This window comes from Cupriavidus sp. SW-Y-13, from assembly GCF_009793345.1.
In the GTDB taxonomy this organism is placed as follows: domain Bacteria; phylum Pseudomonadota; class Gammaproteobacteria; order Burkholderiales; family Burkholderiaceae; genus Cupriavidus.
Genome location: NZ_WHLX01000002.1, coordinates 56,650 through 171,992 on the forward strand (window position 1 = coordinate 56,650; position 115,343 = coordinate 171,992).

The 115,343-nt window shown below is 64.0% G+C and carries 101 protein-coding genes and 1 pseudogene (2 of these 102 only partly in view); 50 read left to right on the top strand and 52 right to left on the bottom strand.

All coding sequences use genetic code 11. The annotated features are described in order from the left end of the window. Nucleotides 1–212 carry the 5' end (the start) of a flagellar basal body rod protein FlgB gene (gene flgB, locus GA566_RS16230; RefSeq protein WP_137928607.1) on the bottom strand. Its footprint begins 214 nt before the window's first position, so only the first 212 of its 426 coding nucleotides appear in the window; it begins with the start codon at nucleotides 210–212; its stop codon lies beyond the left edge, outside the window. Nucleotides 213–361: 149 nt separating this feature from the next. Beyond that, nucleotides 362–1,258: a LysR family transcriptional regulator gene (locus GA566_RS16235; protein ID WP_160473354.1), complete on the bottom strand. Its 897-nt coding sequence runs from the start codon at nucleotides 1,256–1,258 to the stop codon at nucleotides 362–364. 106 nt (nucleotides 1,259–1,364) lie between these two features. On the opposite strand from GA566_RS16235, the gene GA566_RS16240 reads away from it, so the two are divergent. Beyond that, a complete protein-coding gene (locus tag GA566_RS16240) occupies nucleotides 1,365–2,378 on the top strand; it encodes an aldo/keto reductase (protein WP_137928605.1) in 1,014 nt (337 codons plus the stop codon). A 16-nt stretch (nucleotides 2,379–2,394) separates the two neighbouring features. Further along, entirely contained in the window at nucleotides 2,395–3,642 is a 1,248-nt protein-coding gene (locus GA566_RS16245) for an MFS transporter (protein ID WP_160473355.1), read from the top strand. 62 nt (nucleotides 3,643–3,704) lie between these two features. On the opposite strand, the gene arsH is transcribed toward GA566_RS16245, so the two are convergent. The 7 genes from arsH to GA566_RS16280 form a co-directional block, all read right to left on the bottom strand. Beyond that, a complete protein-coding gene (gene arsH / locus GA566_RS16250) occupies nucleotides 3,705–4,469 on the bottom strand; it encodes an arsenical resistance protein ArsH (protein WP_160473356.1) in 765 nt (254 codons plus the stop codon). Then, the gene (arsC, locus tag GA566_RS16255; RefSeq protein ID WP_160473357.1) at nucleotides 4,466–4,888 is read right to left on the bottom strand and encodes an arsenate reductase (glutaredoxin); all 423 of its coding nucleotides are present in this window, start codon (nucleotides 4,886–4,888) and stop codon (nucleotides 4,466–4,468) included. Before arsC ends, arsH begins: the two co-directional genes overlap by 4 nt. 7 nt (nucleotides 4,889–4,895) lie before the next feature. Beyond that, the gene (arsB, locus tag GA566_RS16260) at nucleotides 4,896–5,963 is read right to left on the bottom strand and encodes an ACR3 family arsenite efflux transporter (RefSeq protein ID WP_160473358.1); all 1,068 of its coding nucleotides are present in this window, start codon (nucleotides 5,961–5,963) and stop codon (nucleotides 4,896–4,898) included. After that, a complete protein-coding gene (locus tag GA566_RS16265) occupies nucleotides 5,960–6,298 on the bottom strand; it encodes a helix-turn-helix transcriptional regulator (RefSeq protein WP_160473359.1) in 339 nt (112 codons plus the stop codon). The genes arsB and GA566_RS16265 overlap by 4 nt, the downstream gene beginning before the upstream one ends. Nucleotides 6,299–6,448: 150 nt before the next feature. Then, nucleotides 6,449–7,375, bottom strand: a complete 927-nt coding sequence (locus GA566_RS16270; protein ID WP_237380706.1) for a tripartite tricarboxylate transporter substrate binding protein — start codon at nucleotides 7,373–7,375, stop codon at nucleotides 6,449–6,451. Between the two features lie 74 nt (nucleotides 7,376–7,449). After that, nucleotides 7,450–8,460 (bottom strand): NADPH:quinone oxidoreductase family protein, encoded by a 1,011-nt coding sequence (locus GA566_RS16275; RefSeq protein WP_160473361.1) that lies wholly within the window; start codon nucleotides 8,458–8,460, stop codon nucleotides 7,450–7,452. Then, nucleotides 8,457–9,683, bottom strand: a complete 1,227-nt coding sequence (locus GA566_RS16280) for a CaiB/BaiF CoA-transferase family protein (RefSeq protein WP_160473362.1) — start codon at nucleotides 9,681–9,683, stop codon at nucleotides 8,457–8,459. The genes GA566_RS16275 and GA566_RS16280 overlap by 4 nt, the downstream gene beginning before the upstream one ends. A 92-nt stretch (nucleotides 9,684–9,775) precedes the next feature. Here GA566_RS16280 and GA566_RS16285 point away from each other — a divergent pair, with 92 nt between their 5' ends. The 6 genes from GA566_RS16285 to GA566_RS16310 all read left to right on the top strand — a co-directional run bounded on the left by GA566_RS16285 (nucleotide 9,776) and on the right by GA566_RS16310 (nucleotide 16,966). Further along, entirely contained in the window at nucleotides 9,776–10,720 is a 945-nt protein-coding gene (locus tag GA566_RS16285; RefSeq protein WP_137927887.1) for a LysR family transcriptional regulator, read from the top strand. Between the two features lie 129 nt (nucleotides 10,721–10,849). Next, nucleotides 10,850–11,245 (top strand): DUF2946 family protein, encoded by a 396-nt coding sequence (locus GA566_RS16290; protein WP_160473363.1) that lies wholly within the window; start codon nucleotides 10,850–10,852, stop codon nucleotides 11,243–11,245. A gap of 107 nt (nucleotides 11,246–11,352) precedes the next feature. Next, complete coding sequence (locus GA566_RS16295; RefSeq protein WP_160473364.1) at nucleotides 11,353–13,458, top strand: TonB-dependent receptor; 2,106 nt, start codon at nucleotides 11,353–11,355, stop codon at nucleotides 13,456–13,458. A gap of 9 nt (nucleotides 13,459–13,467) precedes the next feature. Beyond that, complete coding sequence (locus GA566_RS16300) at nucleotides 13,468–14,184, top strand: ABC transporter ATP-binding protein (RefSeq protein WP_160473365.1); 717 nt, start codon at nucleotides 13,468–13,470, stop codon at nucleotides 14,182–14,184. Continuing rightward, entirely contained in the window at nucleotides 14,181–15,593 is a 1,413-nt protein-coding gene (locus tag GA566_RS16305; protein WP_160473366.1) for a DUF3526 domain-containing protein, read from the top strand. The genes GA566_RS16300 and GA566_RS16305 overlap by 4 nt, the downstream gene beginning before the upstream one ends. Further along, nucleotides 15,590–16,966, top strand: coding sequence for a DUF3526 domain-containing protein (locus GA566_RS16310; RefSeq protein WP_160473367.1), 1,377 nt, complete (start codon nucleotides 15,590–15,592; stop codon nucleotides 16,964–16,966). Before GA566_RS16305 ends, GA566_RS16310 begins: the two co-directional genes overlap by 4 nt. Nucleotides 16,967–17,063: 97 nt before the next feature. On the opposite strand, the gene GA566_RS16315 is transcribed toward GA566_RS16310, so the two are convergent. Then, nucleotides 17,064–18,338, bottom strand: coding sequence for an ABC transporter permease (locus tag GA566_RS16315; RefSeq protein WP_160473368.1), 1,275 nt, complete (start codon nucleotides 18,336–18,338; stop codon nucleotides 17,064–17,066). Next, nucleotides 18,335–19,030: an ABC transporter ATP-binding protein gene (locus GA566_RS16320; RefSeq protein WP_160473369.1), complete on the bottom strand. Its 696-nt coding sequence runs from the start codon at nucleotides 19,028–19,030 to the stop codon at nucleotides 18,335–18,337. The genes GA566_RS16315 and GA566_RS16320 overlap by 4 nt, the downstream gene beginning before the upstream one ends. A gap of 352 nt (nucleotides 19,031–19,382) precedes the next feature. Here GA566_RS16320 and GA566_RS16325 point away from each other — a divergent pair, with 352 nt between their 5' ends. Continuing rightward, complete coding sequence (locus tag GA566_RS16325) at nucleotides 19,383–21,422, top strand: FUSC family protein (RefSeq protein ID WP_160473370.1); 2,040 nt, start codon at nucleotides 19,383–19,385, stop codon at nucleotides 21,420–21,422. On the opposite strand, the gene GA566_RS16330 is transcribed toward GA566_RS16325, so the two are convergent. Beyond that, on the bottom strand, nucleotides 21,406–22,083 hold the full coding sequence (locus GA566_RS16330; RefSeq protein WP_160473371.1) for a type 1 glutamine amidotransferase domain-containing protein: 678 nt from the start codon (nucleotides 22,081–22,083) through the stop codon (nucleotides 21,406–21,408). The genes GA566_RS16325 and GA566_RS16330 overlap by 17 nt on opposite strands. Before the next feature lie 175 nt (nucleotides 22,084–22,258). Between GA566_RS16330 and GA566_RS16335 the strand changes: the two genes are divergently transcribed. Then, complete coding sequence (locus GA566_RS16335) at nucleotides 22,259–23,974, top strand: FAD-dependent oxidoreductase (RefSeq protein ID WP_137927878.1); 1,716 nt, start codon at nucleotides 22,259–22,261, stop codon at nucleotides 23,972–23,974. 8 nt (nucleotides 23,975–23,982) lie between these two features. Further along, a complete protein-coding gene (locus GA566_RS16340) occupies nucleotides 23,983–24,741 on the top strand; it encodes an alpha/beta fold hydrolase (RefSeq protein WP_160473372.1) in 759 nt (252 codons plus the stop codon). A gap of 58 nt (nucleotides 24,742–24,799) precedes the next feature. Here GA566_RS16340 and GA566_RS16345 read toward each other — a convergent pair whose 3' ends face one another. The 4 genes from GA566_RS16345 to GA566_RS16360 all read right to left on the bottom strand — a co-directional run bounded on the left by GA566_RS16345 (nucleotide 24,800) and on the right by GA566_RS16360 (nucleotide 29,969). Continuing rightward, nucleotides 24,800–27,250, bottom strand: a complete 2,451-nt coding sequence (locus tag GA566_RS16345; RefSeq protein WP_160473373.1) for a TonB-dependent siderophore receptor — start codon at nucleotides 27,248–27,250, stop codon at nucleotides 24,800–24,802. A gap of 315 nt (nucleotides 27,251–27,565) precedes the next feature. Next, nucleotides 27,566–28,420, bottom strand: a complete 855-nt coding sequence (locus GA566_RS16350; protein WP_160473374.1) for a FecR family protein — start codon at nucleotides 28,418–28,420, stop codon at nucleotides 27,566–27,568. After that, entirely contained in the window at nucleotides 28,417–28,953 is a 537-nt protein-coding gene (locus GA566_RS16355) for an RNA polymerase sigma factor (RefSeq protein ID WP_370459314.1), read from the bottom strand. Before GA566_RS16355 ends, GA566_RS16350 begins: the two co-directional genes overlap by 4 nt. 200 nt (nucleotides 28,954–29,153) lie before the next feature. Further along, nucleotides 29,154–29,969 carry an alpha/beta fold hydrolase gene (locus tag GA566_RS16360; protein WP_160473375.1) on the bottom strand — a complete coding sequence of 272 codons (816 nt, stop codon included), beginning with the start codon at nucleotides 29,967–29,969 and terminating at the stop codon, nucleotides 29,154–29,156. 163 nt (nucleotides 29,970–30,132) lie between these two features. Between GA566_RS16360 and GA566_RS16365 the strand changes: the two genes are divergently transcribed. Then, nucleotides 30,133–32,787 carry an excinuclease ABC subunit UvrA gene (locus GA566_RS16365; protein ID WP_160473376.1) on the top strand — a complete coding sequence of 885 codons (2,655 nt, stop codon included), beginning with the start codon at nucleotides 30,133–30,135 and terminating at the stop codon, nucleotides 32,785–32,787. Between the two features lie 12 nt (nucleotides 32,788–32,799). Next, nucleotides 32,800–33,762 (top strand): annotated as a pseudogene (locus GA566_RS16370) (porin); the annotation flags it as partial. 76 nt (nucleotides 33,763–33,838) lie between these two features. Here GA566_RS16370 and GA566_RS16375 read toward each other — a convergent pair. From GA566_RS16375 to GA566_RS16390, 4 genes are all read right to left on the bottom strand, one after another. After that, on the bottom strand, nucleotides 33,839–34,852 hold the full coding sequence (locus tag GA566_RS16375; protein ID WP_160473378.1) for an STAS-like domain-containing protein: 1,014 nt from the start codon (nucleotides 34,850–34,852) through the stop codon (nucleotides 33,839–33,841). 136 nt (nucleotides 34,853–34,988) lie between these two features. Continuing rightward, a complete protein-coding gene (locus GA566_RS16380) occupies nucleotides 34,989–35,423 on the bottom strand; it encodes a MarR family transcriptional regulator (RefSeq protein ID WP_137927126.1) in 435 nt (144 codons plus the stop codon). Between the two features lie 9 nt (nucleotides 35,424–35,432). Then, complete coding sequence (locus tag GA566_RS16385; protein ID WP_137927125.1) at nucleotides 35,433–35,843, bottom strand: RidA family protein; 411 nt, start codon at nucleotides 35,841–35,843, stop codon at nucleotides 35,433–35,435. Then, nucleotides 35,833–36,996, bottom strand: a complete 1,164-nt coding sequence (locus GA566_RS16390) for a DSD1 family PLP-dependent enzyme (protein ID WP_160473379.1) — start codon at nucleotides 36,994–36,996, stop codon at nucleotides 35,833–35,835. Before GA566_RS16390 ends, GA566_RS16385 begins: the two co-directional genes overlap by 11 nt. 94 nt (nucleotides 36,997–37,090) lie before the next feature. Here GA566_RS16390 and GA566_RS16395 point away from each other — a divergent pair, with 94 nt between their 5' ends. Then, complete coding sequence (locus GA566_RS16395; protein WP_160473380.1) at nucleotides 37,091–38,014, top strand: LysR family transcriptional regulator; 924 nt, start codon at nucleotides 37,091–37,093, stop codon at nucleotides 38,012–38,014. On the opposite strand, the gene argC is transcribed toward GA566_RS16395, so the two are convergent. After that, a complete protein-coding gene (gene argC, locus GA566_RS16400) occupies nucleotides 37,974–38,924 on the bottom strand; it encodes an N-acetyl-gamma-glutamyl-phosphate reductase (protein ID WP_160473381.1) in 951 nt (316 codons plus the stop codon). The genes GA566_RS16395 and argC overlap by 41 nt on opposite strands. Nucleotides 38,925–39,071: 147 nt before the next feature. Here argC and GA566_RS16405 point away from each other — a divergent pair, with 147 nt between their 5' ends. After that, nucleotides 39,072–39,956, top strand: coding sequence for a LysR family transcriptional regulator (locus GA566_RS16405; protein ID WP_137927121.1), 885 nt, complete (start codon nucleotides 39,072–39,074; stop codon nucleotides 39,954–39,956). Nucleotides 39,957–39,967: 11 nt separating this feature from the next. Here the strand turns inward: GA566_RS16405 and GA566_RS16410 are convergent, their stop codons facing one another. Then, nucleotides 39,968–41,356, bottom strand: a complete 1,389-nt coding sequence (locus tag GA566_RS16410; RefSeq protein WP_160473382.1) for a PLP-dependent aminotransferase family protein — start codon at nucleotides 41,354–41,356, stop codon at nucleotides 39,968–39,970. Nucleotides 41,357–41,463: 107 nt separating this feature from the next. Here GA566_RS16410 and cyoA point away from each other — a divergent pair, with 107 nt between their 5' ends. From cyoA to GA566_RS16435, 5 genes are read left to right on the top strand one after another with little or no spacing between them, the layout of a single operon-like run. Beyond that, entirely contained in the window at nucleotides 41,464–42,450 is a 987-nt protein-coding gene (cyoA, locus tag GA566_RS16415; protein WP_137927119.1) for a ubiquinol oxidase subunit II, read from the top strand. Between the two features lie 4 nt (nucleotides 42,451–42,454). Continuing rightward, nucleotides 42,455–44,431 carry a cytochrome o ubiquinol oxidase subunit I gene (gene cyoB, locus GA566_RS16420; protein ID WP_160473383.1) on the top strand — a complete coding sequence of 659 codons (1,977 nt, stop codon included), beginning with the start codon at nucleotides 42,455–42,457 and terminating at the stop codon, nucleotides 44,429–44,431. 1 nt (nucleotide 44,432) lies between these two features. Further along, a complete protein-coding gene (gene cyoC / locus GA566_RS16425; RefSeq protein WP_160473384.1) occupies nucleotides 44,433–45,119 on the top strand; it encodes a cytochrome o ubiquinol oxidase subunit III in 687 nt (228 codons plus the stop codon). Further along, a complete protein-coding gene (cyoD, locus tag GA566_RS16430) occupies nucleotides 45,116–45,481 on the top strand; it encodes a cytochrome o ubiquinol oxidase subunit IV (RefSeq protein WP_370459315.1) in 366 nt (121 codons plus the stop codon). Before cyoC ends, cyoD begins: the two co-directional genes overlap by 4 nt. Nucleotides 45,482–45,500: 19 nt before the next feature. After that, entirely contained in the window at nucleotides 45,501–45,806 is a 306-nt protein-coding gene (locus GA566_RS16435) for a hypothetical protein (RefSeq protein WP_137927115.1), read from the top strand. Nucleotides 45,807–45,822: 16 nt separating this feature from the next. On the opposite strand, the gene GA566_RS16440 is transcribed toward GA566_RS16435, so the two are convergent. After that, nucleotides 45,823–47,370, bottom strand: a complete 1,548-nt coding sequence (locus tag GA566_RS16440) for a beta-propeller fold lactonase family protein (protein ID WP_160473386.1) — start codon at nucleotides 47,368–47,370, stop codon at nucleotides 45,823–45,825. A gap of 583 nt (nucleotides 47,371–47,953) precedes the next feature. Between GA566_RS16440 and GA566_RS16445 the strand changes: the two genes are divergently transcribed. Beyond that, nucleotides 47,954–48,244, top strand: a complete 291-nt coding sequence (locus GA566_RS16445) for a hypothetical protein (RefSeq protein WP_237380426.1) — start codon at nucleotides 47,954–47,956, stop codon at nucleotides 48,242–48,244. Nucleotides 48,245–48,272: 28 nt separating this feature from the next. Here the strand turns inward: GA566_RS16445 and GA566_RS16450 are convergent, their stop codons facing one another. The 3 genes from GA566_RS16450 to GA566_RS16460 form a co-directional block, all read right to left on the bottom strand. Continuing rightward, on the bottom strand, nucleotides 48,273–49,217 hold the full coding sequence (locus GA566_RS16450; RefSeq protein ID WP_160473387.1) for a histone deacetylase family protein: 945 nt from the start codon (nucleotides 49,215–49,217) through the stop codon (nucleotides 48,273–48,275). Nucleotides 49,218–49,431: 214 nt separating this feature from the next. Then, complete coding sequence (locus tag GA566_RS16455) at nucleotides 49,432–50,313, bottom strand: EamA family transporter (protein WP_370459316.1); 882 nt, start codon at nucleotides 50,311–50,313, stop codon at nucleotides 49,432–49,434. Between the two features lie 50 nt (nucleotides 50,314–50,363). Then, the gene (locus GA566_RS16460) at nucleotides 50,364–50,756 is read right to left on the bottom strand and encodes a nuclear transport factor 2 family protein (protein WP_137927111.1); all 393 of its coding nucleotides are present in this window, start codon (nucleotides 50,754–50,756) and stop codon (nucleotides 50,364–50,366) included. A 210-nt stretch (nucleotides 50,757–50,966) separates the two neighbouring features. On the opposite strand from GA566_RS16460, the gene GA566_RS16465 reads away from it, so the two are divergent. Beyond that, nucleotides 50,967–52,406 (top strand): FAD-binding oxidoreductase, encoded by a 1,440-nt coding sequence (locus GA566_RS16465; protein WP_160473388.1) that lies wholly within the window; start codon nucleotides 50,967–50,969, stop codon nucleotides 52,404–52,406. A 55-nt stretch (nucleotides 52,407–52,461) separates the two neighbouring features. Here the strand turns inward: GA566_RS16465 and GA566_RS16470 are convergent, their stop codons facing one another. Then, nucleotides 52,462–54,195 carry an amidohydrolase gene (locus GA566_RS16470; RefSeq protein ID WP_202126819.1) on the bottom strand — a complete coding sequence of 578 codons (1,734 nt, stop codon included), beginning with the start codon at nucleotides 54,193–54,195 and terminating at the stop codon, nucleotides 52,462–52,464. Nucleotides 54,196–54,321: 126 nt separating this feature from the next. Further along, nucleotides 54,322–55,803, bottom strand: a complete 1,482-nt coding sequence (locus tag GA566_RS16475; RefSeq protein WP_160473389.1) for a PLP-dependent aminotransferase family protein — start codon at nucleotides 55,801–55,803, stop codon at nucleotides 54,322–54,324. Nucleotides 55,804–55,944: 141 nt separating this feature from the next. On the opposite strand from GA566_RS16475, the gene tauA reads away from it, so the two are divergent. From tauA to GA566_RS16490, 3 genes are read left to right on the top strand one after another with little or no spacing between them, the layout of a single operon-like run. Further along, nucleotides 55,945–56,991, top strand: a complete 1,047-nt coding sequence (tauA, locus tag GA566_RS16480; protein WP_160473390.1) for a taurine ABC transporter substrate-binding protein — start codon at nucleotides 55,945–55,947, stop codon at nucleotides 56,989–56,991. A gap of 34 nt (nucleotides 56,992–57,025) precedes the next feature. Continuing rightward, nucleotides 57,026–57,868 (top strand): taurine ABC transporter ATP-binding protein, encoded by an 843-nt coding sequence (locus GA566_RS16485; RefSeq protein WP_160473391.1) that lies wholly within the window; start codon nucleotides 57,026–57,028, stop codon nucleotides 57,866–57,868. A 56-nt stretch (nucleotides 57,869–57,924) separates the two neighbouring features. After that, entirely contained in the window at nucleotides 57,925–58,776 is an 852-nt protein-coding gene (locus GA566_RS16490) for an ABC transporter permease subunit (protein ID WP_370459360.1), read from the top strand. A 3-nt stretch (nucleotides 58,777–58,779) separates the two neighbouring features. Here the strand turns inward: GA566_RS16490 and GA566_RS16495 are convergent, their stop codons facing one another. Then, complete coding sequence (locus GA566_RS16495) at nucleotides 58,780–59,232, bottom strand: YaiI/YqxD family protein (RefSeq protein ID WP_137927104.1); 453 nt, start codon at nucleotides 59,230–59,232, stop codon at nucleotides 58,780–58,782. A gap of 143 nt (nucleotides 59,233–59,375) precedes the next feature. Here GA566_RS16495 and GA566_RS16500 point away from each other — a divergent pair, with 143 nt between their 5' ends. Together GA566_RS16500 and GA566_RS16505 are read left to right on the top strand one after the other, a co-directional pair. Further along, complete coding sequence (locus tag GA566_RS16500; RefSeq protein WP_137927103.1) at nucleotides 59,376–59,840, top strand: RidA family protein; 465 nt, start codon at nucleotides 59,376–59,378, stop codon at nucleotides 59,838–59,840. A 15-nt stretch (nucleotides 59,841–59,855) separates the two neighbouring features. Further along, a complete protein-coding gene (locus tag GA566_RS16505) occupies nucleotides 59,856–61,280 on the top strand; it encodes an amidase family protein (protein WP_137927102.1) in 1,425 nt (474 codons plus the stop codon). Here GA566_RS16505 and GA566_RS16510 read toward each other — a convergent pair. Then, a complete protein-coding gene (locus GA566_RS16510; protein ID WP_160473392.1) occupies nucleotides 61,262–62,077 on the bottom strand; it encodes a helix-turn-helix domain-containing protein in 816 nt (271 codons plus the stop codon). The two genes, GA566_RS16505 and GA566_RS16510, sit on opposite strands and share 19 nt — an antisense overlap. Nucleotides 62,078–62,193: 116 nt before the next feature. On the opposite strand from GA566_RS16510, the gene GA566_RS16515 reads away from it, so the two are divergent. Further along, nucleotides 62,194–63,381 (top strand): CynX/NimT family MFS transporter, encoded by a 1,188-nt coding sequence (locus GA566_RS16515; RefSeq protein WP_202126820.1) that lies wholly within the window; start codon nucleotides 62,194–62,196, stop codon nucleotides 63,379–63,381. Here GA566_RS16515 and GA566_RS16520 read toward each other — a convergent pair. Together GA566_RS16520 and GA566_RS16525 are read right to left on the bottom strand one after the other, a co-directional pair. Beyond that, nucleotides 63,344–65,302, bottom strand: coding sequence for an ATP-binding protein (locus tag GA566_RS16520; protein WP_160473393.1), 1,959 nt, complete (start codon nucleotides 65,300–65,302; stop codon nucleotides 63,344–63,346). The genes GA566_RS16515 and GA566_RS16520 overlap by 38 nt on opposite strands. Continuing rightward, nucleotides 65,295–65,978, bottom strand: coding sequence for a response regulator (locus tag GA566_RS16525; protein ID WP_370459317.1), 684 nt, complete (start codon nucleotides 65,976–65,978; stop codon nucleotides 65,295–65,297). Before GA566_RS16525 ends, GA566_RS16520 begins: the two co-directional genes overlap by 8 nt. 267 nt (nucleotides 65,979–66,245) lie before the next feature. On the opposite strand from GA566_RS16525, the gene GA566_RS16530 reads away from it, so the two are divergent. Further along, nucleotides 66,246–67,577: a hypothetical protein gene (locus GA566_RS16530; protein WP_160473395.1), complete on the top strand. Its 1,332-nt coding sequence runs from the start codon at nucleotides 66,246–66,248 to the stop codon at nucleotides 67,575–67,577. A gap of 235 nt (nucleotides 67,578–67,812) precedes the next feature. On the opposite strand, the gene GA566_RS16535 is transcribed toward GA566_RS16530, so the two are convergent. The 6 genes from GA566_RS16535 to GA566_RS16560 form a co-directional block, all read right to left on the bottom strand. Further along, nucleotides 67,813–68,760, bottom strand: coding sequence for an ABC transporter ATP-binding protein (locus GA566_RS16535; RefSeq protein WP_160473396.1), 948 nt, complete (start codon nucleotides 68,758–68,760; stop codon nucleotides 67,813–67,815). Continuing rightward, nucleotides 68,757–69,764 carry an ABC transporter ATP-binding protein gene (locus GA566_RS16540; RefSeq protein ID WP_160473397.1) on the bottom strand — a complete coding sequence of 336 codons (1,008 nt, stop codon included), beginning with the start codon at nucleotides 69,762–69,764 and terminating at the stop codon, nucleotides 68,757–68,759. Before GA566_RS16540 ends, GA566_RS16535 begins: the two co-directional genes overlap by 4 nt. Nucleotides 69,765–69,768: 4 nt before the next feature. After that, nucleotides 69,769–70,647, bottom strand: coding sequence for an ABC transporter permease (locus GA566_RS16545; RefSeq protein WP_160473398.1), 879 nt, complete (start codon nucleotides 70,645–70,647; stop codon nucleotides 69,769–69,771). Continuing rightward, nucleotides 70,644–71,642 carry an ABC transporter permease gene (locus tag GA566_RS16550; protein ID WP_160473399.1) on the bottom strand — a complete coding sequence of 333 codons (999 nt, stop codon included), beginning with the start codon at nucleotides 71,640–71,642 and terminating at the stop codon, nucleotides 70,644–70,646. The genes GA566_RS16545 and GA566_RS16550 overlap by 4 nt, the downstream gene beginning before the upstream one ends. Nucleotides 71,643–71,646: 4 nt before the next feature. Further along, entirely contained in the window at nucleotides 71,647–73,263 is a 1,617-nt protein-coding gene (locus tag GA566_RS16555) for an ABC transporter substrate-binding protein (RefSeq protein ID WP_160473400.1), read from the bottom strand. 136 nt (nucleotides 73,264–73,399) lie between these two features. Then, nucleotides 73,400–74,233: a class II aldolase/adducin family protein gene (locus GA566_RS16560; RefSeq protein ID WP_160473401.1), complete on the bottom strand. Its 834-nt coding sequence runs from the start codon at nucleotides 74,231–74,233 to the stop codon at nucleotides 73,400–73,402. A 175-nt stretch (nucleotides 74,234–74,408) separates the two neighbouring features. Between GA566_RS16560 and GA566_RS16565 the strand changes: the two genes are divergently transcribed. Continuing rightward, the gene (locus GA566_RS16565; RefSeq protein ID WP_160473402.1) at nucleotides 74,409–75,749 is read left to right on the top strand and encodes an LLM class flavin-dependent oxidoreductase; all 1,341 of its coding nucleotides are present in this window, start codon (nucleotides 74,409–74,411) and stop codon (nucleotides 75,747–75,749) included. Between the two features lie 406 nt (nucleotides 75,750–76,155). After that, nucleotides 76,156–77,055, top strand: coding sequence for a LysR family transcriptional regulator (locus GA566_RS16570; protein ID WP_160473403.1), 900 nt, complete (start codon nucleotides 76,156–76,158; stop codon nucleotides 77,053–77,055). A 4-nt stretch (nucleotides 77,056–77,059) separates the two neighbouring features. On the opposite strand, the gene GA566_RS16575 is transcribed toward GA566_RS16570, so the two are convergent. The 5 genes from GA566_RS16575 to GA566_RS16595 form a co-directional block, all read right to left on the bottom strand. Beyond that, the gene (locus GA566_RS16575) at nucleotides 77,060–78,070 is read right to left on the bottom strand and encodes a tripartite tricarboxylate transporter substrate binding protein (protein ID WP_160473404.1); all 1,011 of its coding nucleotides are present in this window, start codon (nucleotides 78,068–78,070) and stop codon (nucleotides 77,060–77,062) included. A gap of 27 nt (nucleotides 78,071–78,097) precedes the next feature. Next, nucleotides 78,098–79,366: a serine hydrolase gene (locus GA566_RS16580; RefSeq protein WP_237380428.1), complete on the bottom strand. Its 1,269-nt coding sequence runs from the start codon at nucleotides 79,364–79,366 to the stop codon at nucleotides 78,098–78,100. 178 nt (nucleotides 79,367–79,544) lie between these two features. Further along, nucleotides 79,545–80,189, bottom strand: a complete 645-nt coding sequence (leuD, locus tag GA566_RS16585) for a 3-isopropylmalate dehydratase small subunit (RefSeq protein ID WP_160473406.1) — start codon at nucleotides 80,187–80,189, stop codon at nucleotides 79,545–79,547. Beyond that, complete coding sequence (gene leuC, locus GA566_RS16590; protein ID WP_160473407.1) at nucleotides 80,182–81,600, bottom strand: 3-isopropylmalate dehydratase large subunit; 1,419 nt, start codon at nucleotides 81,598–81,600, stop codon at nucleotides 80,182–80,184. Before leuC ends, leuD begins: the two co-directional genes overlap by 8 nt. A 32-nt stretch (nucleotides 81,601–81,632) precedes the next feature. After that, on the bottom strand, nucleotides 81,633–82,595 hold the full coding sequence (locus tag GA566_RS16595; RefSeq protein WP_160473408.1) for a tripartite tricarboxylate transporter substrate binding protein: 963 nt from the start codon (nucleotides 82,593–82,595) through the stop codon (nucleotides 81,633–81,635). Between the two features lie 113 nt (nucleotides 82,596–82,708). Between GA566_RS16595 and GA566_RS16600 the strand changes: the two genes are divergently transcribed. Next, a complete protein-coding gene (locus GA566_RS16600) occupies nucleotides 82,709–83,644 on the top strand; it encodes a LysR family transcriptional regulator (RefSeq protein WP_137925641.1) in 936 nt (311 codons plus the stop codon). A gap of 14 nt (nucleotides 83,645–83,658) precedes the next feature. Here GA566_RS16600 and GA566_RS16605 read toward each other — a convergent pair whose 3' ends face one another. Together GA566_RS16605 and GA566_RS16610 are read right to left on the bottom strand one after the other, a co-directional pair. Beyond that, the gene (locus GA566_RS16605) at nucleotides 83,659–84,261 is read right to left on the bottom strand and encodes a hypothetical protein (RefSeq protein ID WP_237380716.1); all 603 of its coding nucleotides are present in this window, start codon (nucleotides 84,259–84,261) and stop codon (nucleotides 83,659–83,661) included. A gap of 74 nt (nucleotides 84,262–84,335) precedes the next feature. Further along, nucleotides 84,336–85,742, bottom strand: coding sequence for a selenium-binding protein SBP56-related protein (locus GA566_RS16610; RefSeq protein WP_160473410.1), 1,407 nt, complete (start codon nucleotides 85,740–85,742; stop codon nucleotides 84,336–84,338). A gap of 167 nt (nucleotides 85,743–85,909) precedes the next feature. Between GA566_RS16610 and GA566_RS16615 the strand changes: the two genes are divergently transcribed. After that, nucleotides 85,910–87,652 (top strand): ABC transporter ATP-binding protein, encoded by a 1,743-nt coding sequence (locus GA566_RS16615; RefSeq protein ID WP_160473411.1) that lies wholly within the window; start codon nucleotides 85,910–85,912, stop codon nucleotides 87,650–87,652. Here the strand turns inward: GA566_RS16615 and GA566_RS16620 are convergent. The 3 genes from GA566_RS16620 to GA566_RS16630 all read right to left on the bottom strand — a co-directional run bounded on the left by GA566_RS16620 (nucleotide 87,635) and on the right by GA566_RS16630 (nucleotide 91,495). Beyond that, on the bottom strand, nucleotides 87,635–88,708 hold the full coding sequence (locus GA566_RS16620) for a mechanosensitive ion channel family protein (RefSeq protein ID WP_137925637.1): 1,074 nt from the start codon (nucleotides 88,706–88,708) through the stop codon (nucleotides 87,635–87,637). The genes GA566_RS16615 and GA566_RS16620 overlap by 18 nt on opposite strands. A 140-nt stretch (nucleotides 88,709–88,848) precedes the next feature. Next, nucleotides 88,849–90,708 carry a dihydroxy-acid dehydratase gene (gene ilvD / locus GA566_RS16625; protein ID WP_160473412.1) on the bottom strand — a complete coding sequence of 620 codons (1,860 nt, stop codon included), beginning with the start codon at nucleotides 90,706–90,708 and terminating at the stop codon, nucleotides 88,849–88,851. Nucleotides 90,709–90,928: 220 nt separating this feature from the next. Next, entirely contained in the window at nucleotides 90,929–91,495 is a 567-nt protein-coding gene (locus tag GA566_RS16630) for a lipocalin family protein (protein ID WP_137925635.1), read from the bottom strand. Nucleotides 91,496–91,805: 310 nt separating this feature from the next. On the opposite strand from GA566_RS16630, the gene GA566_RS33245 reads away from it, so the two are divergent. Together GA566_RS33245 and GA566_RS16640 are read left to right on the top strand one after the other, a co-directional pair. After that, a complete protein-coding gene (locus GA566_RS33245) occupies nucleotides 91,806–93,332 on the top strand; it encodes a BON domain-containing protein (RefSeq protein ID WP_237380430.1) in 1,527 nt (508 codons plus the stop codon). Nucleotides 93,333–93,552: 220 nt separating this feature from the next. Further along, a complete protein-coding gene (locus tag GA566_RS16640) occupies nucleotides 93,553–94,380 on the top strand; it encodes a class I SAM-dependent methyltransferase (protein WP_137925634.1) in 828 nt (275 codons plus the stop codon). On the opposite strand, the gene GA566_RS16645 is transcribed toward GA566_RS16640, so the two are convergent. Continuing rightward, nucleotides 94,367–95,722 carry a tetratricopeptide repeat protein gene (locus GA566_RS16645; RefSeq protein ID WP_160473413.1) on the bottom strand — a complete coding sequence of 452 codons (1,356 nt, stop codon included), beginning with the start codon at nucleotides 95,720–95,722 and terminating at the stop codon, nucleotides 94,367–94,369. The two genes, GA566_RS16640 and GA566_RS16645, sit on opposite strands and share 14 nt — an antisense overlap. A 312-nt stretch (nucleotides 95,723–96,034) precedes the next feature. On the opposite strand from GA566_RS16645, the gene GA566_RS16650 reads away from it, so the two are divergent. From GA566_RS16650 to GA566_RS16690, 9 genes are all read left to right on the top strand, one after another. Next, nucleotides 96,035–96,421 carry a hypothetical protein gene (locus GA566_RS16650; RefSeq protein WP_160473414.1) on the top strand — a complete coding sequence of 129 codons (387 nt, stop codon included), beginning with the start codon at nucleotides 96,035–96,037 and terminating at the stop codon, nucleotides 96,419–96,421. Between the two features lie 185 nt (nucleotides 96,422–96,606). Next, entirely contained in the window at nucleotides 96,607–96,936 is a 330-nt protein-coding gene (locus GA566_RS16655) for a hypothetical protein (protein ID WP_137925631.1), read from the top strand. Nucleotides 96,937–97,307: 371 nt separating this feature from the next. Continuing rightward, nucleotides 97,308–100,175, top strand: a complete 2,868-nt coding sequence (locus tag GA566_RS16660; RefSeq protein WP_160473415.1) for a monovalent cation/H+ antiporter subunit A — start codon at nucleotides 97,308–97,310, stop codon at nucleotides 100,173–100,175. Beyond that, nucleotides 100,175–100,501, top strand: coding sequence for a Na+/H+ antiporter subunit C (locus GA566_RS16665; protein WP_160474628.1), 327 nt, complete (start codon nucleotides 100,175–100,177; stop codon nucleotides 100,499–100,501). Before GA566_RS16660 ends, GA566_RS16665 begins: the two co-directional genes overlap by 1 nt. Continuing rightward, the gene (locus GA566_RS16670) at nucleotides 100,498–102,063 is read left to right on the top strand and encodes a monovalent cation/H+ antiporter subunit D (protein WP_160473416.1); all 1,566 of its coding nucleotides are present in this window, start codon (nucleotides 100,498–100,500) and stop codon (nucleotides 102,061–102,063) included. The genes GA566_RS16665 and GA566_RS16670 overlap by 4 nt, the downstream gene beginning before the upstream one ends. Then, nucleotides 102,060–102,563: a Na+/H+ antiporter subunit E gene (locus GA566_RS16675; RefSeq protein ID WP_160473417.1), complete on the top strand. Its 504-nt coding sequence runs from the start codon at nucleotides 102,060–102,062 to the stop codon at nucleotides 102,561–102,563. The genes GA566_RS16670 and GA566_RS16675 overlap by 4 nt, the downstream gene beginning before the upstream one ends. After that, nucleotides 102,548–102,823 (top strand): K+/H+ antiporter subunit F, encoded by a 276-nt coding sequence (locus GA566_RS16680; RefSeq protein WP_137925627.1) that lies wholly within the window; start codon nucleotides 102,548–102,550, stop codon nucleotides 102,821–102,823. The genes GA566_RS16675 and GA566_RS16680 overlap by 16 nt, the downstream gene beginning before the upstream one ends. A 4-nt stretch (nucleotides 102,824–102,827) precedes the next feature. Beyond that, nucleotides 102,828–103,232: a Na+/H+ antiporter subunit G gene (locus tag GA566_RS16685; protein ID WP_237380431.1), complete on the top strand. Its 405-nt coding sequence runs from the start codon at nucleotides 102,828–102,830 to the stop codon at nucleotides 103,230–103,232. A 149-nt stretch (nucleotides 103,233–103,381) separates the two neighbouring features. Beyond that, on the top strand, nucleotides 103,382–104,074 hold the full coding sequence (locus GA566_RS16690) for a response regulator transcription factor (RefSeq protein ID WP_160473418.1): 693 nt from the start codon (nucleotides 103,382–103,384) through the stop codon (nucleotides 104,072–104,074). 50 nt (nucleotides 104,075–104,124) lie between these two features. Here GA566_RS16690 and GA566_RS16695 read toward each other — a convergent pair whose 3' ends face one another. After that, nucleotides 104,125–104,514, bottom strand: coding sequence for a response regulator transcription factor (locus GA566_RS16695; protein ID WP_255459390.1), 390 nt, complete (start codon nucleotides 104,512–104,514; stop codon nucleotides 104,125–104,127). Between the two features lie 361 nt (nucleotides 104,515–104,875). Here GA566_RS16695 and GA566_RS16700 point away from each other — a divergent pair, with 361 nt between their 5' ends. From GA566_RS16700 to GA566_RS16710, 3 genes are all read left to right on the top strand, one after another. Then, nucleotides 104,876–105,964 carry a LysR family transcriptional regulator gene (locus tag GA566_RS16700; RefSeq protein ID WP_160474630.1) on the top strand — a complete coding sequence of 363 codons (1,089 nt, stop codon included), beginning with the start codon at nucleotides 104,876–104,878 and terminating at the stop codon, nucleotides 105,962–105,964. Nucleotides 105,965–106,054: 90 nt separating this feature from the next. Further along, nucleotides 106,055–106,999 carry a YihY/virulence factor BrkB family protein gene (locus tag GA566_RS16705; RefSeq protein WP_137925624.1) on the top strand — a complete coding sequence of 315 codons (945 nt, stop codon included), beginning with the start codon at nucleotides 106,055–106,057 and terminating at the stop codon, nucleotides 106,997–106,999. 182 nt (nucleotides 107,000–107,181) lie between these two features. After that, nucleotides 107,182–107,565, top strand: a complete 384-nt coding sequence (locus GA566_RS16710) for a DUF6697 family protein (protein ID WP_160473420.1) — start codon at nucleotides 107,182–107,184, stop codon at nucleotides 107,563–107,565. 177 nt (nucleotides 107,566–107,742) lie between these two features. On the opposite strand, the gene GA566_RS16715 is transcribed toward GA566_RS16710, so the two are convergent. Then, nucleotides 107,743–108,342, bottom strand: coding sequence for a DUF4142 domain-containing protein (locus GA566_RS16715; protein ID WP_237380433.1), 600 nt, complete (start codon nucleotides 108,340–108,342; stop codon nucleotides 107,743–107,745). A gap of 758 nt (nucleotides 108,343–109,100) precedes the next feature. On the opposite strand from GA566_RS16715, the gene GA566_RS16720 reads away from it, so the two are divergent. Next, the gene (locus tag GA566_RS16720; RefSeq protein ID WP_160473421.1) at nucleotides 109,101–110,489 is read left to right on the top strand and encodes an NHL repeat-containing protein; all 1,389 of its coding nucleotides are present in this window, start codon (nucleotides 109,101–109,103) and stop codon (nucleotides 110,487–110,489) included. A 181-nt stretch (nucleotides 110,490–110,670) separates the two neighbouring features. On the opposite strand, the gene katG is transcribed toward GA566_RS16720, so the two are convergent. Continuing rightward, nucleotides 110,671–112,917 (bottom strand): catalase/peroxidase HPI, encoded by a 2,247-nt coding sequence (gene katG, locus GA566_RS16725; protein ID WP_137925621.1) that lies wholly within the window; start codon nucleotides 112,915–112,917, stop codon nucleotides 110,671–110,673. 268 nt (nucleotides 112,918–113,185) lie between these two features. Between katG and GA566_RS16730 the strand changes: the two genes are divergently transcribed. Then, nucleotides 113,186–113,632 carry an aminoacyl-tRNA deacylase gene (locus GA566_RS16730; protein WP_160473422.1) on the top strand — a complete coding sequence of 149 codons (447 nt, stop codon included), beginning with the start codon at nucleotides 113,186–113,188 and terminating at the stop codon, nucleotides 113,630–113,632. A gap of 173 nt (nucleotides 113,633–113,805) precedes the next feature. Continuing rightward, nucleotides 113,806–115,343: the start of a response regulator gene (locus tag GA566_RS16735; RefSeq protein WP_160473423.1), read on the top strand. 1,594 nt of this gene lie beyond the right edge of the window; only the first 1,538 of its 3,132 coding nucleotides appear in the window; the start codon lies at nucleotides 113,806–113,808; its stop codon lies beyond the right edge, outside the window.

Below are 115,343 nucleotides of genomic sequence, written 5' to 3' on the forward strand. Positions count from 1 at the left end.
GTCGTGGTCATTCCCGGAAAGCGGTGACCGTTGCCCATCGCCCCTTCGAGCGCCTGGCTGAAGTTGATGTCGCGGGCCTTGTAGTTCGGTGTGTCGGCATTCGCCACGTTTGCCGCCAGCACCTCCAGACGTTTCGTGCGCAGCCGCAGTGCCTCCTCGTGAATGCTAGGCCCACCCCGCGCATAGCGGGGAATGTGAAAGTCGTCGTCCATGCGGTAACTCGGTGTCCATCGAGGGGCAAAGCGTAGTGCATGCGTGCCCGGGTTGCCTTGTGGAACTAAGGCGACTTTGCGCGGGTTTCACATTACCGGTCTGACATCTCGGCGCTGCGGACACCGTTGGCCGCTGCGCGTCCGAACGATCAAAGCGAACTCGCCACGTCAGCTACCACGGTGCGCAGCCAGATGTGCGCCGGGTCCTGCCGATAGCGCACGTGCCATGCCATGTGCAGCGGAAAGGTTCCAAGATCCACGGGCGCGGCCACTACCTTCAGGCGCGGGTCGTGGGCCAGGCGACGGCAGATCAGCTGGGGAAGCGTGGCGCAGTAGTCGGTGACCGCGACAATCTCGGAGATGGTCGCGAAGTGGGTGACCGACACCACCACCTCCCGCGTGAGCCCCTGACGGTCCAGCGCCTGAAAGAGTCCGGCGCGCAGCCGCCCCGGGGGCAGCACGTTGACGTGTTTCAGTCGTTCGTACTGAGTCTTTGTGATTCGGCTGCCGATTGTCGGATGATCGGCACGCACCACGCAGGCCAGGCCGTCATCCGCAATGTGTTGCACCACGAGATTGTCCGGCGCATCGCTGAGGCGGCCCAGCACCATCGCGGTGGTGCCTGACGTCACCCCAGTCTCCGCGAGGTCGTTGCCGAAGGGCAGCAGACGTATCTGGATGCCTGGCGCGAGTGCAGTGAGCCGCGCAACCAGCGCGGGCACCAGCACGAATTCCACGTAGCTGTTGGGCGCGATCGTGATGATCTGGTCGGCGCATGACGGGTCGAAGGCCTGCTGTCCGAGTACCACCGTATCCATCGCAGCCAGCGCCTGGGTCAGCGCCGGTGCGAGCTGCTCGGCCTTCGCAGTGGGCCGCATGCCATAGCGTTCACGGATAAACAGCGGGTCCTGCAGCATGGTGCGCAGGCGCGACAGCGCATTCGACAGTGCGGCTTGCGTCATGCCCAGGCGGTCGGCGGCGCGGGTCACGCTGCGCTCCTCCATCAGCGCCACGAAGATCGGTAGCAGGTTCAGGTCGTAGCGCATCGCGACATATATCGCTGGCAATAAAACTGGATTATAGAAATTAAATTGGATGAATCACTGTCCGGCGCCGATGATTCGCTCATCCCAACACCGAACGGAGAGCACCATGTCCCTCAAGAACCTCATCCCTGGCCGCCTGGGCTTTGGCACCGCACCGCTGGGCAACATGTTCCGCGCCATTCCCGAAGCCGAGGCGCAGGCAACCGTCGATGCCGCGTGGCAGGACGGCATCCGCTTCTTCGATACCGCGCCGTTCTACGGTGCCGGCCTGGCGGAGGCGCGCCTGGGCGACGTGCTTGCGGGCCGCGACCGCGACAGCCTGGTGCTGGCCACCAAGGTTGGCCGCCTGGTGCTGGACGAGGTCGAGGACGTCACCGCGCGAGACCTGGGCGAGAAGGGCGACGTGTTCCGGCACGGCCGCGCCAACCGTATCGTCAACGATTACTCCGAGGCCGCGACGCTGCGCTCGATCGAGGACAGCCTGAAGCGTCTGAAGACCGATCGGCTCGACATCGTGTGGGTGCACGACGTGGCGCAGGACTTCTACGGCGACGAGTGGCTTGGCGTGTTCGAGACTGCACGCAAGGGCGCCTTCAAGGCGCTGGACCGCCTGCGCGATGAGGGCGTGATCCGCGCCTGGGGACTGGGCGTGAACCGCGTCGAGCCCATCGAACTGCTGCTCGACCTGCAAAGCGCGCAACCGGACGGCTTCCTGCTTGCCGGCCGCTACACGCTGCTGGATCACTCGCGCGCCTTGCAGCGGGTGATGCCGCAAGTGGCGGCACGCGGCCTGGGCATCGTGGTGGGCGGCCCCTACAGTTCGGGCGCGCTGGTTGGCGGCCCCAATTTCGAGTACGCCCCGGCGACACCGGCGATCCTGGAGCGGGTGCAGGCGATCAAGTCGATTGCCGATCGTCACGACGTGACGATGAAGGCTGCGGGCCTGCAGTTCTCGCTGGCCCATCCGGCTGTGGCAGCCGTGATCCCAGGCGCCAGCCGGCCGGAACGCATCGCCGAAGACCGCGCAGCGCTGGAAGCACAGGTGCCCGTCGACTTCTGGCGTGAACTGCGTCAGGCCGGACTGGTACATCCCGACGCGCCGCTGCCGCACGGCATCTGAAACACGGAAGACTGTCATGCTCAACCAAGCCTACGAAACCCAGTGCGCCTCGACGAAGACGCACTGCACCGATGCTGGCCAGATCCGCCGCAAGACCTTCACGCTGCTGGCACTGGCGCTCGGCACCTTCTCGATCGGTACGTCCGAATTTGCCAGCATGGGCCTGCTCCAGCAGTTTGCCGCGAGTCTGCACATTGACCTGACCACCGCCACGCACGCCATCGAGGCGTATGCGCTGGGCGTGGTGCTCGGCGGTCCCGCTGTGACGATCCTGGCGGCCAAGCTGAACCGCAAGCACCTGTTGCTGGCCTTGATGGCCGTCTTCGTGCTTGGCAATGTGCTGTCGGCAGTGGCGATGGGGTTGGGCAGCTTCACGCTGGCGCGCTTCCTGAGTGGCATTCCGCAAGGGGCCTACTTTGGGGCAGGGGCCGTGGTGGCCTCCTATATCGTCGGGCCGGGTCAGGGTGGGCGGGCCTTTGCGTTGGTGATGACGGGGCTGACGGTCGCCACCATCGTGGGGTCGCCGCTGGCCACGCTGATGGGACAGACCCTCGGCTGGCGCAATGCGTACCTGGCCGTATCGGCACTGGGCCTGTTATCGCTGCTGGCGCTGTGGGCCTGGGTGCCGCGCTCCAGTGCGCTGGATGGTGGGCCGGTGCTGCAGGAGCTTCGGGCGCTGAATCGCCCTGCCGTCTGGGCGATGGTGGTCGTGGCCGCCCTGGGCGTGGCGAGCATCTTCGCTGTCTACACCTTCATCGGTCCCCTTGTCACCGATGGCGCGCGGCTTGGCGAGCGCTGGATTCCGGTTGCGCTGGGCATCTTCGGCGTGGGCATGACGGCGGGCAATGTCATCGGCGGCTGGCTGGCCGACCGTCACCCCACGCGGGGACTGGTGGCCGGTTTCGGTAGCGCGTTGATCGTCCTTGCGCTGCTGGCCACAGGCGGGCAGAACGCCGGTGTCCTAATGGTCGGTCTGTTTGCGGTGGGCGCCACGATGATGGTCGCCATCCCGACCATCCAGGTCCGGCTGACCCAGGCCGCTCCCGATGCACCGACGTTGATGGGCGCGATGAACCTGGCAGCGCTCAACGTGGCGAACGCCATTGGCGCCTGGGCCGGCGGGCAGGTCATCGCGCAGGGACACGGCTTGCTGTCCGCAGTGTGGGCGGGTTTTGCGCTGACGCTGGCCGGGCTTGTGCTGTTCCTGCTGATTTCACGCAAGCGTGCAGTCGTTGGCAGGCCGAGCGAGGCCTATCCCGTCTGACCCAGAAACCGTGCCGGCATGGCCGGCACAGCGGGCAGGTGGTACGTCAAGCCCCGGTCGTGTTATTCCACTTCGCCGCTATCGGTGTCGCCAATTTGCGCGTCGTTCTCGTGACGCATGGCCGCCGCAGCGAGCGTTGTGGCCTGGGCGGACGCGGTTTCCTTGCGTTCGCTATAGCGATCCGTCAGATAGTCGCTGCGGTCCCGGACCAGCAGCGTGAACTTGTAGAGTTCTTCCATGACGTCGACCACGCGGTCATAGTAGGGCGACGGCTTCATGCGCCCCTCGGCATCGAACTCCTGGTATGCCTTGGCCACCGACGACTGGTTCGGAATCGTCACCATGCGCATCCAGCGTCCCAGCACGCGCAGCGCGTTGACGGCGTTGAACGACTGCGAGCCGCCGCACACCTGCATCACTGCCAGCGTGCGTCCCTGCGTCGGACGAATGCCGCCTATCTCCAGCGGCAGCCAGTCGATCTGATTCTTGAAGACCGCTGTCAGCGTGCCGTGGCGCTCGGGGCTGCACCAGACCTGGCCTTCCGACCATTCGGAGAGCTTGCGCAGCTCGACCACCTTGGGGTGATCGGCGGGCACGCTGTCGGCCATGGGCAATTCAAACGGATCGAATACGCGGGTTTCCGCGCCGAAGTGCTGAAGAATCCGTTCGGCTTCATGCACGAGCAAGCGGCTGTAGGACGTTTTGCGAAGCGAGCCGTAGAGCAGCAGGATACGCGGCGGATGCGTGCTGACACGCTGGGATTCCAACTTGTGGAGGTCGGGCGTGTCGAGCGCTGCCGGGACGATGTTGGGGAGATCGACCATCATCGAATCTTCCGGCCTTGCGCGTCAATCACGGCCTCGCCGTCTTCCTTGGTGAAGGCGCCTTGTTGCGGTGCCGGCAGGATGTCCAGCACGACTTCGGACGGCCGGCACAAGCGCGCGCCAAGCTCGGTCACGACGAAGGGGCGGTTGATCAGGATCGGATGGGCCAGCATGGCGTCGAGCAACTGGTCATCGGTCAATGCCGGGTCGGCGAGACCCAGTTCGGCGTAGGGCGTGCCCTTTTCGCGGATCGCTTCGCGAACGGTGAGGCCCGCTTCGCGGATCATCGCCTGCAAGGTCTGCCGGCCGGGTGGCGTGCTCAGATACTCGACAACAACCGGCTCGATGCCCGCATTGCGGATCATCGCCAGCGTATTGCGCGACGTACCGCACGCCGGGTTGTGATAGATGGTGACGGTCATGGGTGTCTCAATGCGATGCGTACCAGTGCTGCGAGCGGTTGACCACGCCAACCACGAGCAGCATCACGGGAACTTCGATCAGCACGCCGACGACGGTGGCGAGCGCCGCGCCGGATTGGAAGCCGAACAGGCTGATGGCAGTGGCGACGGCCAGTTCGAAGAAATTGCTCGCGCCGATTAGCGCCGATGGGCCTGCGACGCAATGCGCGACGCCGAGTTTGCGATTGAGGAGATAGGCCAGCCCGGAGTTCAGCACGACCTGGATCAGGATCGGCACAGCAAGCAGCAGGATGATGAGAGGCTGGTCGACGATGGCGTTGCCTTGGAAGCCGAACAGCAGCACCAGCGTCGCAAGCAACGCGGCAATCGAGTAGGGGCCGAGGGAACCGACCACGCGCTGGTACGTAGCTTCGCCGCGCGCCAGCAATGCCTTGCGGATGAGCTGCGCGACCAGCACCGGCACGACGATGTAGAGCGCGACCGATGCGATGAGCGTATCCCATGGCACGGTGATCGATGACAGGCCCAGCAGCAGCGCAACGACAGGCGCGAAGGCCACGATCATGATGGCGTCGTTGAGCGCCACCTGCGACAGCGTGAAGTAGGGATCGCCCTTGCAGAGTTGCGACCAGACGAAGACCATCGCCGTGCACGGCGCCGCCGCCAGCAGGATCAAGCCGGCGATGTAGCTATCGAGTTGATCTGCTGGCAGCCACCCCGCGAACAGATGGCGCACGAAGATCCATCCGAGCAATGCCATCGAGAACGGCTTGACCAGCCAGTTGACGAAGAGCGTCACGCCGATGCCGCGCCAGTGTTCCGAGACCTGGCCCATGGCGCTGAAATCGATCTTGATCAGCATCGGAATGATCATGACCCAGATCAGCACGCCGACCGGCAGGTTCACCTGCGCCACTTCCATGGCACCAATGGCGTGAAAGACCGATGGCAGCCATTGGCCGAGCAGGATGCCAACGACGATGCAGACCGCTACCCAGACAGTCAGATAGCGCTCGAAGAATCCGATGGCGCTGGGACGTTCTACGGCCCCTGCGGATTGTTGCGCCGTGCTCATTGTTTCGAGGACGCCGAGGCAACGGAACAAGCGGAAACCGACGAGCACGGGTTGCCGCCGCAGCAGTTCTCCGTCAGATAGCCCAGCAAGTCATTCATGGTCTCGAAGCGGGCCATGTAGAGGATCGAGCGGCCTTCCTGGCGGCTGGCCAGCAGTCCGGCACGATGCAATTCCTTGAGGTGGAAGGACAGCGATGACGCTGGCATTTCCATCAGTTCGGCAATGCGGCCAGCGGCCAGTCCTTCAGGGCCGGCCTGTACGAGCAGGCGGAAGACGGCGAGGCGGACGGCGTGGGCCAGTGCCGCCAGTGCTTCGAGAGCGCGATCGGTTTGCATCGTTCGAATGTAGTCGAAATATCGAAGGGATGCAACCATGATTTCGGAGGGAATCGCGAGACTGACGTCGGGGAATGGTGGCGGATTCCATCGGCCAATGCCTTCGATGTTTCCGCCACGCGGCCGAACGACCTTCAGCGCCGAGCTGGCTTATTCGTCAGCCTTTGCGCCTGACTGATGCACGATTTCGGCCCATTTTTTTCCTTCGGAGACGTTGTACCGCGCAAAGTCTGCTGGCGAAGAGCCGATGGGTTCGGCGCCCATGTCGGCATATTGCTGGCGCACGTCCGGACGCTTGAGCGCCGCGGCCGCGTGAGCGGCCAGCTTTTCGACCACCGCGGGCGGAGTGCCGCGCGGTGCCCAGAGGCCATACCAGGTGCTGATTTCAAAGCCCGGCAGACCGGACTCCGCAACGGTGGGGATGTCGGGCAAGGCGCTGGCGCGGCGTGCGGTTGTCACCGCCACGGCACGCAGCTTTCCGGACTTGATGAAGGGCATTGCCGAAGGCATCGAATCAAACATCAACTGGATCTGCCCACCCATCAGGTCGGTCAACGCCGGTGCGCTGCCCTTGTATGGCACATGCTGCATCGAGACCTTGGCCGCCAGCTTGAAGGATTCGCCGGCCAGTTGCTGTGCCGAGGCATTGCCCGCCGAACCAAAATTCAGCGAATTGCCCTGGCGCCTGGCATACGCGATCAGGTCCTGCACGGTCCTGACCGGCGAGTTGTTGTTGACCACCAGCACCAGCGGCACGTCGGCCAGTTGCGTGATGGGAACGAAGTCCTTGAATGCGTCATAGCGCATCCTGGAATAGATGCTTGGGTTGATCACATGCAGCGAGGCATTGGCCAGTATCGTGTAGCCATCCGGTGTTGCGCGCGCGACGGCTTCCGCACCGATCATGCCGCTTGCACCGGGTTTGTTGTCGACGACCACGCTCTGACCCAGGCTCTCGCTCATCTTCACGGCCACCACGCGTGCGAGCAGGTCGGTCGGTCCGCCGGCGGGATAAGGCAACACCAGGCGCAGGGGATGTTGGGGGAACTCCTGTGCCGAAGCGCCAGCGGACAGCATGGCGACGGCAGTTCCCGCCAACGCCAGGGCTGTGCGGAGCCGTGGCCACGCAGCTGTTCTGGTTGATGAAGTGTTCACGTCTCTGTCTCCTTGATTTTTATTGCTACCTTGCCAACTACCTTGCGGGATTCCAGCGCGGCGAGGGCATCGCCCAGGCCGGTAAGCGGATAGACTGCGGACACGGTCGGTTCGAGCTTTCCTTCCGCGGCCCATTGCAGCAACGTGGACATGACAGGCTGCAACGCGGACGCATGTTCCGCGCGCTCATTGGTCGGGGTCCAGCCGATGTAACGGCCAAAGAAGAATCCGTGCAGCGTCAGGTTCTTGACCAGCAGCAGGTTGACGGGGGCCTGCGGAATGGAGCCACTGGCAAAACCGATGCTGAGGATGCGAGCGTTGGGCGCCGCTGCCCGCAGCGCTTGTCCAAACAGGTCGCCGCCGACCGGGTCTACCACCACATCCGCGCCGCGGCCATCGGTGAGTGCCTTGACGGATGCCGCGAGATCTTCGGGCGCCAGCGCATGCGTGGCGCCTCGGCGCAGTGCCTCCGCGCGCTTGGCTTCCGTACTGGCGCAGGCGATCACGGTAGCGCCAAGCTGACGACCAATTTCCAGCGCGGCGAGACCAACCCCGGCCCCGGCGCCGAGCACCAGCACGGTGTCTTGCGCGCGCAGTCCGCAACGCCAGACCAATCCGCAGTACGCGGTGCCATAAGACAAGGGAATCGGCAGCGCCGACGTTGACGGCAGCGATTCCGGTACTGGGTAGACCGTGTACTCGGGGAGGGTCAGGCGCTCCGCATAGCCGCCCCAGTCGGCAATCGCAACCACGCGGTCGCCGGGGTGGAGTCGCGTCACGGCATGTCCGCAGGCCACCACGTGTCCCACCACCTCGGTGCCCGGCACGAATGGAAGCGGCGGGCGTCGTTGGTACTGGCCGGCAATCATCAGGCCTGTGGCATGGCTGACGCTGGCGAACTCCACGGCAATCGTGACCGCGTGCGGATCGGTCAGTTCAGGTTCGGCCACGCTCGCGAGTTCTACGTCCTTGACGCTGCCAAATTGCCTGCATACGAGCGCTTTCATTGCGCCTCCGCGAGTTGGGTTGCCGCCTGTCGCACCACACCTTGCTGCAACCATTGGTCGATGGCCTGTCTGGTGAAGCCCGCCTCCTGCAACAGTTGCACCGTATGCTCGCCGTTGTCAGGCGCCGGACCCACGGGGCGACGCATGCCTGTGGCGGGGATGCCGGCAAAGGGCAGTGCCCCCAGCCCGGGCTGTTCGATGGTCTGGAACGTTTGCCGATGCAAAGCCTGCGGGTGCTGCAGCACGTCGGCATAGGTGCGCACCGGCGCATGAAGTACATCGTGACGGGTCAGTTTTTCCTGCCACGCCGCAGTCGTGCCGGTGGCAACGATCTGCGCTACCTGCTGGTTCAGCAGCGCCGCATGCGCCATGCGCGACGCGTTGTTGTCAAAGCGTGCGTCACTCAGCCAATCCTCACGCTCAAGTGCTCGGCAGAGTTTGGCGAACTGGGCATCGTTCAGGGCAAGCAGCGTCACGCTGCCATCGAGCGTGGCATAGATGCCGTTGGGTGCGCTCACCGGTCCGGCAGCGGATGGACCCGCGATGGCATATTCGAGGAGATTGTTGGCTTGCAGCGCGCAGCAGGCGTCGAAGAGATTCAATTCGACATGGCCGCCGCGCCCCGTGCGAAACCGCCGGCACAATGCGGCGGCGCAGGCCTGGGCCGCGTAGAGGCCGGTGGCGGCGTCCGCCAGCAGCATGCCGATACGCCGGGGCGTGCCGTCAGCGTCGCGATTCGCGAACATGAGTCCGGTGTCGGCCTGCATCACGGAATCCGATGCCGGGTAATCGGCATAGGGTCCCTCGGGTCCGTAGCCGCTGATGGAGACATAGACCAGTTCCGGCCGCCGCCTGGCCAGTTCCTCATAGCCCACGCCCAGCCGCTCCGCCACTTGCGGGCGGAAATTCTGCACGACGACGTCGGCCCGAAGCGCCAGTTCCAGCAGCAGGTCCTTCCCCGCGCCGGTCGTGGCATCGATGCAGATACTGCGCTTGCCCGCGTTATAGGCGATGCCCAGCGCACTGGTGCTGCCATGCACAACACCGACCTTGCGGCCCCAGTCGCCAGTTGGCGGTTCGACCTTGACGATTTCCGCGCCTTGCTGCCAAAGGATGTGTGCGCAGTACGGGCCCGCAATGCCCTGGCTGATATCCAGCACGCGCAGGCCCGCAAAAGGCAGCGTTTCAAGGGTTGGATCGGTGTCGTGCGGGGCGTCTCGCATGGGGGTAACTCAGCATGAATTGGCTTGATGCCTATGCTAGGGTTACGCCTGCAGTGAAACAATCCTTCGATTTGTGCCAGTGGTGTTGACTCGTGATTGACAATAGCTTCGACCTCAACCTGATGCGCCTGTTTGTGACGATGGTGGAATCGCGCACGATGACGCTGGCCGCCGAACGCAGCGGCATGACGCGTTCCAACGTGTCGCGCCGCCTGAAGGTGCTCGAGCAACACCTCGGCGCGCAATTGATGCGAAGGACGACGCGGCACGTCGAGTTGACGGAGGCAGGACAACTTCTCTATGCGCACGCGCTGCGCATGCTCGATGAGCTGCAATCGGCCAGCACCGCGATCGACAGTCTTGGCACCGTAGTGCGCGGCGACGTGCGCATTCGCTTGCCTACAGGCCTGGGTCATCTCTATCTGACGCCCTTGCTTCTGGAGTTCGCCCGCGTCTATCCGCAGATATCGCTGCGCGTGGCGATCAACGACAACATTGGCGATCTGATTTCCGCGGAAGTCGATGTGGCGTTGAAAATTACCTCGCAGCCGCCGGATGATCACGTGGCACGACGCATCTGCGGCGTCGGCTGGTGCCTGTGTGCAACGCCGTCGTTTCTGGAAGGTCGCGCCCCAATCCTCAGTGTGGCCGACCTTGAGCGTTACGACATGATTGCACCGGCATCGCTGGGCCGGCGCTTCACGCTCAAGGTCTGGATGGCAGGCACGCCGCAGACGCTGCGCGTGTCACCGCGCATTCAGTCCGGCGACTATCCCTTTCTGCTCGAGTCCATGATGGCGGGCCTTGGCGTGGCGCTGTTGCCGCGCTATGCCGTCTGGCGGCAGCTACAGGCGGGACAGGTGCAGGAGGTGCTTGCAGAATGCGAGGCGGAGGGCGTGGGCGACAGTGTCTATATGCTGACGGCGCCAAGCCGCTATCCCACGCTGGCGACGCGCACGTTGATGGACTTCATTCGCATGCACCTGGAGCGGCAGGCCGAAAGCTGGGGGCAGAGCGCGAAACGTCAGCAAGCCTGACTCCAACATAACGTTCTCCAGTCACTGGATCGCGTTGCCTTCAAAGTATTGCAATGCAACTCAATTGCATTTATTCTAGTATTCGCAACAGTGTTGCAAATACTGACTGAGCCTGCGCGCCCCGCTTCCTTGACATCCACCCGTCTGACCACCTGGATTCTTATCCTCCTTCTGCTGTTGCAGGGGTGGGCGGCGCTCGCACATGTGCATGGCAGGCATTCCGGCATGGGCGACGGATTGAGTATCGGCAGCAGCGAATTCGCGGCGCAAGCCAGCGTGGCAGGGGACACCACGTTCGCGTTGAACGAGTCCGCCGATGAGGACGGGCAAAGCGAGCCGACGGAAAGTTGCCGGTGCCTCTGGTGCTCCGCGCGGTTGCATGCGGTGGCGTGCCTGCTGATTCTGGCGGCCGTGCTGCTCGGCACGGTTCGCCATGTCGAGCGGCTTGTCTTTCGCGTCATCACACCCGTCTGGCGTACCCGCTTCGTACCTCGCATAGGCTCGCGCGCCCCGCCCGCGATCTGAGTCTTCTGGCGCTCGCGAGTTGTGAGCGCTGTCTCCTTCCCTCCCTTTCCCTTTTTATCGCCGCCCTCACGCGCACTGTCGCGGGATGGCTGCCGGCCGTACCTACCATGCAAAAGAACAAGATGCCGCGCCTCACGCGCATTGCCGCGTTGATTTCCCTTGCCTTCAGCGGCCCCGGTCAGGCCGCGCCTGCCGATCCGCCCGAGACGGTCCTGCCAACGGTAAGCGTGGTGGCCGATACGTCGATCGACATGCAGGGCAAGCGCACCATCGTCACAACTGACAGCACCGGCCTGCCTGCGGTGGTATCCACGATTTCCCAGGAAGAACTGGGCACCATCAACATTGGCCGTGACATCTCGAACATGTTCCGCCGCGTGCCTGGCGTGGTTGCGAACAACATCGACCAGGGCGATACCGGCAACGGTTTTCGCATGCGGGGGTTTGCCACGCAGGGCACGCACGGTGCCGATACCGCGGTGTATGTCGACGGTGTGCCGCAGAACACGCCATCCAGTCAGGCGGGAGCGGGGCACGGTCCGGCCTTTCTCGAATGGCTCACGCCCGAGATGATCGGCCAGATCGATGTCATCAAGGGGCCGGTGTCGGCGCTCTATGGCGACCAGAACCGTGCCGGTGCGGTGCCGATAGCAACGGTCTCGGGCGATGTGCCATCGAGCATCTCGCTCGGCTTCGACCGGTACGACGGCAAGCGCGCTTCGCTCGTGCTGTCTGGCAGCTACGCGTTCCGGCCGGAATCGCCGCCGATCCAGTCGGTGTTCGTGGCCGACGTGTACCGCACGCACAGCTATCGCTACGACGGCAGCACGGACCGCGACAACTTCATGTGGAAGCTGACGACCAAGGTGGGCGATGGTATCTACAGCCTGCGGCTCAACCACTATCGCGCCGACTATCGTTCTGCGGGCTACCTGCTGCTCAGTGACCTGCAATCGGGCAAGGTCGACCCGCGCTCCACGCAGGCGGGCCTGCCCGGCTTCGGCAGCGGCAGGCGCACGATGTTCGCGCTCAACCGCGCGCCGGCGTCCGGGGAAGGCGGCTGGTACGCCACGGTCTACGGCGAAGCATTCGACCGTCAGCGCGGCATCACCAATACCAGTACACAGCAGACCGTGGGCACCGACGACCGCAACATCTTCGGCGGCCGCCTCGCCAACAATTTCGTGTTCGGAGACCGGGCTGCATTGATGATCGGTGCCGAGCTGCGCCGCGATCATGGTGATGCACAGCGGCAGATCTGGATGAATGGCGTGCCGACCGCCAACTACGTCAATGCGCAGGGACTGAACCTGCTGACCTATGGATTGTTCGTGCAGGGGCAGGTCAGGCCGCTCGACTCGGTAAAACTGACTGCGGGCGTGCGGCGCGACTGGTTCGACTACGACATCGACAACCGCAAACTGCCGGGCGCCAGTACACACTATTTCTCGGGCGTGACGACGCCGAAGTTTGGCGCGGTCTGGTCCGTGCTGCCCCGACTCGATCTCTTTGCCAACGTTGCGCAAGGGTTTCGCTCGCCAGCGGCGGAGCAGATCAGCAGCAGCGGCGGTACGGGGCCACTGGGCGCACCCGGTGGCGTGATCTACGATGTGTCGCCATCGAAGGTGAAGTCCTATGACGTGGGATTCACCACCACGCCAGTGGACAGCGTGACCCTGACTGCCGCGGCCTACTACACGCTCAACGAGGATGAGATCGTCGCCCAGCCCGATGGCTCGTTCAAGTCCGTGGGCGACACCACGCGCAAGGGGTACGAAATCGAGGCGCGCTGGCGTCCGCTGCGCCAGTTCTCGATGTACGCCAGCTACGGTCACATCATCGAGGCCCAGGCCAACAACCCACTGCCGAATACCGGTGCAAAGCTGTCCGTGCCACGCCATCAGGTGAAGGTGGGCGCCGAATACAAGCAGAAGGTGCAGGCGGCGATGCTGACGCTGAATGCCGATGCCTACCTGACCTCGGGCATTCCGTACTACATGGGCACGCCGCAGACGCAGTTGCGCGACATGCCCACCTACACGCGCTTTGATCTGCGCGCGGTGCTGGACTGGAAGCAGTATCAATTGTCGGCATATGGCGTGCTGCAACCACATCGTTTCTCGACCGAGGCTGCATACGGCAGCACGACGGGATTGCTGGTGGCGCCGCAGCCCAAGTGGCAATTCGGCGTAGCTGGTCGCTATTTCTTCTGAGGCGGTCACATGCTCGACATCTCCGATCTGGTGGTGCGCCGGGGTCGCCGCACCGTCATTCACCACCTGAGCCTGGCTGTGCCGAAGGGAAAGGTCTACGCGCTGCTGGGCGGCAATGGCGCGGGCAAGACCACTACGCTGGATGTACTGCTCGGATTGGTGACACCCGCCAGCGGTGTCATCACGCTCGATGACATGCCGTTGCAGGACAGGCGCGCCGACTCCGGCCGCATCGCCTATCTTCCCGAGATCGTGGCGCTGTATCCCTATCTCACCGGTATCGAGAACCTGCGGTATTTCTGTGCGGTGGGCGGCATCGATCTCTCGCGTGAGCAGGCCGTGGGCTTGCTATCCGCGAACGGCCTGCATCCCGAGGCACACGGTGTGCGCGTCGCGCAGTATTCGAAAGGCATGCGGCAGAAGGTGGGCCTTGCCATCGCACTGGCAAGGCCAGCGGCACTGCTGCTGCTGGACGAGCCCACGTCGGGGCTCGATCCGGGCGCGGCCGACGAGATGGCGCAGCGTGTGCGTCGCGCTGCTGACGGCGGCATGGCTGTCCTGATGACCACGCACGACCTGCTCAATGCGAAGCAGCTTGCGGATCGCATCGGCATTCTGCGTGGCGGCGTGCTGGTGGCCGAATTCGATGTTGGCACCATCGGCATCGAAGACCTGTTCCGCGCTTACCGGGCATGCATGCGTGACTGCGTGGAGGGCCAACCATGATTCGCGCAATCGTCGTGAAGGAAATGCGGGCGCAGTGGCGTGAAGGGCGGATGCCGATGCTGTGGCTGCTGGGTGTTGGTCTCATCGGCTTGATCCTGCTGGTGTCGGTGCAACGCTGGGAGAGGTTGCAGCAGGAGATCGCGCAGGTGGAAGCGGCCACGCGCCAGCAATGGGACGAGCAGGGCGCCAACCATCCGCATCGTGCGGCGCACTTTGGTCTGTACGCGTTCCGGCCGACCTCGACGCTGTCCATCATCGAACCGGGACTGTCCGACTATTTCGGGCAGGCGCTGTGGCTGGAACCGCATCGACGCAATGTCGGCAGATTCGAACCCGCACAGGATGCCTTGCCGTCGATCCGGTTCGGGGATGTCAGCGCCGGATTCCTGCTGGCAACGCTGCTGCCGCTGCTCGTCATCGCATTGACCTACGATGCCATTGGCGCCGAGCGGCAGTCGGGCACGCTGCGTATGCTGTATGCCAATGGCATGCGGCGGCGAGCGTGGATAGCGGGCAAGCTCGCCATGCCGATGCTGTGCCTTGCCAGCCTTGTGATGATGGCGATGGCCGCAGCGTTGTGGCTGACCGGATCGAGCGGGACACATGCGGACCTCGCGCGGACGCTGACCATGGGCGCGGCCTATCTCGCCTACGCGATGGTGCTCGTGGGTATCGGTGTTGCCGTGTCGATCCGTGTGTCGGCATCGCGCACGGCTTTGCTGGTGCTGCTGGCCTTCTGGCTGGTGACCACGGTTGCCATTCCGGCGGTGGCGGCGGGCGTAGCGGCGCGCGTGGCAACGCTGCCCACTGCGCAGTCCTTCTGGTCGGCCATCGAACGGGACTATCAGCAAGGCTTGCCCGGCGATGGTGACCTCGCAACGCGCGGGCTGCGATACGACAAGGCGTTGCTGGCGCGCTATGGCGTGAGTCGGCTCGATGACTTGCCTGTGGGTGCGGCGGCGATGCGCAGGCTGGCGCGCGATGCTTACGCGGATCGCGTCCACACCTTGCATTTCGACGCGCTCTGGAAGCGGTATCAACGGCATGAAGACATGATGCGCATGGCGGCGCTGTTCAGTCCCGCGCTGGCGGTGCGCAACCTTGCCATGAAGATGGCAGGCACTGACCTCTCGCACCAGCGCCACTACGACGACGCTGCCGAGCACTATCGGCGCGTGGTCAATCGGACTATCGACGAATGGGACGTGGCGCATTCGCGCGGCATGCCTTCGTCGGATGCGCGCTACGCGGATGCTGCACTGTGGCGCGCGATTCCGACATTCCAGTATGCGTCGCCGTCCGCCGCGTTCGCGTGGCGGTCTGCCTTGCCCGAGATCGCGATGCTTGCCGCATGGGGCGTCATGGTGATGCTGGGCTTGGTGTGGTCGATGCGGAGGATGCGTCCATGATGTGGCTGATTGCAGAATGGCGCCGCCTGTATCGACAGCGCAGCGCGCAGATCGGCCTGTTGGTGTTCGGCGGATTGCTTTGCCTCTACGCGGTCTTGTCCGGCGCGCGGGCGGAAGATTGGCGTAGCAAGTTGCGAGCATTGGGAGATGCGGATCGCGCGGCCGTCATCGAGGCGCACACGATGGCGTCCCACCATCGTCCAGCATCGCCAGAGCAGGCCGCCGGTGCCGCATTTCACTTCGCGAAGTCGTCGGCGCCGCACGCGATGCTCGCGCTATCGGGCGGACTCGCCCTGGGCAGCAGCGCGCTCGATGTGTTGCCGCCGGCCGTCAGGGTGACGGTGGAGAGCCGCCACACCAGCAGCCGTCACGACGCCACATTGGCAAATCCACTGCTGCAGCGCTATGGTGGCTTCGATCTTGCCACGGCCATCGCATTGCTGACGCCGCTAGCGATGATCGCGCTCTGTGCGGGCATCGCGCAGGGCGCGCGTGAAGCGGGCACCTGGCGGCTGACGGTGGCGCATGGGTCGGGGCAGGGAAGATGGATTGCCGCCGCCATCGTCGTGCGCGCCGCTGCGGTCTGGATGGTTGGCGCTGTGGCGTCCTCGTTCGCATTCGCACTCGATAGTGGCGCAACCCTCGGGGCATACACCGCGTGGCTCGTGTTGCTCGCTGTCTTTGTGGCATGGTGGGCTGTCGCATGCGCGATGCTGAACCGGTTGCCCGGATCGGAAGCCACGGCCATCTTTGCGGGGCTTGGCTTGTGGGCCGTCACGACGTTTGGCGTACCGGCGATGCTGGGTGCGAGACTGGACCAGCAGATTCCAATCGCATCGCGCCTCGCGACAGTGGTCCAGATCCGCAACGTGCAGCAGCATGCGGAAGCGCAGATGCCTACGCTGGTGGAGGACTGGTATCGTGCGCATCCCGCATGGACACCCACTGTGCCGACGTCGCACAAATGGCCGGTGACCTTCCTGCCACGCTATATCGAGCAGGAAGCGCGTCTCCGCCCCATCATGGCCGCATTCCATGAGACACGGGCAGCGCGGTACGTGCAGGCCGAGCGATGGGCGTGGCTGTCGCCGGCGCTGTCGGCGCTGCACGTTGCAGACCGGCTGGCCGGGACGGATGCGCCGCGTTACGCGCGCTTCGCCGCCGCCGTGGATGCGCATGAGGCAGCCTGGCGCGCGTTCTTCGTTCCGCGTGTGATGAGCTATCGCGGCGTGTCATCCGAAGCGTACGGGCGTTTGCCCGCATTCACATGGGATGGTCAGTCGTCGGAGGGGGCGTGGCGTCTGATATGGCCGCTGCTTGGCTTTGCTGCACTGGGCAGTCTGGTGCTGGCCGGATGGCGGGGCAACAGATGAAAGGGCTGGCGCATGCGGTGATCATGATGTGTGTGAATCGACCGTGATGCCCCGCATGGCATAGCCAGCTTCGCTCATCACATCGGCATGGTGTTCGTCAGAGGTGTGGCGTCATGCCATCGGACAAACTGAGCCGATAGGCGCGGAATGCAGGCCAAAGCGAGGCGAGGGCGCCAGCGGCGATGATTGCTGCCAATACGGGCAACTCGCTGGCTTGCGGCCACACGACCGGTAGTGCCATGCCGAATGTCGATGCCAGCCATCCCGCTGCAAGGAACGACACGCCGGACAGCAGCAGATAGCCAGCGATCGTGCCCACCAGCATCAGGCATACCCCTTCCGCGACGAGAAGCATGAGGACATCGCGCGGACGCGCACCCATGGCGCGAAGGATGGCCAACTCGCGACGCCGTTCTCCCAAGGCAGCCAGAATCGACGACATCAGGCCGGCCAGGCCTACGGCGACCACCATCCACGACATCAGCAGCAACCCTTTCTCGATCATGCCGACGGTATCCCACAGTTCGTCGAGCGCCACGCCAGGCAGCACCGCCATGAGCGGCTCCTTCTGGTCCTCGGCAATCTGTGACTGCACGGCGAAAGCGCGAGACCGCAGCTTCAATCCCACAAGTACGCCAGTCACTGTCTTCGGGGTCAGGTCGAACTTCTTGACGAGTTCCGCAGGGATGGCCATGCCCGGGATGGGCACGCCCGCTTGCCAGTCGAGGTGAATCGCCTCCATGCCAGCCAGGCCGATGTGGACTGTCCTGTCCACCGGCGTACCGGTCGGCGCAAGAATGCCGGTGACGACGAATGGCTTGTCGGCGTGCTTGAGATCGTCACCCATGGCCTCCAGGCCGCTGCCATGGCCAAGAACGATCTTGTCTCCGAGGCGATAGCCGAGCCGACGCGCGACCTCCGCACCCAGAACGGTGTCGAAGATGCCATCCAGGCCTGGCCTGCCGTCTGCGATTCGCAATGGCTGCCTGTCGCCGTATTGGTAATGGCGGAAGTAGTCCGTCGTGGTGGCGAGTACCGGAAATCCGCGATGCGAATCGCCGAGTGACATCGGGATCGTCCACGCGACAAGCGGATGGCTTGCCAGGCGTTGGGCGCTATTCCAGCTCATGTTGTTCGTGGCGCTTCCGAGCCGGAACACCGTGTACAGCATCAGTTGGGTAGGACTCCCCCTTGCGCCGACAACCAGATCCGTTCCTGAGATCGATTGAGAAAACCCTTGCCGGATCTGATGGCGTAGTCGTTCGACGCCAAGCAGCATCGCCGTGGATAGCGCGATGGCGATCACCATCAACACCAGGTTGTGGCGCCGGTTCCAGGCGCTGCGCGCTGCGAGCCCGAGTATCGTGCTCATGGACGTTCTTCCCCGGTTGCCGGCATGGTGAACTGCATGTCAAACCGGGAGGCCAGCCGCATGTCATGGCTGACGAAGACCAGACTCGCGCCCGCGGCCTCGCATTCGCGCATCAGCAACGACATGAAGGCGGACTGGCGATCGGCGTCCAATGCAGAGGTGGGCTCATCGGCCAGCACAAGGCGAGGCCGGCCAAGCAGCGCGCGTGCGGCGGCAACCCGCTGCTGCTGCCCGACCGAAAGCTGGGCCGCAGGCCGTTGCCACAGTGACGCATCCAGATTTAGCCTGCCGAGCAGCATCTCCGCCGCATCGCCAATGGTCGGCCCTTGCGCCAGCGCGCGTTCGCGGCGCTGTCGGGAGAATCGGCATCCGAGCAATACGTTGTCGTTCACGGACAGATAGGGAAGCAGATTCAGTTGCTGAAAGATGATGCCGATGTGTTCGGCACGATGCCGGTCGCGCTGCGCGGCACTCAGCTTGCGCAGCGCGGTGTGCTGCACGACGATTTCCCCCTGCTGAGGCACAAGCACCCCGGCAATGAGGTTGAGCAGCGTGCTCTTGCCGCTGCCACTCGGACCCGAGACGAACACGCGCTCGCCGGCACGCAACTCCAATGCAGGAATGGCAACGCTCGGCGCCGACTGCCCCGGCCAGCGAAACGCGACGTCCTGGATCGACAGAACAGGTTCCATGTCTTTCACTTCCGGTCACCAGGCAATGCGGGCGTTTCGTGGCGACAGGACAGTGCGACCCTGGCGCTGCGGCCAAGGATGCCAGTCGCCACGGGAATGCGTTGGAAAGTCATGCTGCGCCACGGCAAGGGGGAGAGGAGAATTCGCGATATTAATGCAACAGTGTTGCATTGTCGATCATGCCGCGAAGTCTCGGTGCTTCAACCTGGAAATGGAAGACTGCTGCGCGCGTTCGGTCAGGTGGACCGCTCTCATCACGCCAAACGGAATTCGCGCATCCTGGCAGGTAACCTGACCCCGGCATGCACTAGGCTTCTACGCAATCGGAGATGCATGAGAGGTGGAGCATGCGATGCGCGTAATGGGCAAGCTGGTATCCCTCGTCAACCGCCGGGCGTTGCGGACCGAAGGGCACGTGTTCGCGGTAACGCCCGAGCGCATTGCGTGGATGGAGGGCTTTCAGGCGTTGGTGGCGATGGCACCGATGCTCTGCGCGGCGGTGCTGCTCGACCGTTCCGAGATCGCGTTCGGCGCGGTGGCGGCGTTCTGGACTTGCCTGTGCGATCCGCAGGGTTCCACCGCCGGACGGCTGAAGGCGATGGGCATATTCATCGCGCTCGGCGCGGCCGTTCTGCCAATAGCCGCGTACAGCGCGCATTTCGGATTTGCGGCGAGCGTGGCGGCGTTGCTCGTTCTGGTATTTCTCTGTGGCCTGACGCGCTCTTACGGCCCCGTGCTGGGACCGATGCCGGCACAGGCCGGCTTGATCGCTTCGCTGGCCGTGGTCATCGGCATTGCATCCCCTGCACCGTTGTTGGGCGCACTGGTGCAGGCCGGATACTTCCTGCTCGGCTCGTTGTGGACAGTGCTGTTCTGTGTGGTGTTGTGGCCCGTGCCGTTTTCGCAGAGCGCCTGCCGGACCTTGGCATCATTGTTCGGGCGGCTCGCGGACATGGCCGGTGTTCTGCAAGAGCTCGATCCCGGCACCGGGCGGGATGCCGAGCGATGGATCGCGTTCGATACGGTGTATCGGCGCGGCGTGCGGTTGTCGATCGAGCGGGGCAGGGCGCTTGCAGCGCATGACCTGCGGACCGGCGCGATCCTGGGGCCTGGGATCGACGCAGCAGGCAGGGTGTTCTCCGCGCTGATCGCCATCGGGCATTTTCGTCGGCAGACCACACGGATACCCGATCCCGATGTCGCGTCCCTGCTTGACGATCTCCATCGGCTGTTGAGCGATGTGACCCTGCAGGCCGAAGACGGGATGCCATTTCCGCCGCAGTTGGCCGCGCAGGTGGAGATCTTGCTGCAGCGCATCGATGGCCGCAACGACACGACTGCGCGGGCGGTGGCGTTTGCGGCAAAGGCAATCGGCCGCGTGGCACGCCGGGAGGCATTGGAGCCAGCGCCGACCGCAACGTCGGCAACGCCTCGCGGTTGGGGCGTGCCTGACGCCATGGTGTGGCGCCACGCCCTTCGCGTAGCCGTGGCATCCGGCCTGGCATACGTGATCGGCACAATGTTCAGCGTCACGTTTGCCTACTGGGCGGCGATTGCCGCAATCGTGGTGACACAGCCGCTCTCCGCGAACACATGGCTACGCATTGTGGAGCGCGCGGTGGGCACGTTGGTGGGTGGCTCGATGGCCGCGGTGTTGCTGGCGTCACTGTCGAGCCCTGCTGCGATGGTCATGGCCATCCTGCCGCTGGCGGCCGTGACGGTTTCACTGAGACTGGTGAATTACGGGCTGTTCGTGATCTTCCTCACGCCGATGTTCATGCTGCTCTCGGATTTCATCCATCCGTCGGGTGGACTGATTGCCGCGCGCCTGACCAATGAAATGCTCGGCGCGATGGTTGGCGTGGCCGCGAGCTTCCTGTTCTGGCCAGAAAAGGAGCGCCACGTGCTGGAGACCGCGATCAAGGCGTCGCTCTCCGCCAATATGGCGTTCGCCTCCGCCGTACTGCGTCTCGATTGTGATGACGCGTCAACGCTCGACCAGCTTCAGCGTGACGCCGGCCTGGCCAGCACGCGGCTGGAAGTGGCGCGCGAACGCATGCTGCTGGAAGGCTACTGGCGTTCGGCGCGTTTCGAGCGGCTGCAGCAAGTCATCGTCGCGATTCGGTCGGTCTGCGGTGCGGCGGCGGTGGTCGAGGTGTTGCGCAGTGGTTTGCCCGACGAAGCAGACCGTCAACGCGCCGCACGATACGAGGCGTTGACGGCCAGCCTGCTGGCGATGCTGGATGCGGGGCCGGGCGTGCAAGCTGCCCCGGACCCGGCGCTTTACCGTGATACGTCCGGAGACGAACTTGACCTCGCAGTCCGGCATCTCGTGACGACGCTGCCGGACCTCGTTGCCGGTCGCACCGCGCTGGCTACTTCGCCGCCTTGAGTGCCTCGACAATGGCTTTGCCCACCGCCGCGCCGGAAGCGGGGTTCTGGCCTGTGATCAGGCGGCCATCGACAACGAGCTTCTCCTGCCAGGGCGCCACCGAAGAGAACTCGGCGCCTTCCTCGCGCAGTGCATCTTCGAGCATGAAGGGCACATCGTCCTTGGCATAACCGTTTTCTTCGGCGTTCGAGAATCCCGTCATCCGCTTGCCCTTGACGAGCGGCGTGCCGTCGTCGAGCTTGACCCCCACCAGCGCGACGGGGCCGTGGCACACCGCGGCCACGACCTTGCCGCCGTTCCATGCGCGCAGCACGGCAGCCTTCACGTCGGGATCGCTGGCGATATCGACCATCGGCCCCAGGCCGCCCGGAAAGAAGATGGCGTCGTAGTCGAGCACATCGACTTCCGACAATTTGCGGCTGTGCGCCATCCGGCGGATCGCCACGCTCTTGCTGAACGCGACCTGCGACGGGTCTTTCTCGTCGTAGCCGTCAAAGGGTGGGTTGCCTCCCTTGGGCGATGCGTACTCGATGGCAATGCCAGCGGCGTCGAGTACCTCGTACGGATGCGCGACCTCGGGATAGAAGTAACCGGTGCGGCGCTTCTTCGGTCCGATCTCTGCGGCGTTTGTGAGGATGAACAGCACGTGCTTGACGGTCATGGCGGGGCTCCGTGGAATGTGCGCGGGCATTGCGCGATGCGCCGTTAAGCCTAGTCAAATTGGCGCCGGTCCGATAGCGCCTTGCGTTGACGACTTCGATGGGCTAACACCTATCAGGTTGTCCCGTCCGCAATACCTTCACGATCTGCACTGGACCCCGGCAGTGGAGCCTTCGATGACAAGCGATGCCCCCAGCACAATGACTTCGCGCCGCGAGCAGATGTATCCGCGGATCACGGAAGCCGAGATCGAGCGCATGATGCGCTTCGGCACGCCGCACACCTACGAGACCGGCGTGCACCTGCAGACAACGGGCGTGCGCACGCCCGGCATGTTCCTGATCCTGCGCGGCGTCGTCGCCATCATCCAGCGCGACGGCATGGGCAATACGCGTCCCATCGTCCAGTTCGGGCGCGGCGACTTTGCTGCCGAACTGGGTGCGATGTCCGGCAAGCCGTCGCTGGTGGATGCCGTGGCGATTGGTCGCGTGGAGGCGCTGTTGATCGCACCGCGTCAGTTGCGCGCGCTGATCGTGGCCGAGGCCGACCTTGGCGAGCGGCTGATTCGCGCGTTGATCCTGCGGCGTGTGTCGTTGATCGAATGGGCGGCAAGCGGGCCCGTGCTGATCGGTCGCACGGGTTCGGCCAATCTGTTGCGGCTCGAAGGATTCCTGCGCAGCAACGGCGAACCGTATCGCGTGCTCGATGCGCAATTCGATGCCGACGCGGCGGCGTTGATCGAGGAATATGGGGCGGCACCCGGTGAAGCGGTGGCCGTCTGTCCCGATGGATCGGTACTCGTCAATCCGACGGAAGCGGCACTGGCACGCTGCATGGGCATGGTGGATACCGAGGAGCGCCACGAGATTTTCGACGTTGCGGTGATCGGTGCGGGGCCGGCGGGTTTGGCGACTGCGGTGTATGCGGCATCCGAGGGGCTACACGTGGTGGTGCTGGATCGCCGCGCCTATGGCGGGCAGGCCGGTGCGAGTGCGCGCATCGAGAACTACCTGGGTTTTCCGACGGGGATATCGGGTGCGGCATTGACGGGGCGCGCGCATGTGCAGGCCGAGAAGTTCGGCGCCGAGATCCTGATACCGGCCGAGGTGCAGCGGCTCGATTGTTCGCGCTCGGCATCGGATCATGCGGTGCGATTGCAGTTGACCGATGGACGCTGGCTGCGTGCACGCACCATCGTGATTGCGAGCGGTGCGCGCTATCGTCGGCCCGCCGTGCCCACACTGTCGGACTACGAAGGCAGGGGCGTGTGGTACTGGGCTTCGGCCATCGAGGCGCGGCAATGTGCGCAAGCGGAAGTGGCGCTGGTGGGCGGCGGCAATTCGGCAGGGCAGGCTGCGGTGTTTCTGTCGCAGCATGCGTCGCGCGTGCATGTGCTGGTGCGTGGCCCCGGGCTAAAGAGCAGCATGTCGCGTTACCTGATCGATCGCATTGGCGCCGCGCGCAATATCGAAGTGCGACCGTTCACCGAGATCGTCACGCTGCACAAGGGTGACTGCAACGGCCTGATTGGTGTGACGTGGCAGGACCGCCGCTCGGGCGCCACGGAAATGAAGGCACTCAAGAACATCTTCCTGTTCGTCGGGGCCGACCCTGAAACGCAGTGGCTGGGCGATTGCGGTGTGCTCACGGACCGATCCGGGTTTGTGCTCACGGGGCCGCACGCAGAGATGCCGGGCATGGAGCGCGAGCTTGGCGCACTGGAAACCTGCGTGCCCGGCGTGTATGCAGTGGGCGATGTGCGGTCGGGATCGATCAAGCGTGTGGGCGGGGCGATTGGCGAAGGCGCGGCAGTTGTTGCGCAGATTCATCAATACCTTGCCTTGTTCAGTGATCCGCCTGCGGTGGACGAGATGCCAGCCGCGCGAACGTAGGAGCAGATATGTCCAGATTCGTTGCCTTGTGGCGCGCACTATCGATGGTGTTGCTGGCCGCTTTCCCAAGCCTTGCCGGCGCGCAGCAGCAGCCTGCGAAGACCGTGGTGCTGGTTCACGGCGCGTTTGCCGATGGCTCGTCGTGGCAGAAAGTGATACCGGAACTGCAGAAGGCGGGGCTCAGGGTCGTGGCGGTGCAGAATCCGCTCGACTCGCTGGAGAATGATGTGGCCGTGACCCGGCGCGCGATCCGCGAAGCCGACGGGCCCGTGGTGCTGGTGGGACATTCCTGGGGCGGGGTCGTCATCACGGAGGCGGGCAACGATCCGAAAGTCCGCTCGCTCGTCTACGTGGCAGCATTCGCGCCGGACACCGGACAGTCTGCACACGATATCGCCGGAAAATATCCACAGCCGCCCGGGCAGCAAACCTTCGTCAAGGATGCGGACGGCTTTCTGAAAGTCAGCGACGAAGGCGTGCGCAAGTACTTCGCCGCCGATCTCACCCCTACGGAACAGGACGTGATCGCAGCCGTGCAGGGCAGGTTTCATGTGCGCACCCTGACTGCGCCGATCAGCCAGGCGGCATGGCGCACGCGTCCGTCTTTCATGGTGGTGTCCATCAACGACACGATCATCTCGCCGCAGCTCCAGCGCGATCAGGTACAGCGCGCGAAAGCCACGGCAATTGAGGTGCCATCGAGCCACGTCGCGATGCTGTCGCATCCCAAGGCAGTCGCGGATTTGATCGTGAAGGCGGCAAAGTAGGGCGCTTCGACGTGCAACGGCGGCGCGTCGAAGCGGTATCCCATCCTCCACCCATCCCTCAGAACTTGTAGCTCACCGTTCCCAGCACGGTGCGGCGGCTGCCGTAATAGCATCCCGTCGCGGAGATGCACGTGCTGACGTAGCGGCGGTCGAACAGGTTCGTGGCGTTGACGGCCACCTTCACGCCACGAAGCTGCAGCGGCGATTTGGCAAGGTCGTAGCTGAGTGCGGCGTCGAACAGCGTGGCGGCGGGTACGCGGTAGACGTTGGCCGCATCGCCGTAGGACTTGCCGATGTAGCGCACGCCTGCGCCGATGCCGAATCCTTGCAGTGCGGTGGTGTGGAACTGGTAGTACGTCCACAGCGAGGCCTGGTGCTGCGGCACGAAGGGCAGCGCATTGCCGAGCGTGCTGGCGCCGCGTGCGTTGGCATTGGCTTTCAGCACTTCGGTGTCGGAGTACGCATAGGAGGCCACCACGTCGAGTCCGCGCGCGAGGCTCGCCTTGCCTTCGAGTTCCACACCGCGCACGCGGGCTTCGCCGCTCTGCGTGTTGTAGTTGGTGTTCAGCGGATCGGGCGTCAGGACGTTGGTCTGCCGCAGGTCGAACGCCGACAGCGTGACAAAGGCATTCACGCCCTTGGGCTGATACTTCACGCCAACTTCGGTCTGACGGCCGCGCGTGGGTTCGAACGGCGTCCCTGCGCGCCCGGTGCCTGCCTGCGGCTGAAACGATGTGGCAAAGCTGGCGTAAGGCGCGATGCCATTGTCGAACTGGTACACCACGCCCGTGCGCCCCGTGAAGGCGTTGTCGCTCTGCCGGGAGTTGACGGTGTTGCCGGTCTGCGCGGTCAGCGTGTTGGTATCGCTGCCAGCCCAGTCGTAACGGCCACTGAGCAGGAAGGTCCATCGGTCGATAGCGAGGCTGTCCTGCACGTAGCCGCCCACCTGATGGCGGCTCTGGTCCACGCGCGTGCCGAGCGGCGGACGCGTGACGGGTGCGCCATAGACCGGATTGAAGACGTCGATGGCGCGCACGGCTACCAGTTGCGATTCTTCGTAGCGCGCATCCTCGTACTGATAATCGACGCCAAGCAGCAGCGTGTGTTGCACCGGTCCCGTGCGGAAATTGGCTTCGGCCTGATTGTCGATCGAGAACACACCGCTGCGTTCCGGGAAGGCCCAGCCGTAGCGGCTTTCCGTGCGCAGGTCGGGGTTCATCGCCAGGCCCTGCACGCGCTGGGTATCGGTGTCGATGTAGCTATAGCGGGCGTTCTGACGGAACTGCCACGTCTCGTTGGCCCGATGCGCGAACTTGTAGCCGAACAGCATCTGCTCGCTCTCGAACTTGTCGTAGGCGGGTTCGCCGATAAACCGGTTGCTCGGAATGCTGCCGTTGGGATTGGGCAGCAGCGTGCCGGCAGCCGGCAGCGCCGGCGATGCACCGCCGCCGTCGGAGCGGATCTTCTGGTACTGCGCCATCAGTGTTAGCGACGTGTCCGTGCTGGGCCGCCATGTCAGGCTTGGCGCCACCATGACGCGGCGCTCGTCGATGTAGTCGAACTCCGTATTGGTATCGCGCGCGAGTGCCACCACGCGATACAGCAGCTTGCCTTCCTCGTCCACGGGGCCGGTCAGGTCGAACGCGCCCTGAGCGCGGTCATGGCTGCCGGTTTGCAACACCACCTCGCGCGAGGTCTGCGCCTGCGGCAGCTTGCTCACCAGATTCAGCAGGCCACCCGGCGAACTCTGGCCGTACAGCACGGAGGCGGGACCTTTCAGCACTTCCACGCTTTCCAGCGCATACGGATCGATGCGGGGCTGCGAATAGCCGCGCGCGCCATAGGGCAGGCGCAGGCCGTCGAGGTAGCGCAGCGGCACGAAGCCGCGCACGGCCAGCCAGTCATAGCGCAGGTCGGTGTCGCCATACTGGTTCACCACGCCAGGTGTGTATTGCAGCGCCTGCATCACACTCTGCACGCCCTGCTCGTCCATCTGCTCGCGGGTAACCACGTTGATGGTCTGCGGAATGTCGATCAGGGGCGTGGAGGTCTTGCCGCCACTGGTACGAAGCGGCACAACGCCGTCGGCGGCGGCTGAGCGGTCTGCGCTATCCATGCGCACCGTGACCAGCGGGAGTGTGGCGGCACTGGAATCGACCGGCGCCTGGACGATAGAAAAGGTGCGTGGCCCGTTGCTGACGACACGCAGGCCGGAACCGGCCAGCATGCGGGCCAGCGCATCTTCGATCGTCAGCGTGCCACGCACGGCTGGCGCGCGCACGCCTTCGGCGAGACCCGAGGCAAAGAGGATCTGCGCGTCGCCCTGGCGGGCCAGCGCAGCGAGAGACTGTGCCAGCGGCTGGGCCGGAATGTCGATGGGTCGCGCGGCGCTTTGCGCGATGGCACCGGCAGTCAGCATGGCGGCGAACAGGGGAGCCAGCGCGGCAAGCGGGCGCACGGCACGGCGAGAGGCGAGCGCAGCGGCCCGCCGACGACTATTGAAAATCACGAAAACTCCTGATGGCGGGCCGATCGATTCGGCCGTTTCATGGAGTTGCCGTCTCACGTCGTGGGTTTGTACACCTTTGGGGTGAAAATTTTTTGGTGGGCTGATATTGCTACGATCACGCTCCGCTATGCGCTCTTTTTGCTCCCCTCTCCCGCAAGGCGGGAGAGGGGCTGGGGGAGAGGGCCGGCGGTGCAATCACAAACAGGTCGCAATTTGAACCGCATACCCTCTCCCCCACCCCTCTCCCACTGACATGGGAGAGGGGTGCGCATAACAACGCGAGAGGGGAGCAAACAAGCGGGTGGCTTCCGAAGCTCAACGCCCCGACAAATGCACCGCCCCATCGCCCGTGCGCCGTATCGTCACCGGCAGCACACCGGGTAACAACTGCAGAATGGCGTCGACCTGTTCGCGATCGAACTCGCCGGAGAGTCGCAACTGCGCGATACGCGGATCGTCGATAACGATAGGGGTGCCCGAACGCGCCTGCATTTCGGCGATGGCGTCGGCCAGCGCCACACCATCGAACGAGAACTTGTCGCGCTGCCAGGCCAATGCGCGTTCCACATCCACGGTGGCGGTGTCATGCGGCATCTGGCCGTCCGGTCCCACGTCCACGCGCTGGTTCGCGCGCAGTTGGCGGACCTGTCCGCCGGTTTCCACTTCCACGGCGCCTTCGATCACCGTGACGCGGGTACGCCGCGGTAACCGTTGCACATCGAAGATCGTGCCGATATCGCGCACGCGCGTCTGCCCTGCCGTGACGATGAACGCGCGCAGTCCATGGGCGACGGTGAATTGCGCCTCGCCGGTTTCCAGCGCCAGTTGGCGCGAACGCAGGCGCCACGTGATCTTCAGGTTCGTGCCCTTGTCGAGCGTGACCGCGCTGCCATCGGCCAGTTGCACCGTACGTGGCGCGTGCGCGTCGGCGTTGAGTTGCTCGGTGCGATAGGCGGGATCGGCCAGCCATGTCACGCCCGCGAGCAAAAAGAGTGCGGCAGCCACGCCGGCACGCGTCTTCTTCGCGCGGCGGCGACGTGACGCCGCTGCGGCGGTGATGGCTTCCACGGACGGGAATCGCTCGCGCAAATCCTGCGCGAATGGCGACAACGCATCGTCCTGTTTTGAGGGGTGTTCGGGGTTTGGCGACACGGCGCGAAGGGTGCTCATGGTGAGGCGGCTGGCGATGCGGAGTCGAGTGCAGGTGCCAGCAACGACATGGCCCGCGCCATATGACGTGCCACCATGCCGCGCGAGATGCCCAATCTTAGCGCGACTTCATGCTGCGGCAGATCGTGAAGACGGTGAAGGATGAAGACTTCCCGGCAACGTTGCGGCAGTGCGGCAATGCATCGCTCCAGGTGATCGACCATCTGCCGGTGCGCGATGTCCTCGGCCACATCGGGAGACTGCAGGTCCTCGATGCGCGAACCGTCGGCGTGTCCCGCATCGGCATGGGCCTGGCGCGTGCGCTGCGCACGATAGGCATCGATGGCCCGATGGGTGGTGACATGCCGCAGGAAAGCCAGCGGCTGCTTCACCTCGCCGGACGGCGGACGCTCCAGCAACTGCACACACACATCCTGCAAGACGTCGCGCGCGAAATGACGGTCGCCAAAGCGACGGCGCACGTGATCGACCAGCTCGTCGTAGTGACGCAGGAGCGCAGCGAACAGCGGAGGATGAGCGGGATCGCGCAGCACGATCAGGGCGGATGACGACGGGATGAGGGCGCTGGCGAGTATAAATGATAGTGATTCGTATTTGCAAGAACGTGCGGTGGCGCTGTGGTTTATTTGCCTTGGCCTGGAAAACATGGGGTGGCGGCCGCCACATCGCCCGCGCAATGGCACGCGTTGCGGCAACTCGTGCCAGCCTCGCAATCATTGGCGTGCCGCATGGGCTAATCACCCGTGGCCACGTCGCGCAGGAATCGCTCAAGGATGGGGTTGAACAAGGCAGGCGACTCCAGGAATGGCGCGTGGCCGGTATCGGGCAGGCGCAGGCAGTGGCCGCCCCACAGGTTGGCGTACGCCACGCTATCGATGTAGTCGAGATTGACGAAACGATCGTTCGCGCCGTTGACCACCGCGAGCGGCACGGGCAATGACTCCACCAGAGTGCGCTGATCGATGCCCGCCCCCGCACGTGCCGCTTCGAACATGGTCTTGCGTGCGCGGCCATCGGTGCGTGCGATGGCCGCGCGCAGTGCCGGCGTGAAGCTATCGCCAAAGATGGCCTGGCCGAACGTATCGACATCCTCCGCCGAAAACACCTGCTGGCTGCCAAGCCGCATGTGCGGCGCGGGGATGAAGCCGGCCGACATGTCGCGACCCACCGGCGGCGTGCCGCAGATCATGATGCCGCGCACGCCAGCAAAGCGCGACGCCACCTCCAGTGCGATGTGTCCGCCTAGCGACCATCCCACCAGCACCACCTCGTCGATGCCAAGTTTCTCCAGCAGTTCGATCGTTGCATCGGCCAGGCCGGGGCGCGTGTACGTGCGGTCCGGATCGATGGCATTGGAGGATTCGCCGTGGCCCGGCAGGTCGAACGCGATAAATCGGTAAGGGTCCGCGACGTGGCCTTGCATCTGATTGCGGAACACTGCGCGGGATGAGGAGTTGCCGTGGATCAGCAACACGGGCAATGTGCCGTGGCCGGACTCCTCCAGCGCGATCTGTCCGTGAGAGGTCTTCATCAGGGTTTGGCGTGACATGGTCGGCACTCGCGCAAGGCAACGGTTGCGCACCATGCTAGCCCGCATGCGGGACGCAGACTTTCCCGAAAGACGTGAAGTTTGTCGAAATGCGCATTGGCATGCTTCCTGCAGCACGGTACACGCGTGACATACCGACGGCCCGGCAAACAAGGAGCGCGTGATGAAGCAATCCCGCCAGAAGTCCAACGCGATGAACGTGGCAGACCACTGTGTCCGTGTGCGGGGCGCGCGAGAGCACAACCTGAAGAATGTCGACGTCGATATCCCGCGCAACGCGCTGGTGGTGTTCACCGGCGTGTCGGGCTCTGGCAAGTCGTCGCTGGCGTTCGGCACGCTCTACGCAGAGGCACAGCGGCGCTATTTCGAATCCGTCGCGCCCTATGCCAGGCGGTTGATCGATCAGGTAGGCGTGCCGGAGGTCGACAGCATCGAGGGACTGCCGCCCGCGGTGGCGCTGCAGCAGCAACGCGGCACGCCCAATGCGCGCTCCACGGTGGGCAGCGTCACGACCTTGTCCAGCCTGGTGCGCATGCTGTACTCGCGTGCCGGCAGCTATCCACCGCGCCAGCCGATGCTGTATGCCGAGGATTTCTCTCCCAATACGGTAGAGGGTGCGTGTCCGGATTGCCATGGCCTGGGACGCATTTACGATGTCACCGAGCAGTCGATGGTGCCCGACGATGCGTTGTCGATCCGCGAACGTGCCGTGGCCGCGTGGCCGCCGGCGTGGCATGGGCAGAACCTGCGCGACATCCTCGTCACGCTCGGCTACGACGTCGATAGGCCATGGCGTGACCTGCCAAAAAAGGATCGCGACTGGATCCTGTTCACCGAGGAGCAGCCCACCGTGCCCGTCTATGCGGGGTTTACGCCGCGCGAGGTGCGGGCGGCGCTCAAGCGCAAGATGGAGCCGAGCTACCAGGGCACGTTCACCGGTGCGCGCCGCTACGTGCTCCAGACGTTCGCCACCACGCAGAGTGCTTTGATGAAGAAGCGCGTGTCCCAGTTCATGATTGGCCGCGACTGTCCGACCTGCCATGGCAAGCGACTCAAGAAGGCGGCGCTGTCCGTCACGTTCGCGGGCCTCGATATCGGCGCCTTCACGCATCTGCCGCTCGCGCAGGTAGCAGAGATCATGCGTCCGGTGGCGCGTGGCGAGTTATCGCAGCCAGCGGATGCTACCCGCGATATCGTGAGCCGTAAGGCCGCGCGCGCCGATACGGCCCGACGCGTCGCCGCTGGTGGGTCCGCGCATCAGGCCGCACCGGACGTACGGCGCACCCCCAATCTCTCCGAAGAGAAGCGGCTGGCCTCGCAGCGCATTGCGGAAGAATTGATGGAACGGCTGTCCACGCTGCTCGACCTCGGTCTCGGCTATCTGTCGCTGGATCGCAGTACGCCAACGCTGTCGTCAGGCGAGTTGCAACGGTTGCGGCTTGCCACGCAGATCTCGTCGCAATTGTTCGGTGTGGTCTATGTGCTCGATGAACCGTCGGCGGGGCTGCATCCCGCGGATGGCGAAGCGTTGCTCATGGCACTGCGCCGGCTGAAGGCAGCCGGCAATTCGCTCTTCATCGTGGAGCACGACACGCAGACCATGCGTCAGGCGGACTGGCTCGTGGATGTAGGGCCGGCCGCAGGCGAGCATGGAGGTCAGGTGCTCTACAGCGGGCCACCCGAAGGTCTTGCGGGCGTCAAGGCGTCGCGCACGGCGGCGTATCTGTTTGGCGATCAGGCAAGGATGGCGGGAAGGCAACGGGAACCTGCGGGATGGCTGAGGCTTGCGCACGTCTCGCGTAACAACCTGCATCGCGTGGATGCGGAGATTCCGCTCGGCTGCTTCACCGCGGTCACTGGCGTGTCGGGTTCGGGCAAATCGAGTTTGATCAGCCAGGCGCTGCCGGAACTCGTGAACCGGCAACTGGGCCGGGCGAACGACAGCGATGCGGACGAGGAACGCGATCCGCTGTTCGCGGTGACGGACGCGCCGACCGAAGGACGCATTGCGGGCGGCATGGAGTCAGTGCGCCGGCTGGTGCGCGTCGACCAGAAGCCTATCGGCCGCACGCCGCGCTCGAACCTGGCCACCTATACCGGGCTGTTCGATCACGTGCGCAAACTGTTTGCCGAGACGCCCGCCGCGCGCAAGCGGCGCTACACCGCCGGACGATTCTCGTTCAACGTGGCACAGGGACGATGCCCGACCTGCGAAGGCGAGGGCTTCGTGAGCGTGGAGTTGCTGTTCCTGCCCAGCGTCTACGCGCCGTGCTCCGCTTGCCATGGCACGCGCTATCAGCCGCAGACGCTGGAGATCACCTGGCAGGGCCGCAATATCGCCGAAGTGCTGGACCTGACCGTGGATGCGGCCTGCGAGGTCTTCGCAGGGGAAGCCGTGGCGATGCGCTCGCTGAAGGTATTGCGCGATATCGGACTCGGCTATCTTCGCCTCGGTCAACCCGCCACGGAGTTGTCTGGCGGCGAGGCGCAGCGCATCAAGCTGGCCACCGAGTTGCAGCGCGCGCAACGCGGCGACACGCTCTACGTACTGGACGAGCCGACCAATGGCCTGCATCCCGCCGATGTGGATCGCTTGCTGGTGCAACTGCAGGCGCTGGTGGAGGCGGGCAACACCGTGGTGGTGGTGGAGCACGACATGCGCGTGGTGGCGCAGGCGGACTGGGTCATCGACATCGGCCCCGGTGCGGGCGGAGAGGGGGGCCGTATCGTGGGGAGCGGGCGGCCCGCCGATATAGCAGGCATGCGTACGAGCGTGACCGCGGCCTATCTGCGGCAAGCGCTGGTACATCGTCCGTAGCCGACGACGCAGAACACGGCGGCGCGCATGCCGAATCTCTCCGCCTCGGTGCCTTCGCGATGGGGCTTGCGTGGCACCGAAGATCTCGGAGGCGGACTCAAATCGCAGTTCGTTCTTGAATCCGGTTTCGCACCGGACACCGGCGTGGCGAACTTCGGCAACCGGCTGTTCGGCCGACAGGCGTGGGTCGGGTTGTCGGGCAATTGGGGACAGGTGGCCTTCGGTCGCCAGTACACGATGATGTTCTGGGCCACGCTGGATTCCGACATCCTGGGTCCGAACACATTCGGATCGGGTGCGCTGGACCCGACGATTCCCAACTCGCGCGCCGACAATGCCATCTCGTACAAGGGCAAGTTCGGTGGGCTGACGGTTGGCGCCACCTACAGCTTCGGCCGTGATGCGGCGGTGGCCGCGCCAAGCCCCGGCAGCACGAATTGCGCGGGCGAGAATCCTGCCGATTCCAAGGCTTGCCGCGAGTGGTCGGCGCTGTTGATGTACGAGACCTCGCGCTTCGGCGTGGCCGCCGCCTACGATTCATGGCGCGGCGGGCCGGACGCCTTCGCAGGACTCACCAGCAGCGGGCGGAAGGATGACAGGTTGTCGCTCAGCGCCTATACGCTGTTCGATCGGGTCAAGGCCGGGGTAGGCTGGCTGCGGCACGACAACGACGGCAATCCGACGGCGCCGCGCAGCGATCTGTTCTGGCTCGGTGGTTCGTACGACCTGACGCCGGCCTTCAACGTGGCAGGGCAGGTCTATCACCAGCGCTATCACGACAGCGCCAACAAGGCGTGGCTCTATGCGGTGCGCGGTACGTACAGCTTCTCGAAGCGCACAGCCATTTATGCCACCGCGGGGTATATCAACAACAGCGGCCAACTGGCGCAGTCAGTCAGCAGCAACCCGGGCGCTGCAGCTTCGCCGGGTGGCAATCAGTTGGGGGCAATGCTTGGGGTGAAGCATACGTTTTGAGGGAATGGCGGGAGGGAGCGGCGAGGCAGCACAGCAACGGCAAGCAGCCGTTCCCTCTCGAAAAATGGCAGCACCGCTAACGCTGCGCTCCGTGCGCAATCGCCCGCTTGATCATCCATAGAATCTGATCGTTGGCTTTCTGATGGTGCAATTCCACATCGGGATGTCCCGCCTGAAATACGCGGAAGATCTCATCTGCGAATGCCTGCCCAACGGTCTCGACGCCTTCAAAGTCCAGGATCACCGTCTTGAACTTGTCGATGCGCGCAAGCAATCGTTGTGCTTGCGATCGGGAGACGAGGCTTTCCGCACCCATCCTGGCAAGCCTCACCGGCACGATGGTCTTGCTGAACGTGTACTCATCAGGCTCTGCGAACTGATCAAACACCTCGCGTAACGTCCGGGTGCATGCATTGCCGTGACGGAGGAAGACCGTCGTGCCATAGCTTTCACCTCGCCCGTGTTCGAGCAGGAAGTCCGGCTCGTCATGCACATGGTCGAACGTCAGCCCATTGGACAGAATCCGGTAGGTATCGAATGCCCTGGAAGAAAAGAAAATGCCTTCGCCGGAGTGGTGGGTGGGATCGGTGGTTAGCTTGCCCTTGGCTAACTCCAGAATGGCCTGGCGCTCATCTGGAAGATTGCACAGCCGGGTGATTCTTCGAAAGATACCCTCCCCATCGTCACCGATGTAGCAACTTGTGAATGCCACGTTGGCGTAGAGCTGGACCTTCAGCTTCGTGCCCTGGGAGTGATCAATAGCGTTGTTGATCATCTCGGTCACGCCGTACTCCCAAACATTCAGAGCCTCTGGGGTGAGCAGGTCAGTCAGGACGGGCTTCAGGTACTCCGCCCAAACAACGTGTTCCTCCAGGCCGTCCAACAGGAATTCCTTGCTAACGTCCTTCAATATGCCCAGAAAGTACGTTTTCGGACGTTGCCCCGTGCCTGGCACCAGCAAACCGTTTTTCACCATGCGGCCCAGCAATGCTGTGGCTGCCTGGCGTGAGATACCCCTTGCCTCCTGTAGCGGAGCGGCGAGCGCAACCTCCGCCTTATCAGCAAACTGTGCCGCCAGGAACCGAGCCATGCTTGGATCTGTACGCATATGTCAACATCCATCGTCGTCTATGACAACATCCTAGCATCGCGTATTGTCATAGGGACGTGAATTAAGGCGTATATGTGATCTATGTCACATATTTAGCGGCGGCAGCGGCGTTGATCTATGCCTCGGTCTCATCCTGAATCTCCTTGCTGCGAACCCGGCGCGCCACGGTCAGCTTGCGATTGACGCCCGTAGCACCCTGGCAGCCATCGACGAGATTCGAAAAAATGGCGCGCAAGGTTTTCAACGTTGCCGCCAGCTCTTCCGGCGACACACCCGACACCGACGCTCGTTCGATGTCCCACGCGCGCGGTGCCAACTCCGCAACGATGGCGCGGCCTGCAGGCGTCAGTGACATGTGGATGTTGCGCTTGTCTTCCGCTGACGCATCGCGGCGGAGAAAGCCGCGTTCTTCGAGCGCGACCACTGCCCTCGACAGGTAGGAAAGCTCGGCGCCAGTATGGCTCGCCAGATCCGAGAGCCGTTGATGATCTTCATGGCGCAGCGCGGCAAGAATGCGCCATGCCTGCAGATTGATGTTGTGCGGTTTCAGATCGGCAGCCTACAGCACCACGCCGACCGCTTCCACCTCGATCTTGAATCCATAGTGCAGCGCACCAGTGGGCACCACGGCGCGCGCGGGACGCGCCTCGCCGATCCACGCCGCGTAGACCTTGTTGAAGGCGGGCCAGTTCTCGATGTCGTCCACATAGACGCGTACCTGCGCCAGTCCCTCGATGCCACTGCCTGCGGCAACCAGTGCGGCCTTCACGTTGTCCAGCACCTGTTGCGCCTGCGCTTCGAACGAGGCATCGACGAGTTTGTGGCCGTCCACTGTGACGGGCAACTGTCCGGACACGAAGACCATGCCGTTGGCCACCGTCGCGTGGCTGTAGTGGCCGCCGGGCGCTGCCATCGTGGCGGGCTGGATGGTGCGGACTGCGCCATCGCGTTGCTTGTGATTACCATCCATGCAGGCGGCTCCATTCCGTGATCTCGCCGTCCTCGGCAAGCGCTTGATACGAGGGGAACTGCGCACCGGTTGCGCAGGCGTGATTGGGAAGGATACGCAGCATCGTGCCGATGGGGAAGCGCCTGGCGATATCGGCGTCCTTGTTGCTTTCACCGCCTTCGCGCGACAGGATGCCGTGTTCCTGATTGGCGCCGCTCAGGACATAGCCCGGCAGCAGCGTGCCATCGAGGCTGCAGACCTGACCATAGGCGAAGTCGTGCTTCTGCTTTTGCGTGCCGCGATCCCGGCTCATCGCCATCCAGCCCGCATCGACAATGGCCCAGCCTTTCTCCGCCTGATGCCCGATCACGGTGGTCAGCACGCTGAGCGCGAGATCATCGGTGCCGCAGACCCCGACGTTGTGCATCACCAGATCGAAGAAGACATAGACACCGGCGCGCACTTCGGTGACGCCATGCAGGCTGGCGGCCGAGAGGGCCGTAGGGGTGGAGCCGACGCTGACCACCGGGCAAGGCAATCCCGCTGCGCGCAGCCGTTCGGCGGCGCGCACGCAACCGGCGCGCTCCTGCTCGGCCATTGCGGCCAATGCCTCGGGCGTATCGAGGTCGTAGCTGGAGCCCGCATGCGTCATCACGCCACCCAACCGTGCGCCACCTTCGTGCAGCACCGTGGCCACATCGATCAGCGCGGTTTCATCGGGACGGATGCCGGAGCGGTGGCCGTCGGTATCGATCTCGATCCACACTTCGAATGCTTCGTCATGTTCCGTACCGAACGCGACGATGGCGCGCGCCGAATCGACGCTGTCCGTCACGATCTTGAGGTCGCATCCACGACGACGCAGCGCGAGTGCTTGCGGCAGCTTGGTCGCCACCATTCCCACGCCATACAGGATGTCCGTAGTGCCATCGTCAAAGAAGTGGGCGGCCTCCTTCAGCGTAGAGACAGTGATGCCGGTGGCCCCCGCCGCGATCTGCGCGCGTACCACCGGAGAACACTTGCTGGTCTTGACGTGCGGACGAAAGCGCACGCCCAGTGCATCCATGCGGGCCTGCATGTGGCGGATGTTGCGCAGCATGCGCGGGGTGTCGATGATGGCGGCCGGGGTTTCCAGTTGCGTCAGTTGCATGGGCGCGGCAGCGGAAGCGGTCATGGCGTGTGCGTGGGGATTGCGGAGGTTCCCACTGTAGGCGCGATAACGCCACCTGTGGTTAAATTTTGGAACATCAATCGTTAAGCAGAAGTGAATGATCCAGATCGAGGATTTGCGGCTGGTGGAGGCGCTGGCGCAGTGGCCTTCGCTGAGCGCGGCGGCGCGCGCACTGAATGTGACGCCGCCTGCGTTGTCTGCGCGACTGCGCAAGCTGGAGGCGAGCCTGGGGCTCGCGCTGGCCACGCGCACGGCGCGGCGACTGAGCCTGACGGCCGAAGGCGAACGCTTCGCACGGGAAGGCGCGGCGATCCTTGCGCAACTCAATGCACTGCCGGAATCGTTTCGGCGCGAGGACAGCGCGCTGACGGGCACGTTGCGCATCGCCGCGCCGTTCGGCTACGGACGGCAACACATCGCCCCGCTGCTCGCGCGTTTTGCACAAATCCACAAGGGTCTGCGGCTGCAGTTGGACTTGCGCGAAACGCCATGGCCCGACCGCCACGATTCGGACGCCGTGATCCATATCGGCGCGGTGCGCGATTCGTCGTGGATTGCCCGCACGCTCGCACCGAATGCGCGCTGGCTATGTGCGAGTCCGAAATATCTGCGCCAGCACGGAACGCCAACGGTGCCGCGCGATCTGCTTGATCATGCGTGTATCTGCATCCGCGAGAACGACGAGGACGTGACGCTGTGGCGGTGTCGTCCGTCCCTGTCGGGAAAGCCCGATACCGTGCGTATCGTACCGGCCTATACCAGCAATGACGGCAGCATCGCGCGCCATTGGGCGGAGCAGGGATTGGGGCTGGTGCTGCGCTCGGAGTGGGATGTCACCGAGGCCGTGGCGCGCGGCAGGCTGGTGCGCGTGCTGCCGGATTGGGCGTTCGACAGCGCACCCGTGACACTGCTCGTGCCCACACGGCGCGGACGTACCGCGCGCGTGCAGGCATTGATGCAATTTCTGGAGCAGGAACTGGTCAGGCCGCCTGCTGCACCGCCGTCGCGGCGCCGAGCATAAGGTCGAGGTTCTGCACGGCGGCGCCGGACGCGCCTTTGCCGAGGTTGTCGAACACGGCGGCCAGCAACACCTGCCCATGTTCGCGATTGCCGAAGACGCCCAGGCGCAGATCGTTGGTGCCGTTCAGCGCTTGCGGATCGAGACGCTTGAGCGCGGCGGATTCGGCGAGTGGCAATACCTCGACATGACGAGCGCCCGCGTAATGCTCTTGGAGCGTGGCGTGCAGCGTCTCGATATCGGTGCCCGGTGCGAGCAGATCCAGTTCCAGCGCGACGGTCAGCACAATACCTTGCCGGAACGCGCCATAGGACGGCACGAAGATGGGGCGGCGAGCCAGACCCGCGTGCAACTGGATTTCAGGCGCGTGCTTGTGCGCGAGTTCCAATCCATAGACCTGGAAGGGCAGGGCCTGTGCAGCATCGGGTCCTTCGTAGGTTTCCACCGCTGCGCGTCCGCCGCCCGAATAGCCCGACACCGCGTGGATGGTGATCGGATAGTTGTCTGGCAGCAAGCCGGCCTTTGCCAGGGGGCGCAACAGCGAGATCGCACCGGTCGGATAGCAGCCGGGATTGGTGACGCGCAGTGCGCTGGCGACGCGCTGCGCCTGGCCGTCACCCATCTCCGGAAATCCGTAGGTCCAACCGGGTTGCGTGCGGTGCGCCGAACTGGCATCGATCACGCGCACGGCCGGGTTGACGATGGAAGCCACGGCCTCCCGCGCGGCGGCGTCCGGCAGGCACAGGATGGCGATATCGCAGTTGTTGATGGCTTCGGCGCGAGCGCGCGGGTCCTTGCGCTGGCCGGCGGGGAGCGTCAGCAGGCGAAGATCGTCGCGGCCGCGCAGGCGTTCATGGATCTGCAGGCCGGTGGTGCCCTGGTCGCCGTCGATAAAAACAAGGGGGTAAGTCATGGTGGCCTCTGCGCAGTTGCGATAGAGATTGCGATGGATACGATGGATGCGAAAGAGACGCCATCTTGCGCCACCGGATAGAATCGCAAAAGTTGAATTTCATGACGATGAGATTCAGGTTTCCTGAATGATGGATTCGGAGTGCCCATGCGCGAGATCAGCCTGGACCGTTTGCGTACCCTCGTTGCCATTGCCGACCTCGGCTCCTTTGCCGAAGCGGCACGCGCGTTGCATCTGGCGCCGCCCACGGTGAGCCTGCACATTGCGGAACTGGAAGCGCGCATTGGTGCGCCACTGCTGACGCGCAAGCGCGGCGAGGTGCGTCCATCGTCCATCGGTGAAACGCTGATCGAGCGCGCCCGGCGCCTGCTGGCCGATGCCGAGGTGGCGCTGCACGATGTGCGGCGGCAAGTACAAGGATTGACGGGGCGTGTGCGTCTGGGTGCATCGACCGGCGCCATCGCGCATCTATTGCCACAGGCGCTGGCCACGCTGGCGGAGCAGCATCCCGATATCGACGTGCAGGTGGCCGTGCTGACTTCGCAGGAGACCCTGGCGCGACTGGCGGGCGGCACGCTGGAGGTCGGTCTGGTGGCCTTGCCGCAGGCGCGTGTGGCGGGGCTGACGATTCGCCCGTGGCGGCGCGATCCCGTGCAGGCGTTTCTGCCCGCAAGCTGGCCGTGCCCCGCACGTATCACGCCAGCATGGCTGGCTGCGCGGCCATTGATCCTCAATGACGACACCACGCGGCTATCTCGCCTGACGGCCGAGTGGTTCGCCAGCGGTGGACACAGGCCGGTGCCGCGTATCCAGCTCAACTACAACGACGCCATCAAGAGCTTGGTGGCGGCTGGCTATGGGGCTGCGCTGCTGCCGCATGAGGTGACCACGCCCGCGCCCGATGCACGCGTGGTGATGCGCCCGCTGCGGCCGGCGCTGTGGCGTCGGCTGGGCCTGGCGCACAGCGGGGAGCACGTGGATCGCGCGACGCAGTACGTGCTGGACGCGCTATGGGCACTGCGGGCCGCGTAGCGGGTATCGATCTATACCACCATCAACCCCGCATCGGACGGCTTGCGTGCGAACAATCCCGACAGCTTGCGCAATGCCGCAGACAACTGCGCACGCGTGGCCGCGCCGCCCAGGGAAATGCGGATGGCGTTGGGCGAGCCGCTGCCATCGGCAAACACATCGGATGCGGTGACGCGCAGATCTTCATCGCGCGCGGCGCGGCTGAATGCCGCCGCATTCCAGTAGCTCGGCAACGGATGCCAGACGTGAATGCCCCACGGCGTCTGCGGTCCGTTGCCGACCAGCCATTGGCGCGCGATATCCTGCCGCGCGGCGGCTTCCTCGCGGATACCCATCAGCAATGCCAATGCGGACCCATCGTGAATCCACTGTGTAGCCAGCGCCGTGGCGACCGGTGATGCCATCAGCGTCAGCGCGCGAAGCGCCGCCAGGAATGACTCCTGCAACGCCGTGTCCGGTGTCACCGCATAGGCGGTGCGCAATCCCGGACTCAAGCATTTCGATAGCGTGGCGATATACACGGTCTCGGCGGGCGCGATGGCCGCAAAGGGCGGTGGCGCATCGGGCGTCAGCAGCCAGTACGGATCGTCTTCCACAATCGTGATGCCCCGGCGCTGTGCGATACGCGCGAGTTCGCGTCGGCGCGACTCGGGCATCGTGTGCGTGGTGGGATTCTGCAGCGTGGGATTGAGATACAGCAGTTGCACGCGCTGCGATGCGCATGCGGCGTCCAGCGCATCGGGCCGCATGCCATCGTCATCGACGGCGATGGTCACGACTTCGCGTCCCAATTGCTTGGCGGCGGCGCGGATGCCGGGATAGACCAGCGGTTCCGTCGCCACCACGCCATCGGGCGCCGTGCGGCACAGGATCAGTGCGGCCAGCGCGGACTGCGCGCCGGGACATGCGATCACGGATGCTGGTGCAATCGTCCCAAGTATCGGCGCGAGCCACTGCGCACCCGCAGCGCGATCGGGTTGCGTGCCGCCGCCCAGTTGATAGGTCATCAGCAGGCTGGCATCGGCGCGTACGGTCACCTGTGCGAGTCCGCGACGCAGCATGTCGTCGAAGTCGATCTCGGCGGGCGGTGGCGGCACGTTCATGCTCAGGTCCACGGCCTGCACCAGATCGAACGCGGGCGCGGCGATGTACGTGCCCTGCGATCCACGGGCGGTGATCAGGCCGCGCCGGCGCGCTTCGGCCAGTGCACGGGTAACGGTCGTCAAGTCGACCCCCAGCATGGCGGCGAGTTCGCGCTGCGGTGCAAGCCGGTCTCCCGGCGACAACTTCCCGCCTGCCACCGCACGCTCCAGGAAGTCCGCAATCTGCACATAGCGGGGGCCTGCCACAAAGGTGCCGATCCAGTTCGGCAAGTCGGCGTCACGCGGCGTTGTAGGCATGAGGTGAAACCCTTGTATGGATGTTGTCTTACCTTAGCATGCCGCGCATCGCGGGGAAATCCATACAAACAGCATTTCGCCGCGCCCCCGGACATCAAGGTATTGATATGCGCAAGCCATCGCCATCGGCCGACCCGACAAGGGAACGTCGGCGAAAACTCCACACCCCTCTCGTTTCAACGATTCGTCGCGTGGCGCCCCTGGCGTTGCCGCTCTGGCTCACCGGTTGTTCATGGGATCTGCTGTCACCCGGCGGCTCCGTGGCCGAACAGACACGGCACCTGATCGTGTTGTCCACGGCGCTGATGCTGCTGGTGGTGATCCCCGTGATTATCCTGACGCTGGTGTTTGCATGGCGCTATCGCGAGACCAACACCAAAGCCGAATACGCGCCGCGGTGGTCGCACTCGACGAAGATCGAGGTGGTGGTGTGGGGCATTCCATGCGTGATCGTGGCGATGCTGGGCATCATCATCTGGGACTCCACGCACAAGCTGGACCCGTTCCGTCCGCTGGAGTCGAAGGTGGCCCCCATCGAAGTGGATGTCATTGCGCTGGATTGGAAGTGGCTGTTCATCTATCCGCAATACGGTGTGGCGTCGCTGAACGAACTGCCGGTGCCGGTGGGTACGCCGATCAATTTCCGCATCACGGCGGAATCGACGATGAACGCGCTGTTCATCCCCAAGCTCGGCAGCATGATCTACGCGATGAGCGGCATGCAGACCAAGCTGCATTTGATTGCCGACCAGACCGGCGTCTTCGAGGGCCGATCCGCAGCCTACAGCGGCGCGGGCTTCTCGGACATGCATTTCAAGACGATTGCCACCTCGCGCGCGGAGTTCGATGCGTGGGTGGCGCGTGCGCGCGCATCGGGCGGCACGCTTGACGCAGACACCTACCGCAAGCTGGAACAGCCCAGCAGCAAAGACCCCGTGAAGACTTACGCCAACGTATCGCCGCGCCTGTTCCAGGGTGTGGTGGATCAGTACATGGCTGCCAGCGACGACATTTGCCGCGCCGACAGTCCCGTGACCCTGCGCGCCGCACTGCCGCCTCTGCCCGAGGCCGCACCCACCACGCTGGAGCGCTGACACCATGTTCGGAAAACTCTCTCTCGACGCCATTCCGCTGCACGAGCCCATCATCATGGGCACGCTGCTGGTGGTGCTGCTCGGCGGCGCCGCGTTGCTGGGCGCCATCACGTACTTCGGCAAGTGGCGCTACCTGTGGACCGAATGGATCTGCTCGGTCGATCACAAGCGCATCGGCGTGATGTACATCATCATGGCGCTGATCATGCTGCTGCGCGGCTTTGCCGACGCCATCATGATGCGCGCGCAACAGGCCATTGCCGTGGGCGATGCAGCGGGTTACCTGCCCCCACATCACTACGACCAGATCTTCACGGCACACGGCGTGATCATGATCTTCTTCGTGGCCACGCCGTTCATCCTGGGTTTGATGAACGTGATCGTGCCGCTGCAGGTGGGCGCACGCGACGTGGCCTATCCGTTCGTCAATTCGCTGAGTTTCTGGATGTCGGCGATGGGCGCGGTGCTCGTCATGATGTCGATGTTCGTGGGCGACTTCGCGGCCACGGGATGGGTCGCGTATCCGCCGCTATCCGGTCTCGGATACAGCCCAACGGTAGGGGTGGACTACTACATCTGGTCATTACAGATATCGGGGCTGGGCACCACGCTCACCGGTATCAACTTCATCGTCACGATCCTGCGCATGCGTGCGCCGGGCCTGACGCTGATGAAGATGCCCGTGTTCACCTGGACCGCGCTGATCACGAACATCCTGATCGTGGCCATCTTCCCGGTGCTGACCGCCACGCTGGCGCTGCTCACGGCCGACCGCTACCTGGACATGCACTTCTTCACCAGCGAGCTGGGCGGCAACGCCATGATGTACGTGAACCTGATCTGGATCTGGGGCCACCCCGAGGTCTATGTGCTGATCCTGCCGTGCTTCGGCGCGTTCTCGGAGATCATCGCCACGTTCTCGCGCAAGCCGCTGTTCGGCTACACGTCGATGGTTTACGCCACGTCGTCGATCGGCGTGCTGTCGTTCTTCGTCTGGCTGCACCACTTCTTCACGATGGGCTCGGGCGCCAGCGTCAATGCGTTCTTCGGCATCATGACGTCGATCATCTCGATTCCCACGGGCGTCAAGTTGTTCAACTGGCTGTTCACGATGTACCGGGGGCGTATCCGATTCCACTCGTCCACGCTGTGGACCATCGGTTTCATGTGCACGTTTGCCGTGGGCGGCATGACCGGCGTGCTGCTGGCCGTGCCGGGTGCGGACTTCGTGCTGCACAACAGCCTGTTCCTGATTGCCCACTTCCACAACGTGATCATTGGCGGCGTGGTGTTCGGTTGCCTCGCGGCGATGACGTTCTGGTTCCCGAAGGTGTTCGGTTTCACGCTGAACGAGTTCTGGGGCAAGGTGGCGTTCTGGTGCTGGCTGGTGGGCTTCTACCTGGCCTTCATGCCGCTGTACGCACTCGGTCTGCAAGGTATGACGCGTCGCATGAACCACTACAACAATCCCGACTGGCAGCCCTATCTGATCGTGGCGCTGGTGGGTGCGGTGATCATCGGCTGCGGCATTCTCGCGATCCTGTGGCAACTGTTCGTCAGCGTGCGTGACCGCAACCAGAACCGCGACCTGACCGGCGATCCGTGGGACGGACGCAGCCTGGAATGGGCCACGTCATCGCCCGCGCCGTTCTACAACTTTGCGCACGTGCCGCAGATCACGTCGCTGGAGCAGCACTGGGACGACAAGGAGGCCGGCCGTGCATGGCAACAGCCGAAGCAGTACGAAGACATCCATATGCCACGCAATACCTCGGCCGGATTCCTGGTCTCGGTGTTCGGGTTGGTGTTGTGCTTCGGCTTTGTCTGGCATATCTGGTGGATGGTGGGCGCGGGCCTGCTGGCGATGATCGGCACGTTCATCGCACGCGCCTATGACCGCGACGTGGACTACTACGTGCCTGCGGCGGAAGTCGAGAAGATCGAGCGCGCGCGCTTCGATACCCTGCGGACGGTGAACTGAGATGAGTACAACCCTGAAACTGCGCGCGGACGCTGCCACGACTGCTGGCGGTGCGGTCAGCCATCCGCACGGCACCCATGCCGATCATGACCATGGGCATCATGACGAGCAAGTGCAGTCACGCCTGACGCTGGGCTTCTGGTTGTACCTGATGAGCGATTGCCTGATCTTCGCGGTGCTGTTCGCGACGTTCGGCGTGCTGGTCAATAACACGGCCGGTGCGCCTTCCGGCCGCGAACTGTTCGACCTGCGCTTCGTGCTCGGTGAAACCATGCTGCTGCTGACCAGCAGCCTGACGTTCGGCGTGGCGATGCTCGGGCTCGACAAGCGCGGCAAGAGCGGACAGCCGGGCGATGCGCGCCATGTGGTGCGCTGGCTCGTGCTGACGTTCGCGCTGGGCGCCGCCTTCGTGGGCATGGAGATCTACGAGTTCCGCGAACTGCTGCACGAGGGCGCGGGTCCGCATCGCAGCGCCTACCTGTCGGCGTTCTTCATGCTGGTGGGTACGCACGGCCTGCACGTCACGGCTGGCCTGTTGTGGCTGACCGTGATGGTGCATCAGATCCAGGTGTTCGGGCTCGATGGCACCGTGCGTCGCAAGCTCGCATGCCTGAGCCTGTTCTGGCACTTCCTGGATCTGGTCTGGATCTGCGTCTTCACCATCGTTTATCTGAGGGAATTCCTGTGAGCACTACCTATACCCACGCCAGCGAGCATGCTGCGCACGGCTCGCACGGCAGCCTGCGCAGCCATCTGGTGGGCTATGCGCTGTCCGTCGTCCTGACGCTTGTTTCCTTCGGTGCGGTGATGGGCAAGCTGTTGCCGCCGTCTGCTGCGTTGGCGATCATCGTGGCGCTGTGCGTCGCGCAACTGATCGTGCAACTGGTGTTCTTCCTGCACCTGGGGCCACGCAAGGGCCAGCGCGGCAACTCGGCCATCTTCGCCTGCACGGTGTTCCTGATTGCCATCGTCGTGTCCGGTTCGCTCTGGGTCATGCATAACGCGACGTTGAACATGATGCCGATGCAGTCGATCCCTGCGGCGCGTTGATCTTTTATCGGAGCAAGTCTTGTTCAGAGGTAACAAGGACGAGGTCTTCGTGCGGCAGGCGCTGGAGCAGGCGGACTACGCCTGCGGCCGCTGGATCGCCAGCCAGCGGCACTTCGACGTGGACCCCACATCGTTGCTGGAACCCTTGGCCAAGGCCGCCGTGGTCACTGCTGTAGCGATCTATGTGGAAACCGCGCGGCTGAGCCAATTGGAGGTCCAGCGCGCGCTGGCTATCGAGACCGTGGCACAGGCACGCGCGCTGATCGATCGACTGCATCCGTTGGCGTTTGGTGGCGGATGGTATGGGGGCAGGGCGTTGCGGTAGTTGGCAGTCCAGATGGTCAGGGTATGCCGAATCGGAGCCTCAGCGGACAATTTCCGGAGTTGGCCAGCGTGCCGGTATCGAGTTGTCCCGTTGCTGCATTGAATGCATAGCGCCAGATCTGACCATCCCGGAATCCGATGATGTAGAGGTACTTTCCAGATGGATCGAAGACGGGGCCAGTAGGATTCCTGCCCGTGGCAACATCCGGACCCAGAGAGGACAAGGCGCCCGTTTGCTGATCGATTCGATATGCCGAGATCGAGTCGCTTGAGTGATTCGCGACATAGGCGAACCGCCCGGAGGGATCGATGGCAAGGGAATCCGGCTGCCAGCCCGTTGGGACAGGAGCGCCGATCTGCGTCAGTTTCCCTGTGGTGCGGTCGATGGCAAATGCGGTCAGGGTCTGATTGTTGTTCGTGACGTAGAGGTACTTGTCGTTCGGATGCTTGGCAATGTCCGTTGCCAGGGGGAGGGCCGACGGTACCGCATCGGCTATCACGGTCGGCATCTTCGTCGCATCATCGATCGCGTATGCGGAAAGGGGCGTCGCGAGGTTGTTGTGAAGGCCGTAGGCAAACTTGCCGATGGAGTCCAATACGATGTCCTTGGGGTATGCCGGACTCGCAACAGGCGCATCGATTGCCGTGAAGGCGCCGGAAGATGCATCGATCGAGAACACCGACAAGGTGCTCGCGGTGAGATTTGGCACATATGCAATGCCGCCGGCCGGATGGAACGTCATGGTGACAGGTGCGGCCTGGTTGGTGGCGACCGGCGTGCCGAAGGCGGTTAGCGCGCCCGTTGCCGCATCGATCGCATACCCGTGAATCGTGCCGTCCCCGTAGTTCGGCACATAGCCGAACTTTCCGCCAGGGGCAATGGCGAGGTATTCCGGAAAGTCCCCGGCTGGAACGGAGACAGCGTTGTTCAGCGCGCCCGTTGCCGGGTCCACGCCGAATGTGACGATGCTGTTGGTGCAGAGATTGCTCACATAGGCACTGCGCGCTGTCGGGGTGGTGCAGATGACGGCGATGTCTCCAATGTCCGCACCGCTCACCACGCCGCTTCCCGCGTTGACGATGCAGCGTTGTGCCGGAATCCCGGGCCGCAATACCTTGATGCTGTAGGACGCGCCGGAGAGCAGTGGCGTCGGGAACGTGAAGTTGCCATTGGCATCGACAGTCAGCAGATCGCCAGCGTTGTTTTGCAGGATGAGTCCGTTGCCACTCAATCCGCCGAGCGTCCCGCCGATCCGGAATGCATCGGCGCACACCACCTTCACGCTCGCGATCTCGGCATCGCTGACGACACCGGACCCGGCATCGACGGTGCAGAGCTGTGTGGGTGTTTCCGGATGGGTCTTCACGGCGACGCGGTACGACGCACCGGCCTCCAGCCGCGCCGGGAACGAAAAGCTTCCGTTGGACGATACCGCGACGCTGCTGTCGTCATTCAACAGCAGTACCAGGCTCTTGCCCGTCAGTCCGCTGACCGTTCCGCCGACGGCATGCGCGGTTGGTGTCGAAGGTGCAGGCGGTGGTGCTACGGCTCCGGGAGGTGTCACGGACGCGGGCGACTCGGCGTCTGGTGAATCGCCGCCGCAACCGGCCAATGAGAGTGCCGATGCCAGCAAAGCTGTCTGCAAGATCCCGAATAGTCCAATACGTGTTGTGGTTCGCCCTGTCATCTGCCGCCCATCCCCGTTCCATCGTCATGTGGTCTGCCAGCCCATGCATCGACGCGGCCGACATCTTTGGCGTGCAAAGTACCAGAACGAACGGATTCCGGATGTCCCCAGAACGTGTGACAACGTTTTCTCCCCTCTCCCGCTGCGCGGGAGATCGACGAAGCCAGACGACTGGTAGCATGTGCAAGGTGTTGCGCCGTGCCCATGCTGGTTCATATCGTCCGTCTGGAGAGCGAAATCGAATGCGAATCTGCCTGTCGATGATCGTCAAGAACGAGGCCGCCGTGATCGAGCGTTGTCTGCGCACGGTGCGCCCGCATATCCGCGCATGCCCCTCCATGTCAATCGACCCATGAAGACACCCGCTCTCTCCCTCGCCGTATTGCTAGTTGCCGTCGTAGTCGTCGCAGGATGCTCGGACCGCAACACGTCCTCTCAGAAGACTGCGGACAACACGCCAATGACAGCCAGTGCACCGCGCACTGACGAATGGCTCGGAAAGTGGACCGGCCCGGAAGGCACGTTCCTCGAACTGGCCGGCGGCCATGGCAAGTACGACGTCACCGTGCAGAACCTGGATGGTCCGCGCAAGTTCGAGGGCCGGTATGCCGACGGCGGTATCGAGTTCGAGCGTGACGGGACCAGGGAGGTCATTCGCGCGACCAATGGCGCCGAGACCGGCATGAAATGGCTCGCCGACAAGAAGAACTGTTTGACGGTTCGCACCGGTGAAGGCTACTGCAGGGACTGAGTACGCCAAGCCATCGCGTGTAGATTCTTCACGCGGCTTCGGCTTGCATCAGGGCGCTGACATGCGCCGCCGTACTGGTGGCCAATGCGTCCAGGCTATACCCCCCTTCGAGGATCGACACGATGCGGCCATCGCACGTCTTGTCCGCGATCTGCATCAATTCCCTGGTGATCCACTCAAAGTCGCCGTCCTCGAGGTTCATGCCTGCGAGGGGATCCAGGCGATGCGCGTCGAATCCCGTGGAGAGAATCAGGATTTCGGGAGCGAACGCCGTTAGCGCGGGCAATACGTGGGCGGAAATGGCTTCACGGAATTGCCTGGAATCGCAGCCGCGAGGCAACGGAACGTTGACGATATTGTGGTTCACACCCGTTTCGGACCGCGCACCCGTACCGGGATAGAAAGGCGACTGGTGGCTGGACGCATAGAACAGCTCCGGACGGTCGAAGAATGCATTCTGGGTTCCATTGCCATGATGCACATCGAAATCGACCACGGCGACGCGTTCGAGTTTGTGGACTTCATACGCATAGGCTGCCGCGATGGCCGCCTGGTTGAAAATGCAGAAGCCCATCGCCTTCGCCGGTTCGGCGTGGTGGCCGCACGGCCGCGTTGCGCAAAACACGTTGCGCGCCTGGCCGTCCATCACCGCATCCACGCCCGCACACGCCGCGCCGACGCAACGCATCACGGCTTCCCATGAACCCGGCGACATGACGGTATCGCCCGCGTCGAGTGGCACGTATCCATGAGCGGGAATGCTTTGCTCGATCTCTTCGATGTAGTCTGCCTCGTGGATCATCCGTAACTGCTCGACGGTGCCCATCGGCGCATCGCGCCACGCCAGCGAAGCGAAGTCCGGTGTTTGCAGCGCACTGACGACGGCGCGCAGACGTTCGGGAGACTCCGGATGATGCGGACCAGGGCGGTGTTCCAGACACGCCGCGTGGGTATAGATGATCGTAGCTGTCATGTTCGGCTGTCCTCGGTTCAACCGGCAACTTCTCTACATCACATATCAACAAGCGCCGCGGACCATCACGGCGCTACGGTGGTATGTAATATATCAAAACATTCCTGGAGTGTCGCCGGCGAGGGAGCCATCGAGCGGCTTGTGGCGCATCGGGTAAACGATAGGTTGGTGGCGGTCCGGGATCGAGGGCATCGGCCGGCAAGTCGGCCTTCCTTTACCGCCCCCGCGCCGCTATCAAGATAATCACCAGCGCCGCAGCAATCCACGCAGTGCCTGCCAACTGCCACCCCGAGAGCGATTCATGCAGCAGGAGCATGCCGGCCAGCAGGCCGACCACGGGCACCAGCAATCCGAACGGTGCAACCTGGTTGGCGGGATGGCGTTTGAGCAGGCCGGTCCACAGGCCGTACGCCATCACCGTGGCGAACCACCCCAGATAGGCCGCACCGGCCCAGGCGCTGATCGATGCGTCCATCCATTGGTGCTGCGCGCCGGCACCATCGACCAGCCATGTAAGCAGCAGGAACGGCAGCACCGGTGCCAGGCTCGACCAGACCACGAACTGGATGGGGTTGTAGTCGGGATAGTGGCGCTGCAGATGGCGCGCAAGAATGTTCGATGCCCCCCACATGCCCGCTGCGCCGATGGTCAGCAGCAGTCCCGCCAGCGTGACATCGGCGCTTGTGCCACGACCGGCAATGACTTCGATGCCGAAGCAGGCGAGTCCCGCCAGCGCGAAGATCAGGCCGCCGAGCATGGGGCGGCTCAGTCTTTCTCCAAGGAAGGCGAATGCCATCAACGCGGTGAAGAAGACTTGCGTCTGCATCAGCACCGAGGCGAGTCCGGCGGTCATGCCGAGCCGCAATGCCATGAACAGCAAGCCGAACTGCCCGAGTCCCTGCAGCAGGCCGTACGCCGCCACCCATCGCAAAGGCAGCGCAGGGCGGCGAATCATCAGCAATAGCGGCATCGCGGCAAATGCGTAGCGGGCGGCGCCAAGTTGCATGGGCGTGAACTCGCGCAGTGCCAGTTTCATCGCCACGAAATTGAGACCCCAGATCACCACGACCGTCACGGCGGCGGCGAGGTCGGCCATGGACATCGCCGAGGTCGTGGAGGCGGTCGATCTTGCTGCAGTGGTCCGGTTCATTGCGCGGGCCGGTCCTTGCGATAGGCATTCTTCACGGCGATCTTGCCGTCGCGAAACGTGAAGACGTCGACCATGCGCGCCTCGATGCGCTTGCCGTCGCTGGCGCGCGTGCCCCGGAACGTGGACTCCGTGACGCCACGATCATCAGCAACGAAATGAACCGGGTCGCGCCAGCTCGCATCGGGGCAGGTTGCCCACGCCAGTGCGAAGCCTGCCTGCACGGCTTCGCGGCCGATGAAGCTGCGTCCGAGCAGGGCATCGCCAGCCACCGCGTGAAAGGTGCAGTCATCGGTCATGCATGCCATCAGCGCGTGGATGTCGTGGCGGTTCCAGGCGGCGGAGAAGGTATCGAGCAGGGCGAGGTAGTGAGTACTGGTATCGAGGGGCATGGTGTAACCGGTTTGCGTAGAGGAAGAATGCACGGTTGACATCGTATGGGGGCACCCAGCGTGGGCATGGGTCCAGATGCGCCATGGCGTGCGACCAGATGCCTGCGTGGATCCATCGGTGGGGAGGTCTGGCTCCATCGTGTGCCGATCGCCCGGTGCAACATGTCTTGGCCAAAGATCAGCCCATGCTTACAGCAGGAGTACGCCGCCATGTCCTTGCAAGATCCCGTGGTCGACGCCACGGCTCCCCTCGCGCCCTATGACCCCCGGTACGATCCGCTCGTCGCCCGTACACCGGGGCGCGGCACCGAGTACGCGCCAACGTATTGGGTGGATACCGCTGGCGCGCCGCCGCCGGACGATGGCCCCGTGCAGGGCGATATCGATGCCGATGTCGTGATCGTGGGCGCCGGCTTCACCGGACTTTCGACAGCCCTGTTCCTGGCACGAGAACATGGCATTCGTGCCGTGGTGCTCGAAGCGAACCGCACCGCGTGGGGATGCACCAGTCGCAACGGCGGGCAGGGGCAGAACGCGAGCGGACGGCTGTACCGTTCGCAGTGGATCGAGCGTTGGGGGAAATCCACCGCGTTGCGGCTCGATGCCGAGATTCGCGAAGGCTTCGAAACGTTTCGTAGTCTCGTGGAGGAAATTCCCGAATGCGAGCCGCAACCGGGCGGCCACCTCTACATCGCGCATCGCGAGCACAAGCTCGACTTCCTGCGCAACGAGACCCGCGTGATGCGCGATGTGTTCGGATACGACGCCCGCATGCTGAGCGCACAGGAAGTGCGCGAGCAGTATGTGGGCGATGTCGAATGCTTCGGCGCGCAGCACGAGCCCGATGGTATCGGCGTGCATCCGCTCAGGCTCGCTCACGGCTATCATCGGCGCGCCCGTGCGCTGGGCGCGAAGATCCATACGGCCAGTCCTGTGACGGGCTTCGCGGCGCGCGACGGCGTGTATCACCTGCAGACACCGGGCGGCGTGGTCCGCGCACGTGCCGTGGGGTTTGCCACGGGCGGCTATACGAGCTTTGGCCTGCATCCCAGTCTGGATGCCAAGGTGATGCCGATCCTGTCCAACTCGCTCGTGACGCGCCCACTGACCGACGCCGAGATCGAGGCCACGGGATTCCGCACGCATCAGGTCATCACCGATACGCGCACATTGCGCTACTACTACCGCCTGCTGCCGGATCGCCGCATCCAGATCGGCAGCCGTAGCGCCATTACCGGTGCCGATGCGCCCAATCCGCGCCATATGGCGGTGCTGGTGGATGGCCTGCATCGGAAATTCCCCGCGCTGAAGGGGATCGACGTGGACTACTCGTGGTGGGGGTGGGTCGATGTCAGCCACGACATGATGCCGCGCGTGGCGCAGCCCGATACGCACGAAAGCGTGTTCTACGCGCTGGGCTATGGCGGCAACGGCGTATCGTTCTCCGCGCACGCAGGGCGCCGGCTGGCGGAACGCATCGCGGGCAAGCGCGGCGCGGATCTGGATCTGCCGATCTATCGCTCGGCACTCGACTACCCCTTCCTGTTCAATAACATCGGCCTGCCGCAGTCGCGCTGGTTTGCCCCGGTACGTCGTCTTGGGCAGCAGGTGCTGTATCACTGGTATCACGCACGCGACGAGCGGCGGTGAAAGCGACGGTGAACGAAAATGTGGCCCGGAAATTCCGGGCCATTCTCATTTCGGGTCAGGGGGCCGCGCGATAGACCGACTTCCCTTCCACAAAGGTCTCCAGCACCTGGATATCCTTGATCGTATCGGCCGCAACGGTAGTGGGATTGGCCGAGAGAATCACCATGTCGGCGTACTTGCCGGCTTCCAGCGAGCCGCGCTCCTTTTCCTCGAAGTTCTGCCACGCCGAGTTGATCGTGGTGGCGCGCAGTGCGTGGCTGGCGGAGACGCGCTGTTCGGCACCAATGACAGCGCCGCTGGTCGATACGCGATTCACGGCCGACCAGATCAGACGTAGCGGGTCCATCGGCACGACCGGCGTATCCGTGTGGAGGGTGTAGCGCATGCCGCGGTCCTCGGCGGAGTGGGTGGGGCTGATGCGCTGCGCGCGTTCGGGGCCCAGGAAGATATCGCGATGACGGTCACCCCAGTAGTAGGTGTGCAGCACGAAGAACGATGGCATGACGCCCTGCGTCTTCATGTCGTCGAGTTCGGACTCGGTCGCCATCTGCGAGTGGATGATGATGGGGCGCGCATCGCTGCGCGGATAGGCTTCCTGCGCCTTGCGGAACGCGTAGAGGATGTCGGCGATGCCTTCATCGCCGTTGCCATGAATCAGCGACTGCTTGCCGGCCTTGTAGACCGCTGTCACGCGCGCGGCGAGCGTGTCGCGGTCGTAGCGCGGGGATCCGCGATACGCGGCATCGCCGTGATACGGCGTGTGATAGGCGTGTGACAGGTAGCCGGTGTAGCCCTGGATGGACCCATCCGCAAAATCCTTGATGCCACCGATGCGCACCTTCTTGCTGGTGAGCTTGACCGCGTCGGACTTCTCCATTTCTTCCAACGTGGGCCATGCCACCACGCGAATGGAGAGGTTGCCACTCAGCGCGCCACCTTCGAGCGCCTGGATGGCTCCCGCCGACGATGCCCCGTCGTTGGCCGTGGTCACGCCGTGCGCGGCGTAGTTGCCGGAGGCGTAGCGGATGGCCTGCATCGTCTGCGCAGCGGTCTTGGCCGGCACCTTCACCTGCATCATGTTGGAAGCCGATTCTTCGAGCACGCCAGTGGGCTTGCCCGACGAGTCGCGCCGGATCACACCACCTGCCGGGTCCGGCGTGCTGGCGTCGATGCCTGCTGCAGCGAGCGCGGCGGAGTTGGCCACGGAGAGATGGCCGGAGATATGGCTGATGAAGATCGGGCGCGTGGCAGACACCTTGTCCAGGTCTTCGCGCGTCGGATGGCGCTGCTCGGCCAGCAAGGTGTCGTCGTAGCCGGACCCGGTGATCCAGCTTGCGGCATCGGCTTCGGCCAGCTTCGCGCGCAGGCGAGCAAGAATGGTGTCGATGCTGTCCACGGTGCCAAGCGGCGGGCTGTTGAGATCGACATCGAACTGCCCCGTCAGCCCCGAGTACAGAAAGTGACTGTGCCCATCGTAGAAGCCCGGTATCAGCGTCTTGCCTGCGAGATCCACCACCGAGGTCTGCGTGCCGATGTACGCGCGCATGGCATCTGTCGAGCCGGTCGCCAGTACCTTGCCATCGCGTACCGCAATGGCTTGTGCCTGGGTGTCGGCGGCGTCGACGGTCAGCACTTCGCCATTGCGATAGACGACATCGGCGGCGTTACCGCTCTTGTCGACGGCGGCCTTTGCATTCTCGTCGCTGCCGCAGCCGGCAAGCGCCGCGCAGAGCGCGAGGGGAATGAGCGGGAAGAAGGGGACAAGCGTAGGGCGACCCTGCAATCTCACGTTGTTCTCCTGAATCGATATCGCCTGGATTGACGAATGCGGCGATCTTAGAAGTCACAACGTGCAGCCAATGGGTCCATTCGCGCGAGGGCATGAGGCCAGCTGCGAACGGTTCGCTACGAATCGTTAGCGTGGCATGTCGCGGAACACCTGGCCCAGCAACGCGATCCCGGGTTCGATCTGCGCTTCCGCAATCGCGCCGAAGCCCAGACGGAAATACTCCGAAGGGCGATCTGCGCCAAAGAAGTGGATGTCGCCCGGCTCGATCAGCACCCCGCGCCGTGCGGCCAGCCGTTGCAGCATCCACGTGTCGGTGCCGGACGGCGCCTGCATCCAGAGCGACGAGCCGCCCGAGGTGCCGCTGAAACGGCAGTCAGGCATATGCTGCTGCACGGCAGCGGTGATGGTGCGCCATTTGCGCGCGAGCACTTCGCGATTGCGCCTTGCGTGATCGTCGCCATAGCCCATTGACAGGAACAGCGCCATCGCACGCTGGTTGTTGAGGGGAGGATGGCGATACATGAAGCGGCGTAGTGCACGCAGTTCCGCGATAAGCGGCGGGTCGGCCACCACGAAGCCCAGACGCACACCGGGCAACAGGTTCTTGGTCAGGCTTCCCAGATAGATCACACGGCCGCCGTTGTCGAAACTCTTCAGTGCAGGATGATTGCCGCCGAGGTCGTTGTGCTCGGTGTCGTAGTCGTCCTCGATGATCACCAGATCCTGGCTGCGCGCGCGTTCGAGCAATTCCATGCGGCGGTACACGGGCATGGTTGTGCCAGTGGGCGATTGATGGCTAGGCGTGCAGAACACCACGTCGCAATCATCGAGTTGCGGACCGGGCACCAATCCCTGACTGTCCACCCGCAACGGCTTGAGCTGGCATCCCGCTAGCGAAAAGATACTGCGCGCATCGACATAGCCCGGATTCTCCATGCCCATGACCATGCCGCCGTGGCCCAGCAACTGACCGAGCAGATAGAGGGAGTTCTGCGTGCCAACCGTGACAAGTACCTGCGACGGCGTGGCCTGGATGGCGCGGCGCGGCAGGATGCGCTGGATGATCTGTTCCACCAGCAGCGGATCGTCGAGCGTGACCTGATCGTCAACCCAGCGCGACATATGGGCGCGCAGCGTGGCCAGCCGGTTGCAGTTGCGCCAGCGCGCGGCGGTCATCTCGTCGTACTCGACCTGACCGTAGATGAACGGAAAGCGGAACTCGCGCCAGTTCTGCGGCTTGACGATGACCTGTTGCGTCGAGGGACGTTGCCGCAGGCGCGTGCCCCAGTCCAGGGATAGCGGCACGCCCTCGAACAGGGAATCCGGCACGGGCTTGATGCGCATGCGCAGTTGCTGGCGCACGAAAGCTTCGTTGATGAAGTAGCCACGGCGGCTGGCGGGTGTGAGGAAGCCGTCCTGCACCAGTTGCTCGTACACCAGCACCACGGTATTGCGCGAGACCTTCAGCAGCTTGCTGAGTTCGCGCGAGGAAGGCATGGGCTCCGTGGGGAGTTGTGCACCGTCCAGCAAGGCATTGAGCAGGTTCTCGCGCAGTTGCTCCTGCAGACCGCGGCCAGGTTCGAAGGGGCGCAGATACCGCTCCAGCATCGGGGACTTCCTTGTTTGGGTTGATTGGCTCGCTTCTTGCGAACCTGGCACCAGCCCAGGTCGCTTCTGGATCCAAAGCAATTTGCAAGCCAGCCCTACCATTGGTTCCGTTATCCCCATCCCATCATTTCGGAGCTAGTCATGAATCATTCCGTTGCTTCCCGCGTTCGCCGGTGCCTGCTGGCTTGTGGTGTCGCGATGTTGTCCGGTGCCGTCGCGCTGCCGGCGCTGGCGCAATCGACACCATCCGCACCCACCGTCACGATCGGCGTGCAGAGCATGTTTGGCCCGTGGAAGAAGGCCATCGCGGACAAGGAGTTCGAGAAGGCCACCGGATGGAACATCAAGTGGCGCAGCTTCGATAGTGGTGGCGATGTGATGACCGCCATGGCATCGGGCGATGTGCAGATCGGCGTGGCGGGCAGCAGTCCCGTTGCGGCGGCCGTCAGCCGGGGCGTGAAGGTGGAGGTGTTCTGGATTCTCGACAACATCAACGAGGCCGAGGCATTGGTGGTGCGCAACGGTGCGGGGATCGACAAGCCGCAGGATCTGGTGGGCAAGCGCCTGGCCGTACCGTTTGTGTCGACGACGCACTTCCATACGCTGTTCGCGCTGGAGCACTACGGCATCGCCGGCAAGGTGAAGGTCATCAACCTGCAGCCCTCTGACATGCCGGCCGCATGGTCGCGCGGTGACATCGATGCCGCGTTTGTGTGGGACCCGGCACTGGGCAAACTCAAGCGCGACGGCAAGGTGCTGCTGACGTCGGGTGACCTGACCAAGCTGGGCAAGGCCACGTTCGATGCGCTCGTGGTCAGCAAGGATTTCGCGGCAAAGAACGCCGACGGGATGAAGGCGTTCACGCGTGTGCTGGAGCAATCGACTGCAGATTATGTGAAGGCACCGAAGTCGTGGACGGCCAGCTCGCAGCAGGTGATCAAGGTGGCGAAGCAATCGGGCGCCACGCCGGAGGAAGTGCCCGGCGTGCTGGCGCTCTACCAGTTTCCGCTGGCAGCAGAGCAATCGGGCAAGGCATGGCTCGGTGGTGGCAAGGATGGTGTGGCAGCGCGCGCGCTGGCCGCGACGGCAGAGTTCCTGAAGGAACAGAAGAAGGTGCCGGCCGTGCTGCCCGACTACAGCGTCGCCATCAATCCGGCCTTTGTCGAAGCGGTTGGGACGGTCAAGTAAGCATGGCAATCACGTACACGCCGGGAGCGGCAACATGACTTTGAATCTGAACCTCCGCGATGTGTCGGTGGTGTATCCCGGCCGGACCAAGGGCCAGCAGGTCGTTGCCCTGTCCGGCGTGAACCTGCAGATTGCTGCCGGCGATTTCGTTGTGGCGCTGGGCGCGTCGGGCTGTGGCAAGACAACGCTGCTGAACCTCATGGCTGGCTTTATCCAGCCGACCCGGGGGCTGATGACGCTGGGGCACTACACCGGCACCCCACCCGTCGATGCGCAGGCCGGTGCGAGCCTGCGCGACCAGATCACCGGACCGGGCGCCGATCGGGGCGTGGTCTTCCAGAAACACGCGCTGCTGCCGTGGCTCAATGTGCTGGAGAACGTAGCGTTCGGGCTCAAGCTCAAAGGTGTCGCAAAGAAGGAGCGGGAAGAGCGGGCCATGCATTTCCTGACACTTACTGGGCTGGCGGATTTCCGGCATCACGCCGTCTATCAGTTGTCGGGCGGCATGCAGCAGCGTGTGGGCATTGCGCGTGCGCTGACCAATGATCCGCACATGCTGCTGCTGGATGAACCGCTGGGGGCGCTCGACTCCCTGACACGCGAGCGTCTGCAGGAACTCATACTCGATATCTGGCATCGCACCAGCAAGATGATGTTCTTCATCACGCACGACGTGGAAGAGGCGTTGTTCATGGGCACGCGGTTGATCATCATGTCGCCGCGGCCAGGGCGTATCAGTCATGAGATCCCGATCGATTTTGGGCGGCAGTTCCTGCGGTCGCGCAACGCGCGCGAGGTCAAGTCGAGCCCGGCATTCATCGCGCTGCGTGAGCGTGTGCTGGGCATCATTCACGGCGATGAGGAGATCGCGGCATGAACAGCATCCAATCCGTGAATCCCGCATCCAGCGAGTCTGGCATGACGGACATTCCCATGGCTGCGCCAACGCGCACGAGTCTGCTTGCACGTATGCGTCGCGCGGCCCCGGCGCGGCCAGGCGAGCAATACGGCGCGCCCGGCAATGGGTCGAGCTGGCGTATCAGTTTGCTGACGGTGATCGTGGTGCTGGCGGCGTGGACCGCTGCCACGCATTTCGGCTACATCGAACCGCTATTCCTGCCGTCACCGCAATCGGTCTGGTTGCAGTTCATCGACGTGCTGACCGAAGGGTTTGCCGATGCCACGCTGATGACGCACGTGGGATGGAGTGCGATGCGGGTCTTCGGCGCATTCGTGCTGGCCGTGCTGACCGCAGTGCCCGCTGGCGTCATGATGGGCGTGAACCGCGTGGCGCGCGGTCTGCTCGATCCGCTGGTGGAGTTCTATCGCCCGCTGCCGCCGCTGGCATACCTGCCGCTGGTGGTGATCTGGCTCGGCATTGGCGAAGTCTCGAAGATCGTACTGATCTATCTGGCGATGTTCGCGCCGCTCGCGCTCAGTGCCCGTGCGGGCGTACGCTCAGTAGCCATCGAGCAGATCCACGCCGCGTATTCGATGGGTGCCACGCGCTCGCAAGTGCTCTGGTACGTGATCGCGCCTGCGGCGTTGCCCGACATCCTCACCGGCATGCGGATCGCCATCGGATTCGGCTGGACCACGTTGGTGGCCGCAGAGATGGTGGCTGCCACGGCCGGGCTCGGCTTCATGGTGTTGAGCGCATCGAAGTTCATGGTGACCGATGTCGTCATCATGGGCATCCTCGTCATCGGCGCCATGGCTCTGTTGTTCGACGTGGTCATGCGCTGGCTCGAACGTCGACTGGTGCCGTGGAAGGGGCGCGGCTGATCGCTAGCGGGCAGCATTCTTCGCCAGGAACCTGTCCAACTGGCTGGCGAAGGTCTTGCTGTCCTGCGGCGAGAACGGCGCGGGGCCACCCGTATCGATGCCCGAGGCGCGGAGCTGGTCCAGCACGTCGCGCATCGTCAGGCGCTCCTGGATGTTCTCGCGGCTGAACCAGGTGCCGCGTGGATCGAGCACGTGCGCGCCCTTGTCGAGCGCGGCAGCGGCAAGGGGGATGTCGGCGGTGATGACGAGGTCGCCGGACTCCGCCAGTTCGACGATGCGCTGGTCTGCCACGTCGAAGCCCGCAGGCACCTGCAATGACTTGATGAAACGGGAAGGCGGCGTGCGGAGATACTGGTTCGCCACCAGCGTGACAAGGATTTCCACGCGCTGGGCGGCGCGGAACAGGATGTCCTTGATGACAACCGGGCAGGCGTCTGCGTCAACGAGAATCTGCATTGCAGAATACCGGGAGTGGGCGGGCGCCCATTCTACTGCGTGCCTGCGGGGGAAAGCCGTGCGTTTTCGACAATTTCCATCGCTGACGGGAATGCGGCACACCACGCCGAGGCTATTGTCCCTGCCAATACCAAGGAGACAATATGGACCGGCCCGACATCTACACGCGACTCACGGAACTCGGTGTGGCGCTACCCACCGCAACGTTTCCCGCAGCGGCGTACACCATGTGCACGCAAAGCGGCAAGCTCGCCTATCTGTCGGGCCATCTGGCCAAGCAGGATGGCATCGTGTGGAAGGGCCGGCTCGGTGAAACGCTGACGACGCAGGACGGACAGCTTGCCGCGCGTGCCGTGGCCATCGATCTGCTGGCCACGCTGCATGCGCAGATCAAGGATCTGAACCAGGTGCGCCGCATCGTCAAGATGACGAGTCTCGTGAACTCAACGCCTGCTTTTACCGAGCAGCATCTGGTGACCAACGGTGCATCGGAATTCTTCGCCGAGGTGTTTGGCGAGAGCGGCAAGCATGCGCGGAGCGCGTTCGGCGTGACACAGCTTCCGCTCGATGCCTGCCTCGAAATCGAACTGATTGCCGAACTGAACTGACACCGGAGCGTGATCGTGAACGAACTCTGGCGTCTATCGGCAACCGAACTGGCATCGCTGGTTCGCAATCGCGAGGTGTCCGCGCGCGAGGCTGCTGCCTCGGCGCTCGAACGCCTCGACGCGGTGAATCCATTGATCAACGCCGTGGTCGCGCATCGTCCGGAATGGGTGATGGCGCAGGCGGACGATATCGACAAGGCGTTGGCGCGCGGCGAAGACCCCGGCCCGCTGGCTGGTGTGCCCGTCACCACCAAGATCAACACTGACCATGCGGGATATGCCACGACCAACGGCACGCGCCTGCAAGAGGGCGTGGTGGCCAAGGCCAGCAGTCCGGCCGTCGATAACCTCGCGCGTGCCGGTGCCATCCTGCTGGGGCGCAGTAATTCGCCGACGTTTGCGCTGCGCTGGTTCACGAGCAACCTTGTCCACGGCAAGACGCTCAATCCGCGCAATGCGGCACTGACGCCTGGCGGTTCGAGCGGCGGCGGTGCAGCGGCGGTGACAGCCGGCATCGGCTGCATCGGACTGGGCACCGATATCGGCGGCTCGATCCGCTATCCCGCGTATGCATGCGGCATCCATGGCTTGCGCCCCTCGTTCGGTCGAGTTCCGGCTTTCAATGCTGCGCTGCCCGAGCGTCCTATCGGCGCGCAGTTGATGTCCGCAACGGGTCCGATGGCACGGACCGTGGCGGATCTCGAAGTCGCCTTGGCGGCGATGTCGGCGCCCGATGTCCGTGATCCATGGTGGGTGCCTGCACCGCTGAATGGTCCCGACGTGCCGCTGCGCGCTGCCATCTGTTTGCGTCCGGGTGGCATGACGATCTCGCCGGAAGTGGAAGCTGCGCTGCGCGATGCGGGGCGCAGGCTGGTCGATGCGGGATGGATCGTGGAAGAAATCGACGATACCCCGCTGATCCGCGACGCTGCCGAAGTGCAGGAGCGCCTGTGGTTGGGCGATGGTTTCGCGGCGTTTGCCGACGCGGTAGCGCGTGATGGCGATCCCGGTGCTGCCGCCGTGGTGGAGCAAGTGCGCGCCAAGGTCAGTGCGATGCCTGCCGATGTGGTGAACAGTTCGCTGGTGCGGCGCACGACGCTGACGCGGCAGTGGCGTCTGTTCCTCGCGAAGTATCCGGTGTTGCTGCTTCCCGTGTCGGGCGAACTACCGTTCCCCGATGGACTGGACTTGCAGGGTGCGGCAGGTTTCGCGCGGGTATGGGAAGCGCAACTGACCATGCGCGCGCTGCCGGCGATGGGATTGCCGGGACTTGTGGTGTCCACGAACCTGATCGACTCCGTACCGGTTGGCGTGCAGATCGTGGCGAGCCATTTCCGCGAAGATCTGTGCCTGCTGGCGGGCAAGGCCATCGAGGCGCGCGGCACGCCGCCTGCGCCGATCGATCCAGGCGCAGCAGGCATTCACGCTTCGCTGCGATAGTTGCGGGGGGCTTCGCCCAGCATCCGCTTGAACATGGCCGAGAACGCGCTGGGGCTGGCAAAGCCCAGCTCGTCGGCAATGCGGTTGATGGGGGTGTCCGCCTCCAGCATGGTGAGTGCCTGCGCGAGGCGGACCTGCTGCACCCAATGCCGATACGTCATGCCTGTCTCCTTGATAAAGAGACGAATCAGGGTGCGGCTGCTGGCGCCGACCACCTCCGACCATTGTTCGATGGTGCGCTGATCGCCCGGCGACGCGAGAATGGTTTCGCAGATCGCGATCAGTCGCCGGTCTCCCGGCCACGGGATTTCAATCGGCAGTGTCTGTGACGTCGCGAGCTTGTGGAGGATCAGCGTCACGATGCTCCGGTTGCGCGCATCGTCGGGATAGAGCATCGGCTGCTCGACCAGCGCGAGGATCAGTTCGCGCAGCAGCGCATCCACTTCCACCACCTTCACGCGATCTCCGAATTGGCGCGCCTTCTTCTGGTCGATGTAGATCGTACGGATCTGCGTCGCGGTAAGCATCGCCTGATCGTGGACGATTCCCGCCGGAATCCACAGACACCGCTGCGGCGGAATGAACCAGATGCCGTTTGCGCTGGCCACGCGCATCAACCCCTTGCTCGCGTAGAGCAACTGTCCGCGCGGATGGCTGTGCGGGGCGTTGTAGCTGCCTGCCTTTTTCTCGCTCGCGAAAGCCGTAATGACGCGGGGGACTTCCTGATAGTCGTGATAGTTGTCGCTCCGGCCGGTCACGGCGGGTTTGTCACTTTGGCGACGAATTCTGGCATTCATGCGTTTCTTGTCATCGTGGGGCGCGCCTACCATTTCATCACGGAACGCATGCGTTCATCGGATGAAATTTTCGGGAGAGGCCAGTGTTAGCGGAAATCGGACAGGACAGGCGGGAATTGAAATCGAAAACGCTCAAGGTGTTGGCGGGCGTGGGGCTGTTCATCATGGCATTGGCGCTGCGGCCCGGCATCGTGTCGATCGGCCCGCTCGTGCATGCCATTCAGACGGAATTTGGAATGAAGCATGCAGAAGCCGCGCTGCTGACCGCCATTCCCGATATTTGCATGGGCGTCTTCGCGATCTTCGTGCCGGCACTGGGGCGCCGCTTCGGCAGTGATCGTGTGGTGTTGTTCTCGCTGGTGTTGCTCGGTGTGGCGCTCGTGCTGCGCGCATTGGCCGGATCGCCTGCCAGCCTGTTGCTGGCGACATTGCTGGTCGGCATCGGCGTCGCGATTTCAGGGCCGTTGATCGGCGGCTGGATCAAGAGCCATTTCTCGGGCGAGGCGGCGCTTTTCATGGGGATCTACGCGGCGGGGCTGGGTGTCGGTGCCACGCTGGCCGCAGTGGGTAGCGAGTCCATTGCATTGGCCGGTGGCGGATGGCGGCTGGGTGCCGGTATCTGGGCTGTCGTTTGCGTGCTGGCGATTGTGAGCTGGAAGCGGCTGACGTCCACGTATCCCTCGAAGCCGCATGCATCGCATGTGAGTGCTGCGCCGGCCCGTTCACCGTTGCGATCCGGTCGTGCATGGCTGATTGCGGTGTACTTCGGCGTCGGCCAGTTCATCTGCTACGCGTGCTTTGCGTGGGTGGGTGAGAGCAGCCGCGAGTTGCAGATCAACGCGCTGAGTTCCGGTGTCAACCTGGGCTTGTTCGCCGCGATGATCGCGCTCAGCAGTTTCCTGGCAGGCATCGTGACAAGCGGGTCGCTGGATCGTCGGGGCTGGCTGGCATGGTCCGCAATCCTGTCGATCGGTGGCGCGGCGGTACTGTGGCTGTCGCCGGGCACGCTGGGTGCGATGCCGGTGCTCGCCATCGCGGCAGGGCAGGGGGTGTGCTTCGCGTTGGCCATGACGCTGCCGCTGGACAACACCACGTCGCATCATGAAGCCAGCCAGTGGACGGCGTTCATGCTGTTCGTCGGATACCTCGTTGCCGCGTTGGGACCGTTCGTGTTCGGCTTCCTGCGCGATGTGACTGGCGCCTATCGCACACCGTATGGGCTGCTTGTGGCCGCATCGGTTGTGCTGCTGGTGCTGACGCCATGGCTCAAGCCGCGTCTGCGGGAAGCACAGGCAGTGGCATGACGGGAGGCATCACGGGAGATCGCAAGGGCAATTGCAGCGTGAACCATGTGCCGGTGGCGTCGGGTTGCCAGGACACTTCCGCATGAAGTGCCTGCGCCCGGCGCTGCATGCTGGCGAGTCCCCGGCCACGGTGTGCGGCGGGGACGTGGGCGGGATCGAACGGTGTGCCGTTGTCATGCACGCGCACGGTCACTGACTGTGCGTCGTGTCGCGTCTGCACGCGAATGGCGGTGGCGTGGCTGTGCTTGAGCAGGTTGGTGAACACCTCCTGCAAGATGCGGAGGATGTGCAGCGCGCTCTGCGCATCGATCCATTGCAGTGCGGGAATGTCGCCCACCTCCCACGCCAGCGAGATACCGGCCGATTCCAGTCGCGGTCCCAGCCGATAGCGCAACGTTGCCAGCAGCAGCAACAGGTCCGTCGAAACGGGTTCGAGCGAGTCGATGGTCAGCTTCAGGTCGTCGATGCATTCGCGGAGAATCTGCGCGATGTCATCGGCGCGCGCCGTGCCACCCGGATCGCGCTCGACCACGCGCAACGCGCTGATCAGCGATGATCCCAGGCCATCGTGCATGTCCTGCAGCAGGCGTTGCCGTTCGCGCGTGAGGGTGTCGCGACGCTCCACCTCGCGCAGCTGCCGGTGGCTTTCCAGAAGCTCCGCTTCGCGCTGTGCGAGACGAAGCGAAAGATTGGCGTTGGCCTGCGCGACATCGTCGAGCGCACTGACGTAGCGCCGGTACATCAGGTACATGAACAGCAGAAGCTGCACGCATCCCAGGTAGGCCAGCAGGTAGATGCTCTCGATATCGACGCGATAGTTCTGCAGCAGGATGTCGTGCAAGGCGATGGGTGTACTCATCGCGTTCCAGATCGAAAACACCAGCGCTTCCTGCGATCTGGCGCGCCACGCTGCGCGCAGTGCGGCCACCGAGACGACGAGGTTTAGCGCTACCAGCAGCAGTTGCGACAGCGGATAGAGAAAGACGAGGTGCGTGAGCCACGACAGCGGCAATGTGCTCGTGCCGAGGAAGATGACCGTGCAGAACAACACGGCCTCGAAGCGCCGGTAGCGCAGCCCGAGGTAGCGAAAGACAAAGATGTAGCAGGTCAGGATCAGCCAGGCGATGCTGTTGAACGCGAGCCAGCTGAACCACTCCTCCGGGACGGGCAGCGGGTCCGGTCCGACGAGGTACTGCAGCGTATGAAGGAAGTAGGCGCTCGCGGCCAGAAAGCACAGCAGGTAGCGCGATTCGTGGCGACGCCTGAGCCAGACCAGCAAGGAAAAGATGCCCACGGCCAGCAGGCCGCCACTGGACAAGTATGGGAACTGCGTCTGCAGGAAGCTGCGTATCGCGTAGCGCCAGAACAGTTCGCCGCGCGTGCCGATGCGCACCGTCGACATCGCCGCACCCACCTGTCCGACCACATCGATGCGGATGACGAGATCCTTCGGCGCATGGCCGAGTGCAATCCACAGCGGATAGTTATAGCCGTTCCACACCGGGCCGCCGCGCGACTGCCAGAGCTGCTGGCCATCCGCGTAGACGGTCAGGCGCCCCACGGTCTGCCAGCGCGGCGCGTAGAGGTAGAGCGGTTCATTGGTACGCGCGGATGCGCGCGCGGCCGGCAGGTCGAGCTTCAGCCATACGGTTTCGATCTGGCCTGCGCTGACGTCGTCGGGCGCGACATGGCGCGGTATCACCAGCGGCAATGACGTGGCTTCCCAATCTTCGCGTACGTCGGGAAGGGCAAGCTGCGGAGACAGCCTGTCGAGCGTGCCGTCGGGTGTGACAAGCACCTGTCCGGTGATCACATGCCATGGCAGGGATTCGGCGGCAGCGTCATGCAACAGACTGACGACACCCAGCACCATGGCGACGATCCACCGTCCCCAGCCCAGCGGCAAGGCGCGCTCAGACATCGCGCAGCAATCCGTGCTGGCGCGCCACGTTGATGGCTTCTACTTTGGAATGCACGTCGAGCTTGACGTAGATGCGGCGCACATACGTGAGCAAGGTGTGCCGCGATACCCCCATGCGCTGCGCGATTTCATCGTGCGAGAAGCCACGCGTGATATCGCCCAGCACTTCGTATTCCCTTGGCGACAGTTCGGTGGGTTTGGGGCCCGTGGGTGTCTGCGGCGCGTCGGCCGCGGGCGCCTGCAATCGCGTCAGCACCTGCCGTGCGATCAGCGGACTGATCGGACTGCCGCCGTCATGGAGCGAGCGCAACTCGCTGACGATATGCGCGGCGGAGCTGTCCTTGAGCAGGTAGCCGGTGGCGCCCGCCGCAATGGACCGCATGACGTGGCTCTCGTCGCCAAAGACGGTTGCCACCATGACATTGCATGCCGGCCACGCGGTGCGTACGGCGCGAATGGCATCGATGCCCGATCCATCGGGCAGTCCGAGGTCCACGACAAGAATGTCTGCGGCAGTCAATTGCCGCAGCAGCGCGAGCCCATCGTCCAAAGTTGCCGCCGTGCCTGCGCTGCACATGTCGGGCGCGCTTTCCAGTGCTTCGAGAAAAGCGGCCGTAAAACGGGAATCGTCTTCGATCAGTGCAACGCGGATTGGCAGGGAGGGGGCAGTGGACACGGCGGGTGTAGGTGCGGAGCGAGCGAATCGACGCACGACAAGCAGCGGCTCGTGCTACCGCTATACCCCCTCCGAAGTGGGGCATGGTAAATGCACGCCCGTCGCACGATCAGGGGACATACAGCCCGAAACGCCAGGGCTATGATCCAGCCGAATTGTTGCACGCATGGGACTGTATGCAAAGACAGCCCATGGGGGCATGCACCAAAACAACAGGCTCCTGGTGTTGGGAGTCAAGAACTCAACGGGACGGGGAAGGGGTCGCAAATGAAGCACGGCAGCGGGTTGTCGAGGTGGCGGGTGTGGCGGATCGCAGGGGCCGTGACGGTCAGCGTGGCGCTGGCTGCGTGCGGTGGGGATGGCGACGGTGCGGGAAGCAGCGCGGGGAACGGGAGCGGAGGTGGCACCCCGCCTTCGTCTCCTTCCACACCGGATACGCCGCAGTCACCAGGGACACCGGAGACACCCACCACGCCGCAGGCCGTGACATACCTGGGCGTGATCAGCTTCGGCGACACCATCGCCGTGACGCTCGACGCGCCCGCTGCGGGTCAGGTCCGTATCCGCTTCTCCGATTCCGCTTTCGGTCTGGCCGGTGCGGTGATCGGCAACTACGCAAGGAGCGGCGATGTCTACGCCGTTAGCGGCCTCAAGGCGGACGATGCCGAGCCGCCGCCTGCTTTTGTCACTGCGTTACTCAGTTCGGTCACGGCAACGTTCACGGTATCGGGCACCGCGCTGACCGGTGAAATCGCGGGGCTGCCGAAACAGCTTGGCAATGGCAAGCTCACCGGCCAGGTAACGGCCAGCAGTGTGACCGCGCCGGTCAGTGCCACGGATCTGGCTGCCACGTACACCTTCGTGCGCGCCCAGTCCACGTACTACACCAGTTCCGGCAACCTTCAGGTCCAGTATGGTTACGGCGGCCAGATGCGCGTCGGCGCGGACGGGGCCGTGCGGATGTGCCAGACGAGCGCCTACAGCGATGCCTGCGGCATGGGCCTGACCGGCACGCTTGTGCTGGCCGACCAGACCAGTTATCCCGGTGCCTACACGCTGACGTTGGGCGGCAAGGTGTGGGGCCGTGTGTTTGCGCGGCGCGAGAACGGCGTGACGACGCTGTACTTCGATCACAACCAGATGGACACCGGCGGCAATCGCATCGCGGGATCGGGTGTCTTCCGGCAGGCGCAGACCCTCACGATGAATCAGGTGGCAGGCCAGTGGGTCTGCCGGCAACCCGGCGTATCGTATGACGCGCCCACCGGCATCGGCCTGCGCGTTGCGCTGGATGGATCGGTGCAGGAGGAAACACTGACGATCGACGATGCGGGTCTGGTCGTCAGTGCACGCACGAATCTGTCGGCGGCGGTGACGCTGAATGCGGCCAATAATCTGATTGGCATGATGCTCCCTGCTGCCGTACCCGGTGTCCTGTCAGTGAACTGGATCTCGCAGGAAGCCGCAAGCGGCCTTCGCACGCAGGTGTTCATGCCCATCGACGCGCAGACCATGGCCTACTATGCCGAGGTCAATGCCAAGGCATCCGATCCGGTGCAATGGACGTATATCGCGCAGGGCATGTGCCGCAAGGGCTGATTTTTCCTTGACCGATGGTTTTCTCCCCTCTCCCGCACGCGGGAGAGGGGCGGGGGAGAGGGTAAGCCGTGCAATTTGCGACATGTTCAGCAAGCAGAATCTCCGGCCCTCTCCCCCAGCCCCTCTCCCACTGCATGGGAGAGGGGAGCCAACCACGAGCATCTCGAACACTGTTGGTTTTCTCCCCTCTCCCGCTCGCGGGAGAGGGGAGCAACACCGGCCAGCGACTCAGCGATCAAGCCAGATGACACGCCACCCAATGATCAACACCGCGCTCGGTGAAGACCGGTGCCAATTCACGGCACTGCGCGGTGGCGTGCGGGCATCGCGTATGAAAGCGGCAGCCTGACGGCGGTGAGAGTGGGCTGGGCAGTTCGCCCGCGATGGACGCCTGTTGCAGTCGACGCGCACCGGGGCGGGCCGAAGGCGCAGACGCCATCAGCGCGCGTGTGTACGGATGGCGCGGCGAATGCCACACTGCATCGCGCGGGCCTTGTTCGACGACCTGGCCGAGATACATCACGGCGATGTGATCGGACATATGCCGCACCACCGCCAGATCGTGCGAGATGAACAGGTAGGCGATGCCGAGTGTCTCGCGCAGGTCGAGCAGCAGGTTCAGCACCTGTGCGCGCACGGAGACATCGAGTGCGGACACGGCTTCGTCGCAGACGATCAGTTCGGGGTCGAGCATCAGCGCACGCGCGATGGCAACACGTTGGCGCTGGCCTCCAGAGAGTTCGTGAGGCAGCCGGTGCGCCATGTCGCGGTGCAATCCGACCTTGTCGAGCATGGCGGCTACGCGTTCACGGCGTGCCGCAGCATTGCCACGTCGATGAACAATCAGCGGCGCTTCCAGCGTCTTGCCGATGGTCGCGCGCGGATTCAATGATGCAGCCGGGTCCTGAAACACCATCTGCACGCGCGGACGGATATCGTCGAGCGCGCGGCCCTGTCGTGTGGTGATGTCTTCGCCATCAAGACGTATCTCGCCCGCATCGACATCGGTGAGTCGCATCGCCACGCGCGCAACCGTCGACTTGCCGCAACCGCTCTCGCCAACGAGGCCGAGCGTCTGCCCGTGCGCCACGTTGAGCGATACATCATCGAGTGCGCGTACCGTGCCGCCTTGGGTGCGGTAGTGGCGCGAGACATGGCGAAGTGCCAGCAGCGGTTCGGTCATGCCGCTACCTCCTCGATCTCGATCACGGTTGGCGAAGGGACGCGCAGCCGCGCGTGGCAGGCCACCTCGCCTGAGCCAGCGGGTTCCAGCACGGGCACCTCGGTCCTGCAACGCGCCACCGCGTGAGTGCAGCGCAGCGCGAAGGCGCAGCCGGCCGGCATGGCCGAAAGTGGCGGCACAGTGCCGGGAATCTCTGGAAGTCGACTGCCCGGTGGCAATGTTTCGATGGCGAGCGAGGCGAGCAAGCCCGCTGTGTAGGGATGCGCGGGACGTGTGAGCAATGCCTCGACTGGCCCCTGCTCGACGACGCGCCCCGCATACATGACCGCTGCACGGTCGGCGGTCTCCGCGACCACGCCAAGATCGTGCGTGATCAGCAACATCGCCATGCCAGTCTCTGCCTGAAGCCGCTTGAGCAATGCCAGGATCTGCGCCTGCGTGGTGACATCGAGCGCCGTGGTGGGTTCATCGGCGATCAGCAGGTCCGGTTCGCAGGCCAGCGCAATCGCAATCATGGCGCGTTGCCGCATGCCGCCCGATAGCTGATGCGGAAAATCATTGGCGCGTTCACGCGGCGACGGCATGCGCACCTGTTCGAGCAACGCCAGCGCACGCGCGTGCGCTTCGGCGTGCGTCACGCGGCGATGCAGGCGCACGGCCTCGATGATCTGGTCCCCGATGCGCATCACCGGATTGAGCGCGGACATCGGCTCCTGAAAAATCATGGCGATGCGATTGCCGCGTATGCCCTGCATCGCGCGGTCGTCGAGCGCAAGCAGATCGGCGCCGTTGAACAGGATCTGTCCGCCAGTCACGCGCGCCACACGGCGCGGCAGCAAGCGCAGGATCGAACATGCGGTGACGGATTTTCCCGATCCGCTTTCGCCAACGAGTGCCAGCGTTTCGCCGCGATCGATGGAGAGCGACACATCGTGCAGTGCCGTAACGTGACCGGTGGCCGTCGTGAAGCCGGTGCGCAACGCGCGAATATCGAGTAGTGCCATGTTGTCAGTGCCGTCGCTGGCGCAGATGCGGATTCAGGGCGTCGTTGATGCCGTCGCCAATCAGGTTGAAGGCGAGTACCGTGACCACGATGGCAAGACCTGGCAGGCCGCAGATGTACCACGCATCGGCCACCTGTTCGCGGCCACCGCCAATGATGGTGCCCCAGCTCATGACGTTGGGATCGCCCAGGCCGAGGAAGGCCAACGACGCCTCGGTCTGGATCGCGGTAGCCACGGTCAGCGTCGCCATGGCGATCACCGGCGGCAAGGCGTTCGGCAGGATCTGCGTGAGGATGAGGCGCGCGTCGCTCATGCCGACCGTGCGCGCAGCCAGCACGAACTCGCGCGAACGTAGCGAGAGAAACTCCGCGCGTACGAGTCTTGCCGTGGCGGGCCATGACACCACGCCAATCGCCACGACAACGGTCGTGACCGATGGCTTGAAGATGGCAACCAGCACCACGGCCAGTACGAACTTCGGTACGGTCTGGAAGACTTCGGTGACACGCATCAGCGCTGCATCGACGCGTCCACCGAAGTAACCGCCGATGGCACCCACGGTAATGCCCAGCGTGGCAGCCAGTGCAGTGCTGACGAGACCGATCAGCAACGACACGCGCGCGCCCGCCGCGAGACCTGTCGCGAGATCGCGGCCCATGAAATCGGTGCCGAGCGGATAGCCGGGATCATCGCCCGGCCACAGCATCGGCGGCCCAGCCATGTCCCACGGATCGCCGGGGAAAATCAGCGGGCCGACGAGCGCTACCAGTACCACCGCCAGCATCAGGACAAGCCCCAGCGTTGCCGAAGGATATGCACGGGCGAAGCGCCACCACGCGAGCGGTGTCGTTGCAACGGGCAGGCGAGAGATCAGCGTGCTCATGTCGTTGCGCCCTTCACAGTCACCGAGACGCGCGGATCGATGGCCGCATACAGCAGGTCCACGAAGATATTCACGACGGTCACCATCACCGAACTCAGCAGCAGGATGCCGAGCAACAGATTGAAGTCACGCGCGAGTACCGATTCAAAAGCGAGGCGACCCAGCCCCGGCCAACTGAACACGGATTCGACAAGTACCGCGCCGCTGAGTAGCGATGCAAGTTGATAGCCCGCCATGGTGACAAGCGGCAATAGCGCATTGCGTAGCGCATGCACCACGGTCACACGCACTTCGCCCGCACCCTTGGCGCGCGCCGTACGAATGAAATCCGCGCCATCGAGTTCGAGCATGGCGGTGCGCACCAGCCGGGTGTACACGGCGAGGTAGAACGTGGCGAGCGTGCAGGCGGGCAGCACCGCGTGACGCGCCACATCGGCCGCCCAGGCCAATCCCGTATGGCCCGCGCTGATATCCACCATGCCTCCCGACGGCAGCCAGCCGAGCCGCGCGGAAAGCAGCACGATTGCCATCAGTCCGAGCCAGAACGTGGGGACGGCATACGCTACCAGCGTGACGAGCGAGACGAGTCGATCCGGCCAGCGATGCACACGCACGGCGGAGAGCACGCCAAGTGCCACGCCCAGCGCGAGCGCGATGCCCATCGCCAGTGCCATCAGCAGCAGCGTGGCGGGAAGCCGGCTCAGGATGAGATCGAGCGCCGGCATGTTCTGGCGATACGAGAAGCCGAGATCGAGCGTGGCAAGCTGACCGAGATAGCGCACCAGTTGCAGCCAGACCGGCTGATCGAGTCCGAAGCTGGCGCGCAGTTGTGCCATGGTCTCCGGACTGGCCGCACCAGCCTCGCCGGCCAGTACATCGACGACATCGCCGGGCGCCAGTTGCAGGATGACGAAGTTCATCAGTGCGATACCGAGTACCACGGGGATCACCTGCAACAACCGCTGGCGCAGGAAAGCGAGGGCGGGGTGGCGCATGGCGTCAAGCCTTCGGTGTCAGCCACGCATCGGCGTACGACGCGAACAATCCGTCGCCCTGCGCAGTGGCCTTGCGGAAGCGTGCGGTGGACACGGTGACCCAGGTCTGCTCCACGAGATCGAGCACCGGCACATCGTCCTGCACGATCTTCTGCCACTGCGTGATCAGTGCCTTGCGTTTGCTCTCGTTGGCTTCGCGGCCAGCGGCTTCCATGATGCGGTCCAGTTCCGGATTCGAATAGCCCGAACCATTGGTCCACGGCGCACCCTTGATGATGTTCTTCGTCCAGAACAGACGCTGCACACCCAGCGTGGGATCGGGCAGGCGGTGCAGGCTGGAGATCATCAGGTCATAGTCCTGATCGGTGAAAACACGACGCAGATAGGTGGCGGTATCACCCGCACGCAATTCCACCTCCACACCCACGCGCGCCAGCGATTGCTTGATGAACTCGGCGGGCCGGCTCGCGGTCACGCCGCCGCCGCCATCGTAGTCGAGCGTGATGCGCAGGCGCTTGCCATCCTTGCCCGGCTTGAAGCCAGCCTGATCGAGCAGCGCCGCCGCCTTCTTGATGTCGTACGGATACTGCTGCGTATCGGGCGAGTAGTAGTTGACCACCGACGATGGCACCGGGCCCGTGGCGGGTTTGCCATAGCCGAGGAACACAACCTTGAGCAGTGCGTTGCGGTCGATGGCATAGGCCAGTGCCTGACGCACGCGCCGATCCGCGAAGTACGGCTTGCGCACGTTGAACTGCGTCAGGAAGATCGTGGCGAGATAGCGGCCATCGTCGGTATTGATGCGGTAACGCTGCTTGTCCTGGAAGCGTCCGAGGTTCGACAGCGGAATGCTGGAGCCCAGTGCCACGTCGATTTCGCCGGCCTCCAGCGCCACGGTGCGCGCGGCGGCATCGGGAATAAAGCGGAAGACCACGCCATCGAGATAGGGCTGGTCCTTCTGCCAGTAGTTCGGGTTGCGTTCCAGCCGCACATGGCTGCCCTTGACCCATTCCTTGAACACGAACGGACCCGTGCCGATGGGCGCATTGTTCAGCGGGTTGCTCAACACATCCTTGCCCTCGTACAGGTGGCGCGGCAGGATCTGCGCGCCATACGTGTTGATGTAGTTGAGCAGGTACGGTGCGGGCGACGACAGGCGGATGATCACCGTATGCGGGTCGGGTGTATCGACGGCCGTGACGTTGGCGAATGCCGCACGGCCAAACGGATGCAGTGTCTTCCAGACTTCGAGCAGTGTGTACTTGACGTCGGCGGCAGTGAAGTCCTTGCCGTCATGCCATTTCACATTCTTGCGAAGCTGGAAGGTGGTGGTCAGGCCATCCGCCGACGTAGTCCAAGAGGTCGCCAATGCGGGCACGGGCCGCAGATTCAGGTCGTAGGCCACGAGCCCTTCGAGCACCTTGCTCGACACCTGGCCGATGTTCATCGTCGTGATGAATGCCGATGTCAGCAGCGTGGGTTCAGGTGACACCGCCACGTTGAGCACGCCGCCACGTATGGGCGCACCCTGTGCAGCGGCGGCGTTCGCGAGTACGTCAGCAGAGAACGGTACGCCGAGGAAAAGGAGCGAGGAAGCAGCAAGGAAATCGCGACGGTTCATGGCAAGCGGGGCAGAAGTTTCTCGGAGGGGTCAGCAAAGCGCAGGCACTGAGTGTAGAAACTGTCCGCTACGGCGTGAACGAAGGATTTCCTCTTTGCTATCGCGTTTCGTGTGGAGAGGGTGGTGAGTGTGGCAATCAGTCGAGCAGATCGGGCTCCGCCTCGACCAGCCCCGTGTACAGACTCTCGAATGCGTGCAGCGATCCTTCGTTGCCGCCAACCTGTCCCTGCGTGTGGCGCGCAGTGGCCTCGTCGATGGGCTGCGGCGTACCGGCGGCTTCCGCCAGCAGTTGCGTGTGCGCGGCGTTCTCCAGTGCGATATACCACCACGCAGTGGCTTCCACGGTGGGGCCGGCAGTCAGGATGCCGTGGTTCTTGAGAATCACGCCCTTGTGGGTCTGACCATCGCCCTTGTCGAGCGCCTGCGCGATGCGGTCGCCTTCGCTGTTATCGACCACCATGCCGGTGAAGTCATCGAAGAGTGCGTGATCCTCGAAGAACGAGCAGGAATCCTGCGTCAGCGGATCGAGCATGCGGCCCAGCGTGGACCACGCCTTGCCATAGGTCGAATGCGTATGCGCAGCGGCCACGATATGCGGATGCGCGTCGTGAATCGCCGCGTGGATCGCAAAGGCCGCCTTGTTCAGCGGCCGCTGGCCCACCACGGTTTCGCCACGGGAGTTCACCAGCAGCAGGTCCGACACGCGAATGCGCGAGAAGTGAATGCCCAGCGGATTCACCCAGAAATGATCGGGAAGCTCGGGGTCGCGCGCGGTGATATGGCCGGCGAGGCCGAGATCGAAACCGAATCGCGCGAACAGCCGGAACGCACCGGCCAGCCGCTCCTGTCGATGGCGACGCTCCGCTTCCACGGTGGGGCGCAATGGCAGCGGATCAAACCAGAACTTCTGTTGCGGTGTGGCGTTGGGCACGATAGACGGCGTGCGTTCAAACGGGAATACGGCGCTCATGGCGAGTCCTTGCAGAGTCGGGAGGTGGGACCCGAGGACCGTACGCCATGCCCGGTGGGAACGGAACGAACAAAGTGGCGTTTCGATATGCGGCATATCGATATCGGGTTTCGTTCGTTCCCATGCGGCATGGCGGTGCCTATGCTGTGACGCTCCCCTATGTCCCACCCTCGCTATGTCTATCTCCGCGCCACCCCGCCAGCTTCATCTGAATCTCAACGCGCTGCATTCGGGCTTTGTCCCGTCGGCGTGGCGCCTGACCGGCAGCGATCCGCGCGCGTTTGTCGATGCGCAGCACTACGTGCGTCTGGCGCAGGTAGCCGAAGCCGGCAAGTTCGACGCGATCTTTCTGGCGGATAACGCATCGATTGCCGATCAGATCAACTTCCGGCCCATCACGGCGCTGGAGCCCACGGTGCTGCTCGCTTGCGTGGCAACGGCTACGACGCATATCGGCCTCGTGGCCACCGCATCCACCAGCTACAACGAGCCTTACAACATCGCGCGCCGGTTTGCCACGCTCGATCACGTCAGCGGCGGTCGCGCCGGATGGAACGTGGTGACCACGGCCGATGCAGGTTCCGCGCGCAACTTCGGCCAGACCGGACCTGCCGAGCACGCGCGACGTTATGCGCGCGCGGACGAGTTCACGCACATCGTCAAGTCGCTCTGGGATAGCTGGGAGGACGATGCCTTTGTCGGCGATCGTGCGGCGGGACGCTTTGTGCATACCGAAAAGCTGCAGCCCATTGCGCATCACGGCGAGTTCTTCGATGTGCAGGGCCCGCTGAACTTGCCGCGTACCCCGCAAGGCCATCCGGTGCTGTTCCAGGCTGGCGGGTCGTCCGATGGGCGCGACCTCGCCGCGCGCCATGCCGAAGCGGTGTTCTCTGCGGCGCAGACTGTCGAGGAATCGGCGGCTTATCGGCGCGATATCAATCAGCGTGCCGAGGCACTGGGTCGCGGACGCGATGCCGTCAAGATCCTGCCCGGACTGACGACCATCGTCGGTGCAACCGAAGCGCAGGCCCGTCAGCGCCGCGACGCACTCGTAGACCTGATTCCATGGGACTACAGCCTGAATCGACTGGCCGGCACGCTTGGTATCCCCGTGGATCGTCTGTCACTCGACGCCCCATTGCCCGACGATCTGGTGCTGCCTGCGAATGGCAATCACACGTTCTTCGCGGCCACCGTGGCTTTCGCGCGGCGTCAGAACGCCACAGTGCGCACGCTGATTCGTGAACTGGCGGGCGGCGGCGGGCATCGCGTCATCGTCGGCACACCGGAGCAGATCGCCGACGATATCGAACACTGGTTCCGCAACGGTGCGGCAGATGGCTTCAACCTGATGCCCGATGCGTTGCCCGATGGGCTGCACGACTTCGTCTATGGCGTGGTGCCGATCCTGCAACGGCGCGGCCTGTTCCGCACCGAGTACACGGGACATACGCTGCGCGAGCATATGGGGCTGGTGAGACCGGCAGGAAGAGTGCGACAGCAGGCCGCAGCGTAAGGTGCCCATGGTTTGCGCCCCTCTCCCGCAGTGCGGGAGAGGGGCGGGGGTGAGGGCCAGCGGTTCAAATTGCGATTAGTCGGCAAGCAGAACCTCCAGCCCTCACCCCCAACCCCTCTCCCACTGCGCGGGAGAGGGGAGCTAACCACGGGCATCTCGAACACTGTTGGTTTTCTCCCCTCTCCCGCAGTGCGGGAGAGGGGCGGGGGAGAGGGCAAGCAGTTCAAATTGCGATCAGTCGGCAAGCAGAACCTCCGGCCCTCTCCCCCAGCCCATCTCCCACTGGGCGGGAGAGGGGAGTACACACCGAGGCCTGCAAGGGTATTCACTAGCGCGCAATTCTTGACGTTGTCGTGACTGCGCCGTCATTATCGGAACCGGATCTCCGATAACAGTACGGAATAGCATGCGGCTGGAAGATTTGAACTATTTTGCGGCGGTGGCGCAGGCGGGCCAGATCGCGCGCGCTGCCGAGGACATGGGCCAAAGCCAGCCCGCGTTGACCAAGGGGATTCAGCGGCTGGAGCAGGAACTGGGCATCCAGCTATTTGTGCGGTCTTCGCGTGGCATGGACCTGACCACCTCCGGCGAAGTCTTTCTCGAACGCATTCTGGCTGTGCGCAGTTCGCTGCACGACGCCATACGTGAAGCGCACGACTTGCATCTCGGCAAGTTGGGCGTGGTGCGGGTAGGTGTGCCTTCATCGCTGACGGGGTCGGTGTTCTCGGATGCGTTTGCCGAACTGATCAGGCAGCGCCCGGCCGCACGCGTGCAGATCACCATCGGCTTGCATGATCCGCTGTTGGCGGCGTTGCATCGCGGAGAGATCGATCTCTGCATCGCCACGTTGTCGCGCAAGCCGGATGCGGACATCGAGCAGACGCCGCTGTTCGACAACGACCTTGTGGTCGTCGGGCGCGAACATCATCCGCTGCACAACAAGCGATCGTTGCGCCTGGCGGATCTTGGCGGCTACCCGTGGTTGTTGCCCAATGCCAATGTCATTGCACGCAAGCTGGTGGATGCATGCTTCACCGAAGCCGGGCTGCCCCCGCCGAACGTGGCGCTGGAAGCCAATTCGTCGGCGGAAGGGTTGATGGCGGTGATTCGCAAGACCGACTTGCTGACCGTGGTGGGCCGCCGCACGCTGACGCAAGCCACGCGCGGGCTGCGTGCGCTCGATGTGCCCAACATTCGCTGGCCGCGCAGCGTGGGTATCCTGCGGCGCGCTGGCAGTTACCATTCGCCGCTGGCGGATCGCCTGATCGAGATACTGGTCAAGCAATCGAGCCACCATCAGTCGTAGACCCTCAGTCTCCGTAGATTCCCACGCGCTGGACGAGGTTGCCCCATGCGGCGGCCTCCGACTGCATCTGCCGGGCGATCTCGTCGGGTGCCATCGGTTTCCAGCTCGACCACACCTCGGCGCGCTTGCGGCGCCATTCCTCCGTCGCACTCGTCTTGTCCATCGTACGGTTCAGCGTCAGGACGATGTCCTGCGGCGTGCCACGACGCACCATCAATCCCGTCCAGCCCGTGCGCTCATAACCCGCAAAGCCCTGCTCCTTGAACGTCGGTACGTCAGGCAGATGCGCGGAACGCTCGGTGCCGGTGACCGCGAGAATCCTCACCTGTTGCTTGGCGAGCAGCGGGCGCAGGTTCACGATGTCCAGCATCATGTATGAGATCTGGCCGCGCAGGATATCCATCAATGCCGCGCCTGCGCCCTTGTAGGGGATATGCGTGGCCTCGAAGCCGAGGTCGTTGGTGAGCTGGAATCCGTAGAGATGCGGCACGGTGCCGTTGCCGAGTGACGCATAGTTCAGCGTACCGTTCTGGCGGCGCGCCCACGCCGCCCACTCGCGCAATGTGCGGCTCGGATTCGATGCCGGTATCGCCAGGCCAATCGGGGCAGCGCCTGTCATGGCAACGGGCACGAAGTCCTGCATGGGCCGATAGGGCAGCTTGCGGAAATAGCTCTGCGTGATCGTGAAATTGGCATTGGCCAGCAGCAGGTCATAGCCGTCTGGCGCCGAGAGCAGCACGGATTGTGCCGCGATCTGACCGGCGGCACCGGGCTTGTTGTCGACGATCATCGGCACATTGCCCAGCGCAGGCGAGAGCGATTTCTGATACTCGCGCAATTGCAGATCCACGGGGTCGCCTGCGCCCGACGCCGTGACGAAACGGATCGGCCGGCTGGGCCATTTCTCGGCGTATGCGGAACCTGCGAGCGCCATGGCTACGGCGCCGCCGGCCTGCATCAGGAACTTGCGCCGGCCTTGTGCTGCATCGTGCTTGGTGAAACTGTTGCCCAACATCGTCTCCTTGTTTTCCTGGCGGTCGGCTCAAGACCTGTGGCGAATGACCGATTCATGGATGGCCGTGACTGCCGCCGTCAATGCCGCGGACGTTTCCAGCACGCGGGCCGGATCGTCGCGGCGTTGAATTTCCGCGGCATGCGTGGGGCGCGCCGCGTCGTCGGGACTCGACGAGAACTTGACCGCGACGAGGGATTGCGTCGGGTTGATGTAGAGGCGCTGGCCGAACCGCCCGCTGGCCTCGACGCTGCCGTCGCCATCGTTGCACTGGAACCAGTAGTGGCGATAGCCGTAGCCGTCGCGGCCGGACACCAGATTGCCGCGTGCGAATCGGGCGTGGTTGTCGGCGGGCTGGAACAGGATGCGGGCGACGTCAGGGGAAACGGGTCCCGATACATCGCCCTGCATCGCACGGCGCACCGTTTCGGCAAAGCGTGCGGCGTCGCGCAGCGTGGAGTTCAGGCCGCCGCTGGCCATCTCGGTGCCGAGTCGATCCACGCTCGTATAGGCATCGTCATCGGCGAATCTCGACCACAGGCGATCCGTCACAAGTTGTGACCAGCGCTGGCCTGTGATGCGGCGCAGTGCCCAGGCAACGGCTTCGGCGGAACCGTTCTGGTAGTACCAGACGGGTGCGTCGTCGTGCGTGCCGGTTGCGTGTGCCACCTTCAGGAAGTCGTAGATGTTGTCGGGCGCATCGTCCTTGCGCGGCAGGATGCCAACGGCGGCGAACAGCCCAAGATCCGGAGGCAATGCGGGCGGATATCCCACGGACACCTCCATGTCGAGATTGCGCTGCACGGTGGCATCGCCGAACGGATTGCCCGCGAGTTCGGGCACGTATCGATGCAGCGGCGCCTGCGGATCGAGGCGGCCTTCGCTGACGAGCATCGCGGCAAGCAGGCCCGTCACCGACTTGGTCATCGATGCCCAGATATGCGGCTGGTGCGCGTGAATGCCGCCGCAGTAGCGTTCATAGACGATATGACCGCAATGCGCGACCAGAAAGCCATCGGTGTGCGTGGCCTTCAGGTACTGGTCGAGTTGCATGGACGCGCCGCCCACTGTCAGCGGGATATCGTCGAGGTGCTCGCCAGCATCGTCACTGGCAACCGGCAACGGCATCGGCTGCGCGGCATGGCGCATGCCAACGGTCGGCGCTACCTCGCGCGTGTGGCTCAGTGCCCACCGCATGAACGGCGGACGCAGTCCGCCGCCGCGCGCCACCTGTTTGTCGAGGGGCGGGGGAAAGCCCTGCATGATGCCGTCATCGCACTCCATACCCCGTACTGTCATGACCTCTCCACGTTCTTGTCCGCGACGTCTGCCAGGGCGGCAGGCGCATGGGCACATAGTGGAGCAGCGCGTGCGGATCTGATATTCCGGAATGGAATTCAGCGATAACGGAGCGGAAAGTGAGACCGGAAGGACGACGGGCCGTCACAGATGCGACGGCCCTGCAGCAGGGCGGGGCTTACGTCGTGCCCAACCGCTCCCGCGTGCGCTGCGCCACATTCTTCGTCCACGGATACGCCTGCCAGTACTGCCGGGCAAAACGCTCGATATCCGCGCGCTGGCGCAGCGACAAGCCGATCATGTCGAGCCCTTGCAGGAACATGCTGCGATGACGCGCGGAAAGCTCGAACGGGAAGGTGCCGATCGGGGTGGTGACCTGCATGGTTTGCAGATCGAAGGCGATGGCATTGTGGCTGTCGGCGTCCACGGCGTTCATCAGTGCCTCGATCACGTCGCGCGGCAGCATCACCAGCAACAGGCGATTGTTCATCGCGTTCGAGTAGAAGATCTCGCCGAAGCTCGGGGCGATCACGGCGCGGATGCCGAACTGCTGGAGTCCCCACACCGCATGCTCGCGGCTGGAGCCGCAACCGAAGTTGGCGCCGCCGACGAGGATGCGCGTGTCGGCGTATTCCGGGCGGTTCAATACGAACTCGGGGCGCAGGTTGCCGTGGGTATCGAAACGCTGATCGAAGAGCACGCCCTTGTCGAGTCCGGCCTTGTCGATGCCGCGCAGGAACTGCTTCGGCATGATCTGGTCGGTGTCGAGGTTCTCGAAACGGATCGCGGCGCCCTTGCCGATGATATGGGTGTGCTCAGACATGCTGCGGCTCCAGTTTGCGAACGTCGGTGATCATGCCGGTGACGGCAGCGGCAGCCGCCATCGCCGGGCTCATCAGGTGCGTGATGGCACCACGTCCCTGCCGCCCTTCGAAATTCCGGTTCGTGGTGGACGCGCAGCGCACGCCATCGGCCAGTACATCGTCGTTCATCGCCAGGCACATCGAGCAGCCCGGCTGGCGCCATTCGAAGCCCGCCGAGGTCAGGATGTTGGCAAGCCCTTCGCGTTCGGCCTGTGCCTTTACGGCGCCGGAGCCGGGCACGACCATCGCGCGTACGCCATCGGCTACCTTGCGGCCCCGCACCACGTCGGCCACCGCGCGCAGGTCTTCGATCCGGCCATTGGTGCAGGACCCGATAAAGACGTGCTGGATTGCCGTGCCCTCAAGTGCCGCGCCCGGTGAAAGATGGGTATAGGACAGCGCACGCTCGACGGAGCGCTGGTCGGCGTCATCCATCTGGTCTTCGGGAAACGGGATGTGCCCCGATACCGGCAGCACCTGATCCGGGCTCGTCCCCCATGTGACATAGGGTTCGATATCGGCGGCATCGAAAGCGAACTCCATATCGAAAGCCGCATCCGCATCGCTATGCAGGGTTTGCCAGTACGCGATGGCATCGGTGCGCTGCGTGTCGTCGATATCGGACGCGCGGCGCAGCACGTAATCCAGTGCCACGTCATCGGGTGCGATCAGCGCGCCGCGTGCGGCAGCTTCTACGGTCATGTTGCAGAGCGTGAAGCGCGCTTCGACGCTGAGATCCTGGATCGCACTACCGCAATACTCCACCACGTAGCCGCGCGCGCCTTGTGCGCCGATCTTGCCGATGATCTTGAGGATCAGGTCCTTGGCCGTGGTGCCCACCGGCAGCTTGCCATCCACGCGGATACGCATGGTCTTTGCCATGCGATAGACCAGTGTCTGCGTGGCGAGTACGTGCTCCACTTCCGATGTGCCGATACCAAAGCCGAGCGCGCCAAGTGCGCCATAGGTGGTGGTATGGCTGTCACCGCAGATCACCACCATGCCCGGACGGATCATGCCGTGCTCGGGTGCGATGACGTGTTCGATGCCTTGCAGCGTGTCGTTGGTATCGAACAGCGGAATGCCGTGGCGCTCGCAATTCGCGCGCAGGTTGGTGGCCTGCAGTGCCGAAGCGGTGTCCGCAATCACGCGAATCTTTGTGGGATGCGTGGGGATGATGTGGCTGACCACCGAGACGTTCTGTCCCGGCATCAGCACTTCGCGCCCTTGCTCGTGCAGCCCGGCGAATGCCTGCGGACTGGTGTACTCGTTCATCAGGTGCAGGTCGCAGTACAGCAGAACGTTGTCGTCATCGATGCGCGACACCGTGTGCGAGTCGACGAGCTTGTGATAAAGGGTGCGGGGAGGCATGTTGCTACCTGGTTAGCGTGTTATGTCTGGACTTACTCGGCAACGATACCGCGTTGCTTGATCAGTTTGGCCCACATCGGCATTTCCTTCTCCAGCCGCTGGCGGGCCGCTTCCGGCGTGGTGGGCGTGGGCTCGAACCCTTCCTTGACCATGCGTTCCTTGACGGGCTGCGACGCGAGCGTGGCATTCAGCGTGGCGTTGAGCTTGTCGATCACGGCCTTGGGCGTACCGGTGGGCGCGAACACCATGAACCATGTTTCGAACTGGTAATCAGGCAATCCGGCTTCGGCGGCGGTCGGCACGTTGGGCATCGACGGCGAGCGCTTGCTGCCAGTCACGGCAAGCGCGGTCAGCTTGCCGCCCTGTACGTGCTGCTGCGCGGCGGACACCACGGGAAAGCTCATGTCGACCTGTCCGGCAATGGTATCGACCAAAGCAGGGCCGCCGCCACGATACGGTACGTGGACGATCGAGACATTGGCTACGGACTTGAACAGTTCGGCAGACATATGGAAGGTGCTGCCGTTGCCTGCGGAGCCGTAAGTCAGCTTGTCAGGTTTCGCCTTGGCCAACGCCACCAGTTCCTGCAGGTTCTTGGCCGGCACCTTGTTGTTGATGACCAGCACGTGCTGCGAACTGGCCACCATGCCGATGGGCGCGAGATCCTTCAGCGTGTCATACGGCATGCGCGGGAACAAGCCCGGATTGATCGCCAGCGACACAGTCTGGAGGCCGATGGTATAGCCGTCGGCCGGCGACTTCGCCACTGCATCGACCCCGATGTTGCCGCCCGCGCCGGCGCGGTTTTCCACCACGATGGTGCCCCCAAGGCTCTTCGACCACGCATCCGTCACCAGCCGGGCCGCGATATCGGCGCTGCCGCCGGGAGCGTAGGGCACGATCAGGCGGATGGGACGCTGGGGATACGACTGTGCCGAAGCGGTGCCGATCACGGCGGTGCAGGCTGCAAACGCAAGGATGCTGGCGAGTTTCATGGGGGTCTCCGTCCGTAGGAATCGTTATGCGAGGCATCCTATCATTTGCCTTGTGGAACATAATTTAGGCACAATCACTTCTTTAGTTCCCACGATTCAGCAATTGACGCGCCATGGACAGCTTCTCGGATATCGCCTTTTTTCTGTGCATCAATCGCCACGGCAGCCTGGCATCGGCAGCGCAGGAACTGGGCGTCACGCCGTCTGCGGTGAGCAAGCGACTGCAGGCGCTGGAAGCGCGGCTCGGGGTGCGGCTGTTGCACCGGACCACGCGCCGCATCAGCCTGACGCCGGAGGGCGAGGGCTACCTGGTGGAGGGTGGGCGCATCCTTGCCGAACTGGAGTCGCTGGAGCGAACCGTGGCAGGCAGCAGCACCACGCCGCATGGGTTGCTGAAGATCGGCGCAACGCTGGGCTTCGGACGCCAGTACATCGCCCCGGCATTGCTGGATTTCGCGCGGCTGTATCCGAAGATCGAAATCCAGTTGCATCTGAGCGAGCGCCCCATGAATCTCACGGAACTGGGCCTCGATGCGGTCGTGCACTTTGGTGAGCCACCCGATGTGCGACTCACGGCGCGGCTGCTGGCGAACAATGCGCGCATGCTGTGCGCCGCACCGTCATACATTGCACGCGCAGGGTTGCCCGCCAGCCCGCGCGACCTCTCGCGCTTCGACTGCATCTTCATTCGCGAAGCCGACGAGACGTTCGGCACATGGCATCTGCGCAGCGGTACGCAGCAGGAGAGCGTCAAGGTGCGCGGCACGATGAGTACGAACGATGGCGCGTCGGCACTGGCATGGGCGCTCGAAGGGCAGGGCGTGATCGTGCGATCGGAGTGGGACGTGGCCGGACATCTGCGCAGCGGCGCGTTGGTGCGGGTGCTGCCGCAATGGCAACTTGCACCTGCCGATATCTATCTGGTCTACAGCGCGCGAAACAATCGCTCTGACAAGGTGCGTGTGCTGGTGGACTTCCTGCTCGAACGGTTTGCCGCGCATCGTGCGGAAACGCGTGCGGGCAAGACGAGTGGCAGCGGACGCTGGTAGTGCGCGCTACGTGATCAGGTCAGCAGCAACAGCGACACCATGCCCACGAGAATCAGGCTCGCGGCCCATACGGTATCGAGATTGAACCAGCTACGTCCCACGAGTTGAAGGCCCACATGCCGATACGTCAGCCATGCCATGGACCCCCCGGCTGCCATCATCGCGAGGGTATGGATCAACGCAACGCACGCAGCCATCGCCAGATTGCGCGTGGACAGTGCGGCCATGGCCTGATGCCCGGCATCCGCATTTGCATCGCACAGCCCGAGATAGATCGGGATCAGCATCAACCCCGCACCGTGTGCAATGGCAATCGCGAACGACCAGAGCGCGAATTGCGTGGGACGGATACGCGCCAGCACGCGTGCATGGCGGCGACGCAGCAACAGCACGATGCCGAAGGCCACGGGCAGCAGGCTCGCCACAATCTGCAAGGGCCGTTGCCATGCAAGCAGCGACGCGAGCATGCCGAACGGCAGCGTCATCGCGAGCACCGCGAGCAGATGGCCCGCACCGAGGTAGCCCATGGCACCGGCCATGGCGCGCGATGTGGCATGAGACGATGGTCCACTCGTGCGCGCCATCAATCCATTGGAGACGGCCAGCGGCCACCCCATCGCTGGATTCAGTCCGTGGTACAGGCCGCTGAACACCACGGCCGCCCACAGGCCCGCGTACTGCCACGCGTCACTCAAGACCGGATCGACGGATAGCAGAAGGAATCGGTCGAGCAGTCGCCGCCTTCGAGCCGGATCTGGTGGGCGCGGTAGCCGTCCGGGAAATCCACCCAGTAGTCTTTCTGCAGCGTGAGTCCGCCATGGGGGCCGACGTTCGCCATGACCTGCGCACCGGGAACGCCATCGGGATAGAACTGGTCATCCCATGTGGAATACAGCGAATTGGTCCAGTAGACGCGCTTGCCATCGCGGCTGATCTCCACCATCTGCGGGCCGCCTGCGAACGGCTTGCCATTGGGATGCGGCGTGCGCCGGACGATACCGCCGAGATGCACGGAGCCCACGAGCTTGGGGCTGTGCGGATCGGTGACATCGTATTGACGCATTTCGCCGGTGCCCCAGCACGACACGTAGAGAAAGCGATCGTCGAGCGAGAGATCGATATCGGTCACGAGCGGCGGCACCGCGCCAAAGCCTTGCAGCAGGGGCGGGAGATCGTCCTTGTCAGCAGGTTCCGGCGAGATGGTCACGGTTTTCTCGGCGAAGAACTGGCCGTCTTCGCGCCACCACGTCCAGATCGATCCTTCGAGATTCGTGGTGTCCACCACAACACCGACAAAGCCGTATTCGCGAATCGGATCGTGCGCAGGCCGCACTTCCAGCGCCATCTGATGCTGTGGTCCGAGGTCGAGCGTCTGCACATTGCGCCGGCCGCGCAGATCCCAGAAATGCAGCCGGTGGCCGTAGCGGTTGGCCAGCAGATCCTCGGGCACGATACCGTTCTCGAACTGCGGCGGCAGCGCCCATTCGCTCGACACCATGTAGTCGCGCGGCAGGTTCCACCAGAAGTCGTAGTGCTTGTCCTGCGGACCGCGGTCGATCTCCCAGCGGCCCAGTACGTCGAACGTCTGGCAGTCCATGATGAAGATGCCGGGCTCGCCTTCCGTACCGTCGGCGCCACCGCCACCGAGGCAACTGACGTAGATCCCCTCCGGGCCGCAGTGGATGGTGTGGGGACGCGAGTAACCGGTCTTCTGGAATACCTCGTCGGGTTCGATCACGCGATGGATCCTGGCCTGCGTGGGATGCGGCTTGGTATCGACGATATACAGGCGTGACGAGCGCATGCCCGGAATGATCAGGAAACGCCGCTCCAGAAACGCATGACCTGTCAGCGGCGAGAGGGCAGACGAACAGGCGTTCCATCCGAAGTGATGCAGCTCGTCGCCCTTGTGCGTCATCGGCACCGTATGTACCACGGTGCCGTATTGCGGCGAGCCGGGTTTGACATCGACAACGGCCAGCGCGTCGGGTTGCGAGCCATCGGGGGAGAGCAGCACCGTATAAGCATATTCTTCCGTCGGTGCGCGCATCGCGAGTTCTGGCGATGCGTGAAACGTCGGGTCGGGTCGCAGCGTCATATGAGGTCTCCTCGATACCTGTACCGCGTCGTGGGTATGGACTCACGCGAAGCGGGAAGAACACCGTACCTAGAGTAGGAGTTGATGCGCACAGGGTCAACGGCGATCACACCAGCGCACTCGGGCCTATAGAATCACGCGTACACATCAGCCTGGAAACCCTGCGCATGACGGCACCCGACACACTCACACGTCCGCCCGCCATTGGCCTCGGCAGTGCGGCACGCGACCTGTATCGCGCGCTCTGGCGCCACGCCCACGGCGTACGGCGCCATCTGCTGGGCGCAGCGGGCCTGCTCTCGGCAGCCCAGTTGCTGCGCCTGACCATGCCATGGCTCGCTGCGCAGGCCATCAATGCATTGCAGCAGGGCCAGATGGACGTGGCCGGGCGCTGGATCGTGTATCTCATCGGCATCTATCTGCTGTCATGGCTGTTGCATGGTCCGGGGCGCATCCTGGAGCGCAACGTAGGCGTACGGGTGCGTAAGCGGCTATCGGATCAACTCTATGCGCGCATTGCCATGGCGCCGCTGGCATGGCGCGATGGGCGCCATTCGGGCGAGTTGCAGCATCGTGTGGTGCAGTCGAGCCGTGCGCTGTCGGATTTCGCGCAGAACCAGTTCGGCTATCTGCAGAGCGCGTTCAACTTTGTGGGACCGATTGTGGCGCTGGCCTTGCTGTCGCGTACCAGTGGCGTGATCGCGATCACGGGCTATGTGGCGGTGGCGATCATCATCCTGCGCTTCGACCGCACGTTGATGCAACTGGCGCGCGCGGAGAATGATGCCGAGCGTCGCTATGCGGCGGCGTTGCTCGATTTCGTCGGCAACGCGAGCACGGTCGTGGGGCTGCGATTGCAGGCCGCATCGCGCAAGCTGCTGGGCCATCGCATGGATGCCGTGATGGTGCCTCTGCGCCGCGCGGTGATGGTCAACGAGGGCAAGTGGTTTGCCGTGGACCTGCTCGGCATGGGGCTGACGTGGATTCTCGTGGTGGTCTATGTGTTGCAGACACGCCAGCCGGGACAGGCAGTGCTGCTCGGCACGATCTTCATGATCTACCAGTACGCGCAACAGGCGGCCACGGTGGTGGGCGCCATGGCATCGAACTTCCAGAGCTTCGCGCGCATGCATACCGACTACGGCAGCGCGGAACCGATCTGGGATGCACCCGGCGATGCCGATGCAGTGACACCAGCCATCGTGGCGGATGCGCCGTGGCAATCGCTGGAATTGCGCGCCGCCACGTTGCGCTACGCAGACGACGCACGCGGCGGATTGCATGGCATCGACTTGAATCTGCAACGTGGTGCGCGCATCGCACTCATTGGTCCGAGTGGCGGCGGCAAGAGCACGCTGTTGCGCATGCTGGCCGGACTCTATCGTCCGCAACACGGCGAACTGCTTTGCGATGGTGCGCCGATTGATTGGGCGGCATTGCGTACGCTGGGCACGCTGATTCCGCAGGAAGCCGAAGTGTTCGAAGCGAGTGTCGAGGAGAACCTCACCTTCGGTGAACCGGCCGATGCCGCCGCGCTGCAATCCGCAGTCCATACCGGCGTATTCGACGAGGTGCTGGAACGCATGCCCGATGGACTGGCGAGTGCGCTGAACGAGCGCGGCGGCAATCTCTCGGGTGGTCAGCGTCAGCGGCTGGCACTGTCGCGCGGTGCGCTGGCGGCGCAGGGCAGTTCGCTGTTGTTGCTGGATGAGCCTACCAGCGCGCTCGATCCGCAATCGGAAGGGCGTGTGTTCGAACGCATGTTCGAGGCGTTTCCCACGGCATGCATCGTGGCGTCGGTGCATCGCCCGAGTCTGCTGTCGCGCTTCGATACGATTGTCGTGGTCGAGGCTGGCCGCGTGACCGATGCCGGACCGCGCGACGCGGTGCTGTCACGGCGCGCCGGGTGAGTCGGTGGGTGGCGTGGGATCGGCTTCGATGCGCAGGCGTGGCAGATACTGCGGATACTCGCGCTGCATGAATGAAATCAGCCCTTCGCGCACCACGCAGCGCAGATCCCATGCGAGTCCCGACGAGGCTGCCGTGCACAGCACGCGCAACTGCATGGTGCGCTCGTTGGCATCGGTGACCACGAGGTTGAAGAAGCGCCGGTCCCATTCCGGCGCGGCGTGGACGATGCGTTCCAGTTCCGCGCGCAACGGTGCCAGCGGCATGCCGTAGTCCACGTGGAAGAAGACCGAGCCCGTCAACTGCGCGCTGCTGCGGGTCCAGTTCTGGAAAGGCTTCTCGATGAAGTACTGCAGCGGAATGATCATGCGCCGCTCGTCCCAGATCCGCAGGACCACATAGCTGCCGCTGATTTCTTCCACACGCCCCCATTCGCCTTCGACGATCAGCACATCGTCAAGACGGATCGGCTGCGTCAATGCCAACTGCAAGCCGGCGATCAGGTTGCTGAACACGGGCTTGGCGGCAAAGCCGGCAATCAGGCCGACCACACCGGCGGAGGCGAGCAGGCTGGCACCCACCTGCCGCGCGCCCGGGAATGTCATCAGCAGCAGCGAGGCACCCATCACGATCGCAAGCGTCATCGCAATGCGCGATAGCACGCGGGTCTGCGTGTGGATGCGGCGCGCATCGATGTTATCGGCCACGTCAACGGGGTTGCGGCCCAGTACGCCTTCCGCGAACCCGCCGATGATCCGCACCACGAGCCAGGTGATGACGATGATCATCAGCAGGCCGTTCACATGCCGCACGCTGTCTATCCAACGCAAGTCATCGGGCGCCGCCTGCCACACGGTTTGTAGCGCCAGCAACGGCAACACGAACCGCGCCGGCGCACGCACCTTGATCACGATGGCACGTAGTACCAGGGTGGAGCGGGTGACGCGCAACAACAGCAGGCCACCAATGCGATGCACGACGAGCGCTGCAATGACAGCGATGACGGCAGCCGTCCAGGTGTTGAACCAGGGATGCGAGAGGATCTGCTCAGCGTTCATTGGATGTGCAATGTGAGGTAGCAATCCATAACGACAGGAGGAAGGAGGGGAAGTTCAGGAGTAACGATTGAATCGACCCTGTGGTTTGCTCCCCTCTCCCATGCAACGGGAGAGGGGAGCAAACCGGCGGCACAGCCAAATCAATCGTCCAGCAAAGACAGGTCGCGCACGGCGCCCTTGTCAGCCGACATCACGAGCTTGGCGTAGGCCTTGAGCGCGCCCGATACCTTGCGCGGACGCGGCTTGGACGGCTTCCAGCCACGGGCGTTCTGTTCCTCGCGGCGGCGGGCCAGTTCCTCGTCGGACACCAGCACGTTGATCGATCGGTTGGGGATGTCGATGCGGATACGGTCACCGTCGCGCACCAGGCCAATGGCGCCACCGGCAGCAGCTTCCGGCGAGCAGTGGCCGATCGACAGGCCCGAGGTGCCGCCCGAGAAGCGGCCATCGGTCAGCAGCGCGCATTCCTTGCCCAGGCCCTTCGACTTGATGTAGCTGGTCGGGTAGAGCATTTCCTGCATGCCGGGGCCGCCCTTCGGACCTTCATAACGCACGATCACGATGTCGCCGGCCTTGACCTTGTCGTTGAGGATGTTCTCGACGGCTTCGTCCTGCGATTCGGTCACGTGTGCCGAACCTTCGAACACATGGATGCTCTCGTCCACGCCGGCGGTCTTCACCACGCAACCGTCGAGGGCGATGTTGCCGAACAGCACGGCCAGTCCGCCTTCCTTCGAGAACGCGTGTTCGTACGAGCGGATGCAGCCTTCGGCGCGATCCAGGTCCAGGCTTGGCCAGCGCGTGTCCTGGCTGAATGCCACCTGCGTCGGGATACCGGCGGGGCCGGCCATGTAGAACTTGCGCACGGCTTCGTCCTTGGTGCGCACGATGTCCCACTGGTCCAGCGCGTCGCCCAGCGTGGCCGAATGCACGGTCGGGGCATCGGTATGCAGCTTGCCGGCGCGATCGAGTTCACCGAGGATGGCCATGATGCCGCCCGCACGGTGCACGTCTTCGATGTGGTACTTGTTCGTGTTCGGGGCCACCTTGCAAAGCTGCGGCACCACGCGCGACAGGCGGTCGATGTCGGTCATCGTGAATTCGATGCCGGCTTCCATGGCGATGGCCAGCAAGTGCAGGATGGTGTTGGTGGAACCGCCCATGGCGATGTCCAGCGTCATGGCGTTTTCGAACGCCTTGAAGCCCACCGAGCGCGGCAGCACGCGTTCGTCTTCCTGCTCGTAATACATGCGGGCCAGTTCCACGATGCGGCGGCCAGCGCGCTTGAACAGTTGCTCGCGGTCCGCGTGCGTGGCTACCACGGTGCCGTTGCCCGGCAGCGAGAGCCCCAGCGCTTCCGTCAGGCAGTTCATCGAGTTGGCAGTGAACATGCCCGAGCACGAACCGCAGGTGGGGCAGGCGGAGCGCTCTACCTCGGCCACGTCGGCGTCGGAGTAGTTCGAATCCGCGGCGATCACCATCGCATCGACGAGGTCGAGCTTCTTGAACTCGATCTGCTTGGTAACGGGGTTGGCCAGGCGCGTCTTGCCCGCTTCCATCGGGCCGCCCGACACGAAGATCACGGGAATGTTCAGGCGCATCGCGGCCATCAGCATGCCCGGGGTGATCTTGTCGCAGTTCGAGATGCAGACCATCGCGTCGGCGCAGTGGGCATTGACCATGTACTCGACGGAGTCCGCGATGATGTCGCGGCTCGGCAGCGAGTACAGCATGCCGTCGTGGCCCATGGCGATGCCGTCATCCACGGCGATGGTGTTGAATTCCTTGGCAACGCCGCCAGCGGCTTCGATCTCGCGGGCGACCAGCTGGCCCAGATCCTTCAGGTGGACGTGGCCGGGAACGAACTGGGTGAACGAATTGACCACCGCGATGATCGGCTTGTTGAAGTCATCGTCTTTCATGCCGGTAGCGCGCCACAGCGAGCGCGCCCCTGCCATGTTGCGGCCGGCGGTGGAGGTTTTGGAACGGTATACGGGCATTTGTGGGTGCTGATGAAGGTTCGCGGGGAAATCGCGTGAAATCAGGCGGGCCAGCGGGATTGGGGCCCATCGCTCGTCCGTGCAGACAACCTCTTGAGTCGCGCCCGGGGCAAAGCCGAGGATTATCCCATATGACGCACGAACGGCGCATCATGTCGATGTGGCGCATGGGATACATCCATGCCCGGTTTGCCGCCTGAAATCGCCCTTCGCCCCACCCTCAATGCGCGGTCTTCCTCAGCATCGCCGTGTCATAGCCCAGTGATCGGGCGCGTTCCACCAACTTCAGGCCTGTCGATTCGTCGGGACGCGCGTCCCGCGTGAGAATCCACAGGTATCGTCCGGACGGTTCGCCGACGATCGACCATTCGTAGTCGTCCCCATGGTCGAGCACCCAGTAGTCGCCCACATAGAACGGGCCGAAGAACGACACCTTGAGCTTGGCGTTGCCGCTGTCCGGCACCACCTTGGCGCGGCCTTCCGAGGTGCGGGCGCCGCCGCCCTTGTCGCCACCGTTGCCGCAGGTATTGATCACGGAGACCAGGCCGTCCTCGCGCAGGGCGTACTCGGCGGTCACGCCATCGCAGCCTCGCTCGAAGCCATTTTCATAGCGCGCGTATTCGTACCACTTGCCAAGGTAGCGCTTGAGATCCACTTGCCTGGCCGGTTCGGGCACTGCCATGTTGCCGCGCTTGCCCGATGAGAACGTGCTGCACGCCTGGACGAGCAACGCGCAACCCACCAGCACGGCGCTGGCGGCAGTGAGATGCAGGACGGATCGTTTCACGGCGGTCTCCGGATGGAATGGTCGGGTCGATTATGCGCATCCTGGCGAAGCGATCAACGCTGCGCGCATCGAATCAGACAAACGCCGACACGCGGCCTGCACTGCCGGCCAGCACACACGCAGGATTTATACGAGCGTGCAAGAACGTCCGGGCGCTACGCGCGCCACGGTGCGCTGGCGTGCCTTGCGGGGCGCTTCGGGGCGCGCGGCTCAGGCGGTATGGAATTTGCGTCAATCGGGTTCCAGTGCGTGGCGATGGCGACAGCCACCCGCGCGGACCTTTTCATCGACGCATTGACCGGAGACGATCATGGCTCAGGAAAACAACGGACGCGGCGGTACGGACAATCGCTATGGCGATAGCGACGACCATCGCGGCGAGACACAACGCAATAGCTGGCAATCGCAAGGTTCGCAACGCCAGCAGCAGGCGGATAGTGGTGGATGGATGTCGCAACGACAGCAGGGCGGCGGTTCGGATTGGCAGGGCGGAGCGTCGCGCCAGCAGGGCGCAGGCAGCGACTGGAATGCGGATCGCGATTTGTCTTCTTCATCGTCGTCCAGCCACTACGGCGGTGACCAGCGCCGCATGGAAGACGAACGCTTCACCGGCATGCGCGCGAACCAGCGCGCGGGACAGGGACGCGAGTCAGGCAGCGGGCAAGGCTATGAACGCAGCGACTATCAGCGCGACCTGCAGAGCTCGCAAGGACGACGCAGCGAGGAACGCTATGGCCGTGGCGAAGAAGGCTACGGACGCCGCGATCAAGGCTATGGCGAAGGACGCTATGGCGAACGCGGCGAAGGCCGGTTCGGCGGTGGCGGCAACCAGCGCTTCGGCCAGCAACGCGGTGGCAGCGGAGATCGCGAGCGTTGGGGCGACTGGCATCAGGAAGATGCCTACGGTAGCGACATGAATCGGCAGCAACAATGGCGCCGCGGCAGCGAGCAGCAGGGCATGCAGTCATGGGGCGACGAACAGCAAGGCACGCGCGGCGGGCAGGGGCGGGGTCAATCGTGGCAGCAAGGTCAGCGGGGGCAGAGCGGTGGCATCGGCCAGAGCGGCTATGGCGGCTATGAAGGTGGCGGCTATGAAGGGTCACGCGGCGGACGCGGCCAGACCTCTCTCGAACGCAGCTACGGCGGCTATGGCGGCGACCGGGGTGCGGGCGGTGGCGAGAGCCGCGGCTACGAACAGTTCACGGGTGCCAACGAGCGCCAGGGGATGACGCGCGGTCAGGGTGGCATGGGTGGACAAAGTGGCTATGGGCAAGGCCGTGGCCAGGGCGGTGGACAGGGTGGCTATGGCTACGACCTTGGCGGCAGCGGCGATATGCCGGCGCGCAAGCGCGTCGGTCCGAAGGGCTACGTGCGTTCCGACGATCGCATTCGTGAAGACCTGTGCGAACGGCTCACGCATTCCGGGCGGCTCGATGTCCGCGATGTGGAAGTGAAGGTGTCCGATGGGGTGGTGACGCTGAGCGGTTCGGTGCAGGATCGCCAGCAGAAGTACCGTATCGAGGACATGGCCGACGAGGTCTTTGGTGTGAAGGAGGTGACCAATCAGCTTCGCGTCACACGGCAGGAAGGTGGGCAAGGCGGCCAGTGGACGCGTCAATCCTCGCAGCCAGGCCTGACCGGCCAGTTGGGGCAGGCCGGCCAGACGGCCAGCCAGAACGTGGCGGGGCAGACCAGCGGCATCAGCAGTAGCGGCAGCGCAACCGGATCGTCCGCCAGCAGCTATGGCGGTGGCATGGAAGCAGGCCGCAGCGGCACGACGCCGGCCGGGACCGATCCCCACGGCGGCACCACGACGCCAACGAAATCGTCTACTTGATAGCTCGTTAGCGCCACATCGGACCTGACGGTCCCTGGTATCGCCCCGCCGGGCATGTCTTGCTGGCGGGGCTTTTTGCGTCGGCTTCGAGACGAGCGGCCAACTATGGATTGATTGCGCGGGGCGCATGGTCTACAAAACCAGAACCCCCGGGGGAGCCGGCAGCGACGCTGCTCTTGCAGCGCGCCGCCGCAATAATGCCAATCGTAGGGGACTGCACATGAATACCAATCCGAATCCGAACAAGGCGTTGTGGGAGAAGGGCGACTTCACGCGGCTGGCGGCGACGATGCGCGATAGCGGCGATCAGATCATCGAGAGCCTTGGCGTCAAGCCGGGCATGAAAGTGCTGGATCTCGGCTGCGGCGACGGCACCACGGCGCTGCCTTCCGCAAAGCGAGGGGCCGATGTGCTGGGCGTGGATATCGCCAGCAACCTCGTGGCGGCCGGCAACAAGCGGGCGAAAGAAGCCGGACTCGACAACCTGCGCTTTCAGGAAGGCGACGCCTGCGCGCTGACGGACCTGCCGGACGCCACCTTCGACCTGGTCGTCAGCATGTTCGGTGCGATGTTCGCGCCGAAGCCCGATGACGTGGCACGAGAAATGGTGCGCGTGACCAAGCCCGGTGGCCGCATCGTGATGGGCAACTGGATTCCGAACGATCCCACGCTCGTGGCGCAGGTGCTCAAGACCAGCATGAGCTACTCGCCGCCGCCACCCGAGGGCTTTATCAGTCCGATGCTGTGGGGCAGCGAGGCAGCGGTGACGGAGCGCTTCGGCAAGGCAGGCGTGCCGCCCGGGAATATTTCCTTCTCGAAGGAAACCTACGACTTCAAGTTCGCAGGCTCGCCGTCGAAACTGCTCGCGGAATTCCGCAACTACTACGGACCGACGATGAACGCGTTTGCCGCGGCGGAGGCCAACGGACGTACCGACGACTTGCAGCGTGAACTGGAGGCGTTGTTCAACGCGCAGAACAAAAGCGGGAATGCAGACACCACGTCGATTCCCGCGACCTTCCTGCGCGTGACCGTCAAGCGGCCCTGACCTGCGGCTGGTCACTTGTGCGGCACGCGTCGGCGCGCCGCACAAGGATTTGCAGGCTCGGACTCATCGGCTTGAGTGCGGCACGCTCGGCGGTCAGCGCACCCGCCAGACTGGCACGGCCATCGCGTATCGCGGCCTCGATCAGTGTCAGGCCGATGATGTCGCGCTGCGCGTGGCTGCCGCCGAACCGGTGCGCAATGAGTCGCACGGGCAATAACAGTTCGATGGTCTGCGCGAACTCGCCGCGCTCGAATGCGATCAGCGCATCGGCCACCGGCAACCCGACATCGCGTGCCATGGCGGCATTGGTGCCTTCACCCTGCGCCGCCGTATCCAGTGCTGCGCGCAATGCCGCTGCGCCATCAGGCCGGCCGGCGCCCAGACTCGCCATGATCGCGTGCACGTCGTTGAACGCGTAGTAGCCGGCTGCGCCGCGTCCCAGCCAGTCGTCGGCCACGGGCTGCCAGCGCTGGCCGACCTCGACACCGCGCAGATGCAGGCGCCACAGCATGGCCGACGCGTCGATCAGATCGAGGGCAATGGCAGGCAGGGGTCGTGCGATGTATCGATCGAAGAGCGCCAGGACTTCCTCCGTATGGCCGGCCTCAAGGTGGAACAGCGCCAGGTGCCACCAGTTGTGCACGGCGAACATGTTGTCGCTGGCCCAGTCGTCGCGTCGGCTGTCGAGCCACGCCACGCCATCGTCCGTACGGCCCTGCATCTCCATGACATGCGCCACGGCATGCACGGCCCACGGGTCGCGCCGATTGATGTCGAGTGCGCGATGTCCCGCCGCTTCGGCGCGGTCGTAGAGATGCGTCTCTTCGAATCCGAACGCCTGCATGCCGAGCAGGTAGCTGTAGCCCGGTGTGTGCGTATCCCAATGCGGCAGCACCTGGCCGATGCGGTCGCGCAGCATCGACGACTGGCCCAGCAGGAAATCGCAGAGATGCGCTACCTGGATGGCGAGCAGGTCGTGCGGGTAATCCATCACGAGGTCGCCGTACTGGCGCAGCGCCTGGTCGAAGCGGCCATCCAGCCATGCGCGCGCGGCGGCGATGTGGCGGCGCTCCCGGTCGTTGGCTTGCGCATAAAGCGCCTCGCCCGCTTCCACGCTCTGGCGAAGCAGCGGTGCCGCCGTGCCATCGCCTGCGGTCACCATCAGGCCGGCGCGGAACGCATGACCCATCGCGAACGCAGGATCGTCCTCCAGTGCGGCGTCGATTTCGGCCAGCGGATCGGCGTAGTAGCCGTTCAGCAGCGCCAGTGCCGCTTCGTATCGCTCGACCGAGCGCGCGTGCTGTGTGGAGACTGCGAGTCCTCGTGCATCCGTATGTGCCATGACGTACTCCGTGCTTGCGTGGCGTCCGCGCCGAGAGGCGCGGAATCGGCAGACATCGTAGGGAACCGCGTGCTCGATGTATCGGGACACACGTCCCGGACAGCATGCCACGTTGCGGCACAACCGGGACAAGCGGAATGTCGGAACCCATCGCACTGCGGCGTGTCGAGCACACGCGCGCGTACATATCGTGCATGCGCGGACGTCGCAAGGCTGGTAAATGTCAGTTGCAAAATCGAACAGAATGTCAGGGGCCTCACCGCTACAGTTGCCGTTCCCAATGCCTGTAGGCGTTTATACGGAGGATCTTGAATGAAGCAACATCTGGCGAAATCCCTGTTGATGGCTGGCGCGCTGGTGGCGTCGTATCCGCTGCTCGCGCAGCAGAACCCATTCCAGCAGGGCCAGCCGATGCCAGCCGCACAGCCATACCAGGCCGCACCTTCCGCTGTACCGGCCGGCGCGACACCGACAGCGCCGGAAGCCGTACCCGCGCAGCAGCCCAACCCCTATGCGCAAGGTTCGATGCAGGGCGTGCAGACCGGTGTGCCGCCCGCACCCGGCGCCGTCGTTGCCCCGCCTGCATCGACGGCCATGACTCCGCCGCCTGCACAGGTGGACCCGGCCAGCATGACGCTGGCGCCCGATGCGCTGGGTACGCGACTGGGCCAACGCAATCCGTACCTCGACGGCGCCTGAAGCCGGCCGGTCCTGCGCCATGTTCCACATTGGGGCATGGCAGTTTCGTGGGGCCGGCGTGAAATTCTTACCGCGTGGCAGTTCAGTGACTACAGTTAGTCCATGCGCCAGCGCCAGGTGCGGCACGGGCATGCGCATTGCGTTACTCCATCACTGAACAGGGTTTGCGCCACGCGCCACGCATCATGCAAGAGCTCGCTTTCCGCACGCTGTTGTACCGGTACTTCTTCTTCGACTGGCTCTTCAAGGATGTGAGTCGGGGCGATGTGCTTGCGCGTGCGGCAGCGTGGCGCTTCAATCAGTCGCGTGCCCACTGGCTGCTGACGTATATGCGTCGATGGCTGTGGTGCGGCGTGCTGCTGTACGGGCTGGGCTGCGCGGTGGAAATGCTGATGCGCCAGCCGGGCCTGTCCGTGATCTTCTATTTGCCCGGTGCGCTCAGCGTGCCGGTCAACGTGGTCATCGTGATCATGTGGGTGGGACTGAAAGCCTGCCCCGGTCCTGTGCGGATGTAATGCGGCTTTCGATCGATGCGTAACGCCGGCCTTCGGGCCGGCGTTTTTCGTTCAAGCGTCTGACACGTCAGAAAAATACCGACTGGCCGGAACGGGGATGCTGTGGCAGAATGTGCCGATGTGAAGTTTTCGTTGTCTCGGGGTTTCCCCGTTTCCTTCTCTTGTTTTGCTCCCCTCTCCCGCAAGGCGGGAGAGGGGCCGGGGGTGAGGGCGCAGCGGTACAAATTGCGGCCTGTCGTAGATAGAACTGCTTGCCCTCACCCCTAACCCCTCTCCCGCAAGCGGGAGAGGGGAATAAAACAGGGGGAAAGAAAAACCCAACATCGCAAAGGAGCCTCAATGACGCTGCACAAAGCGCCGGAGCAACACCGATGCTGATGATCGCGCTGGTTGCGCTGCCCTTTGCCGGCGCGTTGATCGTTCAACTTTGCAAGCGCGGCGGCGCCACTGCGGCGTTCGCCATCGCCGCTGCCACGGCACTGGCCGCGCTTGGCGTGCTGGCCATGGCGTGGCCGGGCATCGAGGACGGGACGGTTTTCAAGTGGCGTCATGACTGGCTGGCGTCGATCAGCCTGAACCTGACCCTGCGGCTCGACGGCCTGGCTTTCACCTTTGCCGTGCTGATTGCGGGTATCGGACTGCTGGTGGTGATCTACGCGCGCTACTACCTGCCGCGTGTGGCGTCCACGGTGCGTTTCTTCACGTTGCTGCTGCTGTTCATGGGCGCGATGCTCGGCGTGGTGCTCTCAGGCAACCTGTTGCTGATGCTGGTGTTCTGGGAGATGACCAGCATCGTCTCGTTCCTGCTGATCGGTTTCTGGTCCTACCGCTCCGATGCGCGAAAAGGCGCGCGCATGGCGTTGACCGTCACTGGTGCGGGCGGTCTCGCACTGCTCGCCGGGGTGCTGCTGCTTGGCCGCATCTGCGGCAGCCTGGAGCTGGCCGATGTGCTGGCGCAAGGCGGCATGGTGCAGCGCCATCCGCTGTATCCGCTGATGCTGGTGCTGGTGTTGATCGGCGCGTTCACCAAGTCAGCGCAATTCCCGTTCTTCTTCTGGCTGCCGCACGCGATGTCGGCGCCCACGCCGGTTTCCGCCTACCTGCACTCGGCAACGATGGTCAAGGCGGGCGTGTTCCTGCTGGCGCGGCTGTATCCGGTGCTCGATGGCACGCCATGGTGGTTCTATATCGTGAGCCTCTGCGGCCTTGTCACGCTGCTCGGTGGCGCGGCCATGGCGTTGCTGCAGCGCGATCTGAAGGGGCTGCTGGCCTATTCCACCATCAGCCACCTGGGGCTGATCACGCTGCTGTTCGGTCTCGATACGGAACTGAGCACCGTGGCCGCGCTGTTCCACATCATCAATCACGCGGTGTTCAAGGCATCGCTGTTCATGGCAGCGGGCATCATCGACCACGAGACCGGCACACGCGACCTGACGAAGTTGCGCGGTCTGTGGCGCTATATGCCGCATACGGGGGCGCTGGCCATCGTGGCGTCGCTGTCGATGGCGGGGGTGCCGCTGCTGAACGGCTTCCTGAGCAAGGAGATGTTCTTCGGCGAAACGCTGGCGCAGGATCTGTTCGGCTATTTCAACTGGATCGTGCCAGCGGCGGCCACGTTGGCCGGCGCGCTCAGCGTGGCGTATTCGCTGCGCTTTATCTATGGCGTGTTCTTCGATGGCAAGCCCGACGATCTGCCGAACTATCCTCCGCACGAACCGCCCCGCCTGATGAAGGTGCCCGTCGAGATCCTCGTCGTGATCTGCCTGGTGGTGGGCCTCGTGCCGAATATCACGGTGGGCGCGCTGCTGCAGATTACGGCGTACGCCACGTTAGGCAAGGCGCCGCCCGAATACAGCCTGAGTCCGTGGCATGGCTTCAACGTGCCGCTGATGATGAGCCTGATCTCGCTGGTGGCCGGCACGCTGTTGTTCTACTTTCGGCGCGAGGCATTCCACCGGCATCACGCCACGCTGGCGCTGCTCAATGCGCGCGATCGCTTCGAGGATCTGATGCAGGCGCTGGGATGGGCGGCAAGAACGCTGACCGCCGCGCTGGAGAACGGCTCGCTGCAACGCTATATCGCGCTGCTAGTGGCCGTCATGGTGCTGTTGCCCGGCTGGTATCTGCTGGGCGCAGGGACGATGCCGCTGCCGGATGCGATGCGCGCATTGTCCGGGCCATTGCCCCAGGCGCCGCTCGATCCCATTACCGGCGCGGGGCTGGCCATCATGGCATTGGGGGCGATCGTGGTGGTGGCCTGCCGGCGCCAACGTGTGGCGGCACTTTCCATGCTGAGTATGTGCGGCTTGTTGATGGCGCTGCTGTTCGCGCGATTCTCCGCACCGGATCTCGCGCTGACGCAGGTGTCGGTGGAGGTGGTGACCATCCTGCTGCTGGTGCTCGCGCTGTATTTCCTGCCCGGCGATGGCGACAAGGCGCGGCAGCCTAGCCGCCCTGCACGCTGGATTCGCGATGGCCTGCTCGCCCTGGCCGGCGGTGCGTTCGCCAGCGCCGCAGCCTTTGCCGTGATGACGCGGCCCTACGAATCGATTGGCGACTACTTCGTCCGGAACAGCGTGAGCGGTGGGGGCGGGCACAACATCGTCAATGTGATCCTGGTGGATTTCCGGGGCTTCGATACCTTTGGCGAGATCTGCGTGCTGCTGGTGGCGGGCCTGGGCGTGCAGGCCATGCTCAAGGGTCTGCGGCTCACCGCTCCCGCGTTCGACCCCAATGGTGCGCCATGGGCAGGGCAAAGCCATCCGTTGCTGCTATCGATCCTGGCGCGGCTGATGCTGCCGCTGACCGTGCTTGTGGCGGTCTTCATCCTGCTGCGCGGCCATAACCTGCCGGGCGGTGGGTTTGTGGCCGCGCTGGTCACGTCGATTGCCTTGCTGATGCAATACGTGGCCAGCGGCGTGTTGTGGACCGAGTCGCGCATCGGCGTCAACTATCGCGTGATGGCCGGCGCGGGCATCGTGGTGGCGGGACTGACGGGACTGGGCAGCTGGTTCTTCGGCTATCCGTTTCTCACCACATCCTTCGGGCACTTCCACATTCCGTTGATTGGCGAAATCGAACTGGCCACGGCGATGATTTTCGATGTGGGCGTCTATATGACGGTGGTGGGGACCACACTGCTGATCGTGTCGCACCTCGGCGTGCGCGACAAGCGCATCCTCGCCAGTACGCATGAGCAGGCACACGCTTCGGCGCAGACGAAAGGAGGGCGATGATGGAAGCCGCATTTGCGTTGACGATTGGCGTACTCACCGCCTGCGGAGTGTTCCTGCTGCTGCGCGCACGCACCTTCACCGTGGTACTCGGCCTGACGCTGCTGTCGTATGCCGTGACGCTGTTCCTGCTCTCGATGGGCCGGCTCGTCACCGGGCGGCCACCGGTCATTGTGGAAGGTGCGCAGTATGCGGACCCAGTGCCGCAAGCGCTGGTGCTGACCGCCATCGTCATCAGCTTTGCGATGACTGCATTCGCGATTGTGCTGTCGCTGCGTTCGCTTGGGTTGTCCGGCACCGATCACGTAGACGGCGTGGAGCGACCATGACCGTCACGCATGCGTTGTTGCTGCCTCTGCTGTTGCCGATGTTCGTGGGCGCATGGCTCGCCATGATGCCCGCGCGCCGCCAGCGCTGGCAGCGCAGTGTTTCCGTGGGCGCAAGTCTCGCGTTGTTGCCGATAGCTGTCGGGTTGTTGTGTGTGGCCGATACCGGCGCGATTCCCGTGGTGGCGATGGGCAACTGGCCGGCGCCGTTCGGCATTGTCCTGCAACTGGATCGGCTCGGTGCGCTCATGCTGGTGTTGACCGCCGTGCTGGCGGTGGCCGCATCGGTGCATGCGAGTTGCGGCGATGCCCGGCTCGGGCGGCATTTCGACGCGCTGTTCCAGTTCCAGTTGATGGGCCTGAATGGCGCGTTCCTGGCGGGAGACCTGTTCAACCTGTTCGTGTTCTTCGAGATCCTGTTGATCGCCTCGTATGCATTGCTGGTGCATGGCGGAGGACCCCGACGTATCGTGCCCGGCCTGCACTATGTGCTGATCAACCTGGCCGGCTCGAGCTTCTTCCTGATTGCCATCGGCATCCTCTACGGTCTGACGGGTACGCTGAACATGGCCGACATGGGTGTGCGATTGCAGGGACTCGATGCCTCATCGCTACCGTTGGCCATCGCCGCCGGTGTGATGCTGCAGCTTGTATTCCTGCTGAAAGCCGCGGCGTTTCCACTGTACTTCTGGTTGCCGCGTGCCTATGCCGGGGCCACGCCATCGGTGGCTGCGCTGTTCGCGATCATGACCAAAGTGGGCGTGTACGCCGTGCTGCGCACACAGGCGCTGATCTTCAATCTCGATGCCGGACCACTCGCGGGCTTCATGCATGACTGGCTGTGGTGGCTGGCGTTGCTGACGATGGTCATCGGTGCCGTCGGCGCACTGGCTGCGCACGAGGTGCGCGTGCTGACGGGCTATCTGGTGCTGACTTCGGTGGGTTTGCTGCTGGCCGGCACGAGCCTGCAGACGTACGAAGCCTGGGCCGCGGTGCTGTATTACCTGCCGAGCACGACGCTATGCACGGCAGCGTTGTTCCTGCTGGCCGGCGCGCTCGATACGCGCCACGATCCCGTCGATCCCGCACTGGAGCGGCCCGTCGGCAAGGCGGGCGGACGCGTGGTGCGGCGCCCTGGCATGCGGCTCGAAGGCGCGTTGTTTCTTGTTGCCATCGTGACGGCCATCGGGCTGCCGCCGATGTCCGGCTTCCTCGGCAAGGCGATGATGCTGCGCGCCACGATGGGCCCATCGGCTGCCGCAGCGTGGTCGGTGATCCTGGGGTCCAGCCTGCTGCTGCTGATTGCAGCCAGCCGCACCGGCAGCCGGCAAGTGTGGAGCGCACCGTATGTGCGGCACGGCGTGCGCTCGCCACGGCGCGGCGTGGTGCTGCGTCGATGGAAGCTGACATGCGCGATGTTCCTGCTCGCGGGCAATGTGGCGCTGGTCCTGTTCGCCGCGCCCGTAGAGCGCTATGTCGATGCCACGGCGGGGCAGTTGTCCGATGTAGCGGCCTATCGTGAAGCGGTGCTTCACACGCCGCCAGCAAAGGAGGCTGACCGATGATCAAGCGGCTGTTTCCGCATCCCTGGCTGAGTCTGGTGCTGGCCATCATCTGGCTGTTGCTGGTCAACGATGTTTCCCCAGGGCAGGTCCTGCTGGGCGCGCTGCTGGGTTGGTTGCTGTCGCTGAAGATCGGGGAGCGGCTGTGGTTGCGGCCGATGGAACTGCGCCGGCCAGATCTGGTGGCGCAGTTGGGGGGCCGCGTGCTCTACGACATCGTTCACGCCAATGTGGAAGTGGCGGCGCTGGTGCTGGGGCCGATGCGGCGCATGCAACCGGCTTTCATCCAGGTGCCGCTGGATCTGGAGCACGAGATGGCGCTGACCGCGCTCATCAGCATCGTGTCGTTGAGTCCCGGCACGCTATGTGCCGAACTCAGCAACGACCGTCGCGTTCTGCTGATCCACGTACTGAACCTGCGCGACGAAGCCCAGCTCGTCGACACCATCAAGTCTCGCTATGAGGCGCCGCTCAAGGAGATTTTCGTATGCTTGCCATCGTGATACCGATTGCCCTGGCGTTGCAGGGCGTGGCATTCCTGCTGACCGTGGCCCGCCTGCTGCGCGGGCCGAGCCTGCCGGACCGCATCATTGCGCTGGACACCTTGAGTATCAATGCCATCGCGCTGCTGGTGCTGTACGGCATGGTCATCGACTCGACACTGTTTTTCGAGATCGCGCTGCTGATTGCGGTGACAGGGTTTATCGGCACTGTTGCGCTGACCAAATACCTGCAGCGCGGCGACATCATCGAATTGAGGTAACGCCATGCACGCGACCATGCACCCCATCGCGGAAATCGTCGTCTGCGTGCTGTTGCTGATCGGCAGCGGCTTCATGCTGATCGGTGCGATCGGACTCGCCCGGCTGCCGGATTTCTATATGCGCCTGCACGGCCCCACCAAATCGACCACACTGGGCGTGGGCGGCGTGGTGCTGGCATCGGTGGTGTATTTCAGCGTGCGCGGCAATGGACTGAGCCTGCACGAATTGCTCGTCTCGGCCTTCCTGTTCCTGACCGCACCCATTAGCGCGCACATGCTGGCCAAGGCGGCGATCCAGCAACGGCTGCCGGTGATCGAACGGACGCGGGGCCGCGTGTGGTCCCCCGCGCGCAGTGTGGCGGATGCGGGTGAGGGGGGGCATCCGGATGCGGGCGAGCCTGGCAAATGAGGCGCCTGTATCACCTTGCCGAGTGATTGGCAATGCGGCCAGTGTCGACATTCTGGAAACAATGTGATGGCGATAATGGCGCGTTTCCGCCATCTCCTAGAATGATTATCATCTCGATTGGATCGCCATTCGGCGGGGGGGAGCGTTTGATGAATGCGTGGTCGAGTTTGACGGTGCCCACGGGCCCGCGCGATGGCAAGGAACGGATGGCCTACGTCGTGGATGACGACGAATCCGTCAGGCTCGCGCTCGATGGCCTGCTGCGCTCCATCGGCCTGCGGGTGGTGACATTCGAGTCGGCGCAGGATTTCCTGGGCTACCCAAGGCCGGACGTGCCCAGTTGCCTGATCCTCGACGTGCGGCTGCGCGGCGAGAGTGGCCTGGCCTTCCAGGAGCAGATTGGCAAGAGCGGCCTGCGCATGCCCATCGTGTTCATGACCGGTCACGGCGATATCGCCATGACGGTCAAGGCGATGAAAGCGGGTGCGGTGGATTTCCTGCCCAAGCCATTCCGCGACCAGGACATGCTCGATGCCGTGGCCAATGCACTGGCGCGCGATGGTGAGCGGCTGGCCGCCGAGCAGTCCAGTGCGGGATTGCGCGCGGCCTACGAGTCGCTGACCCCGCGCGAGCGCGAAGTCATGGCGTTTGTGGTGACAGGTCTGATGAACAAGCAGATTGCCGGAGAGATGAGCCTCAGCGAGGTCACCGTCAAGATTCATCGCGGGCAGGCTATGAAGAAGATGGGCGCCCGCTCGGTGGCCGATCTCGTCAGGAAGTCCGAACTGCTTGGCATCGCGTCAGAATCTGCAGCGTCAGCACAGACGCGCAAGCCGCACTGACGCTCCGACCGCCCGGCGTTTTTTCCGGGACGTCTGCTGCAGCAACACCGCTATCCCAGCGCCACGTCGAGCCAGTGCGCCACGTCGTTGGCGTCCACGGGCTTGAGAAGCACGGCCAGCGCCCCGTTGGCCAGCGCCCGCGTTTTCAATTCCTCGGAAGGAAAGGCGGTGATGAAGACAATGGGCATCCGGTAGCCCAGCGCAAGCAGTTGCTCGTGCATCGCCACGCCGGTCATGCCCGGCATCATGAAATCCGACACCACGCAGTCCATGGCAGCGATCTTGTCCGAGGCGAGGAATGCCTCGGCGGATGCGAATTGCTCCGTGCGACGGCCGAGCGAGCGGACAAGGCTTGCCGTCGCCATGCGGATGGACTCGTCATCGTCGACGATCGCAACCAGTGGAGCGGCTGACTGGGCGGCTGACTGAGCGGAATTCAATAGGACCTGCCTCGATCTCTGGGGGAGGAGCATGGAGGCCACCGTGACGCCAATGCGTTGCAACGGCGGCCATGCCAGTGCATAACGGTATCCAGCGTAAGGCCGGGCAGGGCGCCGGGGAATCATACCTATGTATTAACGTTTCCCATACGTTCGGTCCCGGCCCGGTGCGAAGCCCGATGCGGCCCGCGCGCGCTGGCCGAGCGGACGGCGGGCATACAGGAGTATTAATGTCCAATGCGAATGGACAAGGCTGCGCCACCCGTGTGCAGAATCGTATTTGCCAGACAGCGCGACTAACCTTGAGGCACTGCCGGTGCGATTGACACCGGACCCTTTTGGGGAGCCCTCCATGAACGCCATGCACTACCCGGACATCTCGCCGCGCGGCGCCTGTGCCGTCCAGCCGAATCGCACCGACGCGTTGTCGAACTGCTTCGCCACGAGCTACACGGGCATCATTGCCTTCATGGCCGTGGCCACCGAAGGCAGCTTCGCCCGCGCTGGCGAGCGGCTCGGGATTGGGCGTTCCGCCGTCTCGCGCAGTGTGCAGAAGCTGGAAGAGCAGCTCAGCACGCGGCTGTTCCTCCGTACCACCCGTACCACGAGCCTGACGCGCGAAGGGGAGCGGTTCTTCGAGAACTGCAACCTCGGTGTCACGCACATCATGGGCGCGATGAACGACATGCTGGACCTGCGCCAGGGCCCGCCGCGCGGCATGCTGCGCGTGAATGCGCCGATGGGCTTTGGACGCAAGGTGGTGGCGCCGCTGCTGCTGCAGTTCTCGGAGATCTATCCGGACATCGCGGTGGAACTGGTGCTCGACGACCGGCCCGCCGACTTTGCGGGCGATCAGGTGGATGTCGCGTTTCGTGATGGCTATATCGAGGATTCGAGCATCATCGCCAAGCAGTTGATCCCGATGCAGATGGTGCTGTGCGCCTCGCGTGCGTATGCCGAGCGGCGCGGGCTGCCTGACTCGCTCGAAGCGCTGGCGCAGCACGACTGCATCAACCGCCGGTTCTCGGGCGGCCGCGTTGCGGAATGGGAGTTCCGCGTGGATGGGCAGCCGCGCAAGCATGTGCCGACCGCCAGGCTCACGTACAACGATGCCGATCTCGTGCTCGATGCGGTGCGCGATGGACGGGGCATTGCACAGCTACCGCTTCATCAGGTGGCCGACGACCTCGCGCGCGGCACGCTGGTGACGCTGCTGGACCGCCATGCCCCGGGGGATCGCGGGCACTACATCTGCTACCTGTGCCGCCAGCACCTGCCAGCGCGCATCCGTGTGTTTATCGATTTCATGACGGAGGAGATTCGCGCAGCGGAATCGGCCAGCGCGATGAGCGCGGCAAGTGCAGCAAGTGCGGTGACCGCGACGGCTCGGGCGAATACACGCGTGGCCGCCCATATCGCGCCCCGGCATGCCGAACCCATGGCGGCGTGATATCCGGCCGATATCCTGGCGCCCGGATGCTGCGGCACGCAGGCATGCCGATTGCAAGGAAACCGGCATTCGCCGTGCCGGAGCCACATCATGGATCGCGTTCCCGCCGGGCATGCCGCCCAGATAACGCCAGGTCCTGCCTTGCGCAGGACGCCGAAGAACCTTGCCATCCTGCTCAGAGACACGGTATCCGCGTGGATTGACGACTATGCGCCCAGCATGGGCGCCGCGCTGGCCTACTACACGGTGTTCTCCGTGGCACCGCTACTACTGATCGTGATATCGATTGCCGGCATGGCATTCGGCGCCGAGGCTGCACGCGGCGCGGTGGTGGAGCAGATCGGCGGACTGGTGGGCGTGGAAGGCGCCAAGGCCATCGAGAGCATGCTGGTTTCGCTCAGTGAGCCGGCCAAGGGTTCGCTGACTGCGGTGTTGAGCTTCATTACCCTGCTGGTGGGCGCCACCACAGTCTTCGCCGAATTGCAGTCCGCGCTCGACCGCATCTGGCAGGTGCCGGAGCGCAAGAAGCCTTCTGGAATCTGGGAACTGCTACGTGGGCGCGTGCTGTCGTTCGGCATGATTCTCGGCATCGGCTTCCTGTTGATCGTATCGTTGGTGGCAAGCGCCGCAATCGCGGCGATCGGCCGGTACTGGATGCCGATGATGGGCGAGGACGAGGTGATCGGCCATCTGCTCGACATGGCCATCAGCTTCGGCATGGTGACCGTGGTGTTCGCCATGATCTACAAGATCATGCCGCACGCGGCAGTCCGCTGGCCCGACGTGTGGCTCGGTGCGATCGTCACCTCGGTACTCTTCACCATCGGCAAGTTATTGATCGGCCTGTATATCGGCAAGACAGGCGTCGCCACCGGCTACGGCGCGGCAGGCTCGCTCGTGGTGGTGCTGGTATGGGTCTACTACTCGGCACAGATCTTCCTGCTGGGTGCGGAGTTCACGTGGCTCTATGCCAACCGGTTCGGGTCCTTGCGGGGGCGCGGCGGCGCGCGGCCGAGTGGGGGCTCAGACCGGTAATTCTTGCGTCAGGGAAGAAAAAATCGCCTGTCGCCGTGTCAGTGAGGGTCAACTGCACGGCATGCGCATTTACGGCGCGTTGATCTGCCTTGCCCCCGCTTCTTCGCGCCATTTACATCAAACTCGATATCGTCCCGTTCTGATGCGGCTGCCTTCGGTACGCATCGTTTCGGAGATCACTCATGTTTGAAAAAAGCAAGGAATACACGCGCGAATTCATCCACACGGTATGCGGCGGTAGCAAGCAGGCGTTCCTTCCGACAAAGAATGGCAAGGTGGTGGCGATATGCCTGCGACCCGATCTCAATCCGCATGCCCCCGAGGCGATCCTTTGCAGCAGTGCCGCATCCACTCGCGCGGCAGGCAGGACACTCGCGACGCAGTCGGAAGCCGTTCCACTGTTCATCAGGAGCGAGGCGGACAAGTACCGGTATATCGGTCATTATGCCGCCGTGGAATCCCTCACCACGCCGATGGAATGCTCGCCGTATGTCGAGCACAGCGGCTTCAAGCTTGCGCAAGTCTCGCGTGTCATCAAGCTCAAGTCCGTTGCCGTCTCGAAGTGAGCCACCATGCCGAAACAGCCACCAGATGCAGCCGTCCCGCCCGCGTCTTCCATCCGTCCGCATGGCTGCCGCTACTACGTGACGGTTTCCGCGTGTCTCGTCGTGCTCGGTTTGCTCTATGCGTTGTAGCAAAGAACAAGAAATTCGGCAGCTACGCCATGCCGATTTCCCGCGCCCTCACTTGTCGACTTCCGCAAGCACCTTCTTCGCCATCTCGAGATGGCTTTGCAGCGTAGGCAGCGTGTTGCGTGCGAAGGCTTTTACGTCGCGATCCTTGGTGTCGTCCGTTGCTTCGCGGAACAGCTTGACGGCGTCTTGGTGGGCGTCCACGCCAACCTTCTGCGAGTAGGCCTTGTCGAAGGCGACGCCGCTTAACGCTGACAGTTGCAAAATTTCCTCTTTCTTCGCCGCGTTCGGCGAGGCCGGTAACTGGATGCCGAGTCGCTTTGCAATGGGTTCCATCCTGGCCGACGCAGCACCGTGATCCTTGATCATCTGTGCCGCGAACTGCTTGACCGCTGCGCTGCTGGCTTTCTTTTCTGCGATGCGGCTCGCTTCCATTTCGAATGTGCCGGCTTCGGCGGCTTTGCGCAAGAACATGGCGTCGGCATCGCCTGCGAGGGCGGTGCCGGGTTTGTCGGAAAGCGGTGCGGCGTCGGGTGTCGTCAGGAAGGCGACCGACATCAGCGCGAGCATGAGGCCGACGAACGCGGGCAAGAAACGGAGCGGTTGCATGGCTGACTCCTCTAAGTGTTGAAGGGCCAATGCAAGCGGCATGCCCTGCGGAATTCGCGCATGGCCTAGCGGAACAATGCAGCCGTTTGATCGCGCTCGACCCGCCAAACGTAGCGCATCCGGCACCGCATGGCGACTATTGCATCGGCCACGCAAAAAGGCCCCTTGCCTTTGCGAATCCCGTCCCCAGATCGGCCGCTGGCTCGAAGGAACCCCACCAAAGAGGAATGGGAGGGAGATTTCCTGATGGCAATCATTCGGTTTCCAACAATAAAAACATCACATCATGTCTAAAGTTTCGAGAGTCTCCACGTTTCATGGCAATGTCTGTTCAACAGAGGCGCATCGTACGTCTCTTGCACGAAGGGTTCCGTCTTCGTATCGTTCGATCCATCTTCGATAATTCCCCTGTCTATGCGGAGCTTCTGAATCCCGAGGCAGCTTCCATAGAAAAAATTGCGCTGTGGCGGATCGAAAAGTTGCTGTCCACCGGCTCGGTGAGGCCGGATAGCGGAGATCTGGCGACGGCGTCTCGTCTGGTCGTCACACATAAATACTGCGGCAGGAAATGTTGAATCGCAGGCTGCCCATGCGCTGTCGCTCGATACGCGCATTCACGCCCAACAAACAGCAGCCGGCCTCCCTGGCGGGGAGTGCGGCTGGCGATTGAACTTTTTACACGGGGCGCACGACCAAGGTCGCCCGGCCGTAGCGCATCAAGATCCTCCAGCGTTGTGCCGATATTTGAGCGATGGCCAGTGGGGCCAGAAGATCATTCAGCTATCTCGCACAACGACATCATGGAAGCAAACAGCCGCCTCAAGCAGCACGCGCGTGCATTGACACTCTTACTCGGTATCGCCGTTCTGTCCGGTTGCGGCGGCGGTGACAATCCGCCGGCCAGCACACCTGCCTCGCAACCCGATCCAGCTCCGGTGGTCCCCGTGGTGCCCGTGCCCGCCACTTATACGGTGGGCGGCACGCTCTCCGGGCTCGCTGCCGCCACCTCGGTGGTACTGCAGAACAACGGTGTCGACGCGCTCACGCTGTCGGCCAATGGCGCCTTCAAATTCTCGACTGCCGTGACGAGCGTCTACGCGGTCACCATCGGCACGCAGCCGGTTGGCCAGACCTGCACGGTGACCCACGGCAGCGGCACCACGGCGGCCAATGTGACAGACGTGAGCGTGGACTGCATCAACAATCCGCCGGCCGCCGCTCAGGTATCAACGCTGGCCGGTGGCGGGACCAACGGTTACGTCGATGCCACGGGAAGCGCCGCGCGCTTCAGCCAGCCGGCCGGCATGGCGGTCGATGCCCTGGGCAATGTCTACGTGGCCGACAACGCGAACCACCGTATTCGCAAGATCACGGCTGCTGGTGTGGTGACGACGATTGCTGGTTCCACCCAAGGATCTGTCGACGCAACGGGCACTGCAGCGCAATTCCGGTTTCCGTCCGGCATGGCCATCGACGCGGCTGGCAATCTCTACGTGGCGGACCAGCTGAACCACCAGATCCGCAAGATCGACACTACGGATGTCGTCACGACGTTTGCCGGCTCCACCACATTCGGTGCCGCCGACGGCACGGGCGCGGCGGCGGGTTTCCGCGAACCATTCGCCATCTGCATCGACACTGCAGGCAACCTCTTCGTCGCCGACAGCGCCAACAACATGATCCGCAAGATCACGTCCGCCGGCGTGGTGACGACGGTTGCCGGTTCGACCCTGAACGGGAGTGCCGACGGCACGGGCAATGCGGCATCGTTCTACACCCCGTCCGGCATTGCGGTGGATGGTGCCGGAAACCTCTACGTGGCCGACATGAACAATCACATGATCCGGAAGATCACGCCCGCCGGCGTGGTCACCACGCTGGCAGGCTCGACGACATCCGGACGTGCCGACGGCACCGGCACCGCGGCGCAGTTCAGCTATCCACAGGGCATTGCGGTGGACAGTGACAACAACGTCTATGTTGCCGAGAAAGGCAACAACACGATCCGCAAGATCACGCCCGCGGGCGTGGTCACGACGATCGCCGGCGGCGCACTGAGCGGGAACATCGATGGAGAGGGGCCCACGGCAACGTTCTGGGCACCATGGAGCCTGGCCATCGACAGCGCCCGGAACCTGTACGCCGCCGAACTGGGCAACAACGCTATCCGCAAGATCGTGCTGCCTTGATATGGCCGGGCTGCAGCGGGAGATCGGGAAGAACTTCCGGTTTGCTCCCCTCTCCCACTGCATGGGAGAGGGGAGCGCATAACGACGCCAACATCTCCAAAAAAAGAAGCCGACCCCCTCAACGGGAGGCCGGCTCTCACTTCTAGCGAAATTACGGGACTATCGCGTTCCTAACAGCCCCTCACACCCTCAAATCAAACCGATCCAGATCCATCACCTTTGCCCATGCGGCAACAAAGTCGTTGACGAACTTCGCCTCGCCGTCCTGGCTCGCATAGACCTCGCTCAGCGCGCGAAGCTGCGAGTGCGATCCGAACACCAGATCCACACGCGAGCCGGTCCACTTGACCTGGCCGGTCTTGCGGTCGCGGCCTTCGAACACATCGCGTGACTTCGGTTTCCACTCCACGCTCATGTCGAGCAGGTTGCGGAAGAAGTCGTTGGTCAGCGTTTCGGGCCGGTCGGTGAGCACGCCGTGGGCATCCGGCCCACTATGGACGTTCAGCACACGCAGGCCGCCGATCAGCACGGTCATCTCCGGGGCGGTCAGGGTCAGCAGTTGCGCCTTGTCGATCATCATGTGCTCGGCCGGCACACGGACGCGCGGGTTGATGTAGTTGCGGAACGCATCGGCCACGGGTTCGAGCGCGCCCATCGACTGCACATCGGTCTTCTCCTGCGAGGCATCCATCCGGCCCGGCGAGAAGGGTACGGTGACCTTCTTGCCGGCTTTCTCGGCGGCCTTCTCGATGGCGGCATTCCCGCCCAGCACGATCAGGTCTGCCAGCGAGATCTTCTTGCCTCCCGCATTGAACTCGCCCTGGATGCCGGTCAGCTTGTCGAGCACCTTGCCGAGTTCCGCCGGATCGTTCGCGGTCCAGTCCTTCTGCGGAGCCAGCCGGATACGTGCACCGTTGGCGCCGCCGCGCTTGTCGGAGCCACGGAACGTGGAGGCCGACGCCCATGCGGTCTTGACGAGATCGGAGAGCGATACGCCCGACGCCAGGATCTTCTGCTTGAGCGCAGCCACGTCCTGGTCGTTGACGAGCGGATGGTCGACGGCCGGGATCGGGTCTTGCCAGAGCAGTTCTTCCTTCGGGACTTCCGGGCCGAGATAGCGCGCGCGTGGACCCATGTCACGGTGGGTCAGCTTGAACCATGCCCGTGCGAAGGCGTCGGCGAACTCGGCGGGGTTTGCTGCAAAGCGCCGCGAGATTTTTTCGTAGATCGGATCGAAGCGCAGCGACAGGTCCGTGGTCAGCATTGTCGGCTTGAGCTTCTTCGCCGGGTCATAGGCGTGCGGTACGGTCTCGGGGGCGTCCTTGGCCACCCATTGGTTGGCACCGCCCGGGCTCTTGGTCAACTCGTACTCGAAGCCGAACAGGTTGTCCCAGAAGCCGCTGCCCCATTTGGTCGGGGTGTTGCTCCACGTGACTTCCAGGCCGCTGGTGATGGTATCGGCGCCCTTGCCGGTGCCGAAGGTGCTGTGCCACCCGAAGCCCTGCAGTTCGAGATCCGCGCCCTCGGGTTCGTTACCGACGTGATCGGGTGTGCCGGCACCGTGCGTCTTGCCGAAGGTATGGCCGCCTGCAATCAGCGCGACGGTTTCCTCGTCGTCCATCGCCATGCGGCCGAAGGTATCGCGGATGTCATAGGCCGCTGCCAGCGGATCAGGATTGCCATCGGGGCCTTCCGGATTTACATAGATCAGGCCCATCTGCACCGCGCCCAGGGGATTCTCCAGGTTCCGGCCCGGATCGGTGCGGCTGACTTCCTTGCCGTGCATGTCCTTGTCCGCCACCAGCACGGCCTGGTCGTCGTCCTTGCCGGCGGCGCCCTTGCCGTAGCGCACATCGCCGCCGAGCCAGGTCTTTTCATTGCCCCAGTAGACGTCGCGGTCCGGCTCCCACGTGTCCTCGCGTCCGCCGGCAAAGCCGAACGTCTTGAAGCCCATGGATTCCAATGCCACGTTGCCGCTCAGGATCAGCAGGTCGGCCCACGAGATGTTCTGGCCGTACTTCTGCTTGATCGGCCATAGCAGCCGGCGCGCCTTGTCCAGGCTCACGTTGTCCGGCCAACTGTTGAGCGGTGCAAAGCGCTGCTGGCCACGTCCGCCGCCTCCGCGTCCGTCGCCGATGCGGTAGGTGCCGGCGCTGTGCCACGCCATGCGGATGAACAGGCCGCCATAGTGGCCGAAGTCGGCCGGCCACCAGTCCTGCGAATCGGTCATCAGGGCGGTCAGGTCTTTTTTCACCGCCGCGAGGTCAAGGCTTTTGAACGCCTTGGCGTAGTCGAATTCCTTGTCCAGGGGATTGGTCTTGTCCGAGTGCTGGCTCAGCAGGTCGAGCCGCAACTGCTTGGGCCACCAATCCTCGTTGGTGGTGCCGCCTCCGGCGGCATGGTTGAACGGGCACTTTTCTGTGGACATGCAGGTCTCCTGTGGGGGGTATGTACCTCTGGTTCCAGCCGTCTGTATGCGGTGCCACGCGCGCGGGCAGGCCGCCGCACGAAAAATATAGTTGAGACCTTCCGTCAACCAAATGTGAGCTTTGTAATCGCCCCGATAGGGCGCCGCTATGACAAGCCCTGGCTCGGGGTTTGTCCCACCATGTGCAGGCCGGGCGCGCCCCGATGCGTGTCCTATAGTGTCGATACTCGATACGACAGCGGCGTTTCAGCGCGCGGAGGTTCTTATCATGGCAATCGCTGGCAGACTGGCACGGTGCCTGGGCAGGAACGACAGCCGGTATGACGTCGTGGATCGGGGGCCGGCGGCGCCCATCCCACGCGACCGCCTCGCCCGCATGGTGTTGCTGGAAGACAGTCGCGGCTATCTCGCCGCCGTCATTCCCGCATCGCACCATCTGAAACTCTCGGAGCTACGTGCGCAAACCGGCCGCGAACTGACGCTGGCGCATGGTGAAGGCGTGCGCGAGGTATTCCGCGATTGCCGCCCCGATGCGCTACCTGCGGTGGGATCGGCCTACGGCACACTCACCTGGCTGGACGACAGCCTGCTCGGCCACGACGATGTCTACTTCGAGGCGGGCGATCACCGGGAGCTTGTCCATATGGACGTGGACGAGTTCGCGCGGCTGATGGCCGATGCGCCGCGCGGGCATTTCTCGCATCGCGTCATGTAGCCGCCGTCACACGCTGCCCGCAGGCATCCCGTCGCTGCGGCGCAGCAAATGTCGGCGTGACACCGACATCCAAGTCAGTCTCCGCAGGGTAGGATGAGGCGCATTCCTGTGTCGAGCGTCGGTCATTCGGGCCGCCGCTCTCCCATTTCGCCCCATCCACTGCCCCTGTCGGTATGCAACCGTCATCCCTGCACCGTTTTCTGTTCGGCACGATCATCGTCCCCGTCTCGGTGGCGATCGTGTTCGGCATCGATGTCCTCACGCCGCTGGGTCTTGCGGTATGGGTGCTGTATCTGGTGCCGGTCTGCCTGGCGCTTTATGGCGAAAACGCACGCCTGCCGCTGATCGCGGCGGCCGCCGTGACCGTGCTGGTGCCGGTCGGGTATTACCTGTCGCCCGGCAGCACGTCGAACGTGCTGTATTCGGTCATCAATCGGACGATGGGCGTTGCCATCGTGTGGTTTCTGGCCGTGGTGGTGTATCGCTACATCGTGGCCCAGATCGAAGTGCGGCGCGTGATCTGGCTGCAGGACGCGCAGGTGCGGGTGCTGCAGTCGGTGCGCACGGCGCAATCCACGGGGAATGTCGGTGACGTGCTGATCCGCGCCCTCGCGCAGACACTGGAGGCGCACGTTGGCGTGGTCTATCTGGCCGAGGGCGATCAGTTGCGGCGCGTGGCCGCATGGGCGCTGGCCAATGCCGATACGGTGCCGCAAACGCTGTCGCCCGGCGAAACCCTCGCGGGCCAGGCCGTTGCCGAAAATCGCGTGATTGCATTGGGCGGATTGCCTTCGGACTACCTGCAGATTTCCTCGGCACTGGGCCGCACCGCGCCCAACGAGATTGTGGCTGCGCCGCTGACGGCTGAAGGCGAGGTAGTGGGCGTGATCGAACTCGGCTTCGTATCGATGCGCAGGGACACGGCCGACGTGATCGAACTGCTGGAGCGCATGGGCGAGTCGGTTGGCATGATGCTGCGCGCGGCGGCGTATCGTGGCCGGCTTGAAACGCTGCTCGGCCAGACACAGCGCCAGAGCGAGGAATTGCAGGTGCAGCAGGAGGAACTGCGTGTTTCCAACGAGGAACTCGAAGAACGTGGCCGCGCGCTGATGGATTCGCAGGCAAGGCTCGAAGCGCAACAGGCCGAACTCGAACAGACCAACGTGCAACTGGAAGAACATGCGCAGCGGCTGGAAGCGCAGAAGCGCGAGATGCTGACCTTCCAGGCCGAGCTCGCCGCCAATGCGCGCGCGCTGGAGCGCTCGAACCAGTACAAGAGCGAGTTCCTGGCCAATATGTCGCACGAACTGCGCACGCCACTGAACAGTGCGCTGATCCTGGCCAAGCTGCTGCAGGAGAACAAGGAGGGCACGCTCAGCGACGAACAGGTGCGCTACGCCGCCACGATCCACGCCGCCAATACCGATCTGCTCAACCTGATCAACGATATCCTCGACCTCTCCAAGATCGAGGCCGGCCATCTGGTGATCGAACCGGAGCCGGTGGAACTGGCCATGTTCGCGCGCACGCTGGACAACATGTTCGGCCCGATTGGCGAGCACAAGGGCGTGCCGTTCAGGATCGATTTCATGCCGGGCGTGCCGGACGCCATCGTCAGCGATAGCCAGCGGCTGCAACAGGTGTTGAAGAACCTGCTGTCCAACGCATTCAAGTTCACCGAAACCGGCAGCGTGACGCTGGCCCTGGCGGC

Coding starts and splice junctions, on each gene's coding strand:
- GA566_RS16485 (WP_160473391.1), top strand. CDS start 57,026: ATGACTTTGAATCTGAACCTCCGCGATGTGTCGGTGGTGTATCCCGGC.
- GA566_RS16240 (WP_137928605.1), top strand. CDS start 1,365: ATGTCCCTCAAGAACCTCATCCCTGGCCGCCTGGGCTTTGGCACCGCA.
- arsB (WP_160473358.1), bottom strand. CDS start 5,963: ATGAGCACGGCGCAACAATCCGCAGGGGCCGTAGAACGTCCCAGCGCC.
- GA566_RS16615 (WP_160473411.1), top strand. CDS start 85,910: ATGACGGCACCCGACACACTCACACGTCCGCCCGCCATTGGCCTCGGC.
- GA566_RS16390 (WP_160473379.1), bottom strand. CDS start 36,996: ATGACCGCTTCCGCTGCCGCGCCCATGCAACTGACGCAACTGGAAACC.
- GA566_RS16565 (WP_160473402.1), top strand. CDS start 74,409: ATGTCTATCTCCGCGCCACCCCGCCAGCTTCATCTGAATCTCAACGCG.
- argC (WP_160473381.1), bottom strand. CDS start 38,924: ATGACTTACCCCCTTGTTTTTATCGACGGCGACCAGGGCACCACCGGC.
- GA566_RS16715 (WP_237380433.1), bottom strand. CDS start 108,342: ATGCCGCTTGCATTGGCCCTTCAACACTTAGAGGAGTCAGCCATGCAA.
- GA566_RS16360 (WP_160473375.1), bottom strand. CDS start 29,969: ATGTCACGCCAAACCCTGATGAAGACCTCTCACGGACAGATCGCGCTG.
- GA566_RS33245 (WP_237380430.1), top strand. CDS start 91,806: ATGGCTCAGGAAAACAACGGACGCGGCGGTACGGACAATCGCTATGGC.
- GA566_RS16500 (WP_137927103.1), top strand. CDS start 59,376: ATGGACCGGCCCGACATCTACACGCGACTCACGGAACTCGGTGTGGCG.
- GA566_RS16460 (WP_137927111.1), bottom strand. CDS start 50,756: ATGCCCCTCGATACCAGTACTCACTACCTCGCCCTGCTCGATACCTTC.
- GA566_RS16235 (WP_160473354.1), bottom strand. CDS start 1,258: ATGCGCTACGACCTGAACCTGCTACCGATCTTCGTGGCGCTGATGGAG.
- GA566_RS16305 (WP_160473366.1), top strand. CDS start 14,181: ATGATTCGCGCAATCGTCGTGAAGGAAATGCGGGCGCAGTGGCGTGAA.
- GA566_RS16375 (WP_160473378.1), bottom strand. CDS start 34,852: ATGGCTCGGTTCCTGGCGGCACAGTTTGCTGATAAGGCGGAGGTTGCG.
- GA566_RS16650 (WP_160473414.1), top strand. CDS start 96,035: ATGAAGCAACATCTGGCGAAATCCCTGTTGATGGCTGGCGCGCTGGTG.
- GA566_RS16265 (WP_160473359.1), bottom strand. CDS start 6,298: ATGCAAACCGATCGCGCTCTCGAAGCACTGGCGGCACTGGCCCACGCC.
- GA566_RS16545 (WP_160473398.1), bottom strand. CDS start 70,647: ATGAGCACGCTGATCTCTCGCCTGCCCGTTGCAACGACACCGCTCGCG.
- GA566_RS16600 (WP_137925641.1), top strand. CDS start 82,709: ATGGACAGCTTCTCGGATATCGCCTTTTTTCTGTGCATCAATCGCCAC.
- GA566_RS16300 (WP_160473365.1), top strand. CDS start 13,468: ATGCTCGACATCTCCGATCTGGTGGTGCGCCGGGGTCGCCGCACCGTC.
- GA566_RS16645 (WP_160473413.1), bottom strand. CDS start 95,722: ATGGCACATACGGATGCACGAGGACTCGCAGTCTCCACACAGCACGCG.
- tauA (WP_160473390.1), top strand. CDS start 55,945: ATGAATCATTCCGTTGCTTCCCGCGTTCGCCGGTGCCTGCTGGCTTGT.
- GA566_RS16335 (WP_137927878.1), top strand. CDS start 22,259: ATGACAAGCGATGCCCCCAGCACAATGACTTCGCGCCGCGAGCAGATG.
- GA566_RS16535 (WP_160473396.1), bottom strand. CDS start 68,760: ATGACCGAACCGCTGCTGGCACTTCGCCATGTCTCGCGCCACTACCGC.
- GA566_RS16445 (WP_237380426.1), top strand. CDS start 47,954: ATGACAGCCAGTGCACCGCGCACTGACGAATGGCTCGGAAAGTGGACC.
- GA566_RS16575 (WP_160473404.1), bottom strand. CDS start 78,070: ATGTTGGGCAACAGTTTCACCAAGCACGATGCAGCACAAGGCCGGCGC.
- GA566_RS16655 (WP_137925631.1), top strand. CDS start 96,607: ATGCAAGAGCTCGCTTTCCGCACGCTGTTGTACCGGTACTTCTTCTTC.
- GA566_RS16670 (WP_160473416.1), top strand. CDS start 100,498: ATGACCGTCACGCATGCGTTGTTGCTGCCTCTGCTGTTGCCGATGTTC.
- GA566_RS16640 (WP_137925634.1), top strand. CDS start 93,553: ATGAATACCAATCCGAATCCGAACAAGGCGTTGTGGGAGAAGGGCGAC.
- ilvD (WP_160473412.1), bottom strand. CDS start 90,708: ATGCCCGTATACCGTTCCAAAACCTCCACCGCCGGCCGCAACATGGCA.
- GA566_RS16665 (WP_160474628.1), top strand. CDS start 100,175: ATGGAAGCCGCATTTGCGTTGACGATTGGCGTACTCACCGCCTGCGGA.
- cyoB (WP_160473383.1), top strand. CDS start 42,455: ATGTTCGGAAAACTCTCTCTCGACGCCATTCCGCTGCACGAGCCCATC.
- GA566_RS16295 (WP_160473364.1), top strand. CDS start 11,353: ATGCAAAAGAACAAGATGCCGCGCCTCACGCGCATTGCCGCGTTGATT.
- GA566_RS16540 (WP_160473397.1), bottom strand. CDS start 69,764: ATGGCACTACTCGATATTCGCGCGTTGCGCACCGGCTTCACGACGGCC.
- GA566_RS16275 (WP_160473361.1), bottom strand. CDS start 8,460: ATGAAAGCGCTCGTATGCAGGCAATTTGGCAGCGTCAAGGACGTAGAA.
- GA566_RS16530 (WP_160473395.1), top strand. CDS start 66,246: ATGAAGCACGGCAGCGGGTTGTCGAGGTGGCGGGTGTGGCGGATCGCA.
- GA566_RS16325 (WP_160473370.1), top strand. CDS start 19,383: ATGCGCGTAATGGGCAAGCTGGTATCCCTCGTCAACCGCCGGGCGTTG.
- GA566_RS16465 (WP_160473388.1), top strand. CDS start 50,967: ATGTCCTTGCAAGATCCCGTGGTCGACGCCACGGCTCCCCTCGCGCCC.
- GA566_RS16385 (WP_137927125.1), bottom strand. CDS start 35,843: ATGGATGGTAATCACAAGCAACGCGATGGCGCAGTCCGCACCATCCAG.
- GA566_RS16550 (WP_160473399.1), bottom strand. CDS start 71,642: ATGCGCCACCCCGCCCTCGCTTTCCTGCGCCAGCGGTTGTTGCAGGTG.
- GA566_RS16605 (WP_237380716.1), bottom strand. CDS start 84,261: ATGGGGTGGCCGCTGGCCGTCTCCAATGGATTGATGGCGCGCACGAGT.
- GA566_RS16520 (WP_160473393.1), bottom strand. CDS start 65,302: ATGTCTGAGCGCGCCTTGCCGCTGGGCTGGGGACGGTGGATCGTCGCC.
- GA566_RS16350 (WP_160473374.1), bottom strand. CDS start 28,420: ATGAGCACCCTTCGCGCCGTGTCGCCAAACCCCGAACACCCCTCAAAA.
- GA566_RS16570 (WP_160473403.1), top strand. CDS start 76,156: ATGCGGCTGGAAGATTTGAACTATTTTGCGGCGGTGGCGCAGGCGGGC.
- GA566_RS16245 (WP_160473355.1), top strand. CDS start 2,395: ATGCTCAACCAAGCCTACGAAACCCAGTGCGCCTCGACGAAGACGCAC.
- GA566_RS16580 (WP_237380428.1), bottom strand. CDS start 79,366: ATGACAGTACGGGGTATGGAGTGCGATGACGGCATCATGCAGGGCTTT.
- cyoC (WP_160473384.1), top strand. CDS start 44,433: ATGAGTACAACCCTGAAACTGCGCGCGGACGCTGCCACGACTGCTGGC.
- GA566_RS16660 (WP_160473415.1), top strand. CDS start 97,308: ATGCTGATGATCGCGCTGGTTGCGCTGCCCTTTGCCGGCGCGTTGATC.
- GA566_RS16560 (WP_160473401.1), bottom strand. CDS start 74,233: ATGAGCGCCGTATTCCCGTTTGAACGCACGCCGTCTATCGTGCCCAAC.
- leuD (WP_160473406.1), bottom strand. CDS start 80,189: ATGTCTGAGCACACCCATATCATCGGCAAGGGCGCCGCGATCCGTTTC.
- GA566_RS16310 (WP_160473367.1), top strand. CDS start 15,590: ATGATGTGGCTGATTGCAGAATGGCGCCGCCTGTATCGACAGCGCAGC.
- leuC (WP_160473407.1), bottom strand. CDS start 81,600: ATGCCTCCCCGCACCCTTTATCACAAGCTCGTCGACTCGCACACGGTG.
- GA566_RS16330 (WP_160473371.1), bottom strand. CDS start 22,083: ATGACCGTCAAGCACGTGCTGTTCATCCTCACAAACGCCGCAGAGATC.
- arsC (WP_160473357.1), bottom strand. CDS start 4,888: ATGACCGTCACCATCTATCACAACCCGGCGTGCGGTACGTCGCGCAAT.
- GA566_RS16705 (WP_137925624.1), top strand. CDS start 106,055: ATGGATCGCGTTCCCGCCGGGCATGCCGCCCAGATAACGCCAGGTCCT.
- GA566_RS16270 (WP_237380706.1), bottom strand. CDS start 7,375: ATGCTGTCCGCTGGCGCTTCGGCACAGGAGTTCCCCCAACATCCCCTG.
- cyoA (WP_137927119.1), top strand. CDS start 41,464: ATGCGCAAGCCATCGCCATCGGCCGACCCGACAAGGGAACGTCGGCGA.
- GA566_RS16455 (WP_370459316.1), bottom strand. CDS start 50,313: ATGGCCGACCTCGCCGCCGCCGTGACGGTCGTGGTGATCTGGGGTCTC.
- GA566_RS16490 (WP_370459360.1), top strand. CDS start 57,925: ATGGCTGCGCCAACGCGCACGAGTCTGCTTGCACGTATGCGTCGCGCG.
- katG (WP_137925621.1), bottom strand. CDS start 112,917: ATGTCCACAGAAAAGTGCCCGTTCAACCATGCCGCCGGAGGCGGCACC.
- arsH (WP_160473356.1), bottom strand. CDS start 4,469: ATGATGGTCGATCTCCCCAACATCGTCCCGGCAGCGCTCGACACGCCC.
- GA566_RS16610 (WP_160473410.1), bottom strand. CDS start 85,742: ATGACGCTGCGACCCGACCCGACGTTTCACGCATCGCCAGAACTCGCG.
- GA566_RS16365 (WP_160473376.1), top strand. CDS start 30,133: ATGAAGCAATCCCGCCAGAAGTCCAACGCGATGAACGTGGCAGACCAC.
- GA566_RS16730 (WP_160473422.1), top strand. CDS start 113,186: ATGGCAATCGCTGGCAGACTGGCACGGTGCCTGGGCAGGAACGACAGC.
- GA566_RS16685 (WP_237380431.1), top strand. CDS start 102,828: ATGCACGCGACCATGCACCCCATCGCGGAAATCGTCGTCTGCGTGCTG.
- GA566_RS16405 (WP_137927121.1), top strand. CDS start 39,072: ATGCGCGAGATCAGCCTGGACCGTTTGCGTACCCTCGTTGCCATTGCC.
- GA566_RS16720 (WP_160473421.1), top strand. CDS start 109,101: ATGGAAGCAAACAGCCGCCTCAAGCAGCACGCGCGTGCATTGACACTC.
- GA566_RS16475 (WP_160473389.1), bottom strand. CDS start 55,803: ATGCTGGAGCGGTATCTGCGCCCCTTCGAACCTGGCCGCGGTCTGCAG.
- GA566_RS16675 (WP_160473417.1), top strand. CDS start 102,060: ATGATCAAGCGGCTGTTTCCGCATCCCTGGCTGAGTCTGGTGCTGGCC.
- GA566_RS16680 (WP_137925627.1), top strand. CDS start 102,548: ATGCTTGCCATCGTGATACCGATTGCCCTGGCGTTGCAGGGCGTGGCA.
- GA566_RS16620 (WP_137925637.1), bottom strand. CDS start 88,708: ATGAACGCTGAGCAGATCCTCTCGCATCCCTGGTTCAACACCTGGACG.
- GA566_RS16595 (WP_160473408.1), bottom strand. CDS start 82,595: ATGAAACTCGCCAGCATCCTTGCGTTTGCAGCCTGCACCGCCGTGATC.
- GA566_RS16710 (WP_160473420.1), top strand. CDS start 107,182: ATGTTTGAAAAAAGCAAGGAATACACGCGCGAATTCATCCACACGGTA.
- GA566_RS16315 (WP_160473368.1), bottom strand. CDS start 18,338: ATGAGCACGATACTCGGGCTCGCAGCGCGCAGCGCCTGGAACCGGCGC.
- GA566_RS16510 (WP_160473392.1), bottom strand. CDS start 62,077: ATGAATGCCAGAATTCGTCGCCAAAGTGACAAACCCGCCGTGACCGGC.
- GA566_RS16690 (WP_160473418.1), top strand. CDS start 103,382: ATGAATGCGTGGTCGAGTTTGACGGTGCCCACGGGCCCGCGCGATGGC.
- GA566_RS16320 (WP_160473369.1), bottom strand. CDS start 19,030: ATGGAACCTGTTCTGTCGATCCAGGACGTCGCGTTTCGCTGGCCGGGG.
- GA566_RS16280 (WP_160473362.1), bottom strand. CDS start 9,683: ATGCGAGACGCCCCGCACGACACCGATCCAACCCTTGAAACGCTGCCT.
- GA566_RS16700 (WP_160474630.1), top strand. CDS start 104,876: ATGCACTACCCGGACATCTCGCCGCGCGGCGCCTGTGCCGTCCAGCCG.
- GA566_RS16495 (WP_137927104.1), bottom strand. CDS start 59,232: ATGCAGATTCTCGTTGACGCAGACGCCTGCCCGGTTGTCATCAAGGAC.
- GA566_RS16340 (WP_160473372.1), top strand. CDS start 23,983: ATGTCCAGATTCGTTGCCTTGTGGCGCGCACTATCGATGGTGTTGCTG.
- GA566_RS16395 (WP_160473380.1), top strand. CDS start 37,091: ATGATCCAGATCGAGGATTTGCGGCTGGTGGAGGCGCTGGCGCAGTGG.
- GA566_RS16450 (WP_160473387.1), bottom strand. CDS start 49,217: ATGACAGCTACGATCATCTATACCCACGCGGCGTGTCTGGAACACCGC.
- GA566_RS16555 (WP_160473400.1), bottom strand. CDS start 73,263: ATGAACCGTCGCGATTTCCTTGCTGCTTCCTCGCTCCTTTTCCTCGGC.
- GA566_RS16410 (WP_160473382.1), bottom strand. CDS start 41,356: ATGCCTACAACGCCGCGTGACGCCGACTTGCCGAACTGGATCGGCACC.